This is a genomic window from Chitinivorax sp. PXF-14, assembly GCF_040812015.1.
Classification (GTDB): domain Bacteria; phylum Pseudomonadota; class Gammaproteobacteria; order Burkholderiales; family SCOH01; genus JBFNXJ01.
Genome location: NZ_JBFNXJ010000001.1, coordinates 228,455 through 338,552, shown reverse-complemented (window position 1 = coordinate 338,552; position 110,098 = coordinate 228,455). Strand labels below are relative to the sequence as shown.

Below are 110,098 nucleotides of genomic sequence, written 5' to 3'. Positions count from 1 at the left end.
CCATGCCGCCAGCCCCCACCGAATCCAGCCAGCCCGCCCCGGACGTGAAACGCTGGTTCATGCGTCCGCCGGTCTTCGCCGCCCTGATCGTGGCGGGCGCGGCCGTCGTCTCGGGCTTCATCCTGCTCACGCTGCAGTTCGGCCAGCAGCTGTTGCTCGGCCTGCTCGCCATCGTGCTGGTTGCCGTCACCGGCTCGACCGTGTGGGCGCTGCGCCGCCACATCGGCCAGCGCGTACAGGCCGAGACAGAGCGCGACCGCTTCTTCAACCTGTCGCTCGACATGCTCGGCATCGTCGGGCTCGATGGCTATTTCAAGCGCGTCAACCCAGCCTTCACGCGCATCCTCGGCTATAGCTCGGCCGAGCTGCTCAAATCGACCTATTTCACCTACGTCCATCCCAATGACGTGGTGGCGACGCGCGGCGAAACGCGCAAGCTGTCGACCGGCGAGCCGTCGATCTATTTCGAGAACCGCTTCCGCTGCAAGGATGGCAGCTACAAGTGGCTGGCCTGGGCCGTCAACCCGGAGCTCGACGAGGGCCTGATGTACGCGGTGGCGCACGATATCACCGGCCGCAAGCAGGCCGAACAGGCCTTGCGCGCCGAATCGAGCTTCCGCAAGGCGATGGAGGATTCACTCTCGACCGGCATGCGCGCAATCGACCTCAACCGCCGCATCACCTATGTCAACCCGGCCTTCTGCGAGTTGACGGGCTTCAGCGAGGACGAGTTGATCGGCTGCGTGCCGCCCTACCCCTACTGGCCCGAGAAAGGCACCGAGCCGCACCAGTACAACCTCGACCTGACCTTCCAGGGCAAGGTCGAGAAGAGCGGCTTCGAGCTGATGATCAAGCGTAGGGACGACAGCCTGATCTATGTGCTGTTCCACGTCTCGCCGCTGATCGACTCGGAAGGCCGGCAGACCGGCTGGATGGCCGCACTGACCGACATCACCGAGCGCCTGCGCTCGCGCGAAGCGCTCGAGGCCGCGTACGAACGTTTCGTGGCCGTGCTCGAAGGCCTCGATGCAGGCGTGCTGGTGTCCGACATGGAGAGCAACGAGCTCCTGTTCGTCAATCAACAGTTCAAGGCGCCAAGCGAAGCGAGCCTGCCCGACGCCAAGGTCTGCGCCATCGACCAATCCCATCAGCAGCGCCGCCGCAAGCACGGCGCCGCCTTCGATGTCGAGGAACAGGATCCGGTCAGCAGCCGCTGGTATCACATCCGCAGCCGCCCGATCAAATGGGTGGATGGGCGCACGGTGCGCATGGAAATCTCCACCGACGTCACCGAACGCATCGAGGCCGAAGAGCTCTACCGCCAACAGCTAGAACGCCTGCAATCAACGTCGCGCCTGATCACCATGGGCGAAATGGCATCGAGCCTCGCGCACGAGCTCAACCAGCCATTGGCGGCGATCACCAATTACTGCAACGGCTGCGTCACGCGCCTGCAAAGCAACAACGTGAACGTGCAGGACCTATTGCCCGTCATGCAGAAAGCCAGCTTCCAGGCCGAGCGCGCGGGCAAGATCATCCGCCGCATCCGCGAGTTCGTGCGCACCAGCGAGCCCGACCGCAGCAGCTGCGAGATCGGCGAAATCATCGAGGCCGCCGTCGGCTTTGCCGAGATCGATGCGCGCAAGCACAGCGTGGAAATCTCGCTACAGCTCGACGAGGCACTGCCGCATGTGGTCGCCGACCGCATCATGATCGAGCAGGTGCTGGTCAACCTTGTCCGTAACGCGATCGAGGCCATGCTGGAGACCCCGCTCAACGACCGCACGCTGGTCGTGCGCGTACGCCGCATCAGCCGGGAACAGCTTGAGGTGGCGGTGATCGACCGTGGCCACGGCATCGCGCCGGACAAGCGCGAACACCTGTTCGAGCCCTTCTTCACCACCAAGCCGCACGGCATGGGCATGGGGCTCAATATCTGCCGCTCGATCATCGAATTCCACCAGGGCCAGCTCTGGGTGGAAGACAACCCGGACGGCGGGACGATCTTCCGCTTCACCTTGCCGGTGCTTGCCTGAGCACCTGCGCAGTTTGTCGCCAAGCGGCAAGGAGCTTAGAATCTGGCCCATCCAACAAAGAATATGAGGGGAGAACAATATGGATCAGCAAGCCACCGTTTTTGTCGTCGATGACGACGAAGCCATGCGCGACTCGCTCGCCTGGCTGCTCGAATCACGCGGGCTCAAGATCGCCTGCTATGCCTCGGGCGAGGCTTTCCTGGCGGCCTACAACCCGGCCACGCCGGGCTGCCTGGTCGTGGATGTGCGCATGCCCGGCATCAGCGGCACCGAGCTGCACGAGAAGCTGAAGGCACTCAACTACGACATCCCCGTGATCTTCATCACCGGGCATGGCGACGTGCCGATGGCGGTGCGCGCAGTCAAACGCGGCGCCGTCGATTTCCTCGAAAAGCCGTTCAACGACCGCGACCTGCTCAACACCATCGAGCAAAGCCTGGAACAGGACCGCGCCAACCGCGAACGCAAATCCCTCAACGCCGGCGCCGCCAACCGCCTGGCCTCATTGACCGCACGCGAGCGCGAAGTGATGGAACTCGTCGTCGCCGGCAAGCTGAACAAGATCATCGCCGACGAACTGGGCATCAGCATCAAGACCGTCGAAGCGCACCGCGCCAAGGTGATGGAGAAAGTGGGCGTGCACTCGGTCGCAGAGCTGGTGCAGATTGTGATGGCGTCGAAGGGGTAGCAAAGGGATTGAAGTAACCTGACGCCGTAACGAAAAGAAGAAGCCCCGGCCTAGGCCGGGGCTTCTTCTTTTCGTTACTACGGGTCGAACGATATCGTTCAGACGACCCAGCAGTAATTATTGCTTGCAGTAACCGGCAGCCAAACAAGTACCGGTCTGGCCCCACTTGACGATCGGGCCATCGAGTGCCGGCGTCAGAATCGAAGTCTTGCCGCCTGCAGTGGCATCAGCAGTCACGGTGATAACCCCATCGGTAACAGTGACAGAAGCAACCGAGGTCGGCATCGTCGCCGGCACAGCCGGAATGCCAGCGAGGCCAGCGCTACAACCTGTCAGTACACCAGCCTGATCCTGCACGCAAATGCCAACAGGCGTCTTGAAACCCTCGACAATCGCTTGCGCATTGCCGAATTTCGCCTTCGAAACATAATCCTGATAGGCCGGGATCGCCACGGCAGCCAAAATACCGATGATCGCAACAACGATCATCAATTCAATCAGGGTAAAACCTTGTTGTACGCGCTTCATGTCAGATCTCCTTGACGTTGATTGTTGGATTGCACACAAACCCATCGTGCATCTCCGTACACACATAAAAGCAAACGACATGCCAGCTTCAAAAAAATCATAAAGCCCAGTAAATTAGGGATTTTTAATATGCAATCACACTAGGAAGACCCACCAGTTCCCGATGGAAGGTGGTTTCTCTCCATACACCCAGCCCGCCGCGTCAGAATGTGACGTAAATTGTCATATTCCAAACACCCTGCTGCACGACCTACTCTGGAGGTACTTGGAGTAGCCCCATAAAACAAACACAGCCGCCCCTCCTTACCCCAATGGACAGGCATACGGTTGAGTCGATGACTCACACGAAAAGCAAACCTAAGGGCAGACGGATGTCACTGGGGATGGACGCAAATCTACCGCTACAGACAATGCCAATTTACAAACGCAGCCTTATTTTGAGCTGTGCAAATAGGTAACAAAAAAATGCCCCAACATACGTTGGGGCATTTTCCTTGAGATGTATGGAGGCATGCACCATATGGCCGCCTCGCTACAACCAGATGATTATTGCTTGCAGTAACCGGCAGCCAAACAAGTACCGGTCTGGCCCCACTTGACGATCGGGCCATCGAGTGCCGGTGTCAGAATCGAAGTCTTGCCGCCTGCAGTGGCATCAGCAGTCACGGTGATAACCCCATTGGTAACAGTGACAGAAGCAACCGAGGTCGGCATCGTCGCCGGCACAGCCGGAATGCCAGCGAGGCCAGCGCTACAACCTGTCAGTACACCAGCCTGATCCTGCACGCAAATGGCAACAGGCGTCTTGAAGCCTTCGACAATCGCTTGCGCATTGCCGAATTTTGCCTTCGAAACATAATCCTGGTAGGCCGGGATCGCCACGGCAGCCAAAATACCGATGATCGCAACAACGATCATCAATTCAATCAGGGTAAAACCTTGTTGTACGCGCTTCATAATCAAATCCCCGTGTGTTGATTGTTGGATTGCACACCAGACAGGCGGTGTGCTTCCGCAAGCACATAAGAGCAAACACCATGCCAACAATCATAAAAGAGATGAAAAATCGTGAAAACTCTGCTCCGCGACGGATCATCAACGCCCCGCTTCAGCGAAGGTGGCTATTGATTCAACAGGTAGGCACTGCGCGAATGGCCGCCAGGATGCTGTGACTGTCACAATGTGACGCAAAATGTCACTCCCCCGCAAGCACTAGCGAATTGACACCGAAAACTGGTTACCGTGCAGCGCCAAGGTATCTCCGTCATGCAACAGATGACGTTCGTTTCCAATTGCTACACCGTTGACCAGGCATCGTAGTCCGCCCTCGGTTTGCTCGATGAAAAACTGCCCGAGCTCGCGATGGATGGAGACGACCAAGGCACCAGGCTTGCCGAGCGTCGTGACAGCCTTGGTCAGCGGAATGATCTGCCCGGCGTTGGCAGAGTTCAGCAAAGTCAGTGCTGCAGTCAGCTGGCATGTGGAGGGCGCGCCGGTCAGTTTGCTGTACTGGAACGAGAACTTGGCAATATCAATCTTGTCGCCGTCTTCCAGCACGTGCTTGCGAACCGCTTGCCCATTCACCAACGTCCCATTGGTGCTGTTCAGGTCTTCGAGAAACGAGTCGCTGCCGATGGTCCGGATCTTGGCGTGGTGGCCGCTGACGGCCAGGCTGTCGAGCCGGATGTCGTTGTCGGGGCGGCGGCCGATGGTCAGCTCGCCGCGTTCCAGGCGGATATCCTGCAAGAGCTCGGTGCCGGAATACAGCAATAGTTTTCCCATTTTCGGCAGTGGCTTCAGTTTGTCCGACCCGAGCCGAACCAGTTGAACAGGCGAGGCATCCATTTCTGCCCGCCCGGAAAGGCGCTACGGACGTCGATCAGGATTACCGAGACATTGTCGCGCCCGCCGAAATCGTTGGCGGCGTGAATCAGCTCCTGCGCGGCCTGCCGCAAGTCGGAACGGTAGCAGACGAGGATGTCGGCAATTTCCCCGTCACGCATCATGTCGTTGAGCCCATCCGAGCACATCAGGTAGAGGTCGCCGACCTCGACCGGGTATTCGTTGAGCTCGACTTCAACCAGCGGCTCAATGCCGAGCGCGCGCGTCACGAGGTTCTTGTAGTCGACGAAACGGGCCTCGGTCGGGTCGACCAGGCCGGCGTCGATCTGCTCCTGCAGCAGCGAGTGATCACGCGTCAGGGGCTCGAAACGATCGGCCCGCAGGCGGTACAAGCGCGAATCGCCAATATGGCCGACCAGCAGGCGGTTGTCGTAGAACAGCGCGGCGACCAGCGTGGTGCCCATGCCTGCGCATTGGACCTGGGTCTGGGCGGCCTCGTAGACGGCGGCGTTGGCCAGCTGAATCTGGCCGTCGAGCATGGCCAGCGCGTTCGGGTGGCCGCTTTCCGAGTCGACCCGGTGCGGCTCGCTATGGGTCAGCGCCTGCCGCAAGCCCTGCGACAGGATGTCCACGGTCATGCCGGAGGCCACCTCGCCGGCGTTATAGCCCCCCATGCCATCGGCCAGGATGGCGAAACCATGGTCGGGGTCGATCGTTACCGCGTCTTCATTGTGTTCGCGCACGAGCCCGGAGTCGGACTGGCACACCATATTGAGCGCATCGGAGAGCTTTATTGTCATTCTTTACTCGCGAGTTTCTCTCGGCATTGCTGTATTGCCAGCGCAAATTCTGCACCGGTTTGAAAGCGTTTGTCAGGCGCCTTGTCCAGGGCCCGATCGATCAGGCGGCACAACGGGCGAGGCAGTTCGGGACGCAGCTCGCTGATGTCCCGATGCCTTTCGTTGGCGATACTGTACATCAGCTTGGCCAGCGAGTTGCCCTGAAATGGCAGCTGGCCAGTGAGCAGCTGGTACAGGGTGACGCCAAGCGAATACAGATCGGAGCGACCATCGATCTTTTTCCCGGCCAGCTGTTCGGGCGACATATAGGATGGCGTGCCCAGCACCATGCCGGTACGCGTGCGATTGGCATCGGTGACACGCGCCACACCGAAATCCGTGACCTTGACCTGCCTGCCGGCGGGCAGATACATGATATTGGCTGGCTTGATGTCGCGGTGCACGATCCCGGCGCGGTTTGCATAGTCGATCGCGCTGGCCACGGCGGCAGCCACCTCGAGCGCGGTATCGATCGGCAACAACTGGTCCGGCTTGGTATAGCGATTGAGGTCGTGCCCGTCGAGCAGCTCCATCGCGATATAGGCCAGCGATTGATCTTCGCCGGCGCCATAGATCGTCACGATGTTCGGGTGTTGCAGCCCACCGGCCGTCTCGGCCTCGCGCAGGAAGCGCTCGCGCGCATCGGGCAGGTCGCCGGCCTCGAACTCTTCGGCCAGCGCCATGGTCTTGATGGCAGCCGGCTTGCCGTCGGCCACATGATGGCCACGATAGACCACGCCCATCGAGCCGCGTCCGAGCTGGCCATCGATGGCGTAGTCGCCGAGCCTCGCCGGCATCGCCCTTGGCTGTATCACCGGCTCGGCAACCTCTTTCCTGGTCAGGCGCTGGGCCACATCGCGGTAATTGGGGCGCAGTGTCAGCAGGTGCGCCAACACCGTCTGCGCCAGCCCCTTGTTGCCGTCGCGCTCCAATTGCGCGGCCAGGCGGTACAGCGCATCGAGCAGCCCCGGCGTCGTGGGGGCTCGCCGGAAGGCTTCGAGCGCGAGGTCGAGACGCCCCTGGCTTTGCAACGCCAGGCCTCGTTGATAGTGATCGGTCTGCGCTGTGCGTTTTGTAGGCTGCTTACTCCCCGCCAGCCGCCACGCAAGCAGCGCGGCCCACGGCATCATCACCGCGCTCGCAAGCGGCAGCCACGCCCCGGCGATCGCCACACCCAACACTTCGGCCACCAGCAAGCCGACGGACAGCACGGCCGCACCAATGGCGGCGGTCGACGTGCTCAGCCCCCGTGCCAGCGCGGCACCATACCCCAGGGCGAGCAATAGCGATGCGCCATAAGCGGCCATGCCAAAAGGCAAGGCCGCACCGGCCGCAAGGCGGGCTGCAAGCCAGCCATAGGCGATGCGCTCCCATGCCATCGACACGGGGCTGACGACCAGCAGCGCCAGCAGCAAGATCACGCCAGCCAGCGCCAGGCGCTGACGCGTCATCCAGAGGGGGTTTGACATGTCGGGTGTCTCGTAACGGTGTTTATCCACATCTCAGGCAACGAGACCAATAAGCATCTAACTTTGCCGCAGCGCGGCGGAACATACCAGCGCCGTGGAAATTCAGCTTACATCGTGCCGCAGCGGGCTCCAAGCATAGCAGGCGATAAAAAAGCCCGGAACATGTCCGGGCTTTCTGGCCAAGGCGCGAGCCCGGTCAGTTCTTGACGAGCTGCTTGTTGATGTCCGCCAGGTCCGTCTCGTTCAGCTTGCCGGCGGCAAACGCCAGGTTGAGCTTGGACAGCAGGTAGGCATAACGCGCCTTGAGCAGGTCAAAACGGGTGGAATAGTACTGCTGCTGCGCGTTGAGCACATCGACGTTGGTGCGCACCCCGACCTGCTGACCGGTCTTGGTGGCGTCGAGCTGGCTCTGTGCGGACACCAGCGCCTGTTCGAGCGCGATGACCTGGGCTGCGCCACTGGTCACCCCGAGGAAGGCGGCCTTGGTGTCCTGCTCGATCGAACGGCGCGTGGTTTCGGTATCCTGCTTGGCCTTCTCGTAGTTTGCCGCCGCTTCGCGCGTCTTCGAGCTCAGGGCATCGCCGGTATAGATCGGCACATTGAATTGCAGGCCGATCGTCGCCGTACGGGTGTCGTCCGTTCCGCCGTTGCGGGCTACGCCGCTGGTATCGCGCTTGTCGCCATAGCTGCCGACCAGATCCAGCGTCGGATAATGTCCTTCACGGTTGCGGCGCACCTCGTAGCGGCTGATTTCGAGCACCTGCTGCTGCGCCTGCAGGCCCAGGTTGCCCTTGATCGCCATATCCTGCCAGGCATCGAGGGCATTGGGCTCGGCCTGGGTGGGCTTCATCTTGGGATCGAGCGACGCGAGCCAGTCCGGGGCCGTGCCGGTGATCTGGCGCAAGGCGTTGAGTTTCACCTCGAGATCGTTGCGGGAGAAAATCTCCTGCGCGTTCGTCGCGTCGAAACGGGACTGCGCTTCATAGGTGTCGGTAATCGTCGCCACACCAACCTGGAAGCGCTTCTTGGCTTGTGCCAGCTGCTCCGAGAAGGCCTCCTTCTGGGCGGCTGCCAGCGTGACTGAATCGCGCGCCTGCAGCGCATCGAAATAGGCTTTGGCAACGCGCAGGATGAGTTGCTGCTCCGCCAGGCGATATTGCAGCTCGGACGCCTGGGTAGCGAGCTTGGCCTGCTCGTAGGCGGTGTAGTTCTGCGCGCGGTAGATCGGCTGCCTGGCGCTGATCGACGCGCCGTAGGTATTGCCGCTTGCATTCTTGCTCTCAAGCACGCCAGGCACGGGGTTGCCCGCCGTGAAATCCGCATTCACATGGTTATAGTTGGCATCGACGCCAACCTGCGGCAGCAATTGCGAACGCCCCTGCACCTGCTTTTCCTTGCCGGCTTCATAGGCGTAGCGCGCTGCGGCCAGCTGGGAATCGTACTTCTGTGCATCGTGATAGGACGACATCAGATCTGCCGCCAGCACCTTGGGCAGCGTGAGCGCCAGAGCGACGCCGACGGTGAGGTGGGCCAGGCGGGAGGGCAGCTTCGTCATGAAGGTTATCCTTTATTCTTGAACTCAAGCGGGTTTTTGAACTTTAAACCAGGCAGCATAAAGCGCGGGCAGGAACAGCAGCGTCAGCACCGTCGCGACGAGCAGACCGCCGGTGATCGCCACGGCCATCGGGCCCCAGAAGACATTGCTCCACAAGGGGATCATGCCCAGGATGGCCGCCAGCGCAGTCAGCATGATGGGGCGGAAGCGCCGCACGGCCGACTCGATGATGGCCTCCCACGGGTGGTGACCTGCCGCGATGTCCTGCTGGATCTGGTCCACCAGGATCACCGAGTTGCGCATGATCATGCCCGCCAGCGCAATCACGCCGAGCATCGCCACGAAACCGAATGGCCGACCGGACACCAGCAGCGCCACCGTCACGCCGACGATGCCCAGCGGCGCCGTCAGCAAGACCAGCATTGTGAGGGAGAAGCTATGCAGCTGCAACATGAGCAGGGTCAGGATCACCAGCCCCATCAGCGGCATCACCGCGTTGATCGAGGCCTGCGATTTGCCGCTCGACTCCAGCGCACCGCCGACCACGATATGGTAGCCGGACGGCAACTTTTCCCTGAGCGCATTGAGCTTGGGGTCGATCTGCTTGGTGACGTCGGGGGCTTCCATGCCTTCGGTGATGTCGGCGCGGACGGTGATGACCGGGCTGCGGTCACGCCGCCAGATACCGCCCTCCTCCGCCTCCGGCTTCAGGATGGCGATCTGCGACAAGGGCACGTAGCGGTTGTTGCCGGTAAAGACGTTGATGTCCTTGAGGCTGCCCAGCGTGCCGTCGCCGTCGAGCTTGGCGCGCAAGGTCACGTCGATCTGCTTGTCGCGTTCGCGCAGCTGGGTGACCGGCAGGCCATCGAGCATCGCGTACAGCGTCTGCGACAGCTGCTGCGAATTGACGCCGAGCGCGCGCGCCTTGTCCTGGTCGATCACCAGCCGCATGACCTTGGATGGCGGGTCCCAGTCCGTATTGACGTTGCGAGTGTGCGGATTGGTACGCATGATCTCGGCCACCTGCGACGCAATCTTGCGCAACTCATCAGGGCTGTCGCCCGTCACGCGGAACTGCACCGGGTAGCCCACCGGCGGGCCGTTCGGCAGCGGCGTGGCATGGCCGAGCACCTCGGGGAATTGCGTGTTGAACAGGTGGTCGATCTTGTGGATCAGCCTGTCGCGCGCCTTGCCATCCTTCGCGGTGACGATCACCTGCGCATATTTGGACGACGGCGGCTGCTCGTCGAGCACCAGCACGAAACGCGGTGTTGGTGCGCCGATATAGGTCGCGATATTGTCGATGTCCTTGTCGTCCTTCAGCATCGCCTCGAAGCGCGCCACCTCTGCCTCGGTGGCCAGGTGCGAGGCGCCCTGCTTGAGCCACATGTCGACGACGATCTCGGGCCGCGTGGAGTCAGGGAAGAACTGCTGCTGCACCAGGCCAAAGCCCATCACCGCGCCGACAAAGGTCAATGCCGTGGCGAAGATCACCGTTTTACGGCGCTCGACGCACCAGCTGACCACCGAGCGAAAACGTGCATAGAAGCCGTGGTTGTACACCTCGTGCTCGTCGTGGCCCGACACCGGCTTGATGCGCAGGATGTGGAAACCGATATAGGGGGTGAACAGCACCGCCACGATCCACGACGCGATCAGCGCAATCGCCACCACCGCGAACATGGTGTAGGTGTACTCGCCCGCCGCCGACTTGGCCATGCCGACCGGCAGAAAACCGGCCACGGTGATCAGCGTGCCCGTCAGCATCGGCATCGCGGTCGAGGTATAGGCGTAAGTCGCCGCCTGGAAGCGGTCCCAGCCCTGCTCCATCTTCAGCGCCATCATTTCCACGGCGATGATCGCATCGTCCACGAGCAGGCCCAAGGCGATGATCAGCGCGCCGAGCGAGATCTTCTGCAAGTCGATGCCGAGCACATCCATGACCAGGAAGACAAGCGCCAGCACCAGCGGGATGGCGATCGCCACCACCGTGCCGGTGCGCAGCCCGAGGCTCCAGAAGCTCACCGCGAGCACGATCACCACGGCTTCGATCAGCGTCTTCACAAAGTCGTTGACCGACTCCTTGACCACCTTCGGCTGGTCGGACACACGATGCACCTCGATGCCGACGGGCAGGATCTGCCGGATGTCATTCAGCGCGGCGTCGATGTTCTTGCCCAGTTCGATGATATTGCCGCCCTGACGCATCGAGATGGCCAGGCCAAGCGCCGGCTTGCTGTTGAAGCGCATGCGCGGGTTGGGCGGATCGGCGTAGCCGCGGCGCACCTCGGCGATGTCGCCGAGACGGAAAGTCTTGCCCAGCGCCGAGATACCGATATTGCGGATGCTCTCTTCGCTCGCGAAATCGCCGGTCACGCGCAGAAACACCTTGTCCGTCGACGTCTGCACGTCACCCGCCGGCGTCATGGCGTTTTGTGTCTGCAGGGTCTGGATGATCAGGCGCGGGTCAATGCCGAGTTGCGACAGCTTGGTCGGCGAGATCTCGACATACACCTTCTCATCCTGCACCCCGACCAGATTGATCTTGGAGACATCCTTCACCTTGAGCAGGATGTCGCGCGAGCGGTCGACATAGTCCTTCAGCTCGGCGTAGCTGAAACCCTCGGCGGTGAATGCATAGACGTTGCCGTAGGTGTCGCCGAATTCATCGTTGAAGAATGGACCGATCACACCTTCCGGCAGCTTGTAGTGGATGTCGCCGACCTTCTTGCGCACCTGGTACCAGATGTCGGGTACCCGCTTGACGTCGACGTCATCGCGCAGGTTGACGAACACCTGTGCCTGCCCCGGCTGCGAAAAGCTGCGCAGGAAATCGAGCCCGGGCGTTTCCTGCAGCTTGCGCTCGATCTGGTCGGTGACCTGCTGCTCCATCTCACGCGCATTGGCGCCAGGCCACACGACCTGCACCACCATGGTGCGGAAGGTAAAGGCGGGGTCTTCGGCCTGGCCGAGCTTGAAGTAGGACGACAGCCCGGCGATGGCCAGCGCGATGATGAAGAACTTGACCAGCGACTGGTGGCGCAGCGCCCATTCAGAGAGGTTGAACTTGCTCACGACTTGACCTCTTGCAGAACCTTGACCGGCTGGTTGTCATACAACATCGTCGCGCCGGCGGTGACCACGCGGGTGCCATCGCGCAGGCCTTCGAGCACGGTCACGTCGTTGCCGATGTACTTACCCAGCTTCACCGGCAGCGCCCTGACCCGTTGCGTCTTCTCGTCGATGGACCACACCAGCGCCTGCGCGCCGCGCTGGAATACCGCCGACAGTGGCAAACGCACGCCGGTCGCCAGCACCGCCTGATCGACCGCCACGCTGGCCGTCATCCCTAGGCGCACCGAGTCGTCTGCATTGAGCAACGACACGCGGGCAGCATAGGTACGGGTGGCGGGGTCGGAATCCGGCGCCAGCTCCCGCAGGCGGCCGTCGTAAATCTTGCCGGGGTCGGCCCACAACGAGATTTTCAGCGTCTTGGCGTCGCGCAGCTCGGCGACTCGCGATTCCGGCACATTGACCAGCACCTCCTTCTCGTCTAGGCGCGCCACGCGCACCACCGGCTGGCCCGCCGCCACGACCTGCCCGAGCTGGGCATCCACCGCCGTCACCACACCGTCGCGATCGGCCGTCAGCACGCTGTACGAGGCCTGGTTGGCGTTGAGGTTGTACTGCGCCGCCGCCTGCTCGTAGCGCGAGCGGGCCGCATCGTAGGACAGGCGCCGCTGGTCGAACTCGGCCGCGCTGATGAACTTGCGATCGAGCAGGTGGGCGTAGCGGTCGAGGTCCGACTTGGCCTTTTCGTAATCCGCCTTGGCCGCGTCGAGCTGTGCCCGCATGGCCTGGACACCGAGCTGTAGATCCTGCGGGTCAAGACGCGCCAGCGCCTGCCCGGCCTTGACCAGATCGCCCACCTGCACCAGGCGGGCCGAGATCTTGCCAGCCACACGGAACCCCAGCGGCGTCTCGTAGCGCGCGCGGATCTCACCCGAGTAGCTGGCGCCCTCGGAGATCGGCGCCACGCGCACAACGGTGCTCTTCACCGGGCGCACGGCTTCCTGCTTTTCCTGCGCCGGCTGGCAGCCGGCCAGCAGCAGGCCGGTAAACAGCAGCAGTGTCATGCTCATTCCAAAAGGGCGCATAGCCAGTCCTCTAGATGGGGGGGTGTTGTTCATTGCGAAGCAGCCCGTGCCGCAGCAGCTCCATATAGGTACGAAGGAAACGCTCCTCGTCGAACGCCTCGTTGACGCAGGCACCGACGGAATGCTGCCAGATCATCGCCATCAGCACCGGGCCGATGACGACCTTCATCGTGTATTCGACATCGAGCGCCCGGAATTCCCCGCGCCGGATGCCATAGTCGATCGCACCAGCCACCAGTGCTTCACCGCGCCGCACCACTTCTTCGCAATAAAAGCGCGCGATGTCGGGGAAGTTGCACGCCTCGGCGACGATCAGCTTGGTGATGCCGGCCAGCCGGGTCTTGCCGACAGCGGCCCACCAGAAATTCAAGGTCTGTTCGATCAGATCCATGGCGGAGCCGGTGAATTCGCGCAACATGCCCTCCCCCACCTCGATGCTCGGCAGCATGCCTTCGCTGATGACCGCCTTGAACAGCTCTTCCTTGTTGGCAAAATACAGGTAAGGGGTACCGCGCGTCACACCGGCACGCTTGGCAATCTCCTCCATCTTGGTGCCCGCATAGCCGCGCTCGACAAACAAGTCCAGCGCCGCCTCGAGAATCTCGTTGGGGCGGGCCTCCTTGCGCCTCGTCCAGCGGGTAGTCGACGGCAACTCTACCATATACGCTTCACCAAATTTAATAAATGAACATTCATTTATCAATTTAAGAGTACAAACTCTAGTTGTCAACCGTTTCGACGAAGCGTGCGGGGAAACGTGTAAAATCCGCAGCGACATGGGCGCTGGCGCGCCCGCCCTTCCTGCCGGAGACACCTAATGACGATCACCCAGAGCACGGCCCGCACCAAGGCCGACATCCTGACCACGGCCATGCCGTACATCCGCCAGTTCTACGACAAGACCATCGTAATCAAGTACGGCGGCAACGCGATGACGGACGACCACCTGAAAACCAGCTTTGCGCAGGACGTGGTGATGCTCAAGCTGGTCGGCATGAACCCGGTCGTGGTGCACGGCGGCGGCCCGCAGATCAACGACCTGCTGACCCGCGTCGGCAAGCAGGGCGAATTCATCCAAGGCATGCGCGTGACCGACCGCGAGACGATGGACATCGTGGAGATGGTGCTCGGCGGCCTCGTCAACAAGGAAATCGTCAACCTGATCAACCAGCACGGTGGCCGGGCTGTCGGCCTGACGGGCAAGGACGGCGGCTTCATCAAGGCGAAGAAGATGTTCCTGAAGGGCGATAGCGACGAGGAGCAGATCGACATCGGCCAAGTGGGCGAAGTCGTCAGCATCGACCCGGAGCTCGTGGCCCTGCTCGACACCCGCGACTTCATTCCCGTCATCGCGCCGATCGGCGTCGGCGAGAACGGCGAAGCCTACAACATCAACGCGGACCTGGTCGCCGGCAAGCTGGCCGAAACGCTCGGCGCCGAAAAACTGGTGCTGCTCACCAACACGCCAGGCGTGCTCGACAAGCAGGGCAACCTGCTGACCGGCCTGACCGAGAGCAAGATCCACGCGCTGGTGAAGGACGGCACGATCTCCGGCGGCATGCTGCCAAAGCTCGCCTCCTGCCTGGATGCCGTGCGCAATGGCGTCAACACCGTACAGATCATCGATGGCCGTGTCGAGCATGCCCTGCTGCTGGAAATCCTGACCGACGAAGGCGTCGGCACGCTGATCCGCGCCGAGTAAAAAGCGCACGCCCTGGCTGGTTTTCTGGCCTGCCTTGCCTATAGTGAAATCTGGAGAAAACCGGATCATGAGGAGGGAAAGGCAGATGGAAACAGCACGCCAGTTGCTGCAAGGCAAACACCGCCAGGGCATATTCTCGGTCACGCCGGATACCACCGTGTATCAGGCGCTGCAGCTGATGGCAGAAAAGGATATCGGCGCGCTTCTGGTCATGGATGGCGACAAGCTGGTCGGCATCTTTTCCGAGCGCGACTATGCCCGCAAGGTCGTACTGCAGGGCAAGACGTCGGCCTCGACGCCGATTCGCGACATCATGACCGCACGCGTAATCTGCGCGCGCCCCGAGCATACCGTGGACGAATGCATGGCGCTGATGTCGGAAAAACGCTTCCGCCACTTGCCGGTCGTGGAAGGCGAGCGAGTGATCGGGGTGCTCTCGATAACTGATCTGGTCCGTTCGCAGATCGCGGAGAAGGAATTCGTGATCCAGCAGCTCGCACACTACATCTATCAGTAACCGGCACCCCGACCCGATGCACGGCCCGCGTAAGCGGGCCTTTTACTTGAAAGCACGGATTGAACCCGACCTGGATTTTCGACCTCGACAACACCCTGCATGACGCCAATCCCCACGTGTTTCCGCACATCAACCGGACGATGACCGCCTACCTGGTAGAGACGCTGAAACTCGACGAGGCAGCAGCGAACCAGCTGCGCGAGGATTACTGGCGCCGCTACGGCGCAACCCTGTCCGGGCTGATGCGGCACCACGGCACCAATCCCGATCATTTTCTCTGGCACACCCACCAGTTCCCCAATCTGGCCGGCATGCTGGTTGCAGACCCGACACTTAAGCATCAGCTCGCCCGGCTTGCCGGCACCAAGATACTGTTCACCAATGGCCCGCGCCACTATGCCGAGGCCGTCCTCGCAGGGCTGGGCATTGCCCGGCTGTTTGACGGCATTGTCCACCTCGAGCGCGTGCGCTTTCGCCCCAAGCCCGATCCGCTCGGCTTTCGCCAGATCATCCACGACTTTCGCCTGAAACCGCGCGACTGCATCATGGTCGAGGATTCGCTCGACAACCTGCGCACGGCCAAGCGGCTCGGCATGCGGACAGTCTGGCTGGGGCCCGGCGTATCGCTCCCGGCGGGCGTGGACTGGCACATCCGCCGCCTGGCCGAGCTGCACCGCCTGCCAGGGCTGGCGCGCCCCGGCGATTAGTGATAAAACCCAAGGCCTTGTTTTAGCGATACTCTGCCATGCTGATCCGTAAACTGTTCAAGTTCGAGAACGCCCATATCGTCCGCAATTGCAGCTCGGATCGCTGCCGGCGCTCGATACACGGCCACAGCTACAAGGTTGAAGTGTTGCTCGAGGCAAACGCACTCGACCACGGGCAGATGGTCTACGACTTCGGCCTGATGAAGGGCACCATCCGTGACGTCGTCGATGCTTTCGACCACGCCATTGCCTTCTGGGATCGCGATGACGCGGTCTACATCGACTATTGCAAGCAATTCTCCGCGCGCTGGATCGCCATCCCCGTCTCGCCATCGGCCGAGCAGTTCTCGCGCCTGTTCTTCGTGCTGATCGACGCCATCCTCAAGAACACGGAGATGCGCAACGGCGAGCCGGACGACATCCTGCTCCACTCGGTCATCGTGCATGAAACCGAGACCGGCTATGCGCAATGCTTCCGGCACGACGCCTACAACCCGCGCATGGGCGAGATCAGCCTGACGGCTATCGAGTTTTCCGAGCAGGTGCGTACCGAATGGGGCAACCCCGAGATGTACGAGGAGCTCAAGGCCGGCAAGCGCTTCGTCAACCCGGATGTGGCCCTGCAGGTCAACGTCGCCGAGGACTGAGCCAGCGCCGTTGGCTAGAACCAGGTGCGGTGGGCTCGCTGCGTGTGTGTGGCGGCAAAGCCAACCAGGAAGATCAGCATCAGCCACGGCCAAAGATCAGCCATGGTGTGCGACATGCCGTTGAAATTGCTGAGCTGCACCGAGCGCCACTTGAACAGCACCAATGCCGCATTGGGGCTGGCCTGCAACGGCCACAACCAGTCCACCAGCACACTCACGGCGAGCGCTGCGGCACAGACGGTAGCCTGGGCAACAATGGTCAGCGACAGCAGCAGCGGCAGCAGCAGCAAGCCAACACTGATCCCCAGCAACGTGCGCCAGTTGAGCCACTGGAAGAAGACGATGGGCTTCAGCAGCATCCCCGCGGTGGTCAGCTTCACCAGGATCGCCAGCCCGACCACGAGCCCGATCAGCTGCCACAGATAGCGCCGCTGTTCGAGCAGCAGCGAGACCAGCAAGGTGACAACCAGAAGGTTGAACATGGCGTCCGCCGCCTCGAGAAAACGCAGGAACATCGACGGATCGTCGATCGGCGACTCGAAAGGCTGCGGCAGCCCCTGCGGCCTCGCCACCACGCCGAACAGCGGGATGGACGGGTCGAGCTGGGTGACGAACCAGATCACCAGCAGCGCCAGCCCGAAATCCGCCCACCCGCCATCGACAAACCAGTGATGGCGCAACAGCGACGCTTGCCGCATGAAGTAGCGTGACCCCAGCGTCCACGAGAACAAGCCGCCGATGGCCGTGCCCACGGTGTTGTGCAGGATGTCGAGATTGGAGGCCACGCGGCTGGGCAGAAAGACCTGCAGCGTCTCCATACCGAAGCTCAACGCGCCCCCCAGCAGCGTAGCCGCCAGCACCGCCAGAAAGCCCCCGAGACGCGTGCGCAGCGGCCCCCATAGCGCCGCGCCAAACGGGATATAGGCCAGCACATTGAGCACGTCGTCCACCTGCGCCTGGTAGTAAGGTGCGGGGAACCACAGATAGGCCAGGATGGGGATCGGTGGCCAGCTCCAACCACTGAACGGGTACAGGCTGACGGTGACGATCACCAGCAGGTAAAGCCACGCAAAGTGGCGCGACAGATAGGACCGTGGCAGATCACGGCCAAGTAGTGAAATAGGCGTTTGCCAGGGCATGTGAAATAGGCTGCGTCTCTGGGCCGACGGGCCAACGCTGCGGAAAACGATGTGCCACCGGGTCTCGGCGGCAAGCGCCTGAACGGCGCACTCAGCGGGCGCGGATCTCCGCCCACAACCTTGCCATCAGGCGCCCCGTTCGGGCATCCAGCGGCTTCAACCCTTCCAGCTTAGCGGATGTCGCGCTGTCCGGGAAGACAGCGGGATCCCGCGCCAGGCCTTTATTCACGAACGGCATGGCAGCCGCATTCGGGTTGCTGGCACCGGCCAGATTGGTCAACTCGGCCGAATTGCGGCCTTCGAGTATGAAGTTGATGAAGCGATGGGCCAGATCGGGGCGCGGCGCGTTGCTCATGATCACCATGCTATCGAGCGACTGGTTTGCGCCTTCCTTTGGCACCAGGGCGCGCACGACATGGCCATCACCGGCCTTCAGCCCGGCCTGCACGATATCGTTGGAATAGCCAAGCACCAGCCAGACCCGGCCGCTGGCCAGCCTGCTGATGTAGTTCGAGGCATCGAACCCGGCCCAATACGGCCTAGCCTTCAGGATCACCTGCTGGGCCTCGTGCCAATGCGCTTCACTGGTATCGTTGGCCGAGTAGCCAAGATAACGCAAAGCGGCGGCGAACACCTCGCGCGAATCGTCGAGCACCGACACCCGGCCCTTGAGCGGCGCCAACCGCCCAGGCTCGAACACCATGGCCCATGATGGTGCAACCTCGATGCCCGCCTCCTTCAGCTTGGCCTCGTTGTAGCCGATGACCGTCTGGGTGTAGGAATACGGCACCGTATAGCGATTACCCGCGTCATACTCCGGGTTGAGCCAGGAACTCTGCAGATTGCGCCATTGCGGCAATTGCTTCTTGTCGAGTGGCTGCAGATAGCCGGCACTGATCAGGTCGCCGATCACGTAGGCACTGGGCACAAGCACGTCGTAACGCTTGATCTTGGCGTCGAGCTTGGCCTGCATCTCGCCCATGCTCGCATAGTAGTCCTGGATGACCTTGCAGCCACACTCGGTCTCGAAGCGCTTGACCGTCTGCGGCGCCAGGTAATTGTTCCAGTTATAGAGGTGCAGGGTGTCGTTGGCGGAAGATTGTCCGGCAAAGCATGCCAGTACAGCAAACCAGCGAGCGATCATGAGGTGTCCTTGCCAAGCGCAGCGGGATTCGGTTGCGAGCGGCATTCTAGCAAACATTGGCAAACAGGCCCCGCCCCAAAAAACAAGGCGCCGCATCATACGGCGCCTTGCTTCGTTGCGGGCTCGCTCAGCGATTGCTGCGTGCGGCCTGAGCCTTGTCATACCACTGCTGGGCCTGGCTGGAATCGGCCTTTTCTCCGAACTCGCCATTTTCGTAGACGGCACCCAGACGCTCCATCGCCTGCTCGTTGCCGGACTCGGCAGCCTTGCGGTACCACTTGAGCGCGTTCAGCGAGCTCTTGGGAACGCCCCAGCCCTTTTCATAGAACTCGCCGAGGTTGTACATGGCGAGTGCCTGCCCCTTGTCAGCAGCAAGGGTGTACCAGCGCAAGGCTTCGGTGTAGTTCTGTGCAACCCCCTGTCCCTCCTGATACATGCCGCCAACATTGTTGATCGCCATCAGGTCGCCGGCTGCGGCCGCCTTCTTGAAGGCTTCCAGCGCCTGAACATAGTCCTGCTTCGTGCCCTGCCCGGTGTAGTACATGAACCCGACGTTGGTCTGGGCACTGGCATTGCCCTGATCGGCCGACTTCTTGAACCACTCGAAGGCCTTTTCCAGGTCTTGCGGCACGCCGTTGCCGACGCGATACAGCCAGCCCAGGTTCTGCTGTGCCTCGGCGTCGCCGAGCTCGGCCGACTGCCGGAACCACGCCGCAGCCTGCACCGCATCAGCCTTGACGCCGAACCCTTGCAGGTACATGAAACCAATATATTTCTGGGCTTGCGCGTTGCCATGCTTGGCCAACGTCTTGAATTCCTTCATGGCCACATCGTACTTCTGCGACTTGTAGGCCTTGAGCCCGGAATCCAGATCAGCCCAGGCCGGCTGCGCCAGCAATGCCGCCAACATGGCCGGCAGCAACATCTTTCCGATCGTTCTCATAGCTCCCGCTCCTCTATTTGCCGCGCTTTGCATATCGGCCGGGGTGCCGAACGCGCGCTCTAAAATACCAGCATCATATTAAAGTCAAAACACTAATTCAACCAAAAATCGAATACAAACGATTGAATCGTATGATTAAACTCTAATGTACAGGCACCGACCGTTGTTGTGCGGCATCTTTTTCTGCGGATATACAGAGAGATTCAGAGCCTAGTCAGCAACAAGGCAGCGAGGAGAATGACAATCAAGGCGAGCAGAAAGTTCTGCCGTTTTTGCTCGCGCATCAGCTGCACATAAGCCTGGGTCATCATCTCGGAGCGATCCGCCGACAGGGCCTCGTGCAGACGGCGCGGCAGCTCCGGGATCAGCGCGGCGAACTGCGGCACTTCGCGCTTGAAATTGCGCACCAGTGCCGCCATGCCGAACTGTTCGTGCATCCAGCGTTCGAGGAAAGGCTTGGCGGTTTCCCACAGATCGAGATCGGGGTCGAGCTGGCGGCCCAGGCCTTCGATGTTGAGTAGCGTCTTTTGCAGCAGCACCAGCTGCGGCTGGACTTCAACATTGAAACGGCGGGAGGTTTCGAACAGGCGCAACAGCACCTGCCCGAACGAGATTTCAGACAAGGGCCGGTCAAAAATCGGCTCACATACCGTGCGCACGGCCGCTTCGAGCTCCTCTGCTCGCGTCTCTGCCGGCACCCAACCCGACTCGATGTGCGCCGTGGCCACGCGCTTGTAGTCGCGGTTGAAGAAAGCGAGGAAGTTGACCGCCAGATAGTGCTTGTCGAAATCGGTGAGCGTGCCGACGATGCCGAAGTCGAGCGCGATGTAACGGCCGTCCGGCGCCACGAAGATATTGCCGGGGTGCATGTCGGCGTGGAAGAAGCCGTCGCGGAACACCTGGGTGAAGAAAATCTCCACACCGTAGCGGCCGAGCCGCTTGAGATCGATACCCTCGCTGCGCAAACGCTCGATCTGGCTGATCGGCGTGCCGCGCATCCACTCGAGCACCATCACTTCACGCGAGCAATAGTCCCAGTGCACCTCGGGCACGATCAGCATGGGCGAGTTGGTGAAGTTGCGCCGGAGCTGGCTCGCGTTGGCCGCCTCGCGCATCAGGTCGAGTTCGTCATGCAGGTATTTGTCGAACTCGGCCACCACTTCGCGCGGGCGCAAGCGCTTGCCGTCGCTCGATGCACGTTCCACCAGGCCGGCGAAGATGCGCATCAGCGCGAGATCCTGGTCGATGACGGACAAAATGCCGGGCCGCAGGATTTTGACTGCTACCTCATGCCCATTCGGCAACACCGCGTAATGCACCTGGGCCACCGATGCGCTGGCCACGGGTTGATCGTCGAAACGCTGGAAAATCTGTTCTGGCGTCGCCCCGAGATTGCGCCGCAGCACCTCTCGGGCAAGCCGGCTGTCGAAAGGCGGCACCTTGTCCTGCAGGCGTGCCAGTTCGTCCGCGATGTCATCCGGCAGGATGTCGCGGCGTGTCGACAACACCTGTCCGAACTTGACGAAGATCGGCCCCAGGCGCTCCAGCGCACGTCTCAGCCTGACCCCGCGCGGGGCGGACAGATCGCGCCAGAACAGCAAGGTGCGCAGTACGATGCGCACGGGCTTCAGGCGCCGATGCCCGAGCAGGAACTCGTCGAGCCCATAGGCGAACAGCACACGCAGGATTTTCAGCAGGCGAAGCAGGAACATGAGAGATGATCAGTGGCGGGACGGTAGCTCGTGGGAGCGGTTTTCGAGGTGGGCCAGACGTTTTTCCAGCCGCTCCACCGCATCGCGCAGGTGATCGACCTCTTGCAGGTATTGAGCGACGCCGTCGGGCTTGGCCAGCAATGGGCGCTCCTGCGTCCAATGTTCGGCGTACTGGCTGGCCAGACGTTGCAACAACTCGCCGCAGGCGCCAAATAGAGTGGCACCGGCACGCGTCAGGCGATGCGTGACGACGTCGCCAAACAAGCGCGACATGTCTTCTGCGGCATCCCAGCGCAGGTTTCTCAGCAGCTTGCCGATCTCCGCGCCCAGTAACGCATCGCCGTCCACCACGATTTCCCGGTAGGCAGCTTCATCGCGCAGGGCCAACCTCGGCAACAGCGACGGCGAGAAACGCAGCGTGGTCAGTGGCGCCTCGGCAGAAGACACCAGCAGGCCGTCCGGCTGGATCTGGAAACGCGCGGAGACCGGCAAGGCGACGATCTCGGCAACCTTGCCTTCGAATCTTGCCAATTCCCTGCGCAACTGGCCTTGCTGTGCCAATAGGTGGTTGATCAGCAGAATCAGCATCAGTTAACACCCGGCGACAGCCTGGCACGCAGCAGGTTGAGCCCCAGCGCGACAAACAGGATGCCGGTGGCGCGATTGAGCCACATCGAGAAACGCTGATTGCGCTGGAAACGCTGCGCGACACTGGCGGCACTCCAGGCCAGGAAAAGATTCCACATGGTGCCGGTGGTATTGAACAGCAGGCCGAGCATGAAGAAAGGCAGTACACCGGCCTGATGATCGACAAATTGCGGCAGGAAGGCCAGGAAGAACAGGGCCACCTTGGGATTGAACACATTGGTCAGCAGGCCCTGCGTGAACACGCGCAGGTAGGCCGTGCCGGCGTCAACCGGGGCGGCGCGCTTATGCTCACGACTGCGGGCCATGGTGATACCGAGGTAGAGCAGGTAGGCGGCCCCAATGTACTTGACCACATCGAAGGCAAACGCGGACTGAGCGAGCAACGCGGACAGGCCGAGCGCGGCGAACACGATGTGGACCAGGCACCCCACCGCAATACCGAGCGCGGACAACACGCCGGCCCCGCGCCCCTGTGCCAGGCTGCGGCCGACCACGTACATGCTGTCGGGCCCCGGCAGCAGGTTGACGGCGATGCCGGCCAACACAAACGCCCAAAGATCATGAATCCCCGTCATCTCGCCCCCTTTGCCCGCCGTTCTCAGCTCAGAACTTGAAACCCTTGTGCAGGGCAACCACGCCTGCCGTCATATTGTGGTAGTCGACACGATCGAAGCCGGCATCGAGCATCATCTGCTTGAGCTCTTCCTGCCCCGGGTGCATGCGGATCGACTCGGCCAGATAGCGGTAGCTGTCGGCATCCTGGGTGATGAGCTTGCCCATCAGCGGCAGCGCCTTGAACGAGTACAGGTCATATAGCGGCGACAACGGCTTCCACACCTTGGAGAATTCCAGTACCAAGAGGCGCCCGCCAGGCTTCACCACACGGTGCATCTCGCGCAGTGCGGCATCCTTGTGCGTCATGTTGCGCAGGCCGAAGGCCACCGTGACGCAATCGAAATAGTCGTTGGGGAACGGCAGCTTCTCGGCATCGCATTGGGCGACCGGCATGATCACCCCGCGGTCGAGCATGCGGTCGCGCCCAACGCCGAGCATGGAGCTGTTGATGTCGGTGAGCCAAACCTGGCCCGTCTTGCCGACCTTCTTGCTGAAGGCATAGGACAAATCGCCCGTACCGCCCGCGATGTCGAGCACCCGCGCGCCTTCGCGCACGCCGGACTGCTCAATGGCGAAGATCTTCCACAGGCGGTGCAGGCCGCCCGACATCAGATCGTTCATCACATCGTATTTCTGCGCCACCGAGTGGAACACGCCCGCGACCTTGCGCGCCTTTTCCGATTCGTTGACGGTTTCGTAACCAAAGTGGGTCTTGTTGTCCATCGCTTACTCCCTGCTCGCGCCGGCAGCCTCGAGCTGCGCCAGATATTGCTGCCAATTCTGCTCGTGCTTGATGCCGAGCTCGTATAGATAATCCCAGGAATACAGGCCCGAATCGTGCCCATCGTCAAACACCAGCTTCACCGCATAGTTGCCGACCGGCTCGATCGCGGCGATCTGCACATTGCGCTTGCCCGTCTGCAGCTTCGCCTGCGCCGGCGAATGCCCGCGTACCTCGGCGGATGGCGAGAACACGCGCAGGTACTCGCACGACAGCTCGAATCGCGCGCCGTCGCTGAAACTCAGCTCCAGCACGCGCGAACGCTGGTGCAACCGGATCTCGGTGGGGATGGGGGAATGCGCAGACAGGCCAGCCATCAGGCGGCTCCGGGGAAACAAACTCCAGCATGTTACCAAAACCCAGGTCAGCGCGCAGTAGAGGCGCCCGGGCAAGCCAATGGAGTTGTCATTTTTATGTAATATTGCTTACCTATCCTTGCAACACAAAAATTGTTAAGGGACACGATTCATGGCCGCAAATATTCTGCTTGTCGAAGACGAGCCGGCGATACAGGAACTGATTGCCTTCAATCTCGAGCAGGCCGGCCATCACGTGCTGCGGGCGGAATCAGCAGAACAGGGCCTCAACTACGTCAAGAGCGCACTGCCCGATCTCGTGCTGCTCGACTGGATGCTGCCAGGCCTGTCCGGCATCGATTTCGCCAAGCGCCTGCGCGCCGACGAGCGCACCAAACAGGTCCCGGTCATCATGCTGACCGCGCGCTCGGAAGAGCACGACAAGATCCAGGGCCTCGACAGCGGCGCTGACGACTACATCACCAAGCCGTTCAGCCCGCGCGAGCTGCAAGCCCGCATCAAGGCGGTGTTGCGCCGCCGCGCGCCGCAAATGACGGACGACGCGGTCGAGGTCAAGGGGCTGCGGCTCGACCCCGCCACCCATCGCGTCACGGCGGATGGCCAGTCGCTCGACTTGGGCCCGACCGAATTCCGGCTGCTGCATTTTTTCATGACACACTCGGAACGCGTGCACTCGCGCTCGCAATTACTCGACCATGTATGGGGCGACCATGTATTCGTCGAGGAACGCACCGTCGACGTCCACATCCGCCGTCTACGCGGCGCGCTGGAGCCCTCCAACCATGCGGATCTGATCCAGACCGTGCGCGGTGCGGGCTACCGTTTTTCGGCGCAGGCATGATTGCAACACGCTGCATGAGATAATTTCGGCATTCGACGACTGGAACGTTATATCTTGCTGGGTTTTTACAGTCGTACTCTGATAGCGCTCGCCGTAGCGTTGGCGCTATCACTCATGGCCTGGCCATGGCATGGCCCGCTGGGCACGGCCCTGGCCTTCATCGCATTGCTGCTGCTGATCCTGGCGTTTCATGTGCGTCAGCTTGGCAAGCTGCACGCCTGGTTGAAAAATCCGACCATGGAGCAGGTGCCGGAGAGCTTCGGCACCTGGGAGGCGGTCTACCATCGGCTCTACCAGATGGTCCGCACCCAGTTTCGCAGCCAGCAGAAGCTGTCATCCGCGCTCGACCGCTTCATCAGCGCCGGCGAAGCCATGCCGGATGGTGTGGTGGTGCTCAACGAGAAGGACCGCATCGAATGGTGCAACCCGGTAGCGATGCGTCACTTCGGCCTCGATCGGCGCCAGGACATCGGCCAGCAGATCAGCTACTTGGTGCGTAATCCCGATTTCGTCGAATACCTGCACGCACTCGATTACGCCCACCCGCTGAACTTCCGTCCCAGTCGCAGCCAGGAGCTGTTGCTGTCCGTCCAGCTGGTGCCGTTTGATTCGACGCGCAAGCTGCTGATCAGCCGCGACATCACGCAACTGGAGAAAGTCCAGACCGTCCTGCGCGATTTCGTCGCCAACGTCTCGCACGAGCTGCGCACGCCACTCACCGTCATTGGCGGCTTTCTCGAGACCCTGCTCGACCTGGAGCACCCCGATCCGGCCGCCACGACGCGCTACATGCGACTGATGCTCGACCAGGCCAAGCGCATGCAGCGCATCGTCGAGGACCTGCTGATCCTGTCGCGCCTGGAGAACGGGCAGAATCAATCACGCGATGAGCCGGTCAATATCCCGCAGATGCTGCAGAGCATCTTCGCCGATGCCCAGACCATCAGCGCCGATCGCCACCACATCACACTGGATCTGGCGACTGAGTTCCATGTACTGGGCAATCGCGACGAACTCTACAGCGCCTTCAGCAATCTGGTCAGCAATGCGATCCGCTACACACCAGAGGGTGGCGACATCCGGCTGGTGTGGAAAACGGAGAACCGCCGGGCCGTATTCTCCGTCACGGACACCGGTATCGGCATCGACCCGCAGCACATCCCTCGCCTGACCGAGCGCTTCTACCGCGTCGACAAGGGCCGCTCGCGAGATACCGGCGGCACGGGTCTGGGCCTGGCCATCGTCAAACACATCCTGCTACGCCATCACGCCACACTGGAGATTCAATCCCAGCCGGGCATGGGCAGCTGCTTCCAGGCATGTTTTCCGCCCGACCGACTGGCGGTGCAGGCAGCCAGCCCGGCCATGATTGCGAAACCATAGATATATCGGGAAACCGGCAATCGTCCCGTTTGCCATGCGGCGCCGGTCGCGCGGCTGCAAACAGCGAGCATGAGCATATGGGGCATGAAGATGCCACTTGCTGCGCAAGCATGAACATCCAGCCCAAAGAATGTGTCGAATATTTTTACACATACGGGGAAACGGTTGCAGCAAATCCGGCGGAAAGCCTTTTATATCACTGTCATGCGCACTCCGGCATGTAAATTGCTTACTCAGTAACTTAAATAGCGGCAAGAAAACGGAATGCCACTTTGAAGACCTGAACGCTCAGTCAACATCCAGCCAAGGTCATTGCATCGCTTGCCCCGCCAGTTCAAGGCTAGAAGCCGGGACGGCTTACAGAATTCGGAACATCTCTGGGATTATCGACGATGAAACCTCTCCACCTCGTTCAGATTACGGCGCTGGCATTTGGCTTGGCCGGAGCGCTGCCCGCCCTGTCGGCAAATTTGCCAGTCACATGGGACCTGACCACGACCAGCACAACGAAAACCCAAACCAGCAGCGGTGCGGGCAATAGCTGGAAGTTCACCAACGGCACGAGCTGGATCAAGGCCAGCTCCTACTACGCGGCGCAAAGCAGCGGCGCGCCGACCGGCAATCTGGCCAAGGCGCAAACCGACGTCTACAGCGGCGGTCTGGCCGTGTGCAGCAACGGCGAAACCTGCACCACCGCACCGCAGCACGCACTGGACAACAACACCCGTCAGGACTACCTGCTGCTCGAGTTCGACAGCGTTTACGCGATGAACTCGTTCAAGATCGGCTGGAATGCCTTCCAAGACTACGGCACCAATACCAACCGCACCTCTTACGACTCCGATGTCCAGATGTGGACCGGTGCTTCCAATCTGGCAGCAGGCCTCGACCTGACCACCGCCTGCAGCGGCACCTGCACGGCCTCGACGCTTGCCTCGCTTGGCTTCACGTCGACCAACACCAAGGTCTTCAACGACACCACGAATGGCACCAGCAACGCCATCACCGGTTTGAGCAATTCGCGCTATCTGCTGGTTTCCGGCGCCCTGGCCTCTGGTAACAATGACTACTTCAAGATGAGCAGCTTCACCGCCACCAAGGTCCCCGAGCCGACCTCAATCGCGCTCTTCGCACTGGGCCTGCTGACCCTGACCGCGGTCGGCGCCCGCAAGCGGACGAAGCACTAAGCCATTCACCGGCAACGGCAGTAACACTCAGAAAGGCCACCGATGGTGGCCTTTCGACATTTTGGCACTCGGCGCCAGACGGCCTGATGCCGAACGGGCATCCATCCTGGCAATACATCTCGTCGGCCAAATAGAATGTTTGCATATCTTGCGTGCTATGCTGCCTGATCAGGGCAATACCAGCCCGTCAATCGACCTAAGCCAGGGCGCAATATTTCCGTCGGCGACACTGCCCCTGGGGCGTGGACAGCCGACACACAACCGATACATACCGAGTCACGCAGCTTATATGCCTCTTCCCCGCCCCCCACTCCACCAGCACCGCAGCGGCTCCGCGTTCAGGCACAAACAAAGCCTGTTGGCAGTGGCGGCCAGCCTGCTGATTGCAGCCTGCAGCCAGCATGTCCCGACTTACGACGAATTGCTTGCCGAGGCAGCCCAGGCCACGGCGCAGGGCGCGCATGCAACAGCCCTGGTGGAGCTGAAGGCCGCGGTCGACATGCAGCCGCGAAATGCAGACACCCGCATCCTGCTGGCCCGCAGCCTGCTCGCCAACGGCCAGGCAAACGATGCGGAGAAGCAGCTCAGACGGGCCTTCCAGCTCGGTGCGGATCAGCAGCAGGTCCTCCCCTTGTTGTGCCAGACCCTATTCGAGCAGAAGTCCTTCCAGCAGCTCATCGAGGAAACCGAGCTGGCGGCGGGTAGCGGCACGCTGGATGCGGCATCGCAGGTCTATCGTGGCCGGGCATTGTTGATGCAGGGCGATGCCGACCAAGCGGAGCAACTGTTCAAACGCGCCCAGGCAACGCCGGCGAGCAAAGGCCCGGCCAGCATCGGCCTGGCTCAGGTCGAATTGTTGCGCGGTAACGTCGACAAGACGCTGAAGCTCATCAACGACGTACTGGCACAGCACCCGGACAACGCCGAAGCCTGGAGCGTGCGGGCCGATGTCTACACGATGCTGCAACAGAGCGACGAGGCCATCAACAGCTACCGCAACCTGCTCAAGTACAACCCCAAGGAGATCAGTGCCTATGTGCGGCTGGTCGATCTGCTTGCCGTTGCCAAGCGCTATAGCGAGGCGCGTGCCGAGGCCGACAAGGCGAAGCCGTATATCAAGGCAGACGGCATGAACGACTATCTGGCCGCCATCATCCTGTTCAGGGAAAACAAGCTGGCTGACGCCAGAAAGCAGATCGCCAAGGCGAACCAGCAACTGACGCAGTCCGTCCCGGCCATCACCCTGGCCGGGCAGATCGAGCTCGCCGACCAAGCGGCCACAACGGCCTCCGGCTACTTCCAGCAGGCGCTCAATATCGAGCCCGGCAACACCTACACCCGCATGCTGCTGGCGCAGGCGCAAATGATGATGCACGAGCCGCAGCAGGCCGTCGACACGCTGAAGCCCGCCCTGCTGGCCGCGCCCTATTCGGTGCCGCTATACACGCTGGCTGGCGAGGCGATGCTGAGTGCGGGTGATGACCAGCAGGCCATCTCCGTCCTGCAGTATGCGGCAAAGCTCGCCCCGGACAATGCCCGCGTCCAGCGTTCGCTCGCTTTCTCGCGCGTCGCGGCAGGCGACACCAGCGCGGCGCTTGCCACCTTCTCGAACGACAGCAAGGCAGCTCTCCAGACACGGGTACTGGTCAAGGTCATTCAAGCCATCCAGAACCGGCGAACGGCGGAGGCCGAACAACTGGCCCGCGGCCTCGTGTCGGACACGCCCGACCACCCGCTTCCGCACAATCTGCTGGGCGTGGCCCTGGCGCAGCAGCAAAAATGGGATGCCGCGCGCGCCGAATTTGGCAAGGCGCTGGACATCAAGCCGGACCATCTCCCCGCCCTGGTCAACCTGGCCAAGCTCGACCTGCAGTCAGGCAAGGCCGAGGCCGCCACCGGCCGCTTCGATACCCTGCTGAAGCGGCAACCCGACAATAGCGCCCTGTTGGTCGGGCGAGCCGAAGTCGGCCTGCAGGCCGGCGAGAACGCAAACCAGGTCGAGCCCTTGCTGCTGCGCGCGGTCAAGGCCAACCCCCATGCACTGCAGCCGGTGCTGATGCTGGCGCAAATGCATGCCCAGGCGGGAAATACCGCACAAGCGCTCGACTATGCCCGCAAAGCCAGAAACATTGCACCGAATGACCGCGATATATTGCGCACCCTTGGTCTTGCCGAATTGACCGGCGGCGATCGGGCCGCCGCCGTGACCGCGCTGACCCAATGGAGCGCGGCAGCGCCGAACGACATCAATGCCCTGATCTACCTGGCACGGGCGCAAGCCAACGACAACCGTGCCGCCAGTGCCGAGCAGAGCCTCACCAAGGCGTTGCAGCTCGACCCGAAACAGATTCAGGCACACATCGAACTCGCCCTGCTATACGCCAGAACCAAGCGGCCCGCAGATGCCAGCCGCAAGCTCGCCGACCTGAAAGCGCTCAAGCTGTCGGGCGATCGTCTGCGTGAGCTGCAGGGCGACGTCGAAATGGCGGCAGGCAAGCCGGCCGCAGCCGTTGAACAATACCAGGCCTTGTTCAATGCCTCTGCGTCGGCCGGCGTGCTGGCAAAGCTGCACGACGCGCTGGTACAGACAGGAAAAGTGGATGCCGCCATCGCGCTCGGCCAGCAGTGGGTGAGCCAGCATGCGACCGACACGGGTGCCAAGTACTTTCTTGCCGATGCAGCCAGCCGGGCAGGCCGCGCCGGTATTGCGGCGCAATACTATGAGTCCATTCTCGAGGCCCGGCCGAATGACCTGACCGCGCTCAATAACGCAGCACAGGCTTATTCGACCACCGATCCAAAACGCTCGCTCGAGCTGGCCCAACGTGCCGTCAAGCTGAGCCCGGACAACCCCTACGTACTCGACACCTACGGCTGGGCCCTGCTGCAGAACGGCAAGCTGGCTGCCGCCATCTCGAATATCGAACAGGCCTTTCGCAAGGCCGGCAACCAGCCTGAAATCACCTACCACTATGCCGTGGCGCTGCTGAAATCGGGCGACCGGACAAGCGCGAGGCAAAGGCTCGATGACCTGCTGCAGAGCAATCCGAATTTCCCCGGCATCGGCGATGCACGCTACCTGCAGCAGCAGTTGAGCAAGGAAGCGACGGAATGAGCGTCAAGGTTGTGGTTGTCGCCCCGGCATGATTGAATGGCCGGCAAACGGTTTTCCATTTCGCAGGTACAACATGAGCAGACTGATTCAAATCCGCAATTTCGGGCAGCGCGTCTGGCTGGACAACCTCTCCCGCCAGCTCGTCGCCGAACAGCTGTCGAACCTGGTGGCGGAGGACGGCATTGCCGGCGTCACCTCCAACCCTGCCATCTTCTACAATGCCATCGCCAAGGACGGCCGTTACCAGGGCGACCTGGCCCGCCTGAAGACGGAAAACCTCAGCGCCGAGCAGCGTTACGAAGCACTGGTCATTCCCGACATCCAGGCCGCCTGCGACCTGATGCGCACCCAGTACGACGCCACGGCCAAGGCAGATGGCTATGTGAGCTTTGAAGTCTCGCCATTCCTGGCCAACGACGAGGCCGGCACACTCGTGGCGGCGCGCCGTCTGTGGCAGGCTGTCGACCGCCCCAACCTGATGATCAAGGTGCCGGCCACCGCCGCCGGCACGGCGGCATTCGAGCAATTGATCGCCGAGGGGCTCAACGTCAACATCACGCTGATGTTCTCGCCCCGCCATGTCGAGACCATTTTCGACGCCTATCTGCGTGGCCTGCAACGGCGCGTGCAGCAAGGCTTGCCGGTAGATCACATCAAGGCCGTGGCCAGCGTGTTCATGAGCCGTGTCGACACCCTGATCGACAAGAAGCTCGATGCGATCGGCAGCGCCGACGCACTGGCCCTGCGCGGTAAGGCTGCCGTCGCCTTCGCCAGGACGGCCTACCACGACTACCAGACCCTGTTCCACGGCGCGCGTTTTGCTGAGCTCAAGGCGGCCGGCGCACGTCCGCAGTGCCTGCTGTGGGCCAGCACCGGCACCAAAAATGCCGCTTACAGCGATGTGCTGTACATCGAGGAGCTGATCGGCGACGAAACCGTCAATACGGCTCCGGATGCCACGCTGGACGCTTTCCGCGACCATGGCCAGGCAGCCGCCACGCTCGGCCAGGGCCTGCCTCAGGCGGAGCAGACCGTGGCAGCGCTCGCGGCCCTGGGCATCGATCTCAACGAGGTTGGCGAGCAATTGCAGCAGGAAGGATTGAAGCTGTTCGATGACGCGTTTGAGAAGCTGCTGGCGCTCACGGCCTGAAGTGCCTCATCTGCCGTGACAAACGCCCCGCTTCCCGGGGCGTTTGTCATGGTGCGTGCCACTGCCGGCGAAAGCGCGGCCAGTCGAAACAAGGGCCGGGGTCGGTCTTGCGGTCTGGCGCGATATCGGAGTGCCCCTGGCAATCGCACAGTGGGTAGCGCGCCTGCAAGGCCTCCACAACACGTGCCAGCGCCTCGTATTGGGCATCGGTGAACGGCTCGGTATCGCAGCCTTCGAGCTCGACGCCGAGCGAGAAATCGTTGCAGCGCTCGCGCCCACGCCAGCTGGATACCCCGGCATGCCACGCGCGGTCGTTGCAGGAGACGAACTGCACCACCTCGCCGTCGCGGCGGATCAGGAAATGTGCGGACACACGCAGCTGGGCGATGCCCGCATAGTAAGGGTGCTCGTTTGGGTCCAGTGCATTGGCGAACAGTTGCTCGATGCCTGGCCCACCGTACTGATTGGGCGGCAAGCTGATGTTGTGGATCACCAGCAATTCGACCGGCGTGCCCTCAGGGCGAGCATCGTGATTCGGCGACAACACCTGTCGCGCACCGACAAGCCAGCCATCGGCATTGACTTCAGCTGCGTTCGGCATCGTCGATCACGGCTTTCACCAGCTGGAACAGCTCCGGGCTATCCTTACGCCAGCTCACCAGTGCATTGGCGACACGCACGGCGTCGCTACGCGTTGCACCGAGCGACGGGCGCCTGAGGCGGTCAATCTCATCGCGTAGTGACTGGAACTCAGTCAGCGCCCGCTGCTGTCCGTCACTGAGCCCGGTGTCGTCAAGCTTGGCGACCAGCACCTCGAGCACGTCCATCACCCGCCCCAGCTGTCGCCCGTAACTCGCGACCTCGCGCACGATCCTGGCTTCCAGCGCTGGATCCCCCGACTGCATCTGATTGATCGTGACCGGGGCAAGCTGATACCACCACGACCAGGGCTGCGACACATTGCCGGACCATGGCGCCGCAAACGAGAACGGGTTGGCTGGATCATTGGGCATGGCAAACCTCCTGCAAGACAATCAGTCAGACAGCGGAGCGGCCGGCCTTGCGGTGTTTGAAAGCCTCAATCACCACCGGCAGCAAGGAAATCACGATGATGGCAAGCATGATCAATTTCAGGTTTTCCTTCACCACCGTCAAGCCCCCGAAGAAATAGCCGGCATAGACGAACAGCGTCACCCAGGCCACGGCGCCAATGACATTGAAGCTCAGGAACTTGCGGTAGCTCATCTCGCCGATACCGGCGACGAACGGTGCGAAGGTACGCACGATGGGCACGAACCGCGCGACGATGATGGTCTTGCCGCCGTGTTTTTCGAAGAAGGCGTGGGTACGCGCCATATGCTCGGGCTTCACCCAGCGCGAGTCGGGGCCGGCGATCAGGTGACCAAAGCGCTTACCGATCGCATAGTTCAACGAATCGCCAAGTACCGCGGCCACAATCAGCGACAGCGCCAACACATGCGCTTCCAGCGCCCCCTGTGCCGCCAGTGCACCCGCCACGAACAGCATCGAGTCACCGGGCAGAAGCGGCATCACCACCAGGCCCGTCTCGATGAATACGATCATGAACAGGATGCCGTACACCCAGGTGCCATAGCTCTGCACCAGCTCGACCATGTGCTTGTCGATGTGCAGGATAAAGTCGATCAGATACTTGATGGCTTCCAACTCAATTCACCAGACTGGATACGAATACATGAAAAAGGCGGGTTGCCCCGCCTTGTTGTCAGACTACCGCTTCTTCTTTCTTCTTCACCTGCACGATGAAGTGCTCACGCTTCACGCCGAGCCACATCGCCAGCGGGCAGGACACCAGTACCGAGGAGTAGATACCGAACAGAATGCCGATGGTCAGCGCCAGTGCGAAGTTGTGCAGCGTCGGGCCGCCAAATACCAGCATCGAGGTCACCATCATCTGTGTCGACAAGTGGGTGATGATGGTACGGCTCATGGTGCTGGTGATCGCATTGTTGATGATGTCGGGGATTGCGCCCTTGCGCATCTTGCGGAAGTTCTCGCGTACCCGGTCGAACACCACCACCGACTCGTTCACCGAATAGCCGAGCACTGCCAGCACACCGGCCAGCACTGGCAGGTCGAATTCCCACTGGAAGAAGGCAAAGAAGCCCAGGATGATCACCACGTCATGCAGGTTGGCGATGATGGCCGCCACCGCGAAGCGCCACTCGAAGCGCATGCTCAGATAGATGACGATACCCGCGATCACCATGCCGAGCGCCGCCAGGCCACTCGTGAACAGCTCCTCGCCCACGGCCGGGCCAACGAATTCGACGCGGCGCAACTCAGCCCCGGGGTTGTCGCTCTTCAGCTTACCCATGATGGTGTCGGACAGCTGGGACGAGGTGATGCCCTTTTTCAGCGGCAGGCGGATCATCACATCCTTCGAGGTACCGAAGTTCTGCACCACGGCCTCGGAGAAGCCGATCTGGGTCAGGTCGCTACGTACCTTGCCAAGATCAGCGGCCTGCTGGTAGGCCACTTCCAGCACCGTGCCGCCGGTGAAGTCCACACCGAAGTGCAGACCCTTGGTCGCCAGAAAGAAAACCGCCGCCAAAAACGTGATGAACGAAATGACGTTGAACTTCAGCGCATGGCGCATGAAGGGGATATCTTTTTTTACATGGAACAGCTCTAGCATGGTCTGCTCCCTCCTTTATACCGAAATACCGGACAGGCGACGGCGGTAGCCATAGATCAGGTTGGTCAGGCCGCGCGCCACGAATACCGAGCTGAACATCGAAGTCATGATGCCGAGGCAATGCACCACGGCAAAGCCCTTGATCGGGCCGGAGCCGACCAGGAACAGCGCGATACCGGCGATCAGCGTGGTGACGTTCGAATCCAGAATGGTGGCCCAGGCGTGCTCGTAGCCGGCCTTGATGGCCGCCTGCGGCGTCACGCCGGCGCGTACTTCCTCACGGATGCGTTCGTTGATCAGCACGTTCGAGTCGATCGCCATACCGAGCGTCAGCGCAATCGCCGCGATGCCCGGCAGGGTCAGGGTTGCCTGCAGCATCGACAGGATGGCGATCAGCAGGAACAGGTTGACGCCAAGCGCGAACACCGCCACGCCGCCCATCACGCGGTAGTAGATGAGCATGAACACGGTGATCGCGAGGAAACCGTACATCGTCGAGTGGAAGCCCTTGGCGATGTTGTCCTTGCCAAGGCTCGGGCCGACCGTGCGTTCCTCGATGATGGTCATCGGGGCCGCCAGTGCGCCGGAGCGCAGCAGCAGCGCGATGTCGTTGGCTTCCGCCGTGTTCATCGAGCCCGAGATCTGCACGCGTCCGCCGCCGATCTCGCCACGGATCACCGGGGCGGTCACCACCTCGGCCTTGCCCTTCTCGACCAGGATCATCGCCATGCGATGGCCGACGTTGTCGTGGGTCACCTGCTTGAAGATCGCCGAGCCGGTGCTGTCGAGGTTGATGTGGACAGCAGCCTCGCCATTCTCGCCGAAGCCCGGCTGGGCATCATTGATGTTGTCGCCGGTCAGTTCGACGTCCTTCTTGACCAGGATCTTGCTCGGGCGGCCATCGCGGCCTGCTTCGTCGAGCAGCTCGTAGCCCATCGGCACGTTGCCGGAGAGAGCATCCTGCAGCTTGCTCGGATCGTCCTCGACCATACGCACTTCCAGCGAGGCCGTGCGGCCCAGGATGTCCTTGGCCTTGGCCGTATCCTGCACGCCCGGCAGCTGCACCACGATGCGGTCGGCACCTTGCTGCTGGATGATCGGTTCGGCCACGCCGAGTTCGTTCACACGGTTGTGCAGCGTGGTGATGTTCTGCTTGACCGAATCGCCCTGCACGCGGGTCAGCTCTTCCGGCTTGACGGTCAGCGTGAGCTTGATATCACCGTCAGGCTGGGCCTTGACCAGCAGCGCCGGCATGTCCTTCTCGATCAGTGCACGCGCGGCCGTCATGGTTTCCTGGTCGCGGAACTTGACCTCGATCGAGGTGCCGATGCGGCGCACCTGGCCAAAGCGAATCTTCTTGTCGCGCAAATCGCGGCGGATGTCGCCGGCGTAGCGTTCCATGGTCTTGTCGAGCGCAGCCTTCATGTCGATCTGCAGCAGGAAGTGCACGCCACCGCGCAGATCGAGCCCCAGGAACATCGGCCGTGCCTTCAGCCGCGTCAGCCACTCCGGCGAGCTCGACAGCAGGTTCAGCGCCACGATGTAGCTGCCGCCGAGCTGCTGCTGAATGACGTCACGCGCCTTGAGCTGGGTGTCGGTATCCTTGAAGCGAGCCTTGATGCTGTTGCCATCGAGGAAGACACCGTCCACCTGCAGCTTGGCGTCGATCAGTGATTGTTCGACCTGCTTCATGGTTTCCAGATCGAGCTTGATCGAAGCACGCTCGGGCGAAATCTGCACGGCAGGCGATTCGCCAAAGAAGTTCGGCACCGTGTAGAGGCTGCCGACGATCAGCGCCACCGCGATGATCAGGTATTTCCAGAGGGGGTAACGGTTCATGATGGCTTGCGCAAGAACGCGAGGCCGCGACGGCGGCCCCGGGGGTTGGGTTACAGGCTTTTCAGCGTGCCCTTGGGCAGAACGGCCGAAACGGCACCGCGCTGGAAGGTTATTTCGACGTTATTGGCCACTTCGAGCGTGATGAACTGCTCGTTGAGCTTGGTGATCTTGCCGACAACTCCGCCGTTGGTGGCGACTTCGTCCCCCTTCTGCAGGTTGGACAGCATGCTCTGCTGGTCCTTCATCTTCTTCTGCTGCGGACGAATCAGCATGAAGTAGAACAGTACGAAGATGACGACCATCGGGGCGAACGACAGCAGGTCGAAACCGCCTGGAGCGGCGGGAGTATTGGCGTAGGCGGTACCGATAAACATGGAGTAAAGCTCCGAAAATCCGATTGCAAAAAGTCGGCCGCCGGGGGCGGCATGGCATTGTTATGTCGACGGTATCCGCCGACCAAAGACCGGCATTGTAGCCGGAAGCGGTGACAAATTCGAGTTGATGCTTTAGATCGCGCCGCCAAGGCGAGCGAGACCAGACCGCAGATCGAATCCACGCACGGTGGGCCGCCGCTTCCGGCAAACTTGCACAGCCACGCATACGAGCCCTGGCGTGGCGTGTAAGTTCCGAATAGGTGAATTACAGGAAGTAATAATCCAGCCCGATTTCGCGCCGCACTTCCGACAGAGTCCTAGCGGCAACATCACGCGCGACGAGCGAATGCTTGCGCAACATCTCGAGGATCGCCCCCTTGTCCCGGCTCAGCTCGGTGCGGCGCTCACGAATTGGCTGGAGCAATGCCTGCAGTCGATCTTCGAGCTGGCGCTTGACCACGCTGTCGCCCAGGCCACCAGCACGGTAACGTGCTTTGAGGTCCGCCACCAGCGCGGCATCGGGCTCGAATGCGTCGAGATAGGTGAACACCACATTGCCTTCGACCTGCCCCGGGTCGTCGACGCGCAGATGATTCGGGTCGGTGAACATCTGCTTGACTGCCTGGCTCACCTGATCCGCCGGGGCAGACAAGGCAATCGCATTGCCGAGCGACTTGCTCATCTTGGCCTGGCCGTCGATACCGGGCAGGCGCCCGACCCGCGACAGCACCGCCTGCGCCTCGACCAGTACATCCTTGCCCACGCTGCGGTTGAACCGGCGCACGATCTCGTTGGTCTGCTCGATCATCGGCAACTGATCCTCGCCGACCGGTACGTGGCGCGCCTTGAACGCGGTGATGTCAGCCGCCTGCGCCACCGGGTAGGAGAGGAAACCGGCCGGGATATCACGCTCGAAGCCGCGTTGGCGGATTTCTTCCTTCACGGTGGGATTGCGCTCGAGCCGTGCGACCGACACCAGGTTGAGGAACAGCACGGTCAGCTCGGCCAGCTCCGGCACCTTGGACTGGATCAGTAACGTGCTCTTGTCGGGATCGATGCCTACCGCCAGGTAGTCGAGCGCAACTTCGACCACGTTGTCGCGCACCTTGGCATAGTTGCCCATATTGTCGGTGAGCGCCTGCATGTCGGCGATCATCACGAACTGCCGGTATTCGTCCTGGAATTTGACGCGGTTGGCCAGCGAGCCGACATAGTGGCCCAGATGCAGCGGGCCGGTCGGCCGGTCGCCGGTCAGGATGACGGGCTTTTGCGGTTGGATATAGGTGTCGTCGAGCATCATAGCGGTCTCCATTCAGTCTTAACCTCGAGAAACCGCCGGGCCTGGTACCGTTCTGGCGACCACTGGCGACGCCCACAAAGAAAATGCCGCCAGTCTCCCGGCGGCATGTTTCAAATGTTCTATCGATACAAAAGAACCACGGTGCCGCCTTATGCAGGGCGCCACCAATAAAAGCCATAGAAAGCGAAGCGGTTCTGGTTCATGCGGCGATCATCACCCAGCAGCACACAGGGCGTCAAGCCCCGTACCGCACGGCGGAATCCGTCTAGCCGGCCGACTTTGCCAGCACCTGCCGCTCCTCGCGGAACTGGCGACGGAAGTCGTCGAAGCGGCCGAGGTCGATCGCGGCACGGATGTCGCGCATCAGTTGCTGGTAGTAGTAGAGGTTGTGGATGGTATTGAGCCGCGCGCCGAGGATCTCGTTCATGCGCTGCAGGTGGTGCAGATAGGCACGCGAGAAATGCTGGCAGGTATAGCAGCCACAGGTCTCGTCGAGCGGATTGGTATCGGTCTTGTATTTCGCGTTGCGAATCTTGATGTCGCCAAAGCGCGTGAACAGCCAGCCGTTGCGCGCATTGCGCGTCGGCATCACGCAGTCGAACATGTCGATGCCCTGCGACACGCCATAGACCAAGTCTTCAGGCGTGCCAACCCCCATCAGGTAACGCGGCTTATCCACCGGCAGCTTGGGCGCGGTATGGGCGAGGATGCGCACCATGTCCTCCTTGGGCTCGCCTACCGACAGGCCGCCAATGGCAAAGCCATGGAAACCGATATCCATCAGCCCCGCCAGCGATTCATCGCGCAAATCCTCGTACATGCTGCCCTGCACGATGCCGAACAGCGCATTGGGGTTTTCCAGGCGATCGAATTCGTCGCGCGAGCGGCGTGCCCAGCGCATCGACAGCCGCATCGACTTGGCAGCCTCGTCGCGCGTGGCCGGGTAAGGCGTGCACTCGTCGAAGATCATCACGACATCGGAATTGAGCACGCGCTGGATGCGCATCGACTCCTCCGGCGTCAGGAACAGCTTGTCGCCATTGACCGGGCTCTGGAACTTGACCCCTTCCTCGGTGATCTTGCGCAGCGCCCCCAGGCTGAATACCTGGAAACCGCCCGAGTCGGTGAGAATGGGCCTGTCCCATGCCATCATCCCGTGCAGGCCGCCGTGGGCCGCCACAACATCGAGCCCGGGGCGCAACCAGAGGTGAAAGGTATTACCGAGAATGATCTGCGCGCCGATGTCGTGCAGTTCGTGCGGGCTCATGCCCTTGACCGTGCCGTAGGTGCCGACCGGCATGAACACCGGGGTTTCGATCTTGCCGTGGATCAGTTCCAGGGTGCCGCGGCGTGCGAGGCCGTCGGTCTTGTGCAATGAGTACTTCATGATGTCCTTTCGACCGGCAGCACAAGCCGGCGAGTGCCTGCAACAACGCCAGCGGGATTGCCCGCCGCGCAAAAGCCGACATTCTACCCCGCACGCCGCCTTTGCGTGCACCAACGACGGCAAGGTCACGCACCCCACAAATGCCAGCCAAAAGTTCCTTGCCAATGGGGATATCCCTGTTAGGTATTTCGGCAATAGCCGCTGATATTGCAGTGCGGCAGAATTCGCAGCGTGAAATCCAGCTAGGCGTAAGCCTGCTCCTCTCTCCTTCTGAAACGGGATACCAAACGGTGTCCCGTCTTTTTTCCTCCCACCTCCCTGCAGTACTCGCGCCGCACTCGAGACATGCGCCCAGCCTCATGTCAGTTCGGACCCAACCGCCCGCATTTCTACCGGCTGCCGGTCCGCAAGCACACGCTCGAAACCGAATTCAATGTCGACGATCTGAGCACGCTCCCGCAGGTCGATATCGTCTATGGCTACGCCAGCAACAATCGCATCGCGCTCGATGCGCTGGTCAAGGCTGGGGCCAAGGATATCGTGCACGCCGGCGTGGGTGACGGCAGCCTGTCCAACACCACGAAACCTGGCCTGGTCGATGCCCGCAAGCAAGGAGTGATGATCGTGCGCAGCTCCCGCGTCGGCCAGGGGATTGTCGCCCGGAACGGCGAAGCCAACGATGATGAGCTCGATTTCGTGGTGAGCGACACGCTCAATCCGCAGAAGGCACGCATCCTGCTGATGCTGGCGCTGACGCGCACCAATAACAGCAAGGATATACAGCGCATGCTCTACACCTACTGAGCCTCGCCGGCGAGAAAGATTGGGGCCTGACGGCCCCTTTTTCATGCAGCCGAATCGGGTGAGAAGCAGGCCGAATGCAAGGTTTCGCTGCCATCCGGCCGCCGCTCCAGCAGGCTCAGGTGCATGGGAACACCGGTATCCTCGGACTCGATCCAGACGTTGCCGGCATAGCCGGCCCCCGTGTCGAGAAAGCGATGGGACAGCACGGTCACGGGATGCGGCACCGGGTTGTGCCCGCAATAGGTCAGCGACAGCCCGGGGTAGAAACTCGGTTCGTCATCGCACATGGCGGCAAACCCGGCGTCCGGCGCCAGGGCCCGTGCCCAGATCAGCATGTCGGCCTGGTTGGGTGCGTCCCCCAGCAGGCCATCATCGATGTCGGCATCACGCCATAGCCGCAGCGGCTCGGTCGAGGCAAGCAGGTGGGCATGCACCAGATGAAAGCGGGACGGCCCATCCCGCCCCACCACCAGGATGTGGGGCAAGGCCGCAGCCATGTCGGCAAGCTGCAGCAGTTCTGTGTCCCGCTCATCGATCAATTGCTGTGCCCAGGCACCGCCATTCAGATGATGAAACATGCGGCGCTGGCCGTCAGGGTTGGCAATGGCATCGAGCAGCATCTGCTCATGATTGCCGATGACGGCGTGAAACCACGACTCGCAAATCAGCCGCAGGCAGCCAAGCGAAGACGGCCCCCGATCAACCAGGTCCCCCGTCGACAGCACTCGATCCAGCGCTGGATCGAACTGCAGACGATCGAGCAAGCGCAGCAGATCGTCGAGACAACCATGCAGGTCGCCCACGATGAGATCACGCCCCTGAGCGTTGTGCGGCAGGGAGGCAATGCGCGGGTTCACATGTCCTCGTTGCGATCAATCAGCATGGCATCACCATAGCTGAAGAAGCGATAACGTTCGGCAACGGCATGTGCATAGGCGCCACGCATATGGTCGTAGCCTGCAAAGGCGGACACCAACATCAACAGGGTCGACTTGGGTAGGTGGAAATTGGTCAGCAGCCGGTCGACCGTGTTGAAGCGATAGCCGGGGGTAATGAAGATGTCAGTCTCACCCTGCCCCACCTGCAAGGTGCCGGATTGCGAGGCGGCCTCGAGCGCACGCAGGCTGGTAGTGCCGATTGCAGTCACCCGCCCACCGCTCCTTCTGGCTTCGGCCACCGCATCGACGGTTTCCGGCGGGATCGAATACAGCTCGCTGTGCATGCGATGCTCGGCGATGTGGTCAACGCGCACGGGCTGGAACGTGCCAGCGCCGACATGCAGCGTGACATAGGCGAGTTTGACGCCCATCTCGCGCAGGCGCTGCAGCATTGCATCGTCGAAATGCAGACCGGCTGTCGGCGCCGCCACCGCGCCAGGATGCTCGGCATAGACCGTCTGGTAACGTGTTTCGTCGGTATTGTCGGGGCTGTGCTCGATATACGGCGGCAGGGGCAACTGGCCCGACTGCTCGAGTATCGACAGGACGTCATCCTCAGCCTGGAAGCGCAGGCGAAACAGATCCCCCTGCCGCTCGACCATCTCCACCTGCCAACGTTGCGCAAGCAGCAGCTGGCTACCTGGCTTGGGAGACTTGCTGGAACGCACGTGCGCCAACACCTCATGGGTATTGAGCACCCGCTCCACCAGCACCTCGACCTGGCCGCCACTGGCCTTCTGGCCGAACAGGCGCGCCTTGATCACCTTGGTGTTGTTGAAGACCAGCAGATCGCCCGCGCGCACGAGCGTCGGCAAGTCGGCAAACATCCGGTCGGCAAAATGGCCACTACGGCCATCCAGCGTCAGCAGCCGGCTGCCGCCACGTTCGGAACACGGGGATTGAGCAATCAGCTCATCAGGCAAGGTGTAGTCGAAATCGTCGGTACGCATGGAGAGGGGAAGGCGGAGCGACAGGGCCGCCCATTGAAATCACAACAGTCGAGTATAGCCGAGCCCCCATGGCTGGGCAAAAGGGCTTGCCTGCATGTCACCTTTCATGGATAATCCGCCTCCTACTTTTGGCTGACCAAATCTGAATCAGGCAGCCAGACCATCTGCGGCCCAGGTGGCGAAATCGGTAGACGCAGGGGACTCAAAATCCCCCGCCGCAAGGCGTGACGGTTCGAGTCCGTCCCTGGGCACCAAGTTTGGTTCACGCATACCCAAAACCCGCATAGCGTTGCGCCATGCGGGTTTTTTGTTTTGCCTGCACCGATCATCACCATCGGTGGCACAAACAACAAGGGCCGCGATTGCGGCCCTTGTCAGAACGACGGGTCAGCCACTCAAGACTTCGGGCCCATCTTGCTGACCACGATCTGCTGCACCTTCAGCACATTGAGTGCCTGCTGCAACTGGTAGTCCTGCTTCGAGCCGAATTCGATCGGGCCATCGACCTTGCCTGCATCATCCTTCCCCGCTCCACCCTTGGCCGGTTGTGCCTTAGGGGCGGCAGCCGGTTTGGCTGGCTGCTTGCCTGCCTCGGGGTCCTGCGGGTTGTCCAGATGCCCAGCCAGGTCCGCTTCACGGAAGCGCAAGCCCGCGTCGAGCGAGCTGAGCTTGGCCTCTTCGACCTCGACATCGGGCTCGATCCCCTTGGCCTGGATCGACCGTCCGTTCGGCGTGTAGTAACGTGCCGTCGTCAGCTTGATGCCAGTGGTGGCCGAGAGCGGCAGCACGGACTGAACCGAGCCCTTACCGAAGGTCTGCGTACCGACGACGATGGCGCGCTTGTGATCCTGCAGGGCGCCCGCCACGATTTCGGATGCCGATGCCGAGCCGCCGTTGACGAGCACGACCATCGGCACACTCTTGATCTCCTTGGGCAGGTTTTTCAGCGGGTCGTCGCTGCGGCGCGCGTAGTCTTCCTTGTTGGTGAATTTCTTCATCTTGGAGTCCGACACACGGCCATCGGTGTACACCACCATGGTATTGGCGGGCAGGAAGGCTGCGGAAACGCCTACCGCTGCGTCAAGCAGGCCACCCGGGTCGTTGCGCAGATCGAGCACGAAACCCTTCAGCCCACCCTTGCCCTGCTTGTACTGGCTGTCGATCGCCTTGGCCAGGTCCTCTACCGTGTGCTCCTGGAACTGGGTGATGCGTACATAGCCGTAGCTATCGTCCAGCAGCTTGCCCTTGACGCTCTGCACCTTGATCACCGCACGCGTCAGCGTGAAGGTCAGCGGCTTGCTCTCACCCTTGCGGATCACGGTCAGCGTGATGTTGGTATTGGGCTTGCCGCGCATCTTCTTGACTGCGTCGTTGAGCGACATGCCGCGCACGGTCGCATCGTCGAGCTTGATGATCAGGTCCCCGGACTTGATGCCGGCCTTGAATGCCGGGGTATCTTCGATCGGCGTGATCACCTTGACGAAGCCGTCCTCAACGCCGACTTCGAGGCCGAGCCCACCGAATTCACCCTGGGTACTTTCGCGCAACTCCTTGAATGCAGCCTCGTCGAGGTAGACCGAATGGGGATCGAGGCCGGACAACATGCCGTTGATGGCCTCGCGGATCAGCTTCTTGTCTTCCACCGGCTCGACATAGTCGGCCTTGATTCGGCCAAACACCTCTGTAAAGGCGCGCAGATCCTCAACCGGCAGCGGCTGGGTCTCCTGATTTTTTTCGGCAATGGCGCCAAAGTTGAGGCTGATCAGTACGCCGACGATAACGCCAGCGGAGACCAGACCGAATTTCTGCATATTGTTGCGCATGGATGCGTCCTAATGTTGACTCAGCTCGTCCACTGGGCGGGGTCGAGCGGCTTACCTAAATGGCGTAATTCAAAGTATAACCCGGTTTCCTCAGCCCCGCCGGTGTTGCCCGCGCGGGTGACCACGTCACCGGCCTTGACCCGGTCGCCGACTCGTTTGAGCAGCGATTCGTTATAACCGTACAAGCTTAGATAGCCGCCGCCGTGGTCGATGATCAGCAGGTTGCCGAAGCCACGCAGCCAATCGGCGAATACCACCTGCCCCGCGGCGATGGCGTGCACGGCCTCGCCCGGCGACGTCCGGATGAACACTCCGCGCCAGTTGCTACCCCCCTCGGCCCGTGGCGAGCCGAAGCGATGCAGCACATCGCCGCGGGCCGGCAGGCGCAAGCGCCCCTTGAGCGCGACGAAGCTGTCCCCGGCAACCGGCTCCGGCACGACATCATTACGGGCGATGACAGTGCTTTCCGCCGGCTTAGAGTCGGCCAGCTCGGATTTAGTTGCATTCTTCGCCACCTCCGACTTGCTGGCCTTGGCGGCGCGTTCCGCCCGCGCCTTGGCTTTCGCCTGTTCTGCCGCGAGCTTGGCCGCACGGATGCGGGCCGCCCGCTCGCGCTCTTCCGCCAGGCGGGTCAGGCGCGTGATGAGCTGGGTCAGACGTTGCTCATCCTGCTTGAGCTTATCGACGGCCTGCCGCCGCGACTTGATCTCGCCCGATACTTTGGCCAGCACCGCGGCACGCTCGACCTTCTGCTGCTCCAGCGTGGTTTTCTGCGCGCGCTTGTCGGTCTCGATGCGCTGTAGTTCACGCTCCTTGGCGGCGGCTTGCTCCAGCAAGGCGTTGAGCTCGCTCATCTGCAGCCTGAGCGCGGCAATGAGCTTGGTTTCCGCCTGGGCAATATAGCGGTAGTAGGTTAGCTCACGCTCGGCCAGGGCGGGGTCCTGCCCCGACAGGGCAAGCTTGACCGCATCGGGCTGCCCCGCCCGGTAATGCGCGGCAACGAGCTTGCCCAGTTGCTGCTGGCGATCCAGGGTCTCGCGGCGGCGCGCGGCCAGGTCGTTCTTCAGGCGTTGCAACTCCTGGCGGGCCTGCACGTGCTCGGTCGACAGGCTGTCGATCAGACGATTGGCCTCGGAAATGGCTCGCTCGGATGACTTCAGCGCGTCGACCGCCTCTACCCGGTTCGCCTCACCCTTTTCGATTTCTTTCTGCAGGCTTTGGATCTGGCTGCGCAGCTCTTTGAGCTCGGCTTTTGGCACCTCCGGTTCGGCCGGCGCGGAAGACGCAAAAGGCGCTGCCAGAAGCAGCGCCATTGCGGCATGAAGCGAGAGTGATTTCACGCGAATCGGATCAATGAATGGCCCGTCATTTCCACCGGCTGCTCGACCCCCATCATGGCCAACAGCGTGGGCGCTACGTCCTGCAACGCCCCCGTGTCGGCCAGTGTTGCCGGACGCCCGACATAAAGGAAGGGCACAAGGTTGGTCGTATGCTGGGTGTGCACCTGGCCACTGTCGTCATCGTGCATCATTTCGGCATTGCCGTGATCGGCGGTGATCAACACTTCCGCGCCGACTTCCTGGGCCGCTGCCACGACACGGCCCACACACTGGTCCAGCGCCTCGATGGCCTGCCTGGCCGCATCGAAATTGCCGGTGTGGCCCACCATGTCGCCATTTGCGTAGTTGCACATGATGCATGCGTACTGCTTGCTTCTGATGGCCTCGACCAGCCTGGCGGTCACCTCGGGTGCGCTCATTTCGGGCTGCAGGTCATAGGTTGCGACCTTGGGCGACGGCACCAGGATGCGGTCCTCCCCCGGGAAGGGCTGCTCTTCGCCACCGCTGAAGAAGTAAGTCACATGTGGATACTTTTCGGTTTCGGCGATACGCAACTGCTTGAGACCGAGCTTGCCGAGGTATTCGCCCAGCGTGTTGCTGAAGCGCTGCGGCGGGAAGGCGACCGGATTGGCATACGCCTCGCCATAGCTCGACATCGACGCGAAATAGGCAAGCTTGGGTTGAACCTTGCGCGCGAAGCCGTCGAAATGAGGCCACGCCAGCGCCTGGGTCAATTGACGCGCGCGGTCCGCACGGAAATTGACGAACACGGCCGTATCGCCATCCTTGATCGGTGCCGGGGCACCAATCACCGTCGTCTTGACGAATTCATCGCTCTCGCCGCGCGCATAGGCCGCAGCCAAGCCCGCCTGGGCATCCGGCGCACTGAATTCTGCCACGCCCTGCGTCAGCATGTCATACACCGGCTCGACGCGTTCCCAGCGCTTGTCGCGGTCCATGGCGAAATAGCGCCCGACCAGCGTGGCGATGCGTGCGCCCGGAGTGGCGTCGCATTGCGCCTGCAAGCGGGCCAGGTAGGTTTCGGCGCTCTTTGGTGGTGTATCGCGGCCATCCAGAAAAGCATGGACGGCGATGCTGCCCACCCCCTGCTCGTGCGCCAATTTCAACAACGCGAAGATGTGCGCCTCGTGGCTATGCACGCCGCCGTCCGACACCAGGCCAAGAATGTGCAGCGTGCCCTGCCGGGCTTTCTGCGCTGCGTCGAGCAGCGTAGGGTTGCGGAAGAATGCACCGGTCTCGATATCGTAGTCGATGCGCGAAATGTCCTGGCGAATCACGCGCCCCGCCCCGATGTTCAGATGCCCCACCTCGGAATTGCCGAACTGATGAGCGGGCAGGCCGACAAACTGTTCGGAGGCATTGATGGTGGTGTATGGGTATGTCTTTGTCAGACGATCCCAGTTGGGCTTGTTGGCATGCAAAATGGCATTATCATCACCTTCGAGGCGATGGCCAAAGCCATCAAGAATAAGCAGGATAGCGGGTTTTACGGCAGGCATGGCGGCGGCTGTCTTTTACGAAATGAAAATCGTGTGCTATTTTAGCAGCGTTTGAGTTGATCCCCATTCGTAAATGCACCAAGCGGTGCGTCGTGCGAGTGGTTGACGGATAACCGGGCTCGTATCCGTTACCTGGCGTTTTATATTTTCGTATGCCAAGTGGATTTAGCTTGAACGCCATTTTTTTTCCTGCTACCATTAGAATATTCTAATACCAGTTCCGCTTCTCAGTGAGATTTATTCAGTGGGGAAACTCGAGTCGATCATGAAACAAGATGCTGCTGATTTGATGGTGATGGACGAGCAAATCGAGCAGGCATCGCGTGCGATGAAAGCCATGTCGCATCCGATTCGCCTGAAGATTCTTTATGTGCTCGGCGACAAGGAAGTCAGTGTGCAGGATATTGTCGATCAGGTCGGCACATCTCAGAGCAATATCTCACAACACCTGGCCATCATGCGGGACAAGGGCGTGCTGCGCACGCGCAAGGATGCCAACCGCGTGTTCTACCGGGTCGGCGATGCCCGCACGTTGGAAGTGATCGGCATGATCCACGACGTGTTCTGCGGCTTCACCAAATAACCCCGGGTTGTGCAGGGCTGGCGCCGAGCCCCCTTGTACCTTCGGCGGATTGAAGACAGGCCTGCATTGCAGGCCTGTTTGCATTGCCCGCCGTATTCCGTCGAAAATGGGCTCGGCGGCTTTCAGTCCAGCCGGCCTCCGCCTATATTCAAGCTATCGCAACGATGCAGATGGTGAACCCCTAGTGTATGACCACCTGGACCGGGCGCAGCTGATTGCACGCCTGACCCAAGCCGAGGCAGAGCTGGCCTCATTGCGAACGACAGCACGTGGCTATGGCGCCGCGCTCGATACCTTGGAGCAAGGGGTATTCATACACGCGCCGGACGGCACGCTCGTCGACTGCAACGAGCACGCTTGCACACAGCTTAATCTGCCGCGCAACAGCGTGATCGGCATGAATGGCGCGGCGATCATACGGGCCCTCAGTGCCTCGCAGGCGCCGGACGAGGGCGAGAACCCCATCGACCTGGCGATACGCACCCACCAGCCAATCCACCACCCGCTGCAGGCAGTCTTGCCGTGTGCCGGCCACCCCGCCCCATCGTCGCTGTGCGCCATTCCGCTGCTGCACGAGGATGGCACGGTCGAGGCCATTGCCTTGACCCTTGCTCCGGCCACCGAGCCACGCTTTGATGCCCTGCTGACGAATCTGGACTGTATCGCCGTCCAGGGCTATGACGAAGACCGCCGCGTCATCTACTGGAATCGTGCCAGCGAGCAGCGGTATGGCTATCAAAGGGACGAGGCCTGCGGCCGCCGGATTGACGAGCTGCTGCTCAGACCCGATGACCACGCCGATTTTGTCGAGGACTTTGCCGAGCAGCTGGCCAGGCCGGGCCAGCCCAGCGACGCCACTACCCTGCTTAGACACAAGGATGGCAAGCTGCTCGAGGTTTTCTCGTCGCAGGTGAGCGTTGCCCTGCCCGACGGGCGCCGCGAGCTGTTCCGCTTCGATCTCGATCAATCCGAGATACAGGATCTCAGGCAGGAGTTGGCGCATTATTACGCCCGGCTGCGCGCCATCACCGAGGCCTCGGCACTCGGCATCATCGGCACGGACAACGACGGCATCGTCAACTACGCAAATGTGACCTTCCAGCGGCTGACCGGCCGCTCCGCCGGCGAGCTGCTTGGCCGCCCCTGGCATGCCGATCTGTACCTGAACGACCTGCCCGTCGCACTCGAGGCCTGGACAATCGCACTCGGGCAAAACAGTCACGCCGGCATCGAGGTGCGCTACCTCAAGCCGGACAATACCTCATGCTGGCTGCGCTTCAACACCGGCCAGCTCAACGAGGACGGCAGGCTCGCCGGCCTCATCGCGACGGTTGAAGACATCACCTCACGCAAGCTCATCGAGCAGGCGCTGCAAGAAAGCGTCGAGAAATTCGAGACCGCATTCCGGCTGATGCCGGACCTGATCATCCTCACGGACATCGCCACCGGCACGGTGCTCGACGTCAACCAGCAGATACTCCCGATGGCAGGATATCGGCGCGACGAAGTCGTCGGGCAGACGACCATGGCGCTCGGCTTGTGGGGCAACGCCGACGACCGGCTGCAGTTGTTGCAGGACTTGCAGCATCAGCGCGAGGTCCGCGCGCGCGAACTGCCGCTATGCCGCAAGGACGGCCAGATTTCCTGGATTGAGTTTTCCGCCTCGATCAGCCAGATGGGCGGCCGCCAGACCTTGATTTCCGTCTTGCGCGACATCAGCGACAGACGGCAGATGGAGGCCGAGCTGAGAGATAGCCAGGAGCGCTTCGCCAAGGTGTTCGAGCTGATCCCGGAGCTGATCACGTTCACCGACCTGCAGACCGGCACCTTCATCGACACCAATCTGCAGCTGGAGCCGCTGCTCGGCTACACCGCCGACCAGATCAAGGGCAAAACGGCGCTGGGCCTTGGCATCTGGGTCAATGTCGAGCAGCGCCAGGAGCTGATCGAGCTGATGCGCAGCCGCCGCGAGGCCAGGCTGATGGAGGTGCAGTTGCGCCGCAAGGATGGCCGCATCATCTGGTGCGAGCTATCTGCCGTACCCTGCGAACAAGGTGGCCGGCGGCTGATGATGGCCGTCATGCGGGACATCACCGAACGCCGCGAGATCCAGCACGAGCTGCGCGAGCTGACCATCCGACTGGAGCAACGCGTGACGGAACGCACGCGCGAGCTGCAAAGCGCGATGGAGTCCTTGCAGAAGGCGCAGGATGACCTGATCCATTCGGAGAAGCTGGCGTCGCTCGGCTCACTGGTGGCGGGGGTGGCGCACGAATTGAACACGCCGATCGGCAACTCGGTGACCGTGGCGACGACGCTGCACGAGAAAACGCGCCTGCTGAGCACCGAGCTGGCCGGCGGCACGCTGAAGCGCTCCAGCCTGCAAGGCTATGTCGACACGGCCAATACCGCCGTCGACCTGCTCATGCGCAACCTGGAGTCGGCGCGGGAACTGATCGCCAGCTTCAAGCAGGTGGCGGTCGACCAAACCAGCGAGAAGCGCCGTCGCTTCGACCTGCGGGAGGTGATCGAAGAGGTCATGGTCACCATCGCACCTCGCTTCAAGAACAGCCCGCACCGCATGGCGCTCGATTTGCAGCCGCACATCGAGATGGACAGTTTTCCCGGCCCGCTGGGTCAGGTGCTGACCAATCTGGTCAACAATGCGCTGGTGCACGCCTTCGAACATCGAGAACATGGACAAGTACTGATACACGCGCAACAATCAGGGACACAGGCCATTGTCGTGATTCGCGACGATGGGGCCGGCATTCCGGCCGATCACCTGAACAAAATCTGGGACCCATTCTTCACGACCAAGCTCGGCCGCGGTGGTAGCGGGCTGGGGCTGAACATCGTGCACGGAATCGTCACCCGGATATTGGGCGGCAAAATAGCCGTCGCCACCAAAATTGGAGAGGGAACGACATTCACGCTGAGCCTGCCGCTGTGCGCGCCAGACTCGACGGAAGTCGCCACATCAGCCGAATGAGCGATACGCCCCAACACGACCACCTCGAATTCGCGGAGGAGCTGGAGCCCCCCCAGGCGGACAACCGTCCGCATTGGCTGGTCTTGATCGTCGACGACGACAAGGAAGTGCATCAGGTCACCACCTTCGCGCTGCGCGACGCCATCATCCTGCAGCGGCGCCTGACCTTCCTCCACGCCTACTCGGCAGCCGAGGCGCAGCGCCTGCTGGCCAGCCACCAGGATATTGCCGTGGTACTGCTCGATGTCGTCATGGAGAAGGAAGACGCCGGCCTCAACCTGGTGCGGGTAATCCGCGAAGAGCTCAAGCTCAGCGAGGTGCGCATCGTGCTGCGCACCGGCCAGCCGGGCTACGCCCCCGAGCTGTCGGCTATCCGCGACTATGACATCAACGATTACAAGACCAAGTCGGAACTGACGCTGACGCGGCTGATGACGACGATGACCACGGCGATCCGCTCCTACGACCAGCTACGCACGATCGCAGCGGGACGGCGCGGGCTCGACCTGATCGTGCATGCCGCACCGGACATGTTCGCCCGCCACCGCCTGGATGGCTTTGCCGACGCCGTGCTGCAGCACCTGATCAAGCTGCTCGGGAGCAGTGGCAACGGGCTGGCCTGCATCCAGATGGGGTCGGAGCCGTGCTATGTCGCCGCGGCAGTCGGCACCTTTGCCTCGATCACCGGCTACCCGCTCTGCGCGCTGCAGGACGCAGCGGCCCACAGCCGTATCGAGCATAGCCTGCACACCGGCACGCACCAGGACAGCCCAGGCGCGCTGACGCTGTACTTCCGTACCCGTGCGGCGGTATCCCTAGTGCTGGACGTGCCGACCGCCACGCATCTGGGTGGGGTCGATAGGCAATTGCTCGAGGTATTTGGCACCAATATCTCGGTCGGCCTGGAGAGCGTCGGCCTGTTGCAGCAGCTCAACCAGTTTGCCTTCTCCGATACATTGTGCCATTTGCCCAACCGCGCCCGCCTGGTCCAGCTGATCGATGAGCTGCGCGCATCGGGTGAGCGCGGCTATACCCTGGCACTGGTCGATATCGACCATTTCTCCGAGTTCAACGATGCACTCGGCCATGAAAACGGCGACCTGCTGCTGCGTGCCGTATCCGAGCGCTTGCGCCAGGGCTTGCCGCCACAGGCCACGCTGGCACGCGTCACCGGCGACACTTTCGGCATCCTCGCGCCGGACGCGGAGATCGCCCCCGAGCGCATGCTTGGCCTGTTCGACCGTCCATTCACCGTCAACCAGTACTCGCTGCGCGTGCGCGGCACCATCGGCCTGGTGCGCCTGGGCATCATCGACGGCAGCGGCCTGACCGCCCACAAATGCGCGAGTATTGCGCTCAACCGCGCCAAGAACGACCAACGCGGCCGCTTCTGCTACTACACCGAACAGATGGAGCAGGACACGCAGCGGCGGCTGATCATGCTGCACGACCTGCGCGAAGCGATCGAGGCACAGCGGCTGCAACTGCATTACCAGCCGCAGGTCAACCTGGCGACCGGCGAGCCGCTCGGCGCCGAGGCGCTGCTGCGTTGGCCCACAGCCAATGGCTTCATCCCGCCCGACCAGTTCATTCCGCTGGCGGAATACTCCGGCCTCATCATCGAGCTTGGCACCTGGGTACTGCGCACGGCGTGCCACGAGGTGCTGCGCTGGCAGGCCCAGGGCCATGCCGACCTGCGCATCGCCGTCAACGTATCGATGGTGCAGTTCCAGAATCCGGATTTCGTAGCGACAGTCGACACGGTGCTGCGCGAGACCGGCATCCCGCCCGGCAATCTCGAGCTGGAGATCACCGAATCGGTTGCGATGCTGGGCGCCGTAGCCATGGAGAACACCTTGCGCATGCTTAAGGCGCTGGGGGTGACGGTCGCCATCGACGACTTCGGCACCGGCTTCTCTTCGCTCTCTTATCTGCAGCGGCTGCCGATCGACCGGCTCAAGATCGACCGCGCCTTTGTGCGCGAGCTCGGCAAGGGAACCCGCACCAGCATCGCCGACATGATCGTGCAGCTCGGCCAGGAGCTTGGCCTGACCGTCATTGCGGAAGGCGTGGAGACCACGGAGCAGCAGGCCGAGTTGAACAAGCTCGGCTGTCAGGAAGGGCAAGGCTACCTGTTCGGCAAGCCGCAGCCCGGCGCCGACTTCCTTGCGTGGCTGGCGCGGGCGAAAGCTTGATGCGCCCTATTTGCGCTGCATCACAAAGATGAACTTGCCGCCCTCCGCCTCCGACGACAGCAGGGCATTGCCGGTCTGGCGCGAGAACGCCTCGAAATCCTTGGGCGTGGCCGGGTCGGTCGCAGTGATTTTCAGAACCTGCCCACTCTGCAGCTCGGCGAGCGCCTTCTTGGTGCGCAACACCGGCAGCGGGCAGTTAAGGCCAGAAAGGTCGATTTCCTTGTCGATTTGCATTGCCATGCTCCCACACATCAAAGCGCCCCAATCTAAGCCAGGCCTGCATGCGACGCAAGCCCACAGGCCACGTCGGGGGCACGCACCATGTGCCTGATCGCCTTCTGCTACCGTACCGAGCCCAGTTTCCGGCTCACCCTGCTGGCCAACCGCGACGAATTCTATGCGCGCGAGACCTTGCCCGCGGCATGGTGGGATGAGCAGCCCAAGCTACTGGCAGGCCGCGATCTACGTGGCGGCGGCAGCTGGCTCGGCGTCACCCGCGACGGACGTTTCGCAGCACTGACCAATTATCGCGATCCGCGCCAGCAGCGCCCCGATGCGCCATCGCGTGGCGCGCTGGTGGCCGCTTTCCTGGCCGGCACGATGGCGCCGGCAGCCTACCTCCAGGCACTCGGGGAGCGCAGTCGCGACTACAACGGCTTCAACCTGATCGTGGGTGATCGGCAGTCGCTGTACTATCTGTCGAACGTCAGCGGCGCGATCGAGCGTATCCCCGCTGGCGTGCATGCCCTGTCCAACCATGTGCTCAATACGCCGTGGCCCAAGGTGGAGCGCCTCAAAGCCGCACTGGCCGGGGCAGGGCCGCAGCACGACAGCGATGCCCTGCTCGATCTGCTGCTTGACGACAGCCTGCCACCGGACAAGCAGCTGCCCGACACCGGCGTCGGCATCGAGTGGGAACGCAGGCTGGGCAGCATCTTCATCGCCTCCCCCAGCTATGGCACGCGCGCCTCTACCCTGCTCTGCCTCGACGACGTGCAATGCGAATTCGTCGAACGCAGCTTCGGCGCCGAGGGCGCAAGCCTCGGTACGCGCAGCTATCGCTTTACCGTGGACGACGGCGAGTCCAGGGCCTGAGGCTATTTCCTGCAGTCACCGAGGCGCTGCGCCGAGAACTCCTGCGTCATCACCGTCGTTTTACCCTTGCGGTCGACCATTTCCATCCGGCTCTTGCCGTCGTAGCGCGTGCTCTCATAGTGGATATCGCCGGTCATGGTTGCCCGGTGGTCCCCCGTGCACACCATTTTGTAATGCAGCTTGGCGCTGTTCATGCTGCGTTCGGCAAACTCGCAATGCTGCTGGCCTTTGTCGCGCGGCGCTTGCGGCAGGGTCTTGTCGCCCCTGGCGATGTCGTCCTTGTTCAGGCACATGGACAGGGTATGCGGCGGCATGTTCGCGGGCATGCCCTCCATCTGCATCCGGGTGGTGATCTGCCACTGGCCCTCCTGCAGATTGGGCGGTGCCGCCAGCAGGGTGGCCGGGGCCAACAGGCAGGCAATTGCGGTCAGGTGGCGCATATGAACTCCTCGGGGATCGGCATCATGATCGAATTAAAGCAGCTCACGCCAAAAAGCCAATGAAAAACGGGCCGCAGAAGCGGCCCGTCCTGGCTCATACCCGATACCTTATTTGCAGGCACCAACACGCTTGCCGGTGAAGGTCTGGGTCAGGTGCTTCTGGTAGGTGTTGGAATCCAGCAGGGACTTGGTGCTGCCGCTCAGGGATGCACCAGCCAGCTGCACCTCGCCCTCCCCCTTGACCTGGGGATAGCCGCTGCAGGCAAGCGAGAACGAAGTGTGGCTGCCGTTCACCTTCTGGTTCGACAGCTCGCAGCTATCGGGCGTCGCGCCCGGGACCAGCGGCACGACCTTGAGCAGGTTGGCGGCGTCGGCCTTATCGATGCATTTCGACAGCTTGAGAGAATGCTGCGGCGGCGGCAGGCCCTCCATCTCGTTCTTCACGGAGAACTCCCATTGCCCGGCATCGATGCCGGCGGAAAAAGCGACGGGAGAAACAGCCAGGGTCAGCCACAGCAAGGTACGGGACAGCATCATATAGCCTTTCATCAAATCACCACCAGATTGTCGCGATGGATCAGTTCGGGCTCGTCGACATAGCCGAGCACGCCCTCAATTTGCTTGCTGGACAGACGCATGATCTTGCGCGCCTCGTTCGCAGTGTAGTTGACGAGCCCGCGTGCGACCTCTTCCCCTTCGAAGGTGACGCAGCTGACGACCTCGCCACGCAGGAAATCGCCGATGACGTCCACCACCCCCACCGGCAGCAGACTCGAGCCTTGTTCACGCAGCACCCGCGCCGCGCCGTCGTCGACGACGAGACGGCCGCGCACCTGCAGGTGGTCGGCCAGCCACTGCTTGCGCGCGGCCAAGGGTGTGGTTGCCGCGATCAATTGCGTGCCGATGCCCTCGCCCGCCGCCAGGCGGGACAGCACGTCGGCCTCCCTGCCCGAGGCAATCACCGTATGCGCACCGCTGCGGGCGGCCCGCTTGGCCGCGATGATCTTGGTCAGCATGCCGCCAGTGCCCACGGCTGAGCCGGCACCACCGGCCATTGCCTCCAGCTCCGGTGTGCCGGCGTGGGCCTCGTGCACGAATTGCGCATCCGGGTGCTTGCGCGGGTCAGCGGTATACAGGCCACGCTGATCGGTAAGGATGATCAGCGCATCGGCCTCGATCAGGTTGGTGACCAACGCCCCCAGGGTATCGTTGTCGCCAAACTTGATTTCGGCGGTCACCACTGTATCGTTCTCGTTGATGATAGGGATCACGCCGAGGCTGAGCAGTGTCAGCAGCGTCGAGCGAGCATTGAGATAGCGCGTCCGGTCGGCCAGGTCTTCATGGGTCAGCAGGATCTGCGCCGTGCGCAGGCCATGTTCCCTGAAACAGGATTCGTAAGCCTGCACCAACCCCATCTGCCCGACGGCAGCGGCGGCCTGCAGCTCGTGCAAGGCCTTGGGGCGGTTCTTCCAGCCCAAGCGCTGCAAGCCCTCTGCGATCGCGCCGCTGGATACCAGCACCACCGATTTGCCGGCGCGGTTGAGTGCAGCGATCTCGGCCGCCCACCGTTTCAGCGCCTCGTGGTCCAGGCCCCGCCCCTCGTTGGTCACAAGGCTGCTGCCTACTTTGACGACGAGCCGCGAGCTGTCGGCGATAACGGAACGGTGCATGGAAGATGCTTCGGCTGACATGACGAAAGCCTTGGATTATAGGCCCAGTCGCCATGCCGGAAAAGGGAAGCGGCCCGCAAGGGGCCGCCTGTTCTGGGATAGCGTGCAGAATTCAACGGTGAACCGCCAGCGCCATCGATCGTGGCGCTGTCAGGCAACACCGCTACGCGTATACGTCATGGTGACAGGCCGGGTACTCTAGCCCCGTGCGAGCACCATGCATCGCCACCATGCGCAACGGCTACACGCTTGTCGTGCAGGCGATACGTTTGCCGGCCGCGCCGGCAAACGCCCCACCCCGCATCAGCGTACCAGACGTACGCCGGCGTCGAATACCGGTGCAGTTGCCAGACGTGGCTGCAGCGGCGTTGCGCCGGGAGCAGCGGCACCCGGGCGAGCTTCGCGTACCGGACGGTCGGGCATCGACAGCAGGCGATTGCGGTCGCGCACCAGCAGCTGGGTCGATTCGCCGGCCTGTGCCATCAGCTGCACGATCTTGAATGCCCATGCCGGAAGCTGCGGGTTGATGCGGTAGTACATCCACACACCATCGCGACGCACCGACAGCAACTTGGACTGGCGCATCTTGGCCAGATGGCGCGACACCTTGGGCTGCGCGCAATCGACGGCATGACACAACTCGCATACGGACAACTCGTCTTCGGTCATCAGCAGGGACAACATGCGGCGGCGGGTTTCGTCCGACAGCACATTGAAGAAATCGGTATCAGTAATCATATCGGGGCTCACTTCCTTACCAAGTGGTTATAAACAATCTTCACTTCATATCGAAACGACCAAACCACCGTCGTCATCAAAGTAAGGCAACCTGGGGGGCTGACTTACATCAATTCTGCGCATCAGCCGCCCGGTGGAGTCGTGCTGGACAAGCTGATGCTTCTCAAAACAATATTCGGCATTCGTCGGGTCATCCCACACCGACTCCACCTGCTTCGACGGCCCGCCGAAAAAGGCCGGGCACCACACCCCTTCTGCTGGGACCGCCGATGTCTCGTCAAGTTGCCTGAGCTTGCTTGACGGCAAGTCATCGTAAACACGCAAACGCAAGGCGAAGCCGGCGTCTTGAGCCCACCGCTTGAGCGCCGCCAAGGTCAGCAGCAATTGCAGGTGCAACTGCTCTGCCGCGGCCCGCGGGTGCCGGGAAATCCGGTACAGATGGCTCTTCAACTGCTCGCAGTACGGGTTCATCAACAATACGCGCAGTTCTCGGGCACCAGCCTGATCCAGCCTCAGCTCATCGAGTTCCGGCCCACTGCCGCCAACCACATAGAGTATTTCACCAGTCTCGGATATCAGGGTGTCGCGACGCTCGCGATACCGGTATCCGCTCTGTCCTGGCACCGGAAAAAAGTCGGTGCGTTTAGTCCAATTACTTTCTGCCACTTGTCACCCATCCACGTTCTTGACCGGCTCACCCATTCCAAACAGCCAGTCGAAATTCAGAAGATGTAGGTTGTTATTTTTTTGTCCAACTATCGTCCGCGCCAACTACAGCAAACCCACCGCCAGGCATGGCGGAAGGATCAATCGGTATCGTCTTGTCCTTGCGTGCCGGCTTGCTCACACTCGGCACCACAGGCGCCGGCGCCTTGTCGGCCGGCTCGACGACAACATCCGCCAACTCGGCTGGCGGTACGACATCATTAGACGCAGCCAACTTCACGGCATCATGGTCTGACTCTTGATCGGCAAACGCCACCTGTGCCGGCTTGTATTCCACCGTTTCGTAAGCCGACAGCACATTGAGGCCGATCATGGCCACACCCGCCGTCAGACTGAAGGTATACAGCAGCGTATCAAAGCGTTTCATGATAAGAACCTGACCGCTCGGCCAAACACCAGCAGGCCGGGCTCATGACTAGAGACAGGAGATATTCAGCAATAGTCGTGCCATGCAAGCAATATTCTTTTTATTCAAGATATTGCAGCAACATATTAAGGTTAATTCAAAAGAAACTGTCGCCAGTTGGCGACAGAAATAAGGAGGGAATATTAAATCACTTAAATATCAATAAGTTACACTGTCGTCGATTGACGACAATCTTATCGAAACAAGCTAAGCAACTGTTTATTTAGTTAATTCTGTGGTTTGAACTGGGTCGGATCGAGGTGATGGCGCTCCAGCAGCTTGTAAAATTCAGTGCGATTGCGCTTGGCCAGGCGTGCAGCCTGCGTGACATTGCCTTCGGCGATCTTCAGTATCTGCACCAGATAATCCCGTTCAAAGCCACGGCGGGCTTCTTCGAACGAGGCAATGCCATCGCCCTGCTGGCTCAGCACCATCTGTACCAGCCCAGCCGGCACCAGCGGCGTCGTCGACAGCGCCACGATCTGCTCGACGATATTCTGCAGCTGCCGCACATTGCCGGGCCAGGCCGACGCCAGCAGCAACTCGGTGGCATCAGGAGAGAAACCGCTCAGGGTCTTGCGATATTTGCCCGCCAGCTGGCGCAGGAAGTGCCCCGCGAGCAAGGGGATATCCTCACGCCGCTTATCCAGCGGCGGCAGGCTCAGCGACACGACGTTGAGCCGGTAGTAGAGATCTTCCCGAAACCGCCCCTCGCTGATGGCTACCGCCAGATCGCGATGGGTGGCCGAGATCACGCGCACATCGATATCGACCAGCTTTGTCGCACCGACCGGCCGCACCTGCCTGTCCTGCAGCACGCGCAGCAGCTTGACCTGCAGGGCAAGCGGCATGTCGCCGATTTCGTCGAGGAAGAGCGACCCGCCGTTTGCCGCCTTGAACAGCCCGTCATGATCCCGTTGTGCACCGGTAAACGAGCCCTTGATGTGGCCAAACAGCTCGGACTCCAGCAGGTGCTCCGGGATCGCACCGCAATTGATCGCCACGAAGGGTTTATCGCGACGACCACTGGCCTGGTGAATCGCCCGCGCCAGCAGCTCCTTGCCGGTGCCGCTGTCACCCTGCACCAGCACGCTGGCATCGCCCTGCGCCACCATATTGGCCTTGGTCAGGGTTTCCCGCATTTGCGGGTTGCGGGTCAGGATGCCGTCGGTGGCATGGGTATCGGCATCCACCACATCGGTCGCGGCGGCAACCCGCAGTGCAGCCGCCACCTCTTCGAGCAGCGTCTTACCTTCAACCGGCTTGGCCAGATAGCCGAACACGCCCCGCCGTGTCGCTGCAACCGCGTCGGGGATCGAGCCATGCGCGGTCAGGATGATGACCGGCAGGCCCTGATGGCTGCGATGCACGATGTCGAACAGGGCCATGCCGTCCATGCCCTCCATGCGCAAATCGGTCACGATCAGATGCGGGCGACTCACGGCCAGGCGCGATAGGGCAGCCTCTGCGCTGGCCACCGCATCAACCTCATAGCCTGCACTCGTCAGCCGCAGCGCGAGCAAACGCAGCAGGTCGGCATCGTCGTCAACGATCAGGATTCGCTTACTTGTTGGCATCCAGCGGCCTCGCCTTGATTCGTCTCACCCGCAGCTCCATTGCCTTGAGCGCTTCAAGCTTGGCCTGCAGATCGATCAGCTTCTGCTGCAAGTCATCGCCACGCTTCTGCTCGTCACGCAGTTTCTGCCCGTCCTGCTCGATCAGATCCTCGTCGCGCTTGATCTCGACAGCCAGGCCCAGCAACAGGCCGGCGAAAGCACGGCGAGCCGGGTCATCGCTGCGCGCTTCCTTCTGCGCCGACTCGAGCAGGCCGATCGCCTTATCCAGATCACGCCCCTTGCCCGTCGCCGCGAGATACAGGAAGGCAAGACGCATGCGATTGCTTTCGCTGCGCTCCTTCTGATAGGCAAGCCGCGCGCTCTCCAGTTCCCGCGAGACTTCAGCGGCGGACATCTTGCGTGTCTTCTCCTGGAACAGGAGCCAGTCTTCCACCTCGCTGCGCACCGCCGCCGTGCTGGCGGGTGGGCAGGGTACCGGTGGCTCAGGCCTGACCGGCATTTGTTCACATCCGGCGAGCAACATCAGGACGCTCGCCGCCAACCATAACGATCTCATGTTTCATCAGTCCAATAACGGCATGGCAGCCTCACGCAAAAGTGGGCGCCACGTGCGCTCTCCAGCACGGCAACCGTGCCATCGAGCGCGTGTACGAATTCCGCGACAATCGCCAAACCCAGGCCGGTGCTTGCCACCGGCCCTTGCTCCGGCGCGCCGCGGTGAAAGAAGCGTTCGAAAATACGCATCCTGTCGGCGGGAGGGACACCCGGCCCGTCGTCTATCACATCGATCGTCAGCGTATCCTCTCGCCTCGCCAGCGCCAGGTGTATCTTGCCCTTGTGCGGCGAATACTTGATGGCGTTGGACAGGAGGTTGTCGAGAATCACTCGCAACTTGTCGGCATCCGTCTCGACGATGAGCCTGGGGCACTCCAGCTCGATATCCAATGCCTTGTTGAGCGCCTGCATCTGCTGCGCTGCCACCGTCTTGCGGGCGATTGGCTTGAGCGGCACCAGCTCGTATTTGACCTGCCGCGCCTGCGCCTGCAGGGCGCTGTACTGAAGCAGCTCGTCAATCAGGCGGTGCAGCTTGATTGCATTCTGTTGCAGGATCAGTGCCACCTCCTGCTGCGTGGCTGACAGTTGCCCAAGCGAGCCATCGGCCAGCAGATCGGCCCCCTCCCGCAAGGCCGACAGGGGTGTCTTGAGGTCGTGCGACACCTGCTGCAGGAAGCGCATCTTCTGCTCTTCGACCTCGCGCAACTGCCTCCGCAGCCAATCCAGCCGCTCGCCGAGCATGCGCATGTCCTCGGGACCATCGACCTCGATTTCCGTACGCCAATCACCGGAGCCAAGCTGCCGGATCACCGCCTCGATCTGCCGGATGGGGCGTGCCAGCATCATGGCAAAGCCGACGATGACAGCAAGCGCCATGGGAAACAACATCCACAGCCGTTTGAGCACGATGTCGCGGGAATGTGCAGCCATGTCCCGCATCGATTCGACTTCGTGCTCGATCAGCGCATCGCTCTCACCCAATACCACCGACACCGCATCATCGAGCTCGACGAAACGATCCAATATTTCCGTAAGCCGATCTGCCGATTCAAGATTCTCGGTGATCTGCACGTTCAGCGCCTTCTCGCGCGCGCCCAGGTCACGCAGGCGCGCGGCCAGGTCCGGGTAAGGCTTCTGCTTGACCAGCTGCTGCAGCGTCTGGCCAAACTCGGCATGCGCCGCACGGTATGCGTCCAGAAACTCGGCATCGCCAAGAATCACGTACTGGCGGACGCCGCGCTCCATGCTGGCCAGGCTCTCCGCCAGCAGGCGCGTGCCACGCGCATATTGCGCGGCATGATGGACGGCGCGCTCGCTGTACTTCGCCAGGCGATCGATCGACAGCGCACTGGTAAACAGCGCCAACGCAAGCGGCAGCCCGACCAGCGTAAAGCCGATGAGCACAAGCTTGATGAAGGACTTCGGATACCGGAGTTGCATGCCATTCAGGTAATGGAGTTTAGCCCGCCATCATATGGCATCTGCCATACCATCGCCAGCCGACGACTATGGACCTGCCAGCAATTATCCGCGCACCCGCGAAAAAACCCACTCACCAGACGAGAATAATTTTATTTATCAAGCAGTTAATTGGGCGTATAATTTTGGCCCTTCCGAGCCAATTCGCCCAAATTTCCATGTTGAAAGCCCCTGAACTCCTCCTCCCTGCCGGCACGCTCGACAAGATGCGCGCCGCCTTCGACTACGGCGCCGACGCGGTGTATGCCGGGCAGCCACGTTACAGCCTGCGTGCGCGCAACAACGAGTTCAAGCTGGAGCAGATCAAGCAGGGGATCGACGAGGCGCATGCCCGCGGCAAACTGTTCTTCGTAGCCAGCAACATCCTGCCGCACAATGCCAAGGTCAAGACCTACCTCGACGACATGGCGCCGGTCATCGAGATGAAGCCGGACGCGCTGATCATGGCCGACCCGGGCCTGATCGCCATGGTGCGCGAAAAGTGGCCCGAGGTGCCGGTACACCTGTCGGTGCAGGCCAGCACCACAAACTACGCCGCAGTGAAGTTCTGGAAATCGCTGGGGCTGACGCGCATCATCCTGTCGCGCGAGCTAAGCCTCGACGAAGTCGAGGAAATCCGCCAGGAATGCCCGGACATGGAGCTCGAGGTCTTCGTCCACGGTGCGCTGTGCATCGCCTATTCGGGCCGCTGCCTGCTGTCGGGCTATTTCAACCACCGCGACCCAAACCAGGGCACCTGCACCAACTCCTGCCGTTGGGACTACAAGGTACAGAACGCGGAGGAAACAGACGGCGGCGACTATGAAGTCGTCAAGTTCGACTTCAACCAGGCCATGGATGACGCCAATCGCAGCTTCGCCGCCATGGGCGAACAGCAGCGCCACCCACTGGCCGACCGTGTCTACCTGATCGAGCAGGTCAATCGCCCCGGCGAATTACTGCCCGTCATGGAAGACGAGCACGGCACCTATATCATGAACTCGAAAGACCTGCGGGCAGTCGAGCATGTCGAGCGCCTCGTCAGGATCGGCGTCGATTCGCTCAAGATCGAAGGGCGCACCAAGTCGCTGTACTACGTTGCGCGCACCGCCCAGGTCTATCGCCAGGCGATCGACGATGCCGTCGCCGGCCGTCCATTCAACCCCGCCCTGCTCTCGGACCTGGAAAGCCTGGCCAATCGCGGCTACACCGATGGTTTCTACGAACGCCATCACACGCAGGATTATCAGAACTACATCAAGGGCCATTCGGAAGCCCATCGCAGTCAGTATGTGGGCGAGGTGATCGGCATCGACCCGGTAAGCGGCTGGGCCGAGATCGACGTCAAGAACCGTTTCCAGATCGGTGACAAGCTCGAGATCATCCACCCGGCGGGTAATCGCACGGTCGAACTGACGCAGATGAAAACCCGCGAGGGGCTTGATCTGAACGTCGCGAGCGGCAATGGCTATATCGTCCGAGTGCCACTGGGCGAGAACGTGGAAAAGGCTCTGCTGGCCCGATTCCTCTAAGCAGCCGGTTCACGGCCTGCCACGAGCCAGGCACCGCAGCGGATCAGCCCCAGCCCTAGGTAGCAAGGCTGGCGCCGCCCAAGCAAAAGCCCCATGTGATACAGGCACATGGGGCTTTTTTTAACTCAGCTCAAGCCAACAAAAAAGCCCGTCTTGCGACGGGCTTTTCTTGAACTATTCGAACTGAATTAAGCAGCCTGAATGTTCGATGCTTGCTTGCCCTTCGGGCCTTGAGTGATCTCGAAGGAAACCTTCTGACCTTCCTTCAAGGACTTGAAGCCCTGCATGTTGATAGCAGAGAAGTGAGCAAACAGGTCTTCACCACCACCATCAGGAGTAATGAAGCCGAAGCCCTTAGCATCGTTGAACCACTTTACAGTACCAGTCGCCATTGCGAATCTCCAAAAAGTACAAAGTTTCGTAAAACACTACGGTTTTAGCTTCAAGACCGCATTGGCGTAACCGGCACTGCAGAACGCTTGAATCCAAATACCAGCCGTATTTGTACGCTGATGGGGTAGCCCCGTCAAGCTATTTATGACGTGATTTTCCGCCAGTCAGCGCGGGCCTTGGAGCAGCAGGCGAATATCGTGCTCCATCACCTTGGCTCCAGCCCCATAACTGACGAACAGGCGCAGCCTGCCTTGCCGGTCGAACAGGTAAGTCCCCGCGCTGTGATCGACCGTATATCCCCCGCCTTCGCCGCCCACTTTCTGCGCGACGATCTTGAATGCCTTCTGCGCTTCGGCCAATTGCGCCGCGGTGCCCGACAGACCGAGAAAGGTCGGATTGAATGCCGGCACATACTTGGACAGGACATCGGGCGTGTCGCGCCCGGGGTCGACCGTCACGAACAGCACCTGTACGTCCCGCGCCTGTGGGCCGAGCTTGCCGAGTGCGATCTTGAGCTCGGTCATCGTAGTCGGACAGGCGTCGGGGCAATGGGTATAGCCAAAGAACAGCGCCACGACCTTGCCTTTGAAATCCGCCATCGAGCGCGGCTTGCCGGTGTGGTCGGTGAGATGGAAATCCGTACCGAAATCAGCACCGGTGATATCGGTTGCCTGGAACGGCTCGGCGGGCGGCGCGGGCGAGCGGTCGCAGCCAGCCACAGACAATGCCGCCGCGATCAACGCGGCGGAAAGAAAGGAAACAGGAATACGCATGCTGCAAGCTTACCAGCTTAGCCGCCAGTAATGGTCGACCATCAGCGCCGAGAACAGCAGGCTCAGGTACAGAATCGAATAGCGAAACGCGCTGCGGGCCAGCTGATCGCTGTACTGGGTGTAGATACGCCACGCGTAGGCCAGGAAGACCGCATCGAGCACGAGCGCTGACAGCAGGTAGATGCCGCCGCACATGCCGGTCGCCACCGGCAGCAGCGTCACCCCCGTCAGGATGATGGTGTAGAGCAATACGTGCAGTCTGGTGAAGTCGTCGCCATGGGTCACCGGCAGCATGGGCAGGCCGGCCTTGGCATATTCCTGTTTGCGGTACAGGGCCAGCGCCCAGAAATGCGGCGGCGTCCAGGCGAAGATGATCAGGAACAGCAGCAGTGCATCGTGCGACACCTGGCCGGACATCGCCACCCAGCCGAGCACGGGCGGCATGGCGCCCGATGCGCCGCCAATCACGATGTTCTGCGGCGTCGCGGGCTTGAGCAGGACGGTATAGATGATCGCGTAACCGACAAAGGTGGCGAGCGTCAGCCACATCGTCAGCGGGTTGACCAGGGCATACAGCAACCACAGGCCGACACCACCGATGGTGCCGGCAAACGTCAGCGTCTGGGTGTTGCTCAGCTGGCCACGCGGCAGCGGGCGCGCGCGCGTCCTGGCCATCACGGCATCGATGCGTTGCTCGACCAGGCAGTTGATGGCGGCCGCGGCACCGGCCACCAGTGCGATACCAGCCGTGGCTGCCAGCATCGGCACCAGTGGCGGCATCCCCGCCTGGGCCAGGAACATGCCGATCATTGCGCAGAAAACGATCAGCGATACCACGCGTGGTTTGGTCAATGCCAGGAACTCGCGAACGTGCGTTCGCGGCAAGCTCAGCGTAGCGGCCATGTGTCTCCCCTTGCTCCCAATCGATAGTTGACGACCACGAGGCTGACGAGGAGCAGCGCCGCCCCGGCGTTGTGCGCCACGGCCACCGGCAAGGGCAGCTGCAGCATGATGTTGGCGATACCGAGCGTCAGCTGTACGGCCAGCGCGGCAAGTACCAGCACGCCAAACGGCCTGAGCCCGTCGTGTCGCCACAGCAACAGGCCGAGCCCGCCGACCACCAGCGTAGTCACCGCGGCGCCGACACGATGCACCCAGTGGATCGCGGTCAGGTTTTCCAGGCTCAGCAAGGCGCCATCCGGCGTCATGCCGAGCTCCCGCACGATATGAAAGGCGTCGTGAAACTGCATGTCCGGGACCCAGGCGCGGTGGCATTGCGGAAAATCGGCGCAGGCCAGCGCCGCATAGTTGGTGCTGACCCAGCCGCCGAGCGCGATCTGCGCAAACAGCACCAGCAGCGTCAGCAACGCCCAGGGCCGCAGCCTCGGCGCCAGCGGGCGTGGCGAGGGGAACAGCTGGCGCAGCGCCAGCCATGTCAGCAAGGCAAGGATGCTCATCCCGCCCAACAGGTGGGCGGTGACGATGGCCGGCTTGAGCAGTAACGTGACCGTCCACATGCCGAGCAGCCCTTGCAGCACCACAATGCCGACCAGCATGGACGGCAGCAGCGGTGACTGCCGCACGGCATTACGCCGGGCCAGTGCCAGGGCGGCGATGCTGACGATCAGCAGCCCCAGCGTGCTGGCGAAATAGCGGTGGATCATCTCCTTCCACGCCTTGGGCGCCGACACCGGCCCGTGTGGATTGTCGGCCAGCGCGGCGGCGATCTCCTGATGGGCGTGGGCGGGCGACAGCTTGCCATAGCAGCCGGGCCAGTCCGGACAGCCCAGGCCCGCATCGGACAAGCGCACGTAGGCCCCCAGCACGACGACGCCGAATGTCAGCAGTGCCGCCAGGAAAATCAGTCTGCGATACCAGTTGCTGATCATGGCCTAACCCAGTGCCTCATTGTTCTTCAACAGCTTGGTCAGCTCGCGGATGATCTGCGTCGGATTGTGCATCGGGCTGTAACGCAGCACCTGATTGCCCAGGGGGTCGATCACGTAGATGTAGTCCTCGACCCGCTCGCCTGCAGGAACAGGCAGTTCGCGCAACAAGGCGCTGTCCGCAGCGCGCCAGCGTCGCACGCCTTCGGCCATGTCAGGCTCGCTGGCAGGGGCGGAATCGGCCACCAGCCACACGCGCTCGATGCGGTCGAGCTCCTTGCCCTGCGCGAGGCGCAGCTGGCGCATCATGTAAAGCTTGTCCTGGCAGCGGCGCGCACAGGCGCCGCCATCCGCCATCAGCAGCACCCATCTGCCCTTTACCGCGGCCAAGCCGCCCGGCCGGCCGGCGACGTCGGGCAGCACGTGGGCCGGCAACGGCCTGGTTTGCAGCAGGTCGCCATGGGTCTTGGCCTGGCTGGGTTTCCAGACATAGTAGGCGAGATACGATGCGGCGAAAGGCGCGATGCACACCAGCAGCAGGATCAGCAGGATGCGCCGGTTTGGCCTCGGGTCAGCCACGACGTTTGGTATTGAGTACGACATACAGCACCACCACGACGGCCGCGATGCACAACCACTGCACGGCATAGGCCACATGTTTTTGTACCCCGGCGTCAGGCCGGGACCATTCGCGTATCAGCCCGTCGGCAGCATGGCTGTCCTGCTCGACGACTACCGGCAGGACGGACACGCTGTATCGGCGCGTGTAACGCTCCAGTCGCAGGTTTTGCCAGACGTTGCCGGCAATCGTGTCCTGCGACAATTCGAAATACTTGGCGGGCGGCACCACGGCCAAGCCGCGCACCTCGACCAGCCCCGCCCGCGCGGCGGCGGCTTTCGCCAGATTGGCCGAACGCGGCACCCAGCCACGGTTGACGAGCAGGAACTGCTCACTGCCGGCGAGCCGCACCGGCATCAGAAGCTGGTAGCCCGCCAGCCCCTTGTAGGTCTTGTTGTCGAGCCAGATCGCCTTGTCCGGCGCCCACTCGCCGCGAGCCACGATGTGACGGTACTGCAGAGCATCGACCGGCTCCCCACCCTTCAGCGGCAGTGCCGGCAGGGCCTGGGCCTCGTCGAATTTCGCCTGCAAGGCCCGTTTCTGCTCGGCGCGGCCAAACTGCCAATTGGCGGCAGCCAGGGCAAGCGCCACGACCAGCAGCGCGGCCAGGCTGGGCCACAGCCGCGGGCGGAAGCGTAATTGGCCGATTTTGGCGGCTGGAGACATGGTGATCATTGCACTACACTTGTCCGATCGTTCGGAGACACACCATGAAAATCATCGTCATCCTGATCATCGCCGCGATCCTGCTCAGCCTGTTCACCGCGCTGCGCGGACTATTGAAGCCAGGCGCCGCATCCGAGAAAACCGTCAGGGCGCTGACGCTGCGTGTCGGGCTGTCGATCTCGCTGTTCCTGTTGCTGATGGCCGGCTACTACTTCGGCCTCATCCCGCGATCTGGCCTGTAAGCACTCCGGCCATTACAGCCAGTACACGAAGACGAACAGGATCAACCACACCACATCGACGAAGTGCCAGTACCAGGCCGCCGCCTCGAACGCGAAATGGTGATCCGGCTTGAAATGCCCGGCCATCGAGCGGAACAGCATGACCGCCAGCATGATGGTGCCCAGGGTCACGTGGGCGCCGTGAAAGCCGGTCAACATATAGAAGGTCGTGCCGTAGATGCCGGACGACAGCGTCAGGTTCATCTCATGCATCGCGTGCCGGTATTCATAAGCCTGCAGGCCGAGAAACAACATCCCCAGCACAACGGTCAGGAACAAGCCGGCAACCAGCTGGGTACGGTTGTTCTTGATCAACCCCCAGTGCGCCCAGGTGACCGTCGCGCCGGAGGTCAGCAGGATCAGCGTATTGATCGCCGGCAGGCCCCAGGCCTCCATCGGGCGGTAGCCCTCGACCCCCGCCGGCGCCACCTGGGTCGGCCAGACAGCGTTGAAGTCCGGCCACAACAGTTTGTACGACAGGGAGCCCAGCTCGGGCACCGAAATCACGCGGGCGTAGTAGAGGGCGCCGAAGAAGGCGGCAAAAAACATCACCTCGGAGAAGATGAACCAGCCCATGCTCCAGCGGAACGACAGATCGACCTGGTGGCCATACTTGCCCGACTCGCTCTCCCTGATCACTTGGCCGAACCAGCCAAACAGCATGTAGAGCAGGATGGCGAAGCCGATCGCCAGGCTGATCTTGCCGAAGCCCACGCCATTGACGGTGAAGGCAGCCCCCAAGCCCAGAAAGAACAGGGCAAAGGCGCCGACTAGCGGCCATTTGGAAGGCTGCGGGACGAAATAGTGCTGTTCTGCCTGTGCGCTCATAGGTCTCCCCTTATCCTTTGTTATCCGTGTCAGCCAGCGATGAGCCTCACCAGCGTGACGAGGCTCAGTACGAAGATCAGGCCGCCGATCAGGCCGGCGATGATGATCTGCCTGGGCGTCAGCTTCGACATGTCGGCGGCGTGGTCCTGCCGCTTGCGGATGCCGAAGAAGGCCCAGAATATCGCCTTGATCGCCTGAAGATTACCGCCGTCGTCCTTCGGTTCAGACATGCTTTCCCGTCGTATCAGGAGCGCCCGGCGCCCTCGACCTCAAAAAATGTGTACGACAAGGTCACCGTGTTCACATCGGGCGGCAACGCACGATCGATCAGGAACACCACCGGCAGTACGCGCTTCTCGTTGGCCGCGATGGTCTGCTGCCGGAAGCAGAAGCATTCGAGCTTCTTGAAGTGCTGCTGCGCGTTGATCGGCCCGTAGCTCGGCACCGCCTGCCCCACGATGCTGCGCCTGGACAGGTTTTCCAATTCATACTCGACCTGCACCACCTGCCCTGGATGCACCTTCATGCTGACCTGCCTGGGCTTGAAGCGCCATGGCAGGTCGTTGCGCAGGTTCGCATCGAACTCGATCGTGATGTCGCGGCTCGTGTCCACCTGCGTGTTGACCGGCGCCACATCGGCGGCCAGCACATTGTTGATGCCGGTCACCTCGCAAATCTTCTTGTAGAACGGCACCAGCAGATAGCCGAAGCCGAACATCATGACCGCGATGACCGCCAGCTTGAGCATCAGCTGACGATTCTCGGTAAGCAGGTTCATAGCCCGAACAGCCATGCCTTGGCGATGAAACCTGCAAAAAAGGCCAGCGCGCACGAGGCGACGATCAAGGCGGTACGCGTGTTCTTGTTCATTTCCACAACCTGACTCCTGTGCCGGCCAGGGCCGGCGGGGTTGCCTCACCGCAGGACTGCGGCAGGGCCTGGCTCAATGCAGCTTCTGTTCACGCGCCAGGCGATCGATCAACTCGCGCGGCGGCGGTGTTTCCCAGGTATGGAACGGCGCCGGCGACGGCACCTCCCACTCGAGCGTGTTGACGGCCTCCCATGGCTTTTGTGGCGCCTTGCCGGCGCCGCCGCGGATGTTGTCGAGCACGACGAAGATCAGGAAGTAAACCTGCGCCAGGCCGAAGGCGAATGCACCGATCGAGGCGATCTCGTTGAAACCGGCGAACTGCGTCGCATAGTCCGGGATACGGCGCGGCATGCCCGCGAGGCCGAGGAAATGCATCGGGAAGAAGGTCAGGTTGAAGGCGATCATCGACCACCAGAAGTGGATCTGCCCGCGGCGCTCCCTGTACATGTAGCCGGTCCACTTCGGCGCCCAGTAGTAATAGGCCGAGAACAGGCTGAACAGCGCACCGGCCACCAGCACATAGTGGAAGTGCGCGACCACGAAGTAGGTATCCTGATACTGGATGTCGGCCGCCGCGATCGCCAGCATCAGCCCCGAAAGGCCGCCCATGGTGAACAGGCAGACGAAGCCGATGGCGAACAGCATCGGCGTTTCGAAGCTCATCGAGCCTTTCCACATCGTCGCGATCCAGTTGAACACCTTCACCCCGGTCGGCACAGCGATCAGCATCGTCGCGTACATGAAGAACAGCTGCCCGACCGCCGGCATGCCGGTGGCGAACATGTGGTGCGCCCACACCATGAAGGACAGGATCGCGATCGATGACGTCGCGTAGACCATCGAGTGGTAGCCGAACAGGGGCTTGCGCGCGAAGGTCGGGATCACCTGGCTGACCACGCCGAACGCCGGCAGGGCCATGATGTAGACCTCGGGGTGGCCGAAGAACCAGAAGATGTGCTGATACATCACCGGGTCGCCGCCGCCAGCGGCATTGAAGAACGAGGTGCCAAAGTGGCGATCGGTCAGCAGCATGGTCACCGCGCCGGCCAGCACCGGCACCACGGCGATCAGCAGGTAGGCGGTGATCAGCGTGGTCCAGGCGAACATCGGCATCTTCATCATGGTCATGCCCGGCGCACGCATGTTGAGGATGGTGACGATGATGTTGATCGAACCCATGATCGAGCTCATCCCCATGATGTGGATGGCGAAGATGGTCAGGTCCATGCCCATGCCCATCTGCGTCGACAGCGGTGCATAGAGCGTCCAGCCTGCCGCGGCCGCACCGCCCGGCACGGCGAAGCTGATGATCAGCAGCAGGGCGGCCGGCGGCAGCAGCCAGAACGACCAGTTGTTCATGCGCGCAAACGCCATGTCGGGCGCGCCGAGCATCAGCGGCAGCATCCAGTTGGCGAGGCCGGTGAAGGCCGGCATGATGGCGCCGAACACCATGATCAGGCCGTGCAGCGTGGTGAACTGGTTGAACAGCTCGGGGCGGAAATACTGCAGGCCGGGGCTGAACAGCTCGAGCCGGATGCACAGCGCCATCACCCCGCCGGTGAGGAACATGGTGAAGCTGAACCACAGGTAGAGCGTGCCGATGTCCTTGTGGTTGGTGGCGGTCAGCCAGCGCGCGAGGCCGCTCGGATGATGATCGTCATGGCCATGAGCATGCGCCTCGTCCGCGGCCACCGTTTTTGCCATCGAATTCATGAAATCTCCTTACTTGCGCGCCGCTTTGACTTCGGAAGGCTGGACCATGTCGCCCTTCTTGTTACCCCAGGCATTGCGCTCGTAGGTAATGACAGCGGCGATCTCGGTATCGGAGAGCTGCTTCCAGCTTGGCATGGCGCCCTTGCCGGCCAGCACGAGCCCGACATGGCCTTGCTTCGGCCCGGTGGCGATCTTCGAGCCGTCGAGCGCCGGGAAGGCGCCGGGGATACCCTTGCCGTTGGCCTGGTGACAGGCCACGCAGTTGCCGCCATACACCTTCTCGCCACGCGCGACGAGCTCATCGAGCTTCCACACCTTGTTCGGGTCATCCTGCTGGGAGGCGATTTCTTTTTTCTTCTTGTCGATCCAGGCGGCGTATTCCTCCGGCGTCTTGGCCTCGACCACGATGGGCATGAAGCCATGCTCCTTACCGCACAGCTCGGCGCACTGGCCGCGGTAGATGCCGGGCTTGTCGACCTTGAACCAGCTATCGCGGATCAAGCCGGGGATGGCATCCTGCTTGACGGCAAAGGCCGGCACCCACCACGAGTGGATCACGTCGTTGGCGGTCAGCAGCAGGCGAATCTTCTTACCGGTCGGCACCACCAGCGGGTTGTCGACTTCGAGCAGATAGTGCTCGCCCTTGCCCGCGCCCTTGCCCTGAAACTCTTCGATCTGGTCACGCGGCGTGGACAGGTTGGCATAGAACTGCACGCCCTCCTGCAGGTAGTCGTAGCCCCATTTCCACTGGTAGCCGGTAACCTTGATCGTCATGTCCTCACTCTTGGTGTCCTTCTGAGCGAGCACCACCTTGGTCGCCGGCAGCGCCATGGCGATCAGGATGAAGAACGGGATGATGGTCCAGATCACTTCCACCGTGGTGTTCTCGTGGAAGTTGGCGGCCTTGTGGCCCACCGCTTTGCGGTGCTTGAACATCGAGTAGAACATCACGCCGAACACCACGACGAAAATCGCGATGCAGATGTACAGCATGAGCTCGTGGATGCCGATCACCCGGCTCGCCAGCTCGGTGGCCGGTGGCTGCATGTCGGTCTGGTAGGCTGCCTGGCTGGCCTGCGAGAACAGGGCGGCAAGCCCTCCCTGCGCTGCTGCTGTTATTGTTATCAGCTTGCGTCTCATGGTCTCCCCATCACTTTTTTTGAAGTCTTTGGGTGCAGACCGCAGGGCGATTCTTATGGTTGTTACAACGGGCCCTACGGCACTTGCGTAACATGCCCTGCCAATTTGCGACTTGAGTTAGATCAAGCTCTGGCGCGACAAATTGATGATGATACTAACAAACGGATTTTTAGAACACAAGCTCCAAACAGCTTGTGCAGCGCAACATCAAACCCATTTTAAACATAAGGTTACGCCATTCAAAAGCCACCCAACCATGCCATCGACATGGCGATGGCTTTGGCACAATTTCAATACTAGACCGCGATTCGCGAGATTCAAGGCACCCCGGGATGAATGTGGCGAGGACAGGCAAGTCCATCAGTAATGATGACAAGCAACGAAAATCATTTGCAATGCAACAAACACGCAAACCGCTGTTTTGCCTGCACATGCCCAAGCCCCTCCGCTCGCCCGATTGCACGGTGCCGCACCTCTGTTACAGTGGCACAAAAACCGCCAAGGACGCCTCATGTGGATACTCGCCGGCCTGATCATCGGCGCCCTGCTCGACAACACGATTGGCGCCGTCGCGGGGCTGGCGCTTGGCGTCGCACTCGAACTGACCGTGGGTAAGCGCGGGAAACAGGCCTCACCGCCCGATCTCCTGGCCCGGCTGGAATCGATCGAAGCCCGGCTGGCAGCCGTTGAGTACCGCCTCTCGCAGAACGAGCCAACCACCGGCCCCGTGCCGTTGCCGGCCGTAGAAGCGCCAGCAGAGGCCTCACCGGCCATGGCGGGCACAGCGCCTGCCGCGCAGGTCGCAGCACTGGCCGGGGTCCGCATGCCGGCTCCAGCCCTCGCCGATGTCGACATCACAGCACCGGCCAGCCTGGCAGAAGCCGCACGGACCGGGCAAGTCTCGCCGCAGCCAGCCGACACCACGCAGGCCGACTTGCCGCCCGATCAGCTGACGCCCAAGGCGCGCTGGTGGGAGCGGCTGTTTGCCGGCAATCTGGTTGCCAAGGTCGGCATCATCGTCCTGTTCTTCGGCGTCGGCTTCCTGCTCAAATATGCCTACGACCATGCCCTGCTGCCGCCCGAATCGCGCCTGCTCGGTGTCGCGGCCATCGCAGCCAGCCTGCTCTGGCTCGGCCACCGCTGGCTGGGCGAACGGCGTACCTATGCGCTGATCCTGCAGGGCGGCGGGGTCGGCCTGGCCTATCTCGATGTCTATTTCGCGCTCAAGCAGTTCGAGCTGATTTCGCCCACGCTGGCCTTCGCCGGCTTTGCCCTGCTTGGTGGCATCGCCATCGCACTGGCGCTGCGGCAGGATGCGCAGGCGCTTGCCCAGCTGGGCCTCAGCGGTGCCTTTCTCGCGCCGCTGCTCGCGGCCAGCGGCGGCGAACACCATGTATTGCTGTTCAGCTACTACGCGCTGATCAACAGCCTCATCGTGCTGCTGTGCTGGTTCAAGCCCTGGCGCGCGCTGTGCCTGACCGGCTTCTGGTTCACCTTTGCCGTGTCAGTCGCCTGGGGGGTGTTCTCGTACCAGCCCGAGCAGTTCGCCAGCACCGAGCCTTTCCTGGTCTATTACTTCCTGCTCTACACCGCCCTGCCGCTGCTGCTCGCGAGCCGCCAGCCGCCGAGCTTGCGCGGCCTGGTGGACGGCACGCTGGTATTCGGCACGCCGCTTGCGTGCACGCTGCTGCAGTGGAGCCTGGCGCAGCCGGCAGCCGATCGCGTCATGACGTGGAGCGCCCTGCTCGTCGCGCTGCTCTACGCCACCCTGGGGCTGCGCTGCCGCCGCAACTGGCCCGTGCTGGCCGAGGCCTATGGCGTACTCGCGGTGCTGTTCGCCACGCTGGCGCCCTTCTTCGCGTTTGAGGTGTACCCGACCTTCGCCATCTGGACACTCGAAGGGGCCGCCCTGGTTTGGCTCGGGCATCGCCAGCAGCGGCCACTGGCGCGCTTCTTCGGCATGGCGCTGGCGCTTGGCGCGAGCCTGTATTTCCTGCTGGGCGATACGCCCCGTGGCGGCCCGCCGCTCGATGCGGTCAATCTCGGCTATGGCTTGATCGCCGTGTCGGCGTTGCTGATAGCCCGCCTCGAACGCTGGCGCGGCACCGACCCTGGTGCAACGCTCTGGCTTGGGTGGGGCGTGCTGTGGTGGCTCACGGCAGGGTACGACCTGGTGTCCCGCGTGGCGCACGAGCCATGGCAGCAGGCCCCGTGGCTGCTGCTGTTCGTTACGGCCAGCGCCGTGCTGGCAGACTGGCGCGGTGCGCGCCTCACGTGGCCGGCATTGCGGCTGACCGCCTTGCTGCTGGTGCCTGCGATACTGCTGCACCTGCTCTGGCTCGCCGACAGCGACGCACATCCGCTGCAGGGCTGGGGCTGGCTGAGCTGGCCGGCGGCCTTTGCCACCGCCGGGCACATCGTGCGCCGGCAACTGCACAAGCAGGACAGCGTCATCGTTGCGGCACTGCTGCCGGCCTTGCTGTGGCTAGCCATCGGCGCGGCCAGCTGGGAGCTCGACTGGCGTACCGCCGACAACGGCTGGGTGCACCTCTGGCACGATGTCGCCACCTCCTTGCCCGCGCTGCTGGCCGCGATCTGGCTGGCTGGCCGCCAGCGGAAACCGGGCAGCGCCTGGCTCGTCCAGCCGATCTATCTGCAGGCCACGTTCGCCATGGTGTGGGCATGGCTTGGCCTGCGCGCGCTATGGCAACTCGGCCTTGCGAGCACCGAGCTGGCGCCGCTGCCGCTCTACCTGCCGTTGCTCAACCCGGTGGACCTGATCCAGGCGGCCATGCTCGGTGCAGCCTGGGCCGCGCTCGACAGCACGCCCAAGGTGCGTCCCGTCGCAAGCCCCGTGTTGGCCGTGCTTGCCTTCCTGAGCCTCAACGCGCTGGCGCTGCGTTGCATCCACCACTGGCTCGGCGTGCCTTATGACATCGCGTCGCTGCTCGATTCGGTGGAGGCACAGACCCTGCTCTCGCTGCTGTGGACGAGCACCGCGCTGGGGTTGATGCGCAGCGCCACACGGCTCGGCCAGCGGCCACCGTGGTACGCCGGCGCCGGCCTGCTCGCGCTGGTGGTGGGCAAGCTGTTCGTCAACGATCTCGCATCGAGCGGCACGATCGCTCGCATCGTGTCCTTCCTTGGCGTGGGCATCCTGCTGCTGGTGATTGGCTATCTGGCGCCGATGCCGCCTGGTGACAGCCACCCGGAAAACGAATAGCGGCGGATCAGCCGCGCGCCAGCAGGGCCGTGAGCGAAGCGCGGAGCAGCCGGGGCGGCTCGCCCGGCACCGCATGCGGGACGACGCCGAGCAGCGGCGCGGGCAGCCTGGCTTCGAGCGTGGCCAGATTGGCCTCGAATTCGCGCATCTCGGGTGCGATGCGGTTGGCCACCCAGCCGACCAGCGAGCAACCGCTGGCCTCGATGGCGCGTGCCGAGAGGATGGCGTGGTTGAGGCAGCCGAGCCGCATGCCGACCACTAGGATCACCGGCAGCCCCAGGGCATACGCCAGATCGGCCATGTCGGCCTGCGCCGAGATCGGCGCATGCCAACCGCCCGCCCCTTCGACCAGCACGCAATCCGCCTGCCGCGCCAGCTCACCGAAGTTCAGCCTGATACGTTCGACATCGATCTCGACCCCGGCACGGGTGGCGGCGAGATGCGGCGAGATCGGCGGCTCGAAGGCATAGGGGTTGAGCAGCGCACGCGGCACCGCATGGTGGCCAGCCGCCAGCAGCGCCTCGACATCCTCGTTGGTGAGCCCCTCGGGGCCGGAGTAACAGCCCGAAGCGATCGGTTTCATGCCCAGCGCGCTCATCCCGCGCTGATTGAGTTCACGCAGCAAGAGGCTGGTAACGAAGGTCTTGCCGACCTCGGTATCGGTGCCGGTGACGAAGAATGCGCTCATGGCCGCTCAGGCGTCGGGCTTGGGGCGCGGGCGAAACTCGATGATCTGGCGGCCATCGGCGAGCTGCGTCGGCGGTTTCGGCTGCGGGCGCCAGGCGTGGCCGTAAACGACCTCGTAAGTCGCCGGCAGGCGGCCGTCTCGGCGCAGTTTCTCGTAGTTGTCGAGTACCTGCTGCCAGCGCTGCTTGCCCATGAGGCCCTGGCCGCGACCCTGCGTGACGTTGTGCGCGCCGATGGCCTTGAGATCGGCCATCACGGCCCTGACCGAATCGTAGGTCAGGGTGATGTTTTCCATGTCCATCACCGGCTCGCTGAAGCCCGCCCGCACCAGCGCATCGCCGATGTCGTGCATGTCGATGAACTTGTTCACATGGGTATGCCCGTCGAGCCCGCTGAACGCCTGGCGTAGCTCCTTCAGTGTGTCGGGGCCCAGCGTGGCGAACATCAGCAGGCCTTCCGGCTTCAGCACGCGATGGAATTCGGCAAACGCCAGGTCCGGCGTATTGCACCACTGGATCGCGAGGTTGGACCACACCATGTCCACCGAGGCATCCCCAAGCGGCAGGCGCTCGATGTCACCGCAGACCTGTGGCGGACGGCTGTGCTTGATGAAGGGCAGGTGCTTCTTCCACCACGCGGCCTGCCCCGCCGACACCTGCAGCATGCCCAGCGCCAAGTCGAGCTCGATGACGCGCGCGTCGGGGTACTGCTCGCGCAGCTTGCGCGTGCCGTAGCCGGTGCCGGAGCCCGCATCGAGCAGCCATGCGGGCAGATGCTTGATGTAGTCGAGGCGAGCCTGCATGCGGTCGCTTACTTCGCGCTGCAGCACGGCGGCGGCATCGTAGCTATCGGCCGCGCGCTCGAACGAGCGCCTGACCTGCTGCTTGTCGGTGTAGAACGGCTCGCTCATGGCTGCTCCAGCATGAAGGCCGCGGTGCGCCGGTCTTCTGGGTACGGGCTGGCGGCCAGCGCCTCGATCACGCCGGGGCGATCCGCCGGCCGGTTCTGGCTCATCTTGAACTTGCCTTCGATCGTCTCGATGGCGATCTCGAATGTCAAGATGTGCTCCAGCATGTGCGCCAGATTCGGCGCCTGATCGAGCGTCCAGGCGCCGTCTGGCTCAAACGCCGCGACCAGCTCGCGCATCTGCGCCAGCTTGGCGTCAGCATCGGCGATGTGGCGCAACTGTCCGTGCACGTGCACGGTGGCATAGTTCCAGGTCGGCACGCCGGGGTTGACGTACCAGCTCGGCGACACATAGGCATGGGGGCCATGAAACACGGCGACGACGGCACCTTCCGCGCCAGACTGCGGGTTGGCGGCCGCGAAATGGCCGCACAGCACGCGCCGATCTGCGTCGAACAATAACGGCAGGTGGGCGATCTGAGGCCCGGCCTGGCCGGGCGACACCAGCGTGGCAAACGGGTTGTCGCGCATCAGCGCAAACAGCCTGGACTCATCCGTCGCGGCAAAGGAATGTGGAATGTACATGCGATCACTTCAGAAACTGGCAAACCCGTTCGACAAAGCGTTCGGGGTGGGAAATGAACGGCGCGTGCGCGCTGTCCTTGAGCATTTCCAGCTCGGCATCGGGCAGCCTGGATGCGAGCCAGCGCCCCACTGGGGCCGGCGTCAGCCCGTCACGCTCGCCATAGATCAGCAAGGTCGGCGGGTCGAGATGCTGGAGCTCGGGGCGCAGATCGACATCGCGCAGGATGTCGAGGCCCTGCCTCATCACCACCGGGTCGGGCCGGCCGCGTTCGAACAGCCTCGCCTGCAAGGCCTTCAGCACCTCGCGTGAGGCCTGGCCGCCCAGCGCCTGTAGGGCGATGAAGCGTTTCAAGGTGCCCTCGTAGTCGGCCTGCAGCTCCTGGGCAAACCGCCCGAGCACCTCGTGCTGCATGGCCGTTGGCCAATCCTCGCGCTGGGCGAAACACGGCGAGCTGGCCACCAGCACCAGCTTGTCGACCGCAGACGGATGGCTGAGCGCCCAGCGCAACGCCACCGCACCGCCGAGCGACCAGCCCAGCACATGGACCGGCAGCGGGAATTCGCCTGCGACGCGCTCTGCAATCGCATCGAGGCTGTAGGGCTCGACCGCCGGGCTCAGGCCATGCCCCGGCAGATCGACCAGGTGTACGCAGAAGTGCTCGGCCAGCGCCTCTGCCACGCCATGCCAGATGCCGCCATGCATCGCCCAGCCGTGCAGCATGACCAGATTCGGCCCACGGCCCAGAGTCTCGATGTGTAGCGACATGTATTCCTTCGATATTACTTGAGCGCGGCGATGCTCTCTTCGATCTGCGCCTTGACCACGTCGTCGCCCATCGCTTTGGCCTGCTCCAGCGCGTCCTTCAGCAGCGGCAGCGCCGCCTGCGGGCTCAACCTGGGCTTGGCGGGCTCGCCGCCGATCTTCCACTGGCCGCCCTGCTGCGCCAGTTCCAGCGTCAGCTGGTCCTTGCGCGGGGCCAGCGCCATGCGCACGCCGTCGAATTCACCGATGACATCATAGGTGACGGTGACCTGTGTCTTGCCGCCTGCCTCGCTCGGTGCGCCGATATCGTGCGTCTTCACCACCAGGCAGCCATCCCAGCTGTAGGAGGCGGGCCAGGTGGTAAATTTCTGTACGTTCGCCCAGGTTTTGCCCTGCATGGCATCACCCGTCGCATCCGCCGACACATATGCCTCGACGACCGATTTCGGGCTCGTGGGATAGGTATCGCCGGCCACGGCCTGGGCCGCCCAGATGGCGACAGGCGCGATGAACAGCAGGGAAGTCTTTTTACCGATTGTGATCATAGGGTTAGCACCAATGCCTTGCGAAAGGCGCGATTATTGCGCACAACGTAATATAGCGCCGCACAAATTTTCGACATCCTGCTCTAGATGCGCAGCCGACAGCGAGATGCGCAGCCGTGCCGTCCCTGGTGCGACAGTTGGTGGCCGGATCGCGGGCACCCAGAAACCGGCATCGCGCAATTGCTCCGACACGCGCAGCGCCTCGGCGTTGTCGCCGATGAGCAGCGGCTGGATCGGCGTCTCCGACGGCATCAGGGTCCACGGTGAGGCGGACAGTCCCTTGCGCAGCACAGCGATCAGCTTGCGCAGGTGTTCGCGCCGCCACGACTCGCGCTCGATCAGCTCCACACTCTTGAGCAGGGTTTCGGCCAGCATCGGAGGCTGGGCCGTGGTGTAAATATAGGTGCGGGCACGCTGGGTTAGCCAGTCGATCATGTCCTGCGTGCCGGCAACGAACGCGCCAGCCACGCCAGCAGCCTTGCCCAGCGTGGCCATGTAGATCACGCGCGGCGAGCTGACCTGGTGCGCGACCAGCGAGCCGCGCCCGTCCGGCCCGAGCACGCCGAAACCGTGCGCATCGTCGAGCAGCAGCCAGGCATCGTACCGGTCGGCGAGCCGCACCAGCTCGCTGACCGGTGCCTGGTCGCCATCCATGCTGTAGACCGCGTCGACAACGATCAGCTTGGTATCGTGGTTCGACTCGGCCAGCAGGCGCTCAAGCATGGCCATGTCGTTGTGGGCGAAGCGCTTGAAATGGGCGCGCGACAACAGGCAGGCATCATTGAGCGAGGCATGGTTGAGCTTGTCGGCGAAAATCGCCGCCTCGCGCCCCGCCAGCGCCGTCACCACGCCGAGATTGGCCATGTAGCCGGTGGAAAACAGCAAGGCCGCATCGCGCCCGACGAACCGCGCCAGGACAGTCTCGAGCGCCTCGTGCGCGCTGAAATGCCCCGCCACCAGATGCGATGCGCCACCGCCGACGCCCCAATTGAGCACGGCCTGGCGCGTCGCCTCGATCAGCTCCGGATGGCCGGCGAGACCGAGATAGTCGTTGCTGGCAAAGGCGATATAGGGCTTGCCATCGATCAGTACATGCGCGCCCTGGGGCGATTCCAGTACGCGGCGCTGGCGAAGCAGGCCCTGTTCGTCGAGTTGTTTCAAGGCGGCGTGCAAGTCGGGAAGTGGCATGGATATCTCAAACGCACGCGGAAAGGCCGTGGCGCCCGGCCACGCCTGCCGCCGCGACAGGCGCGGACGGACAGGGCAGCCCCTTCACTATATACGGGCGCCGTGATTGGTCAAAGCGACTGGATGTCGAGCTTGGCCAGCAACTGGCGGTCGCGCTCGATTTCCGGGTTGCCGGTGGTGAGCAGCTTGTCGCCGTAGAAGATCGAATTCGCACCGGCCATGAAGCATAGCGCCTGCATCGCCTCGGGCATTTCCTGGCGCCCGGCGGACAGCCGCACGAAGGAACGCGGCATGGTGATGCGGGCAACCGCAATGGTGCGCACGAACTCGGTCCAGTCCAGTGTCTCGGTGCCATTGAGCGGCGTACCGGGCACCTGCACCAGATTGTTGATCGGCACCGAATCCGGCTGCGGATCGAGATTGGCGAGCTGGGCAATCAGGCCGGCACGCTCGCTGCGCGTCTCGCCCATGCCAACGATACCGCCACAGCACACGTGAATGCCGGCATCGCGCACCTTGCGCAGAGTATCGAGGCGGTCGTCGTAGTCGCGCGTGTGGATGATGTCGCCGTACTTCTCGGGCGCGGTATCGAGATTGTGGTTGTAGTAGTCGAGGCCGGCGTCGCGCAGCTGCTCGGCCTGGCCTTCCTTGAGCATGCCCAGCGTGGCACAGGTTTCGAGGCCCAGCGCCTTGACGCTGCTGACCATCTCCTTGATGTGCTCGAGATCCTTCTGCTTCGGCCCGCGCCAGGCCGCACCCATGCAGAAGCGGCTGGCACCGGCGGCCTTGGCCGCACGCGCGGCGTCGAGCACGGTGTCGAGTTCGAGCATCTCCTGGTTTTCCACGCCGGTGCTGTGGCGGACCGACTGCGGGCAATAGCCGCAATCCTCGGGACAACCGCCGGTCTTGACGCTCAGCAGCGTCGACAGCTGCACGCGGTTGGCATCGAAATGCTCGCGGTGTGTCAGTTGCGCACGGAACAGCAGGTCGTTGAATGGCAGCTGGAACAGCGCCTCGATCTCAGCCTCGCTCCAGTTGACGCTGGTGGCGTGCGGCTGTTTGGTTTCCTTGGTGTGGAAATGCAGAGTGGCGTCGTTCATGATGAGGAATGCCCTGAATTCGTTGCGTTGCCGGCATCTTCGATGAGAGCGAAGCCAGTTGTCAAACCATGCAAACAAATTTCTAAACCATTGCACAAATATTATGCAATGGTTATTACCAGCCAGCTGCGTGCTGTGCGGCACTGCTAGCGGCACGGCGGCACTCTGCCCGCCTTGCCGGGCGGACCTGCCCTGGCTGCCGGCGGCGCGCTGCCCGGTCTGTGCACTGCCGACGCTGGATGGCGCCACCTGCGGCGCCTGCCTGCGCAAGCCGCCAGCCTTCGATGCCACGCACTGCAGCCTGGCGTATGCCTTTCCCCTCGACACGCTGCTGCACGCCGCAAAATATGGCCGCCGCATCAGCCTGCTGCCGCTACTCGCGACGCTGCTGGCCGAGCACGAGCTGAGCGCGATCGACCTCGTGCTGCCGATGCCGCTGTCACCCGCCCGGTTAGCCGAACGCGGTTTCAACCAGTCGCTGGAGCTGGCGCGGCCACTGGCCCGCCACGGCCTGACGATTCAGGCCGACAGCCTGGCCAAGCCGCGCGAGACGCCCCACCAGGCCGACCTGCCGTGGAAGGCGCGCGTCCGCAACATCAAGAGCGCATTCGTCAGCCATGCTCGGCTCGACGGCCTGCGCGTGCTGCTGGTCGACGACGTGATGACCACCGGCGCCAGCCTCAACGAGCTCGCCCGCGTCGCCAGACAGGCAGGTGCCGCGCGGGTCGAGACACTGGTGCTGGCACGCACGCTGCCGCACCAGGCCAAATGAAGGAGCCGGCATTGCGCCGGCTCACTCGATCACCGGGCGGAAGCCCGAATCACCCACCAGGGCTCACTCCTCAGCGACGGGCGGCTCTGGCAGCGCCAGCGCTGAGGGTGCAAATTCAGCCTGGGGCGCCTGCAGCATATGCATGCGCTGCAATGCCGCGCGCTTCTGGTAGTCCTTGTAAGCGGGGAGGGCCACCGCCGCCAGGACGCCGATCATGGCAATGGTAACGATCGCACCACCGCCTCCGCCGCCGACCCCCAGGCGCGGAATGAACAGCGCCAGCACATAGGAAAACACGTTACGCCCCGGCTGGGCAGGCTCCCGGCCATCGCCAAGCTGGCGCATGGCGTTGATGCGCTTGGTGAGCCAGGGATAATCCGACACCAGCTCATGGAAGGACATCCAGAAGCCGCTGCTTTCCTTCACCTGCTTCATATAGGAAATCTGGTTCATGCTCTTCCAGCGACGCCCGCCGGCGGCTAGTGCCGCGAGCCCCAGGCGCGCATCGGCCGGGTCATCGCAGCACGCCAGCCCGTGGCGGTCGCAGGTGTATTCGCACGCCCGCGCATAGGCCGCCCCCAGCAATGGGATCATGCTGGCCGGCCACAGCAGCGGGCCCCAGGTCAGGTGCCTGCGCTTGATGTGGCCCAGCTCGTGGCCGAGATAGAAATTGAGCGCATTGGGCCTGTCGTCGAGCGCATCGACCACGTCGGAGAACAGCACCACGTAGTGACGCGACAGGAACTTGGTAGCGAATGCGTTGAACGCCCCATTGGCGTGCAACAGATACGCCTCGGGGACATCGTCGAGCCCCAGCCTCGCGGCGCAATGCTCAAGCCGTTGATGCAGGTCGGGGAACTGCTCGGGCGAGATGCGCACGGCCGTACCCTTCAGGTAGGCAATCAGGCCCGATTGGGCAAACAGGTAGCCGATGAAGAAAAACAGCAGGTACATCAGCATGATGCCCACCGTGCCGACCAGCAGCGCGATCCAGACGATGGCGGAAATGACGGCTTTGACGACGAACAAGGTCCGCTCGTTGCGATAGACGAGTGTATCCAAGATGAGATCCCATGATTGATATCGTTATTCGGGGCAATCCCCGCTCCCTCGCGGCCTGCGAGCTGGCCGCCACGGGATTATGGGCGGGGCCGGAGAGCGCAATCAATCACTCAAATGGAATATATTTTCGTCAGCAAAAAACGTGCAGCTCAGCCGCCAAAGCGTAGCGCCGGGCTCACCCGCACGCCGGTCAGCGCGGTGTAGCGGTCGAGAAAGGCCTGCTTGGCGGCCATCGGGCTCATCGGGCGGATGATCTCGGGCAGCGGTGCGATGCCGTCGAGGTAGTCCCAGTCCTCGGTCGAATACGGCATCAGGTCGCGCTTTTCGGTGGCGAGCGCAATCAGGTCGCCACGCTTGATCTGCGCGTAATTGGAGAAATCGACGCGGAACGCCTTTGCGATCAGCTGGGTGACGCCATCCTCGATCGTCGAGAACGCCGGCACCAGCGCCTTCAGCGGCTTCACCAGGTCGCCGAGATAGGCCTCGGCGGCATCGTGCAGCAAGGCGGCGAGTTTGAGCTCGTCGGGCACGAGGTCGACGACAATCAGACTGTGTTGCGCAACCGAGTAGAAATCGCAGGTCTGGCCGTTGAAACGGCACTGGAAGGCCAGGCCGTGCGCGATATCCTCGATCTCGACCTTGTCGATGCGTGGTTCGAGCGGATAAAAGCGGTTGCCGAGGTAGGTGGAGATATAGGTCGTCGGTGTCATGCACGATATTTTATCAGCTCGCGACCGGCTGCTGCGGCTGCTGCGCCGCCGCTGCCTGGCTTATGCTTGCCACCTCACCGCACGAATACCTTCAGGATGCGCCTGGCACGGCTGTTGCCGATCATTGCCCCATCAGCCCTGGCGGCCGAACCGGTCGTCGTGCTCGACCACGCCATTCGCAAGCTCACAACCATCAAGTAGGACGATTCGCGTATCATGCGCAGCGAGCAATACGTCAGTCCCCTATCATGTTCAGCATTATTCTGTTCCAGCCCGAAATTCCCCCGAATACCGGCAACATCATCAGGCTCAGCGCCAATACCGGTTGTGACCTGCACCTGGTGAAGCCGCTGGGCTTTCCGCTCGACGACGCAAAAATGCGTCGCGCCGGCCTCGATTACCACGAATACGCCTCGATGCAGGTGCACGAGGATTGGGCAGCCTGCCTCGCCCACTTCGCCGGCCGCCGCATCTTCGCCGCCACCACGCGCGGCTCGGCGCGCTACGACCGTGTCGATTACCAGCCGGGCGATGTCTTCCTGTTCGGCCGCGAGACCGCCGGGCTGCCGGCCGAGGTGCGCGACAGCTTTCCCGAATTGCAGCGCATCCGCCTGCCAATGATGCCGAACAACCGCAGCATCAACCTCTCCAACGCGGTTGCGGTGATCGTCTACGAGGCCTGGCGCCAGAACGGCTTCGGAGGTGCGGCATGATCCGCCATCTGCTGCTCGTTACCGCCCTGCTCGCAGGCGCCGCCCACGCCAGCGACGATGAAGAACCGCTCGACGCCCCCTGGGAGGGCGACGTCGAGCTCGGCTTCTACCTGAGTACCGGCAGCAGCCACAGCCAGCTGTGGCTCGGCGAGCTGGACATGCAGAAGCAATACGAGGACAGGCGCTACGAGGTGGCGATCGACGGCCGCTACGAGCGCCAGAAGCACGAGGAGGACAGCCGCTACAGCGTGTCGTCGGCGCGCTACAACGCGATGTTCAAGGCGGAGACCTACCTGGTCCCCGATGCCGACTACGCCTTCGGCATGGCCAAGCAACGGCATAACCGCTTCGGCCCGAACCGGCGCACCGACGTGCTGATCGCCGGGCTCGGCCATACCTTCGATTTCGGCAACGACAACTACCTGTCGCTCGATGCCGGCCCAGGCATGCGCTGGCGCCTGCAGCGCGAGGGCCGGACGCAGCGCGAAGGCGTGGTCTACCTGGCGCAGGAGATGGCGTGGCAGCTCAATCCCTACACCTCGCTGCACCAGAAGGCCAGCGTTGAGGCCAATGGCGACGTCGGCGTCGAGCAGTTCGAGATCAGCATCAAGAACAAGCTCAGCGGCGCGCTCGCGCTCAAGGTCGGGGTGCTCACCTCGCGCACCAACCGTTCACCGGCCGAGGCCAAGGAATCCGACACCGAAACACGGCTGACGCTGGTCTACCACTTCTGACCCGGCCAGCCGCTGGGCAAAAAAATGGCGCGAACCCAGGCTGGGCTCGCGCCATTTTGTTGTCCAGGCCCGCGCTACTGGCGGAATTCAGCCTTGGGCTGGCGTTCGAGTAGCGAGTCGAGCACATCGGTGACCGGCACGTTGTCGAACAGCGCACGGCACACCGCGTCGGTCAGCGGCATCTCGACCTGATTCTCGCGCGCCAGGCGCTGCACCTCGCGCGCCGAGGCAACCCCTTCGGCCACGTGGCCCAGGTCGGCGAGAATCTGCGGTAGCTGCTTGCCCTCGGCCAGCAGCATGCCGACGCGACGGTTACGCGACAGGTCGCCGGTGCAGGTCAGGATCAGGTCACCCATGCCGGCCAGCCCCATGAAGGTCTCCTGCCGCCCGCCGAGCTTGAGCCCGAGCCGCGTCATCTCGGCCAGGCCGCGCGTGATCAGCGCCGCGCGGGCGTTGTGGCCGAGCTTCATGCCGTCGGCGATGCCGGCGGCAATCGCCATCACGTTCTTGACCGCGCCACCGACCTCGACACCGATGATGTCGTCGCTCGAATAGATGCGCAGGCGGCTATGGTGCAGCTTGGCAGCGATATCGTGGGCAAAGGCGCCATCGCTGCTCGCGAGCGAGACCGCGGCCGGCAGGCCCTGCGCCACTTCGCGCGCGAAGCTCGGGCCGGACAGCACGCCAGCCGGCGTCCCCGCCGGCAGCACGGCCTCGACCACCTTGTGCGGCAGCAGCGCGGTCTGCGCCTCGAAGCCCTTGCAGGCCCAGATCACCGGGACCGGCTGCGGCGTGACGGCGATGATCTGCTGCAGGGTCGGGCGCAGGCCCGCGCTGGCGGTGACCACGAGAATCAGCTCCGCGCCCTGCAGCGTGGCGGCCAGATCGTCGCTGAGCTTGAGATTGTCGGGAAACGGGCAATTATCGAGATAGTGCCGATTCATGCGATCGGCAGCGAGTTGTGCCATCTGCTCCGCATTGCGCCCCCACAGGGTGACGTCGTGTTTGCGGGCAAAGCTGATGGCGAGCGCGGTGCCCCAGGCACCGGCGCCGAGAACGGCGATTTTCATCGGATTCAGAGACCCCAGATGTCTTTGAGGGGAAGATAGCCTACCACACCATCACGGTGCCTGACCTTGGCCCAGCCGTTGGCGGGTGCTTCGACCAGCTCCAGCAGCAGATCGCGGCCGGCGTCGGCCAGCACCGGTGCGGTATCGTCCGGCCTGGCGCGGATGCTTGCGCGGCTCACGTTGACGACCACGGTGCGTTTGGCGGACAGCGCACGCTTCTCGACCCAGCCCAGCGAGCCATCCCGATCGCGCACGCGGGCCCAGTCGCCCGACACGGACATGACTTCGAACGGCGTGGCACGGCCGACGACGTAGAGCTTCTTCGCTTCAAGGGAGGGCGCGGCGTAGAGGATGGCCGCATTGGGCGCGACCGACTGGAAGTCGAGCGCGAAACCTGCCGTCGGCACGAGCGCCGACAGCAGGATGGCAAGGCGCTTAGTGCTGAGGCGCAGCGGCTTGCTCGGCATTGGCTGCCTGTTGTTGCGCGTACAGGACTTCGAAGTTGATCGGCGCGAGGATTACGGGCGGGAAGCCAGCGCGGTTCACCACGTCGGATACGGTTTCGCGGACGTACGGGAACAGGATATTCGGGCAACCGATGCCGAGTACGGCCCCCATGTCGGATTCAGGCACGTTGCGGATCTGGAAGATGCCGGCCTGGGTCACTTCGGCCAGGAACATGGTCTTGTCGCCGACCTTGGCAGTCACGGTCACGGTGAGCGCGTTTTCGAAGTAGCCTTCGTCGATCTTGCTGCTCTCGGTGTGGATCTGCATGTCGATCTCGGGCTGGTTGCGCTCGAGGAAAATCGCCGGTGCATGCGGGATCTCGAGGGACAGATCCTTGACGTAGATTTTTTCGATCTGGAAGACCGGTTGTTGCTGTTCGCTCATGATGTTTCCTGATTTTTTATGAAATTCGGGTAACGCTTTTTGCAGGCCGGAATCATCTCATGATTCGAATAGAGCGCCAAGTTAAGAACCAGCGACGCGCTTGATGCAGATCAGCCGATCTGATCCAGCCATTGCAGCAGCTGCGGCCCCGGCAATGCACCGGCGATGCGCTGCAGTTCCTGCCCCTGGCGGAACACGGCCAGCGTCGGGATGCTGCGGATATTGAAGCGTGCGGCGAGCTGCTGTTCCGCCTCGGTATCGAGCTTGGCGAAACGGAAGCGCGTCGCCAGCTGGGCTGCAGCCTGCTCGTAGACCGGCGCGAAGCTACGGCACGGGCCGCACCATGGCGCCCAGAAATCGACCACGACGGGCAGCTCGTTACGCGTCAGGAACGCGTCGAAATTGCCGCCATTCAAGGCGACCGGGTGGCCGTCGAGCACCGGCTGCTTGCACTTGCCGCATTTGGGCTGGTCGCCCAGGCGCTCGGCCGGCACGTTATTGGTCGCGAAACAATGCGGGCAGACGAGATGCATGCGGGGCTCCAGAGTGAGTATGGCCGGCCCTTTGCACGGGCCGGCTCCGGTGTGTCAGAGGGCAAGCAGGGGATCGAGGCCGCCGGCATGGTCGAGCGCCGACAGGTCGTCGAAGCCGCCGATATGGCGCTCGCCGATATAGATCTGCGGCACCGTGCGCCGGCCGGTTTTTGTCATCATTTCCTCACGCAAGGCGGGCTCGAGGTCGACGCGGATCTTCTTGATGTCCTTCACGCCCTTGCTCAGCAGCAAGCGCTCGGCCGCGACGCAATATGGGCACACCGCAGTGGAATACATGGTGACTTCTGGCATTCGAGACTCCTATTTCTGGAAGGGCAGGCCGGCTTGCTGCCAAGCGCTGAAGCCGCCTGAAAGGTTGTATATGTGATCAAAGCCATGGCTTTTCAAGATGCGGCAGGCCGACATCGAGCGGCCGCCGAGCTGGCAGTTGACGATCAACGGCTTGTCCTGATGCGGTTTGAGCTCGGGCCAGCGTGCTTCGAGCTGGCCCAGCGGGATATGCAGCGCCTGCGGCAGCCGTCCCGCCGCCAGCTCGGCCGCCTCGCGCACGTCGAGAAACAACGCGCCCTCGCGGTTGATCAGCTCGACGGCCTGCTGAACGCTGATCTGCTGCAAGCCGGCACGCCGGTAAAACTGCCACACACCGTAGATGCCCACCGCCAACACGGCGAACACCAGCCCAGGCGGGGCCTGTATCCAGTCCGTCATCGGATTCTCCCGTGAACGCGGCGCCAGCCGGTGCCAGTGGCCACCGGCCGGTATCGCCGTCAGCTGTCAGTGATCGATTTTCGTCTTGCAGGTGCTGATGCCGAAAATCGCGTAAGGCGGGCACCAACCGCTGAGCCCGGTGGCAATCGGCACCAGGCCAAGAAGCCCCCAGATCGACTGCGGGCCGACGAACACGAGGCTGAGTATGCCGAGCCCCGCCACCACGCGGATCACGCGCTCGGTATTGCCGATATTCTGTTTCATCATGCGCTCCTTGCCTTGGGCGAAATGGATTGAACGGGATGGATCAGTTACAGCTGGCGCCGCACTCGGGGTCTTTCACGCCAAGCTTGCGCAGGATCGTGGCCAGCGGGCAGAGCTGGGTGAAGCCGCTCTGGAACAGGTTGGCGCCGACGAACGCGGTGAGCCACAGGAAGTTCTGGCTCACGAACAAGGGGCTGGCCTGCACGCCCAGCGCCAGCGAGAGCAGCACCATGAAGCCCGCAAAAATACGGATAAAGCGGTTGACGGTCATATTGACTCCTTTCAGTCGAATCAGGCCTGGCCGGAGATGTCCGGCCGGCGGGAATAAGCGGCGTAATACAGCAGCGGGATCAGCACCAGCGTCAGTACGGTGGATACCAGGATGCCGAAGATCAGCGAGATCGCGAGCCCGTTGAAGATCGGGTCGTCCAGGATGAAGAACGCCCCCATCATCGCGGCCACGCCGGTCAGCACGATGGGCTTGGCCCGCGTTGCCGCGGCCTCGATCACCGCCTGCTTGAAGGCCATGCCGGCGGCCAGCTGCAGCTTGATGAAATCCACCAGCAGGATGGAGTTGCGCACGATGATGCCGGCCAACGCGATCATCCCGATCATCGAGGTCGCGGTGAACTGCGCACCGAGCAGGGCGTGGCCCGGCATCACGCCGATCACGGTGAGCGGGATCGGCGCCATGATGATGGCCGGCGTCAGGTAGCTCTTGAACTGCGCCACCACCAGCAGGTAGATCAGGATCAGCCCGACACCATAGGCGATACCCATGTCGCGGAAGGTTTCGTAGGTGACCTGCCACTCGCCGTCCCACTTGATCGCATAGCCGCGATAGGGGTCGGACGGCTGGCGGATGAAGTAATCGGTCAGCCTGCCGCCCTCGGGCAGCGCCTCGCCGACGGCCGCGCCGCGGATCGCGAACATGCCGTAGAGCGGGCTGTCGAGCCGGCCGGCCATGTCGCCCATGACGTAAACCAGCGGCAGCAGATCCTTGTGGAACAGCGCGCGCTCGTGGCTCGCCGGCTGCACGCGGACCAGCTCGGACAAGGGCACCAGCGTACCGTCCTGCGCCTTCACCGCGAGCTTGAGCAGCTCGTCGAGGTTGGACTGGCGCTCGGGCGGCAGCGTCAGCGTTACCGGCACCTCGTACTTGGCCTGGCCGTCATGCAGCGGCGTGACCGGACTGCCATTGAGGCCGACACGCATGGTCGCCACGATGTCGCGCTGCGCCACGCCGAGCTGGGCCGCCTTGGCCTGGTCGACCTTGAGCCGCAGCTTGGGCGCCGCATCCTCGACCGAATCGTCGATCGCGACGATGTCGGCGGTCTGCCGAAAATGCTCGCGCAGACGTTTGGTAACCGCGATGCGCCCCGCTTCGTCGGGGCCATAGACCTCGGCCACGATCGGGCTCATCACCGGCGGCCCGGGCGGCACCTCCACCACCTTGAGCTTGGCGCCGTGGCGCGCGGCGATCTTTTCGAGCGCCGGCCGCACCTGCTGCGCAATCTCGTGGCTCTTCCGGCTGCGATGGTGCTTGTCCAGCAGGTTCACCTGCAGGTCGCCGAGCTCGGCCGCCTGGCGCAGGTAGTACTGGCGCACCAGGCCGTTGAAATTGATCGGCGCGGCGGTGCCCGCATAGGCCTGGTAATCCGTCACCTCGGGCACGCGCGCCACTTCGGCGCCGAGCTCGTGCAGCACGGCCGCCGTCTGTTCGAGCGGCGTGCCGGCCGGCATGTCGACCACCACCTGGAATTCGGACTTGTTGTCGAACGGCAGCATCTTCATCACCACCAGCTTGAAACCGGCCAGCGACACCGACAGCACGATCGCCACCACGATGCCGAGATACAGCTTGTGGCGCTGGCGGCGGCCATGGCTGTCGTCGAGGAATGGCGACATGATGCGCGTGAACAGGCGCATCAGCCTGCCGTGCTGGGCGGCCTCTTCCTGCGCGCCGTGGACCGCTGCGTGCTTGCCGGTCAGCCTGAGCGCGAGCCAGGGCGTGACGATGAAGGCGATCGCCAGCGAGATCACCATACCCAGGCTGGAGTTGATCGGGATCGGGCTCATGTACGGCCCCATCAGCCCCGACACGAAGGCCATCGGCAGCAGCGCGGCGATCACCGTGAAGGTGGCGAGGATGGTCGGCCCGCCGACCTCGTCCACCGCCGCCGGGATGATCTCGGCCAGCGGCTTGCCGGGCTCGAGCTGGCGATGGCGGTGGATGTTCTCGACCACCACGATCGCATCGTCGACGAGGATGCCGATCGAGAAGATCAGCGCGAACAGCGATACCCGGTTCAGCGTGAAGCCCCAGGCCCACGAGGCGAACAGCGTCGCCGCCAGCGTCAGGATCACCGCGCCGCCGACGATCACCGCCTCGCGCCGGCCGAGCGCCATGAACACCAGCGCCACCACCGACAGCGTGGCGAAGGCGAGCTTCTGGATCAGCTTCATCGCCTTATCGTTGGCCGTCTCTCCATAGTTACGCGTGACCGTGACCTCGACGCCATCGGGAATCACCGCGCCACGCAGCTCGGCCACGCGCGCCAGCACCGCGTGGGCGACGTCGACCGCGTTCTCGCCGGGCTTCTTGGTGATCGCCAGCGTCACGGCCGGCTGCTCGCCGCCCGCGCCCTTGGCGGCCGCGCCGGCACCGCTCCAGACATAGCGTACAGGCTGGTCCGGGCCATCGACGATGCGTGCGACGTCGGACAGGTAGACCGGGTTGCCCTGCGCCATGCCGACCACGAGGCTGGCCACATCCCTGGCGTTTTCGAGGTAGTTGCCGGTCTCGACCTCGACCTGCTGGTTGTCGCGCACGAGCGAGCCCGCCGGCAACGCGATGTTCGACAGTTGCAGCGCCTGCTGGATCTCCAGCGCAGACACGCCGAACGCGGCCAGCTTGTCGGCGTCGAGCAGCACGCGCAGCTTGCGCCCAGGGCCGCCGATCGTGCTCACCTCGCGCGTGCCGGGCACGCGCTTGAGTTCGACTTCCAGCGCATGGGCGACGCGTTCGAGATCGAAGGCGCCGCGCTCGGCATCGGCGGTGGACAGCGTCAGCGCGACGATGGGCACGTCGTCGATGCCCTTGGCCTTGATGATGGGCTCGCCCACGCCCAGCTGGGCCGACACCCAGTCGCGATTGGCGTGGATCGCATCCCACAGCCGCACCAGCGCCGTCTCGCGGCTCACGCCGACCTTGTACTGGACGGTGAGCACGGCAAGGCCGGGGCGCGACACCGAATACACATGGTCGAGCCCTTGTATCTGCGCCAGCACCTGCTCGGCCGGCGTGGCCACGAGCGCCTCGACATCCTTGGCCGAGGCGCCGGGGAACGGGATGAACACATTGGCCATGGTGACGTTGATCTGCGGCTCCTCCTCCTTGGGCGTCACCCACACGGCGAACAGCCCCAGCAGCAGCGCCACCAGCGCGATCAGCGGGGTCAACTGGGATTGCAGGAACAGCTTGGCGATACGGCCCGAGATGCCCATGGCGCGGTCCTCAGCGGGCCAGGCCGGCTTTCACCGGCTCGAGCGCGACACGTTCGCCAGCCTTGAGCCCGGCCAGCACCTCAATGCCGGCCTCCCCGGCCGCGTCCCCCAGGCGCACCTGGCGCAGCGCCGTGCGCTCGCCGGGGCCGATCACGTAGACGGCGGTCAGCTCGGAGCGGCGCAGCACGGCGGCCGCCGGCACCAGCAGCTTGCGCGCCTCGCCGGTGACGAAATGGGCGCGCGCGAACATGCCCGGCACCACGTTGCGGGTATCGGCCGGCAGGTCCAGCCTGACCTGGGCGGTATGGCGACGCGCGTCGGCAACGGGCAGCACCGTCACGTGTGTCGGCACCAGCCAGCGGTTCAGCGCCGGGATCTCGACCTTGGCGCCGGCACCGCCGCGCACCGCGTCCCACTTGGCTTGCGGCAAGGTCGCAACGACGCGCAGGTCGGCCGGGTCGAAGCCGCTCATCAAGGGCTTGCCGGGAAAGGTGGTGTCGCCGACCTCGACCTGCACCGCCGACACCACGCCCGCGTAAGGTGCGATCACGGTCGCGAAGCTGTGCGTGGTGGCGGCCGCGCCGCTGCCGGCCAGCGCCGCGGCATAGGCAGCCTGCGCGGCCTTGTAGGCAGCCTGCGCCGAGTCGAGCGCGGCCTGCGAGATGAATTTCTGCGCGAACAGCTGCTGCTGTCGCTCGTACTGGAGCTTGGCCTCGTCGAGCGCGGCCTTCACCTGCGCCACCTGCGACTGGCTGGCAGCCAGCGCCTGGCCGGTCTCGCGCGGATCGATGCGCACCAGCACCTGGCCGGCCTTCACATAGTCACCGACCTTGAAGTTGACCTCCATCACGCGGCCGCCGATCTGCGCCGCCACCGTCGACTGCTTGATCGCCTCGACCGTGCCTTCGCTGGCATAGGTCAGCGGCACCTGGCGGTAATCGACCGTCGCGGCCATGAGCGGCGCCGCCCCGGCAGACAGGGGCTGCACGCCCAAAACCAGGGCAAGGCACAGCGCGGGCTTCTTGAGTATGGGGGTCATTCGGTCCGTCCTTCATGCGGCTGGCGAGGGTCGCCAATTACTTTCAGTAATCACATTATATTATTTTGTATTTTGTTTTCAAGTGGCAGGCAATTCAGCGTAGTCATTTCTCCCGATTGTTGCGGCGCAGCCCGGCTTGCTACACTGCCCGCATGAATGATGACCAGCTCTTGCGCTACAGCCGCCACATCCTGCTCGACGAGATTGGCGTCGAGGGGCAGCAGGCCCTGCTCGATGCCCACGCGCTGATCATCGGTGCCGGCGGGCTGGGCTCGCCGGCCGGCCTGTATCTCGGCTCGGCCGGCGTGGGGCGGATCACCATCTGCGACCACGACGAGGTCGACAAGACCAATCTGCAGCGCCAGATCGCACACTCGATGGCCAGCATCGGCGAGAACAAGGCCGAGTCGATCAAGCGCCGCATCCATGAAATCAACCCCGACTGCGCGGTCGAGGCCGTCACCGAGCGCGTGTCCGGTGCGCGGCTCGATGCACTGATCGCGAGCGCCGATGTCGTGCTCGACTGCTGCGACAACTTCGACACCCGCCATGCGGTGAACGCCGCCTGCGTCAGGCACCGCAAGCCGCTGGTATCGGGTGCCGCGGTGCGCTTCGACGGCCAGATCAGCGTGTTCGACCTACGCCGCGACGACAGCCCCTGCTACCACTGCCTGTTTCCCGATACCGGCGAGGCCAACGATGGCCCGTGCGCGCTGTTCGGCGTGTTTGCCCCGCTCGTCGGCATTGTCGGCAGCATGCAGGCGGCCGAGGCGCTGAAGCTGCTGATCCCGGCCGGCAGCACGCTGACGGGGCGGCTGCTGCTACTCGACGGGCTGGAGATGAAATGGCGCGAAATGCGACTCAAACGCGATCCGCAATGCGCCGCCTGCGGCCATCCGGGCCACGCCTGACACGGTTGCCCGTACCCCGGCCGGGTCTGGCCAAGCCAAGCCAGAGGCCACATCGCGGTATGAATGCGGAATCAGATAACGTTCACTAATCGGCAACGGCGCGCTAAGATGTGCACCTGTCATACAACCATCCGCGAGCCGGAGCCGAGCAATGCGGTTTTCGTTGTCCTCACCGGACGTGTCGATCGTCATCCCGGTCTACAACACCGGCCCGCTGTTACTGGAAGCCATCGAGTCCATCGTGACGCAGGCGCCGACCGAGCTGCCGCTACCGGTGGTCGAGGTCATCGTCGTTGACGACGCGAGCGGCGATGCCAACACCCAGTCCATCCTCGCCTCGCTGGAAGCGCGCTACCCCGGCGTGTTGCGCGTGCTGCGCAATCAACGCAGCAAGGGGGTCGCCGGTGCGCGCAACACGGCAATCGAGGCGGCGCGCGGACAATGGATAGGCTTTCTCGATTCGGATGACCTGTGGCTGCCCAACGCCATGGCCAGCCTGTGGCAGGTCGTGCGCGAGCATCCCCAGGCGCGCTGGGTGGCCGCCCATTTCCTGCTCACCATGCTCGGCTCCGACGCGCCGCCGGAGAACAAGCCGCTGGCCGAGCGCTCGCCCTACCTGTATTCGCTGCTCGGCTCCGACTACGAGGCGGGCCGCGCCACCTGCCTGAAGCAGCCGGTCAGCCACTTTCTCAAGTCCTGCCTGATCGGCATCATGACCTGCCTGATCCGCAAGGAACTGCTTATCGACGCAGGTCTGTTCGACGAAAACCAGAAGCGCGCGTCGGACTACATGATGTGGCTGCGCTGCGCCCTGCTCTCCGACCTGTACTACGCGCCGGCCGACACCGGCATCTACCGCATGCGCAAGGGCAGCCTGACGCGCACCAGCGCACCGCCCCTGGCCTGCGAGGACAGCATGTTGCGCAAGCTGCTCGCCGACCCTCGCTACACGCCGTGGAACCGGCAACTGCGCGAGCGGCTGGTATTGGTGCTCGATGATCATTGTTACTACTATCGCAACGCAAAACACCGTTCCGAGGCCAGACACTGGGCACTGAAACTGCTGCGAGAAGCGCCACTGCGGGCGCGCACCTGGAAACAGGCCTTGGGCGCCTGGATGATCTGACCCCGCGCGGATAAACGTCGGGGTTTGTGTCATCTTGGTGGCATGGCATCGCGTTATATAGACGCGACATGCCCGCCGCAAGTGCGCGGCTTCCCCAACCCCTATGGTGCCAGGTCCCCAATGATCTCCATCATCATCCCCGTCTACAACACGGGGCAACTGCTGCAAGAGGCCGTGCAATCGATCCTGGCGCAGGAATGCACCGACTCGGCGCTGCCGCCGATCGAGATCATCGTGGTCGACGACCACAGCAACGACACCGCCACCCAACACATACTGGCCGAGCTGGCGACGCGCGATCCGGCGCATCTGCGGGTCATCACCAACAGCCGCGGCAAGGGCGTGGCCAGTGCGCGCAATACGGGCATCGAAGCCGCACGCGGCCAGTGGATCGGGTTTCTGGATTCGGATGACCTGTGGCTGCCCAATGCACTGGCTACGGGCTGGAATGCCGTCCGCCAGCACCCGGAAGCCCGCTGGATCGCCTCGCACTTCCACATGACGCCGCTCGACAACGTGCATCCGGTTCAGCGCCGGCCGCTGGCCGAGCGCTCGCCCTACCTGTACGCGCTGATCGGCAAGGACTACGAGGCCGGCAGGGTCAGCTGCCTGAAACGGCCGGTCACGCACTTTCTGAAGTCATGCCTGATCGGCATCATGACCTGCCTGATCCGCAAAGACCTGCTGATCGAAGCCGGTATGTTCGACGAAAGCCAGCAGCGCGCCGAAGATTACCTGCTGTGGCTGCGTTGCGCGCTGCGCGCAGACCTCTACTTCGCACCGGCCGACACCGGCATCTACCGCATCCGCTCGGGCAGCCTGACGCACACCACAGCCCCCCCTTTCGCTGGCGAGGACACCATGCTGCACCGGCTGCGCGCCGACCCGCAGTACGCCCCCTATCGGCGGGAAATCAAGGAGCGCATGGTGCTGGTGCTCGATGACCATTGCTACTACTACCGCAGCCAGCGGCAGCGTCCCGAGGCCCGGCGGTGGGCCATGCGACTGCTACGCGAGGCGCCGCTGCGGGCACGCAGCTGGAAGCAGGCGATCGGTGCGTGGTTCGGCTGACGCCGGGCGCCAAACGGCCTGCACCCGGTGTCGTGAGCGTCCGCACGGTGGCTGATGCGATTACTCCGGCGCCTTGGAGTCGAGCCAGATCGTCACCGGGCCATCGTTGACGAGGCTGACCTTCATGTCGGCACCGAACACCCCACGCGCGACCGGCTTGCCGATCAGGCCGGCCACCGCCTCGCAAAAGGCCTCGTACATCGGTTGCGACAGCTCGCCCCTGGCGGCCCGGCTGTAGCTCGGCCGGTTGCCCTTGCGGCAGCTCGCGTGCAGCGTGAACTGGCTCACCGCCAGTACCTCGCCGCCGACATCGAGCACCGAGCGGTTCATGACCCCCGCCTCGTCAGCGAAGATGCGCAGGTTGGCGAGCTTTCTGGCGAGCCAGTCAATGTCGCCAGCCGTATCCGCCTCCTCGACACCGACCAGCACCAGCAGGCCGGCGGCAATCTCGCCGACGACGACGCCATCGATCCTGACCGCCGCCTCGGCAACACGCTGGATCAAGGCCCGCATCAGCCGACCGCCTTGCCGTCGTTGAGCGCGAGCCAGCCCTTGATGATGCGATAGAGCACCCAGATGCCGGCCACGCCCCAGATGATGAAGCCGAGACCGAACCAGAAGGTGAGGCCACCCAGCACGGCGAGGCCCAGGCCGATCCAGAAGGTGCCGATCTGCCACTCGACATGGCTCTCGAAGAGCGTGCCGCGCACGTCGTCGCGCTTGACGTAGGCGACGATCACCGCGGCCAGCGCGGCGAGCCCACCGGTAAAGTAGGCCAGCGCCTGCAGGGCGTAGACCAGGGTGACGATGTTCTTCAGCGACTGATCGCGATCGCGCACGGTTTGCAGCTCTTCCATGAGGACTCCTCGGTACAGGTGATGCCCCATGTTAGCAAACGTCGCCGCCGCCCGTGCGCTACGCAGCGACAGACAACGGATTGCGCCTACCCGTTGGCAGCCGATGACGATGGCTGGTGTAGGGCCAGCATACGCTCCATGCCGCGCAGGGCCCGGCCGGGGGCGCCGGCATCGCCGAGCAGGCGCAGGTCGTGGTGGGTGGCGAGAATGAGCCCGAACAGCTCGAAGGCCAGTTGCGCCGCATCGGTGTCGGCGCGCAGCTCGCCCGTCTCGACCGCACGTGTCACCGCGCCGCTGAGGATGTCGCGCAGGGCGCGCTGCCCGCGCGCCAGCTGATCGCGCACCGGGCCGGGCTGGTCGTCGAATTCGGCGGCGGCACCGAGCAGCGGGCAGCCGCCCGGCCGGCCCTCGACATCGAGGCGGCCGAGCCACAGCCCAAACAGCGCGCGCAACCGGGCCAGGCCGCGCGGCGCCGCCAGCGCCGGTTTCACGGCCAGCGCGGTGAACTCGTCCTGGGCGGCCTGCACCACGGCGAGCTGCAGCTCCTCGCGCGAGCCGAAGCGGGCGAACAGGCCGCTCTTCGACAGCTTCAGGCGCTCGGCGAGCACGCCGATGGTCAGGCCCTCGATGCCGACCTGGCTCGCCAGCCCCAGCGCCTCCAGCAGGATCAGCGCCCTGGTTTGTTCACCCTTGCCCATGTTTGACGCCCCGCTTGCAAAGCATGATCATACGGACAACAATAGCACGACCGTTCGTTTTAAAAAAGGAAGCCAGCATGGCCAAGTTCAGCAAGATCATCGAAGTACGCTGGTCCGACGTCGACATGAACCATCATGTGCGCCACAGCGCCTATGCGGATTTCTGCACCCATGCCCGCATCGAGTGGCTGGCCGAGAATGGCTTCACGCCCGAGAAATTCGCCGAACTGGTGTTCGGCCCGGTAATCTTCAAGGAAGAGACTGAATACTTCAAGGAAGCGAAGCTCGGCGAGCGCCTGACCATCGAGGTCGAGATTGCCGGCGCCTCCGCCGACAACTCGCGCTTCCGTTTCCGCCAGCACATCTACAAGCAGGATGGCCGCCTCGCGGCCCGCCACGAGGTCGCCGGCGCCTGGCTCGACATGCGCGAGCGCAAGCTGATCCCGCCGCCGGCGCCGCTCGCGGCGACGCTCGCAGCCCTCGACAAGAGCGCGGATTTCGCGGACATCCCGCTGAGCCGCAAGGCCGCTTGAGCGGCGATCGCCAGGCCACGCGCTAGCGTGGCGCCAGGCTCCAGCCGCTGTCGAAGCGGTTGATCGTACCCTTGCCGCGCTCGGTCACCAGCAGGCTGCCGGCACCGAAGGCCGGCGCGGTCAGCAGCGTGGCCGAGGTCGGCTGGCTGAAGGCGGCCGTGTGCAGCACCGCGCCCGCCTCGCTGACATGGCTGATGCGGCCGCCGAGGAATTCGGCGATCACCGCGCCGCCCCGCACCAGCGCAAAATCGTCGAGGAAGGCCCAGGAAGTGTAAACCGACGCCTTGTTGGCCAGGCCCGTAGCGCCGATGTCGTAGCGCAGCAACTGCGACAGGCCGATATAGCTGAACGGGTTGACCGACACATACAGCCGGTCCGCGTCGTGCTTGAGCCCGTTGGGCTTGCACGCGGCGAAGCGGTGGAACACGCTCTGCGTGGCGATCGTGTAGGCGCCGGCCAGCGTGATCTTGTGGATCACCCCCGGCAGCAGCGGCAGCCCGCTGTCGGCCAGATACAGGTTGCCGCTACGGTCGGCGGCCAGCCCGTTGGGCAGGGCGACACCGCCCAGCTCGCCGGCCTCGGTCAGCCTGGGCACGGCCTGGTACGGGTCGAGCCCGAACAGGTGCTTTCTCGCCAGCGGATCAAAATTGCTCTCGGTGCACACGGTGTACAGCGTCCCGGCCGACTCGGTGATGCCGAGGTAGTAGCAGGGCCGATTGCCGCCATCCTTGAACGCCGCAACGACCGGCATCTTGTGCCAGCCCAGGCCGTCGCGCGTGATCTCGTAGAAGGCGCCGTCCGACGAGGCGAACAGCCGCTGGTTGCTGGTCTGGAAGGTGTTCTCGGCCGCGCTCATGCCGCTCGCGATCACCTCGGCGCGCACGCCGCTGCAGGCGAGCACGGCCAGACCAGCCGCGATCAGGGCTTGCTTCATGTTGTCTTTCCTCCCTATTTTCCGGTCCGCTATTGATTGCGGTTTTAGAGCGATAACTCTATAGAAAATATAAAATCTGACAACAAGGTTCGCGCGTGCGCATAAGCAGATCGCCCGGCCATGCCGGGGCCATGGCAGGTCGGCGCGGCTAGCCCAGCAGGGTGGCTACCCAGCCGTAGCCGAAACAGGCCGCCGCGGCGCAGTAAGCCGCACGGCAAGGCCAGGGTGTGCGCGACCAGCTGATGACGTCGCGCGAGCCGTACAGCGTGGCCGGGTGCAGCACCACGCCGAGCATCAGCATGGGCGCGGCCAGCGTGCGCACGCGCGCACCGAAGGCGAGCCCTGGATAGAGCGCGATCAGCGCACCGAAGCCCGTCACGGCCAGCAGCAGCACGATCCCGACGAGGCGCTGCGACGTGCGCAGCCGTGGCCAGTCAAGCATGGCTGGCCGCCGGGTCGCGGCGGAACACCCAGGTATCGCCTTCCGACACCTCGGGGGCGAAGCCGTAGCCGTCGTAGTCGAAGCCCTGCAGCGCCTCGGGCTCGGTCAGGCCATGGCTGGCCGCGTAGCGCACCATCAGTCCGCGCGCGCGCTTGGCGTAGAAGCTGATGATCTTGTACTGGCCATTCTTGAGGTCCTGGAATACCGGCGTGATCAGCCGTGCGGCGAGCCGCTTCGGCCTGACCGAGCGGAAATACTCGTCCGACGCAAGATTGACGAGCACCGGCTGCGTTGCATCCGCCAGCAGCTCGTTCAGCGCGTCGGTGATGGCGTCGCCCCAGAACGCGTACAGATCCTTGCCGCGCGGGTTGCCGAGCCGCGTACCCATCTCCAGCCGGTAGGGTTGCATCAGGTCGAGCGGCCGCAGCAGGCCGTAGAGGCCGGAGAGGATGCGCAGCCGCGACTGCAGGTAGTCGAGCGCGCCAGCATCGAGGCTGGCGGCGTGCAGCCCCTCGTAAACATCACCCATGAAGGCGAGCACGGCCTGCTTGGCGTTGTCCGGCGTGAACGGCCGCTGCCAGCTCTGGTAACGGCCCGCGTTGAGCACGGCGAGCTCGTCGCTGATCGTCATCAGCCGGCCCAGCTCGGCGGGGGAATACTCGCGCAGGCTTTTGATCAGTTCGGCCGAACGGTCGAGAAACGCGGGCTCGGTGTGGCGCCCGGTGGCGGGCGGAGTGGTGTAGTCCAGCGTTTTCGCCGGAGAAATCACCATCAGCATGTGGCACTCCTCATATCGTTGCGGCGCCCATTTTAGCCGAATCGCACGCCGCCGCGACCAGCCGGGCCGGACTGTAATAGACTGCGCCTCAATCAGGATGGGGGCCCCATGAAACTGCTGCTAGTCGAAGACGACCGGATGATAGGCGAGAGCATCGTCAGCGCACTCGAAGACGAAGGCTTCGCGCTGACCTGGCACACCCGCGGCGACGCGGCCGACGCCGAGCTGCAGGCGCGCGGCTTCGATCTGGTGCTGCTCGATCTGGGCCTGCCCGGCAGCGATGGCATCGAGGTGCTGCGCGCCCTGCGCGGCCGGCGCGACAGCACGCCGTTACTGGTGATCACCGCGCGCGACACGGTGCAGCAACGGGTGCAGGGGCTCGACGCCGGAGCCGACGATTACCTTGTCAAACCCTTCGATCTCGACGAACTCGGCGCACGCATCCGAGCGCTCTTGCGGCGTGCCGGCGGCCAGCGCGCAATGAGCTACCGCCGCGGCCCGCTCTACCTCAACACGCTGCGGCGCGAGGCCCTGCTCGACAGCGAGCTGGTGGTGCTGTCGGCGCGCGAATGGGCGCTCGTCGAAGCGCTGATCGCCTGGCCCGGCGCCATCCTCTCCAAGGCCCAGCTCGAACAGCACCTGTACGGCGGCCTGCCCGACGTCGAGAGCAATGCGGTCGAGGTCTACATCCACGGCATCCGCAAGAAGCTGGGGCAGGATTTCATCGTCAACGTGCGCGGCGTCGGCTACATGGCGGCCAAGCCATGACGCGCATGATGGCCTCGCTGCGCATCCGCCTGCTGGTGTTGCTGGGCGTGCTGATCCTGGCGTCGGCCTCGGCGCAGTTCATCACCGCGTTCCAGTCCTCGCTGAGCGCCGCCGACAAACTGTTCGACTACCACATGCAGCAGATGGCGCTGGCGCTGCAGGACAGCGCCTTCGACACGCTACAGCTCAACGCCGAGGAAGGCGGCAACAACTTCGATTTCGTGATCCAGATCTGGAGTGACGACGGCGTCAAGGTCTACCAGTCGCGCCCGCACCGCACGCTGCCCGAGCAATCGGTGATCGGTTATTCGAACGTCATGCTGTTCAACGGCGAATGGCGCGTCTACGCCGTGCACACGCATCATCGCGTCATCCAGGTGGCGCAGCAGCTGCAGGCCCGGCGTGACCGCGCGATCGGCATCGCGCTGCGCTCGCTGTGGCCGATCTGGCTCGGCTCGGCGCTGCTGCTGATGGCCGCCTGGTGGGTGGTGACCGCCGCGCTGAAGCCGCTCGCGCGGGTGCAGGCCGAGCTCAGCGAGCGCAGCCCCGACTCGCTCGAACCGGTCAGCACAGCCGCGCTGCCGCGCGAGATCAAGCCGCTGGTGGCCGAGATCAACCAGCTGCTGGCACGCGTGGGCGATTCGCTGGCGCGGCAGCAGCGCTTTCTGGCCGATGCCGCGCACGAGCTGCGCTCACCGCTGACAGCGCTGAAACTACAGGTGCAGCTGTTGGCGCGCGCCAAGGACGATGCCGCCCGCACCCAGGCGCAGGAACGCCTGGTCAGCGGCACCGAGCGCGCCGTACGGCTGACCGAGCAACTGCTGCAACTCGCGCGCCAGGATGCCGCCACGGCCCTGCCGCAGGCCGCCGGTACTGCGCTCATCGAGGGCGCTGCACTGGCGCTGGCCGACACCGCCACGCTGGCCGCCAGCAAGCAGGTGGCGGTGTCGAGCGAGCTCGACCCGGCCGCGCGCGTCACCGGCAATGCCGACGCGCTGGCGGTGCTGGTGCGCAATCTGCTCGACAACGCCATCCGCTATACCCCGGCGGGTGGCAGCGTAGCGCTGCGCGTCGCGCTCGGTGCCGGCCATGCCGTGCTGACACTCGACGACAGCGGCCCTGGCATCGCCCGCGACGAGCACGCGCGTATCTTCGACCGCTTCTACCGCCCGGCCGGCACGGTCGAGCCCGGCAGCGGGCTCGGGCTCGCCATCGTCAAGGCCATCGCGGATCGCCACGGCGCCGCGTTGACACTGGGCCAGTCGCCGCTGGGTGGCCTGCGGGTGGCAGTCAGCTTTCCGCCTGCGCCCAATTCACCGCGCTGAGCCACGCCGGCTTTCTTACCTGGAATCTTTAATTTTCGTCTAAGTTTCACCGCGCATCATCGGGCTATCGCAGGAGTTAGGAGCCAACGCTTCATGCCGAACCGTCGCTGGGCGATCGCCTTGGGCGCCGCCCTCACGGCGGCAGTCGGGCCCGTGGTCTGTATCCAGCTGCTCGGTATCGACTGGCGTGCGCTGATCGAACACCCACCGGCAGAAAAACCAGCCATGCACGACGAGCACCTGACCGCACTCACGCAATGGGGCCTGGTGCTGCGCGAAACGGCCGGCCCCGACGGGGTGCGCCTGCTCGTGCACAGCGTATCGGGCCCGGCGCGCCTGGCCGGGGTTCAGCCGGGCGACGTGTTGAGGCGCGTCAACGGCCGCACCGTGGCCTCGGCTGCCGATGTGATGGAGCGGCTTGGCGGGCCTCCCGCCATCGCGGCCATCCTGGTGCAGCGGCGGGACGACGAGGTGTTCATTCCACTCCGCGCAGACTAGCGCCGACAGGTGCTGATTCCATGACCACGAGAGGTTAACAATGAAAAAACTTGCTACCAGCGTCGTTCTGACCGCCCTGCTCGGCGCCTGCGCCAGCACGCCCGCACCGCAACCGGCCCCGGTCCAGACCAAGCCCGCGGCATCGACGCAGGCCACCCAGCCGGCAGCACAAGCCAGCGCGGCCGACAGCGCCAAGCTCAACGCCAATGCCCTGCCGCCCTATCTCGACCCGGCCAACCCGCTGTCGCAGAAGCGCAGCGTGTATTTCGAATTCGACCACTACAACGTGGCAGACCAATACCGCGCCATCGTCGACAACCATGCCAAGTACCTGAACGACAACCGCAACATCAAGGTCAAGGTGGAAGGCAATGCGGATGAGCGCGGCAGCCGCGAGTACAACCTGGCGCTGGGCCAGAAACGCGCAGAAGCGGTGAAGAAGCTGATGACGGTCAATGGGGTAGGGGAAAGCCAGATCGAGACCATCAGCTGGGGCAAGGAAAAGCCGCGCGCGGAAGGCCACGACGAAGCCGCCTGGGCGGAAAACCGCCGGGCCGACATCGCCTATCCAGGCGACAAGAAGTAATTTACCGGGTGGTCAAACTCCAGGTGGGTGACCCCCGCCTGGGGCGCTCGCCCGCCGGCCCCCGTCCGGCGGGCTTTTTTACGTGCGTCAGGTAGCGCAGCGGCACGCCGGGTTTGCCTGTCGCAGCCCGGCCTGTCGCGGCCCGGCCTGTCGTGGCTCGGCCTGCCGTGGCCCGGCCTGCCACCACTGAATAGAGGGAGCCTCAACGTGTCGATCCAGTCACTCGCCCCACTCGGCTTCGCCGTCCTGCTTGCCGCCTGCAGCGTGGCCCCCACCGGCCCTGCCGTCAATACCGCTGCCGCACCGGCCACACCCGCCAGCAGCGCGGCTCCTGCCGAGCAGGCAGCCACCGCGTCAGCCAGCGCGGCAACACCCGCCAACCCGCTGGCCAACGAAACCCTGGTCGGAACCACGCTGGTACGCGGCGATGCCCTGCCCAGCCTGGTGGCCTATGGCTGGCGCGTGGGCCTGCCGATCACGCCCACCCAGGCCGGCGGCATGGACTTCTGGCGAGTCGACAAGGAAGGGCAAGGCCGGCTGATCGTGGCCAAGCCGATCAAATCGCTAGGCGGCGGGCGCTATCGCTACCAGGTGCACAGCGAGCTCGACATCCCCTTGCCGCCGCAGAATGTCGCCCACGCCCGCTGCGCTTCGCCGCTGTACGGCGCTTACAACGAATATGCGCTGATCGACCTCGACGGCCGCAAGCGCATCACCTGGCTGGCCCACATGGACAAGCACGGCACGCTGATCGAACTCAAGTCCGGCGCGCCGCGCCGCCACAAGTGCAGCTTCGACGACCACGGCAAGCGCGTGTCGCGCGTGCTGGCCTGGTAAGGGCTAGCGGGGCGCATCGCAGAGCCGCGCCGGGCGGGGCTCCCAGGCCACCAGCACGAGGCCCGCGAGCAGCACGGCGCCGCCGGCCCACAGCATCGGGTCGAGCGCCTCGCCGAACAACCAGTGCCCACCGAGCGCGCCGAAGATCAGCATGCTGAAGCTGCCCGGCTCGACGGCGCTGGCCTCCCCTGCCCGATAGCCGAGCACGAACAGCCAGCCGGTCAGCAACGAAAAGCCGCCCATCGCCAGCACCAGCAGCCAGGCCTCGGGCGACAGCGGCGGCAACGCGGCACCGCCCAAGCCGCCAAACAGCAGCGCCTGCCCGCAATACGACCAGAAGATCATCGCCAGCGCGGTCTCGCTCTCGGCGCCCTTCTTCAGCGCCACGCCGAGCAGCGCCTCGATGAAGGCGCCAAGCAGCGCCACCGCCATGGCCGGGCTGAAGTCGCCGCCCTGCGGCTGAGCGATCAGCCACACGCCACCGAAGCCGGTGAGCACGCCGAGCCAGCGCAACGGCCGCACGCTCTCGCGCAGGAACACAAGGCCAAGCGGGATCAGCATCAAGGGGATGGTCAGCGAGAACACCGTCGACTGCGCGAGCGGCAGCCGGTTCACCGCATAGGTGCTGGCGAGCCCCGCGCCGGCGGTCAGCACCACGCGCGCCAGATGCAGGCCGGGCTTGCGCGAATAGAGGCCGGCACCGCGCCCACGCACGGCCAGCGGCGCAAGCAGCGCCAGCACGGCCACTGCGCGCAGGAACAGCGACTGCAACTCGCTGAGCTCCGTCCCGAGCCGCTTGAGGCACATATTCATCGCGGTATAGGCGATCATCGCCAGCGCCACCCAGATCAGGCCGCGCGTGTTGCCGGGCAGCGCATCCCAGCGCCGGCGCAGGCGTTGGGGCAAAGTAAGCCCGTTCATGGCGCGCCCCCGCCCGGTGCCGCCGGGCGGCCGGCGCGATAACGCTTGCCGACGTAGGGTGAGGTCATCGCCATCAACAGGGCGCCATAATCGACAGTGAAGCCGATCTCCGCGCCGAGCCCATAGGTGTCGGTGCTGTCGCCGGCGTCGAGCACCAGGTGGTCGCTGCTGGCGCCGACGATGCTGAGCCGCGCGTCCAGCGGTGACAGGCCCGGCGGCAGGACATCCTCGCGGCCGATGGCGAGGATCAGCCGGCGCGATGGCCGGTCCGGCAGGTGGCCGAAATCCGGCCGTACGCCAAAGGCGTTCTCGCCGGCCACGCCGTAGGGCCGGCCCGGCTTGATCTTGGCCTCGATCACCGGCGCGCGCACGACGAAGGCATCCTTGCGCAGGCGCGCCGCCAGGCCCGGCGGCGTCGGCGACTCGGCCATCATGATGCTGGCGCCGAGCCGCAGGTGGTTGATGCCGGCCGGCATCAGCCCCTGTTCGAGCAAGGGCAGCGAAAAGGTGTTGCCGCCCGACACCAGCGGCAGTGCGATGCCGAAGCGGCGCCGCGCCTCGGCGGCCAGATGCGCCAGGCTGCCGAGGTTGTCCACCGTCGGCTGGATGCCGCTGACGCAGGCCAGGTTGGCGCCGAGCCCCAACAGATGCAAGCCCGGCAGCGCCAGCACCTGTTCGACATGGGCCATGACGTCGGCTGGCATGATGCCTTCGCGCAGGTCACCCAATTCGATCATCAGGATCACGTCGTGCTCGATGCCCGCCGCCACCGCCCGCTGCGACAACAGGCGCAGCGTCGACAGCTCGGATTGCAGGCTGATGTCGGCGTGGCGCAGCACCGCCTCGACTTCGAGCGGTGACGGCGCGCGCAGCAGCAGCAAGGGCGCGGTCACGCCAGCACGGCGCAGCCGGGCCAGGTTGTCGAGCCGCGAATCGGCGATCTGCGCGACGCCGCCGCGCACCATGGCCTGCGCCACGCGGGGCGAGCCGCAGGTGGATTTGGTCACGCCAGCCACCGCGATGCCCGCCGCCTGGCAGGCCTCGACCAGCACGCGGGCATTGTGCTCGATGCGGTCGAGATGGATGTCGATATGGGCGCCGATCATGATGAGCTCGCACGGGTGCGGCGGGGCCAGCCCGCCGCTGCCCCGCTTATTTGCCGTAGATGTCGAAGTTGAAGTACTTGGCCTGCACGGTCTTGTAGACGCCGTTGGCGCGGATGGCCTTGAGCGCGGCGTTGAACTGGTCGCGCAGGTCGGCATCGGCCTTGCGCAGCGCGATGCCGGCACCGTGGCCGAAGTATTTCGGGTCGTCGAGCACCGGGCCGACGAACTCGTAGCCCCTGCCTGCCGCCGTGTCGAGGAAATCGGTGCGGCCCACCACGCTGTTCACCAGTGTGGCGTCGAGCCGCGCGCTGGTCAGGTCGAGGAAAGCCTCGTTCTGCGAGTTGTAGGGCACCACCGTGGCGCCGGCCTTGGTGTAGACGTCCTGCGCGTACTCTTCCTCGGTCGAGGCACGCAGCACGCCGATCTTCTTGCCCTTCAGGCTGTCGGCCGTGCCGGCGAGATGGGTGGCTGACTTGGCAACGAGGCGCGACGGCGCTTCATAGTATTTGTCGGTGAATTCGACCGATTTGCGGCGCTCGTCGGTAATCGTCATCGACGAGATGATCACATCGTACTTGCGCGCGTTGAGCGCCGGCACGATGCCGTCCCAATCCTGCTCGACAAAGCTGCAGCGGGCCTTCATCTGCGCGCACAGGGCATTGGCAATATCGATGTCGAAACCGGCCAGCTTGCCGTCCGGCGTCTTGTAGGTGAACGGCTTGTAGGCGGCCTCCAGCCCGATACGGATGGTCTTCCATTCCTTGGCCTGAGCCGTCGCTGCGCCAAACGCCGACAGAACCAGCGCAGCCACCAGTGCAACTTGCTTCATCAATCTCTCCTTCGATGCTGCGCACGCCGTCAGCGCCGCTTGCCAGCCCTTAAAATATGTCATGCCTTGACAGGCCCCGGCAGAACGCCGAATCCATCGACAAATCCTAGCCATGGCCGGCTACCCGCACCATCGATTTATCGGCATACTAGCCATGAGAAAAACTATTGGCTAATGCAAGATGTCACGTCTCCCGCCCCTCAATGCGCTGCAGGTATTCGAAGTTGCCGCGCGCCACCTCAACCTGACCCGCGCCGCCGACGAGCTGCACGTGACGCAAGGCGCGGTGAGCCGCCAGATCAGGATGCTCGAGGCGCACTACGGCGTACCGCTGTTCCTGCGCCGTGCCCGCGGCCTGGCACTGACAGCCGAGGGCAGCGCACTGCTGCCCGGCGTGCGCGAAGGCTTCGCCCGCCTGGCTGAGGCCTCGGCCCAGCTGGCCGCGCAATGCAACGACATCAAGTTCCGGCTCCCGCCGAGCTTCGCTATCCGCTGGTTCCTGCCCCGGCTGGAACGCTTCCAGGCGGCCTGGCCGCAATACCAGATCCGCATGACTGCGGCGTGGAAGAACGAAGTCGATTTCGATCGCGAGGATTTCGACGCCTGCATCCTCTACGGCAGCGGCGACTGGCGTGGCATGCACCTCACCCGCCTGTTCGCCGAGCGCATGACGCCGCTGTGCTCGCCGGCCGTCGCCGCGCGCCTGCGCCAGCCCACAGAGCTCGCCGGCGAGACGCTGCTGCACCCAAGCGAAGATCATGTCGACTGGCGCAACTGGCTGACGCTGGCCGGCGCCGACTCGATCGACGTGGCGCGCGGGCAATCGTTCGACACGCTGGACCAGGCCATGAATGCAGCAGCGCAGGGCTATGGCGTGGCCATAGGGGATCTCGCGCTATGTGCCGACGATCTCGCCGCCGGGCGGCTGGTGGCGCCGTTCCCGCTGGTGCTGGACAAGGGGCTGGGCTATTACCTCGCCTGCCGCCCGGCACAGGCGGAGCACCCCAAGCTCGCGGCCTTGCGCCAGTGGCTCGGCGACGAGGGCCGCCGCGAAGGCCCGGCCACGCCTTAAATCCGGTGTCGGCCCGCTTTACACAACGAATATATTTTCTGTGGAATAAAGAAGTAGAAACAGCGACTTGGCCATCGCTGGCGTGGAACTTGCGGAGAGATCAAGGCAAGCCTGGCAGCCACGCCGCCGCTCTCGCGGCGGCCGGCACAGACTGTTTGCGAGGTTGGGGCACCTCGTACGGCAACGGCTCGGTCCGTTGCCGTTTTTTTTGTGGCCCCGGCAATGGTGGCCACCCTAGGCCGGCACAAAATTGCCGGGGGCCAGCAAAATTTGCCGGTGTCAGCCGGCGGCCGGGCGCCGCTCGTCGATGATGCGGCAGCGCAGGGCCGGGTCGCCCTGAGCCTGCAGCGTCAGCTCGCCATGATCCCAGTGGTAGCTGACCTCGCGCCGCGAATGCGCAATCACATAGCTGCAATGGCCGTCGTGGGTGTCGAGCAGCGTGATGTAGGCATGCTTGAAGCGATTCGTCTCGTCATGCACCACATAGCAATCGCCATCGACGAGCACGTTGAGGCACATGTCGCCATCGGCCAGATGCAGGCGGTAGACGCGGTGCACATGCGGCAGCCAGTCGAGCAGGCCATGCAGCAGGTGGCCCGGCGACGACAGCCGATAGGTCAGCGCGGCAGCCAGCGCCGCATGCTCGAACGAAGTCGACGACCCCGTCTTCATGGTCCATGCCCTTTCAAGAGAATCGTTTTGGCATAATCATCAAAGCATAAACCATTCCCACCTTCTTCGCACATCAACCAGCCCGCTGCCTGGTGTCGGCGGTATAGCGCTCGCCGGCCTGATCGGGCAGCGTCAGCAGCCTGCCCTCCGCCTTGATCCGGCTGCTTGCCGGGGGCGGGCCCGGGGCCGTTCGCTCGCCATCCCGTACCGAGCAGTCAGGCGAGGCCCGAGGCAGTTGTAAGCGCAAGCGACACGCAGCACGGTAATATATTCGACCGGCTCGATCCTTTTCGTCGGTGCCCGCCGTTCAAGATATATCACCCCACGCAGAAACATCATGGCAGGCCAGCCCTACCCGCTGCCCGGCCTGACGCTGGCGGGCGCCAAGGCGGTGCTCAAGCGCTACCGCGAAGAACACCCCGAGGCAGCGCTGCCGGACGACCTGCGCGACAAGCTGGCCGATACCCCGCCACCGTAACCACGATGCACACGACACAGGAGCACAGCGCATGAACACACGTTATCGCCACTACAAGGGCGGGCTGTATGAACTGGTCTGTGAGGCAACGCTCGAATCCGACCTGACCCCGCTGATCATCTACCGCGCGGCGGATGGCTCGATCTGGGCCCGCCCCAAGGCCGTGTTCTTCGAGCAGATCACGGTCGACGGCAAGACGCTGCAGCGCTTCACCGCACTCGACGACTGAGCCATCGCACACCAGGGCACGGCGCCGGTTCAGCGGGTGCCGCCGGCCTTGCTGTCGGGTTGCCGCAATGCCTCGGGGCTCGCTACTTGCCGGGTGGCCGGCGTCGGCGGGCAAGGCATGTGCCAGCCCTCGCGCCGCGCGGCACGTACCAGATCCGTCCCGAGGATACGCCGCATCCGGGCGTCTTGTTCGTGAGCCATGTTGCCTCCCTTCCGTACATCGGGTGACGCCTCGCAGGGCTGATCCGCAATGTACGGCTTACTGCTGCGCTTGGATGATTCGGTTCACCTCAAGTAATGCCCGTGCCCAATTCATCCAGCCAACGAGCCCGCCCTTGTGTCAGGTTGTCGAGCTCCGCCCTGGCCGCGGCGCACTGCGCCTGCGGCAAGTCCAGATCGAGGCGGCGCAGCTGGTCGTAACTCTCCGCGCCCACCACTACTACACCGGCCTGCGCGCACCAGTGGCGCACGCGGTGTTCGAGCGCCGGCTCGATCAGCAGCGACAGCCTGGCCATCGCAACCACCGGCACCAGACGGGCCTGCTGCAGTGCCAGCGATACGGCCTGGCCATAGGCCCGCGTCAGCCCGCCGGCGCCGAGCTTGACGCCGCCGAAATAGCGTACCACCACGGCACACACATCCTGCAGTGCCTTGTG

Annotated in this window: 117 protein-coding genes, 1 tRNA gene and 1 pseudogene (1 of these 119 only partly in view); 35 read left to right on the top strand and 84 right to left on the bottom strand. The window is 63.4% G+C overall.

Annotation, left to right across the window (positions count from 1 at the left end):
• Positions 1–2 precede the first annotated feature (2 nt).
• Together ABWL39_RS01580 and ABWL39_RS01575 are read left to right on the top strand one after the other, a co-directional pair.
• Positions 3–2,036, top strand: a complete 2,034-nt coding sequence (locus ABWL39_RS01580) for a PAS domain S-box protein (RefSeq protein WP_367786531.1) — start codon at positions 3–5, stop codon at positions 2,034–2,036.
• Positions 2,037–2,115: 79 nt separating this feature from the next.
• Positions 2,116–2,724, top strand: coding sequence for a response regulator transcription factor (locus tag ABWL39_RS01575; protein WP_367786529.1), 609 nt, complete (start codon positions 2,116–2,118; stop codon positions 2,722–2,724).
• A 117-nt stretch (positions 2,725–2,841) separates the two neighbouring features.
• Here the strand turns inward: ABWL39_RS01575 and ABWL39_RS01570 are convergent, their stop codons facing one another.
• From ABWL39_RS01570 to ABWL39_RS01530, 9 genes are all read right to left on the bottom strand, one after another.
• Positions 2,842–3,252 carry a prepilin-type N-terminal cleavage/methylation domain-containing protein gene (locus tag ABWL39_RS01570; protein ID WP_367786528.1) on the bottom strand — a complete coding sequence of 137 codons (411 nt, stop codon included), beginning with the start codon at positions 3,250–3,252 and terminating at the stop codon, positions 2,842–2,844.
• Positions 3,253–3,798: 546 nt separating this feature from the next.
• The gene (locus tag ABWL39_RS01565) at positions 3,799–4,209 is read right to left on the bottom strand and encodes a prepilin-type N-terminal cleavage/methylation domain-containing protein (protein WP_367786526.1); all 411 of its coding nucleotides are present in this window, start codon (positions 4,207–4,209) and stop codon (positions 3,799–3,801) included.
• A 255-nt stretch (positions 4,210–4,464) separates the two neighbouring features.
• Entirely contained in the window at positions 4,465–5,097 is a 633-nt protein-coding gene (locus tag ABWL39_RS01560) for an FHA domain-containing protein (protein ID WP_367786524.1), read from the bottom strand.
• A complete protein-coding gene (locus tag ABWL39_RS01555; protein ID WP_367786523.1) occupies positions 5,049–5,894 on the bottom strand; it encodes a Stp1/IreP family PP2C-type Ser/Thr phosphatase in 846 nt (281 codons plus the stop codon). Before ABWL39_RS01555 ends, ABWL39_RS01560 begins: the two co-directional genes overlap by 49 nt.
• A complete protein-coding gene (locus ABWL39_RS01550) occupies positions 5,891–7,402 on the bottom strand; it encodes a protein kinase (RefSeq protein ID WP_367786521.1) in 1,512 nt (503 codons plus the stop codon). The genes ABWL39_RS01555 and ABWL39_RS01550 overlap by 4 nt, the downstream gene beginning before the upstream one ends.
• A 196-nt stretch (positions 7,403–7,598) precedes the next feature.
• Positions 7,599–8,957 carry a TolC family outer membrane protein gene (locus tag ABWL39_RS01545; protein ID WP_367786519.1) on the bottom strand — a complete coding sequence of 453 codons (1,359 nt, stop codon included), beginning with the start codon at positions 8,955–8,957 and terminating at the stop codon, positions 7,599–7,601.
• Positions 8,958–8,981: 24 nt separating this feature from the next.
• A complete protein-coding gene (locus ABWL39_RS01540) occupies positions 8,982–12,032 on the bottom strand; it encodes an efflux RND transporter permease subunit (RefSeq protein WP_367786518.1) in 3,051 nt (1,016 codons plus the stop codon).
• The gene (locus ABWL39_RS01535; protein ID WP_367786516.1) at positions 12,029–13,093 is read right to left on the bottom strand and encodes an efflux RND transporter periplasmic adaptor subunit; all 1,065 of its coding nucleotides are present in this window, start codon (positions 13,091–13,093) and stop codon (positions 12,029–12,031) included. The genes ABWL39_RS01540 and ABWL39_RS01535 overlap by 4 nt, the downstream gene beginning before the upstream one ends.
• Before the next feature lie 31 nt (positions 13,094–13,124).
• On the bottom strand, positions 13,125–13,775 hold the full coding sequence (locus ABWL39_RS01530; protein WP_367786514.1) for a TetR/AcrR family transcriptional regulator: 651 nt from the start codon (positions 13,773–13,775) through the stop codon (positions 13,125–13,127).
• Between the two features lie 156 nt (positions 13,776–13,931).
• On the opposite strand from ABWL39_RS01530, the gene argB reads away from it, so the two are divergent.
• The 4 genes from argB to ABWL39_RS01510 all read left to right on the top strand — a co-directional run bounded on the left by argB (position 13,932) and on the right by ABWL39_RS01510 (position 16,687).
• Positions 13,932–14,816, top strand: coding sequence for an acetylglutamate kinase (gene argB, locus ABWL39_RS01525; protein ID WP_367786512.1), 885 nt, complete (start codon positions 13,932–13,934; stop codon positions 14,814–14,816).
• Positions 14,817–14,901: 85 nt separating this feature from the next.
• Positions 14,902–15,333, top strand: a complete 432-nt coding sequence (locus ABWL39_RS01520; RefSeq protein ID WP_367786510.1) for a CBS domain-containing protein — start codon at positions 14,902–14,904, stop codon at positions 15,331–15,333.
• A gap of 59 nt (positions 15,334–15,392) precedes the next feature.
• Positions 15,393–16,040: a pyrimidine 5'-nucleotidase gene (locus tag ABWL39_RS01515; RefSeq protein WP_367786509.1), complete on the top strand. Its 648-nt coding sequence runs from the start codon at positions 15,393–15,395 to the stop codon at positions 16,038–16,040.
• 38 nt (positions 16,041–16,078) lie between these two features.
• The gene (locus ABWL39_RS01510; protein ID WP_367786508.1) at positions 16,079–16,687 is read left to right on the top strand and encodes a 6-pyruvoyl tetrahydropterin synthase family protein; all 609 of its coding nucleotides are present in this window, start codon (positions 16,079–16,081) and stop codon (positions 16,685–16,687) included.
• A gap of 14 nt (positions 16,688–16,701) precedes the next feature.
• Here ABWL39_RS01510 and ABWL39_RS01505 read toward each other — a convergent pair whose 3' ends face one another.
• The 8 genes from ABWL39_RS01505 to ABWL39_RS01470 all read right to left on the bottom strand — a co-directional run bounded on the left by ABWL39_RS01505 (position 16,702) and on the right by ABWL39_RS01470 (position 23,986).
• The gene (locus tag ABWL39_RS01505) at positions 16,702–17,826 is read right to left on the bottom strand and encodes a VanZ family protein (RefSeq protein WP_367786507.1); all 1,125 of its coding nucleotides are present in this window, start codon (positions 17,824–17,826) and stop codon (positions 16,702–16,704) included.
• A gap of 91 nt (positions 17,827–17,917) precedes the next feature.
• Positions 17,918–18,970 carry a spermidine/putrescine ABC transporter substrate-binding protein gene (locus tag ABWL39_RS01500; protein WP_367786506.1) on the bottom strand — a complete coding sequence of 351 codons (1,053 nt, stop codon included), beginning with the start codon at positions 18,968–18,970 and terminating at the stop codon, positions 17,918–17,920.
• 127 nt (positions 18,971–19,097) lie between these two features.
• Positions 19,098–19,913 carry a tetratricopeptide repeat protein gene (locus ABWL39_RS01495; RefSeq protein ID WP_367786504.1) on the bottom strand — a complete coding sequence of 272 codons (816 nt, stop codon included), beginning with the start codon at positions 19,911–19,913 and terminating at the stop codon, positions 19,098–19,100.
• Between the two features lie 203 nt (positions 19,914–20,116).
• A complete protein-coding gene (ubiB, locus tag ABWL39_RS01490) occupies positions 20,117–21,625 on the bottom strand; it encodes a ubiquinone biosynthesis regulatory protein kinase UbiB (RefSeq protein ID WP_367786503.1) in 1,509 nt (502 codons plus the stop codon).
• A gap of 9 nt (positions 21,626–21,634) precedes the next feature.
• Positions 21,635–22,213 carry an SCP2 domain-containing protein gene (locus ABWL39_RS01485; protein ID WP_367786502.1) on the bottom strand — a complete coding sequence of 193 codons (579 nt, stop codon included), beginning with the start codon at positions 22,211–22,213 and terminating at the stop codon, positions 21,635–21,637.
• Entirely contained in the window at positions 22,213–22,848 is a 636-nt protein-coding gene (locus ABWL39_RS01480) for a LysE family translocator (RefSeq protein WP_367786501.1), read from the bottom strand. Before ABWL39_RS01480 ends, ABWL39_RS01485 begins: the two co-directional genes overlap by 1 nt.
• A gap of 28 nt (positions 22,849–22,876) precedes the next feature.
• Positions 22,877–23,611: a bifunctional demethylmenaquinone methyltransferase/2-methoxy-6-polyprenyl-1,4-benzoquinol methylase UbiE gene (gene ubiE, locus ABWL39_RS01475; RefSeq protein ID WP_367786500.1), complete on the bottom strand. Its 735-nt coding sequence runs from the start codon at positions 23,609–23,611 to the stop codon at positions 22,877–22,879.
• A gap of 3 nt (positions 23,612–23,614) precedes the next feature.
• The gene (locus ABWL39_RS01470; RefSeq protein WP_367786499.1) at positions 23,615–23,986 is read right to left on the bottom strand and encodes a gamma-butyrobetaine hydroxylase-like domain-containing protein; all 372 of its coding nucleotides are present in this window, start codon (positions 23,984–23,986) and stop codon (positions 23,615–23,617) included.
• A 151-nt stretch (positions 23,987–24,137) separates the two neighbouring features.
• Between ABWL39_RS01470 and phoB the strand changes: the two genes are divergently transcribed.
• The 5 genes from phoB to tal all read left to right on the top strand — a co-directional run bounded on the left by phoB (position 24,138) and on the right by tal (position 31,662).
• Entirely contained in the window at positions 24,138–24,827 is a 690-nt protein-coding gene (phoB, locus tag ABWL39_RS01465) for a phosphate regulon transcriptional regulator PhoB (RefSeq protein ID WP_367786497.1), read from the top strand.
• Positions 24,828–24,881: 54 nt separating this feature from the next.
• On the top strand, positions 24,882–26,210 hold the full coding sequence (gene phoR / locus ABWL39_RS01460) for a phosphate regulon sensor histidine kinase PhoR (RefSeq protein WP_367786496.1): 1,329 nt from the start codon (positions 24,882–24,884) through the stop codon (positions 26,208–26,210).
• A gap of 392 nt (positions 26,211–26,602) precedes the next feature.
• The gene (locus ABWL39_RS01455; protein WP_367786494.1) at positions 26,603–27,397 is read left to right on the top strand and encodes a PEP-CTERM sorting domain-containing protein; all 795 of its coding nucleotides are present in this window, start codon (positions 26,603–26,605) and stop codon (positions 27,395–27,397) included.
• Positions 27,398–27,686: 289 nt separating this feature from the next.
• On the top strand, positions 27,687–30,512 hold the full coding sequence (gene prsT / locus ABWL39_RS01450; RefSeq protein ID WP_367786492.1) for an XrtA/PEP-CTERM system TPR-repeat protein PrsT: 2,826 nt from the start codon (positions 27,687–27,689) through the stop codon (positions 30,510–30,512).
• Positions 30,513–30,585: 73 nt separating this feature from the next.
• Positions 30,586–31,662, top strand: a complete 1,077-nt coding sequence (tal, locus tag ABWL39_RS01445; RefSeq protein ID WP_367786490.1) for a transaldolase — start codon at positions 30,586–30,588, stop codon at positions 31,660–31,662.
• A 46-nt stretch (positions 31,663–31,708) separates the two neighbouring features.
• Here tal and ampD read toward each other — a convergent pair whose 3' ends face one another.
• The 8 genes from ampD to tgt form a co-directional block, all read right to left on the bottom strand.
• The gene (gene ampD, locus ABWL39_RS01440; RefSeq protein ID WP_367786488.1) at positions 31,709–32,263 is read right to left on the bottom strand and encodes a 1,6-anhydro-N-acetylmuramyl-L-alanine amidase AmpD; all 555 of its coding nucleotides are present in this window, start codon (positions 32,261–32,263) and stop codon (positions 31,709–31,711) included.
• Positions 32,247–32,675 (bottom strand): hypothetical protein, encoded by a 429-nt coding sequence (locus ABWL39_RS01435; RefSeq protein WP_367786486.1) that lies wholly within the window; start codon positions 32,673–32,675, stop codon positions 32,247–32,249. The genes ampD and ABWL39_RS01435 overlap by 17 nt, the downstream gene beginning before the upstream one ends.
• A gap of 25 nt (positions 32,676–32,700) precedes the next feature.
• Positions 32,701–33,348 carry a DedA family protein gene (locus tag ABWL39_RS01430; RefSeq protein WP_367786484.1) on the bottom strand — a complete coding sequence of 216 codons (648 nt, stop codon included), beginning with the start codon at positions 33,346–33,348 and terminating at the stop codon, positions 32,701–32,703.
• Between the two features lie 58 nt (positions 33,349–33,406).
• A complete protein-coding gene (gene secF, locus ABWL39_RS01425; RefSeq protein ID WP_367786482.1) occupies positions 33,407–34,339 on the bottom strand; it encodes a protein translocase subunit SecF in 933 nt (310 codons plus the stop codon).
• A 15-nt stretch (positions 34,340–34,354) separates the two neighbouring features.
• Positions 34,355–36,178, bottom strand: coding sequence for a protein translocase subunit SecD (gene secD / locus ABWL39_RS01420; protein ID WP_367786480.1), 1,824 nt, complete (start codon positions 36,176–36,178; stop codon positions 34,355–34,357).
• A 50-nt stretch (positions 36,179–36,228) separates the two neighbouring features.
• The gene (yajC, locus tag ABWL39_RS01415; protein WP_367786478.1) at positions 36,229–36,552 is read right to left on the bottom strand and encodes a preprotein translocase subunit YajC; all 324 of its coding nucleotides are present in this window, start codon (positions 36,550–36,552) and stop codon (positions 36,229–36,231) included.
• Positions 36,553–36,817: 265 nt separating this feature from the next.
• Positions 36,818–37,852, bottom strand: a complete 1,035-nt coding sequence (trpS, locus tag ABWL39_RS01410) for a tryptophan--tRNA ligase (RefSeq protein ID WP_367786476.1) — start codon at positions 37,850–37,852, stop codon at positions 36,818–36,820.
• 265 nt (positions 37,853–38,117) lie between these two features.
• The gene (gene tgt / locus ABWL39_RS01405; protein WP_367786474.1) at positions 38,118–39,239 is read right to left on the bottom strand and encodes a tRNA guanosine(34) transglycosylase Tgt; all 1,122 of its coding nucleotides are present in this window, start codon (positions 39,237–39,239) and stop codon (positions 38,118–38,120) included.
• 375 nt (positions 39,240–39,614) lie between these two features.
• On the opposite strand from tgt, the pseudogene ABWL39_RS01400 reads away from it, so the two are divergent.
• Positions 39,615–40,043 (top strand): annotated as a pseudogene (locus ABWL39_RS01400) (L-asparaginase); the annotation flags it as partial.
• Between the two features lie 41 nt (positions 40,044–40,084).
• Here ABWL39_RS01400 and ABWL39_RS01395 read toward each other — a convergent pair.
• Positions 40,085–40,900: a metallophosphoesterase gene (locus ABWL39_RS01395; protein ID WP_367786472.1), complete on the bottom strand. Its 816-nt coding sequence runs from the start codon at positions 40,898–40,900 to the stop codon at positions 40,085–40,087.
• The gene (gene queA / locus ABWL39_RS01390; protein ID WP_367786470.1) at positions 40,897–41,931 is read right to left on the bottom strand and encodes a tRNA preQ1(34) S-adenosylmethionine ribosyltransferase-isomerase QueA; all 1,035 of its coding nucleotides are present in this window, start codon (positions 41,929–41,931) and stop codon (positions 40,897–40,899) included. Before queA ends, ABWL39_RS01395 begins: the two co-directional genes overlap by 4 nt.
• 169 nt (positions 41,932–42,100) lie before the next feature.
• Here queA and ABWL39_RS01385 point away from each other — a divergent pair.
• Positions 42,101–42,185 (top strand) — tRNA-Leu (locus ABWL39_RS01385).
• Between the two features lie 141 nt (positions 42,186–42,326).
• On the opposite strand, the gene ABWL39_RS01380 is transcribed toward ABWL39_RS01385, so the two are convergent.
• From ABWL39_RS01380 to ABWL39_RS01365, 4 genes are all read right to left on the bottom strand, one after another.
• Positions 42,327–43,754: a S41 family peptidase gene (locus tag ABWL39_RS01380; RefSeq protein ID WP_367786468.1), complete on the bottom strand. Its 1,428-nt coding sequence runs from the start codon at positions 43,752–43,754 to the stop codon at positions 42,327–42,329.
• A 20-nt stretch (positions 43,755–43,774) separates the two neighbouring features.
• On the bottom strand, positions 43,775–45,013 hold the full coding sequence (locus ABWL39_RS01375; RefSeq protein ID WP_367786467.1) for a murein hydrolase activator EnvC: 1,239 nt from the start codon (positions 45,011–45,013) through the stop codon (positions 43,775–43,777).
• A 77-nt stretch (positions 45,014–45,090) separates the two neighbouring features.
• Positions 45,091–46,614, bottom strand: coding sequence for a 2,3-bisphosphoglycerate-independent phosphoglycerate mutase (gene gpmI / locus ABWL39_RS01370; protein ID WP_367786465.1), 1,524 nt, complete (start codon positions 46,612–46,614; stop codon positions 45,091–45,093).
• Entirely contained in the window at positions 46,577–46,795 is a 219-nt protein-coding gene (locus ABWL39_RS01365; protein WP_367786464.1) for a hypothetical protein, read from the bottom strand. Before ABWL39_RS01365 ends, gpmI begins: the two co-directional genes overlap by 38 nt.
• Positions 46,796–46,879: 84 nt before the next feature.
• Here ABWL39_RS01365 and ABWL39_RS01360 point away from each other — a divergent pair, with 84 nt between their 5' ends.
• From ABWL39_RS01360 to ABWL39_RS01350, 3 genes are all read left to right on the top strand, one after another.
• Positions 46,880–47,197, top strand: coding sequence for an ArsR/SmtB family transcription factor (locus ABWL39_RS01360; protein WP_367786462.1), 318 nt, complete (start codon positions 46,880–46,882; stop codon positions 47,195–47,197).
• A 184-nt stretch (positions 47,198–47,381) separates the two neighbouring features.
• Positions 47,382–50,189: a PAS domain S-box protein gene (locus ABWL39_RS01355; protein ID WP_367786460.1), complete on the top strand. Its 2,808-nt coding sequence runs from the start codon at positions 47,382–47,384 to the stop codon at positions 50,187–50,189.
• Positions 50,186–52,384: an EAL domain-containing protein gene (locus tag ABWL39_RS01350; RefSeq protein ID WP_367786458.1), complete on the top strand. Its 2,199-nt coding sequence runs from the start codon at positions 50,186–50,188 to the stop codon at positions 52,382–52,384. The genes ABWL39_RS01355 and ABWL39_RS01350 overlap by 4 nt, the downstream gene beginning before the upstream one ends.
• 6 nt (positions 52,385–52,390) lie before the next feature.
• Here ABWL39_RS01350 and ABWL39_RS01345 read toward each other — a convergent pair whose 3' ends face one another.
• Positions 52,391–52,618, bottom strand: coding sequence for a sulfurtransferase TusA family protein (locus tag ABWL39_RS01345; RefSeq protein ID WP_367786457.1), 228 nt, complete (start codon positions 52,616–52,618; stop codon positions 52,391–52,393).
• 87 nt (positions 52,619–52,705) lie between these two features.
• Between ABWL39_RS01345 and ABWL39_RS01340 the strand changes: the two genes are divergently transcribed.
• Positions 52,706–53,479 (top strand): NRDE family protein, encoded by a 774-nt coding sequence (locus tag ABWL39_RS01340; protein WP_367786456.1) that lies wholly within the window; start codon positions 52,706–52,708, stop codon positions 53,477–53,479.
• Positions 53,480–53,481: 2 nt separating this feature from the next.
• On the opposite strand, the gene ABWL39_RS01335 is transcribed toward ABWL39_RS01340, so the two are convergent.
• The 9 genes from ABWL39_RS01335 to ABWL39_RS01295 form a co-directional block, all read right to left on the bottom strand.
• Positions 53,482–53,919, bottom strand: coding sequence for a DUF3617 domain-containing protein (locus tag ABWL39_RS01335; protein ID WP_367786454.1), 438 nt, complete (start codon positions 53,917–53,919; stop codon positions 53,482–53,484).
• A gap of 108 nt (positions 53,920–54,027) precedes the next feature.
• On the bottom strand, positions 54,028–54,456 hold the full coding sequence (locus ABWL39_RS01330) for a DUF3617 domain-containing protein (RefSeq protein WP_367786452.1): 429 nt from the start codon (positions 54,454–54,456) through the stop codon (positions 54,028–54,030).
• An 11-nt stretch (positions 54,457–54,467) separates the two neighbouring features.
• Positions 54,468–55,589 (bottom strand): glutamate 5-kinase, encoded by a 1,122-nt coding sequence (proB, locus tag ABWL39_RS01325; protein ID WP_367786450.1) that lies wholly within the window; start codon positions 55,587–55,589, stop codon positions 54,468–54,470.
• Between the two features lie 303 nt (positions 55,590–55,892).
• On the bottom strand, positions 55,893–56,327 hold the full coding sequence (locus ABWL39_RS01320) for a metalloregulator ArsR/SmtB family transcription factor (protein WP_367786448.1): 435 nt from the start codon (positions 56,325–56,327) through the stop codon (positions 55,893–55,895).
• A 45-nt stretch (positions 56,328–56,372) separates the two neighbouring features.
• Complete coding sequence (locus ABWL39_RS01315; protein WP_367786446.1) at positions 56,373–56,993, bottom strand: hypothetical protein; 621 nt, start codon at positions 56,991–56,993, stop codon at positions 56,373–56,375.
• Between the two features lie 73 nt (positions 56,994–57,066).
• Positions 57,067–57,420, bottom strand: coding sequence for a hypothetical protein (locus tag ABWL39_RS01310; RefSeq protein WP_367786444.1), 354 nt, complete (start codon positions 57,418–57,420; stop codon positions 57,067–57,069).
• A 266-nt stretch (positions 57,421–57,686) separates the two neighbouring features.
• A complete protein-coding gene (locus ABWL39_RS01305) occupies positions 57,687–59,036 on the bottom strand; it encodes a sigma 54-interacting transcriptional regulator (protein WP_367786442.1) in 1,350 nt (449 codons plus the stop codon).
• Positions 59,023–59,535 (bottom strand): hypothetical protein, encoded by a 513-nt coding sequence (locus ABWL39_RS01300; RefSeq protein WP_367786440.1) that lies wholly within the window; start codon positions 59,533–59,535, stop codon positions 59,023–59,025. Before ABWL39_RS01300 ends, ABWL39_RS01305 begins: the two co-directional genes overlap by 14 nt.
• Positions 59,536–59,588: 53 nt before the next feature.
• The gene (locus tag ABWL39_RS01295; protein ID WP_367786438.1) at positions 59,589–61,031 is read right to left on the bottom strand and encodes an ATP-binding protein; all 1,443 of its coding nucleotides are present in this window, start codon (positions 61,029–61,031) and stop codon (positions 59,589–59,591) included.
• 197 nt (positions 61,032–61,228) lie between these two features.
• Here ABWL39_RS01295 and yegQ point away from each other — a divergent pair, with 197 nt between their 5' ends.
• On the top strand, positions 61,229–62,581 hold the full coding sequence (gene yegQ, locus ABWL39_RS01290; protein WP_367786436.1) for a tRNA 5-hydroxyuridine modification protein YegQ: 1,353 nt from the start codon (positions 61,229–61,231) through the stop codon (positions 62,579–62,581).
• Between the two features lie 188 nt (positions 62,582–62,769).
• Here the strand turns inward: yegQ and ABWL39_RS01285 are convergent, their stop codons facing one another.
• The 6 genes from ABWL39_RS01285 to ABWL39_RS01260 form a co-directional block, all read right to left on the bottom strand.
• Positions 62,770–62,973 carry a cold-shock protein gene (locus tag ABWL39_RS01285; protein WP_367786434.1) on the bottom strand — a complete coding sequence of 68 codons (204 nt, stop codon included), beginning with the start codon at positions 62,971–62,973 and terminating at the stop codon, positions 62,770–62,772.
• Positions 62,974–63,138: 165 nt separating this feature from the next.
• The gene (locus tag ABWL39_RS01280) at positions 63,139–63,747 is read right to left on the bottom strand and encodes an SCO family protein (protein WP_367786432.1); all 609 of its coding nucleotides are present in this window, start codon (positions 63,745–63,747) and stop codon (positions 63,139–63,141) included.
• Between the two features lie 9 nt (positions 63,748–63,756).
• Complete coding sequence (gene cyoE / locus ABWL39_RS01275) at positions 63,757–64,650, bottom strand: heme o synthase (RefSeq protein WP_367786430.1); 894 nt, start codon at positions 64,648–64,650, stop codon at positions 63,757–63,759.
• Entirely contained in the window at positions 64,635–65,636 is a 1,002-nt protein-coding gene (locus ABWL39_RS01270) for a heme A synthase (RefSeq protein ID WP_367786428.1), read from the bottom strand. Before ABWL39_RS01270 ends, cyoE begins: the two co-directional genes overlap by 16 nt.
• A 3-nt stretch (positions 65,637–65,639) precedes the next feature.
• Positions 65,640–66,212, bottom strand: coding sequence for a cytochrome C oxidase subunit I (locus tag ABWL39_RS01265; protein ID WP_367786427.1), 573 nt, complete (start codon positions 66,210–66,212; stop codon positions 65,640–65,642).
• Complete coding sequence (locus ABWL39_RS01260) at positions 66,205–66,918, bottom strand: SURF1 family protein (RefSeq protein WP_367786425.1); 714 nt, start codon at positions 66,916–66,918, stop codon at positions 66,205–66,207. Before ABWL39_RS01260 ends, ABWL39_RS01265 begins: the two co-directional genes overlap by 8 nt.
• A gap of 44 nt (positions 66,919–66,962) precedes the next feature.
• Here ABWL39_RS01260 and ABWL39_RS01255 point away from each other — a divergent pair, with 44 nt between their 5' ends.
• Positions 66,963–67,160: a twin transmembrane helix small protein gene (locus ABWL39_RS01255; protein ID WP_367786423.1), complete on the top strand. Its 198-nt coding sequence runs from the start codon at positions 66,963–66,965 to the stop codon at positions 67,158–67,160.
• A gap of 12 nt (positions 67,161–67,172) precedes the next feature.
• Here the strand turns inward: ABWL39_RS01255 and ABWL39_RS01250 are convergent, their stop codons facing one another.
• From ABWL39_RS01250 to coxB, 6 genes are all read right to left on the bottom strand, one after another.
• Positions 67,173–68,027 (bottom strand): cytochrome c oxidase subunit 3, encoded by an 855-nt coding sequence (locus ABWL39_RS01250; RefSeq protein ID WP_367786421.1) that lies wholly within the window; start codon positions 68,025–68,027, stop codon positions 67,173–67,175.
• A 29-nt stretch (positions 68,028–68,056) separates the two neighbouring features.
• Positions 68,057–68,257 carry a DUF2970 domain-containing protein gene (locus ABWL39_RS01245; RefSeq protein ID WP_367786419.1) on the bottom strand — a complete coding sequence of 67 codons (201 nt, stop codon included), beginning with the start codon at positions 68,255–68,257 and terminating at the stop codon, positions 68,057–68,059.
• Positions 68,258–68,271: 14 nt separating this feature from the next.
• Entirely contained in the window at positions 68,272–68,805 is a 534-nt protein-coding gene (locus ABWL39_RS01240; RefSeq protein WP_367786418.1) for a cytochrome c oxidase assembly protein, read from the bottom strand.
• A complete protein-coding gene (locus ABWL39_RS01235; protein WP_367786416.1) occupies positions 68,802–68,897 on the bottom strand; it encodes a cytochrome oxidase small assembly protein in 96 nt (31 codons plus the stop codon). The genes ABWL39_RS01240 and ABWL39_RS01235 overlap by 4 nt, the downstream gene beginning before the upstream one ends.
• 73 nt (positions 68,898–68,970) lie before the next feature.
• Positions 68,971–70,602 (bottom strand): cytochrome c oxidase subunit I, encoded by a 1,632-nt coding sequence (ctaD, locus tag ABWL39_RS01230; RefSeq protein ID WP_367786909.1) that lies wholly within the window; start codon positions 70,600–70,602, stop codon positions 68,971–68,973.
• A gap of 18 nt (positions 70,603–70,620) precedes the next feature.
• Positions 70,621–71,751: a cytochrome c oxidase subunit II gene (gene coxB, locus ABWL39_RS01225; RefSeq protein WP_367786414.1), complete on the bottom strand. Its 1,131-nt coding sequence runs from the start codon at positions 71,749–71,751 to the stop codon at positions 70,621–70,623.
• A gap of 511 nt (positions 71,752–72,262) precedes the next feature.
• On the opposite strand from coxB, the gene ABWL39_RS01220 reads away from it, so the two are divergent.
• Entirely contained in the window at positions 72,263–74,974 is a 2,712-nt protein-coding gene (locus ABWL39_RS01220) for a DUF2339 domain-containing protein (protein WP_367786412.1), read from the top strand.
• Positions 74,975–74,981: 7 nt separating this feature from the next.
• Here ABWL39_RS01220 and bioD read toward each other — a convergent pair whose 3' ends face one another.
• The 7 genes from bioD to bioB all read right to left on the bottom strand — a co-directional run bounded on the left by bioD (position 74,982) and on the right by bioB (position 80,748).
• Entirely contained in the window at positions 74,982–75,662 is a 681-nt protein-coding gene (gene bioD / locus ABWL39_RS01215; protein ID WP_367786410.1) for a dethiobiotin synthase, read from the bottom strand.
• Positions 75,663–75,668: 6 nt separating this feature from the next.
• Positions 75,669–76,571, bottom strand: coding sequence for a malonyl-ACP O-methyltransferase BioC (gene bioC, locus ABWL39_RS01210; RefSeq protein WP_367786408.1), 903 nt, complete (start codon positions 76,569–76,571; stop codon positions 75,669–75,671).
• Entirely contained in the window at positions 76,568–77,152 is a 585-nt protein-coding gene (locus ABWL39_RS01205; RefSeq protein ID WP_367786406.1) for an FMN-binding negative transcriptional regulator, read from the bottom strand. Before ABWL39_RS01205 ends, bioC begins: the two co-directional genes overlap by 4 nt.
• Before the next feature lie 4 nt (positions 77,153–77,156).
• On the bottom strand, positions 77,157–77,918 hold the full coding sequence (gene bioH, locus ABWL39_RS01200) for a pimeloyl-ACP methyl ester esterase BioH (protein WP_367786405.1): 762 nt from the start codon (positions 77,916–77,918) through the stop codon (positions 77,157–77,159).
• Positions 77,919–77,932: 14 nt separating this feature from the next.
• On the bottom strand, positions 77,933–78,460 hold the full coding sequence (locus tag ABWL39_RS01195; RefSeq protein WP_367786403.1) for a hypothetical protein: 528 nt from the start codon (positions 78,458–78,460) through the stop codon (positions 77,933–77,935).
• A gap of 33 nt (positions 78,461–78,493) precedes the next feature.
• Complete coding sequence (bioF, locus tag ABWL39_RS01190) at positions 78,494–79,648, bottom strand: 8-amino-7-oxononanoate synthase (RefSeq protein ID WP_367786401.1); 1,155 nt, start codon at positions 79,646–79,648, stop codon at positions 78,494–78,496.
• Between the two features lie 110 nt (positions 79,649–79,758).
• A complete protein-coding gene (gene bioB / locus ABWL39_RS01185) occupies positions 79,759–80,748 on the bottom strand; it encodes a biotin synthase BioB (protein WP_367786399.1) in 990 nt (329 codons plus the stop codon).
• Positions 80,749–80,851: 103 nt separating this feature from the next.
• Here bioB and ABWL39_RS01180 point away from each other — a divergent pair, with 103 nt between their 5' ends.
• Positions 80,852–81,520 (top strand): ComF family protein, encoded by a 669-nt coding sequence (locus ABWL39_RS01180; protein WP_367786398.1) that lies wholly within the window; start codon positions 80,852–80,854, stop codon positions 81,518–81,520.
• Positions 81,521–81,583: 63 nt separating this feature from the next.
• On the opposite strand, the gene ABWL39_RS01175 is transcribed toward ABWL39_RS01180, so the two are convergent.
• Entirely contained in the window at positions 81,584–82,582 is a 999-nt protein-coding gene (locus ABWL39_RS01175) for a M48 family metalloprotease (protein WP_367786397.1), read from the bottom strand.
• A 149-nt stretch (positions 82,583–82,731) separates the two neighbouring features.
• The gene (locus tag ABWL39_RS01170; protein WP_367786396.1) at positions 82,732–83,292 is read right to left on the bottom strand and encodes a phosphohydrolase; all 561 of its coding nucleotides are present in this window, start codon (positions 83,290–83,292) and stop codon (positions 82,732–82,734) included.
• A gap of 248 nt (positions 83,293–83,540) precedes the next feature.
• On the opposite strand from ABWL39_RS01170, the gene ABWL39_RS01165 reads away from it, so the two are divergent.
• Entirely contained in the window at positions 83,541–84,005 is a 465-nt protein-coding gene (locus ABWL39_RS01165) for a tRNA (cytidine(34)-2'-O)-methyltransferase (RefSeq protein WP_367786394.1), read from the top strand.
• Positions 84,002–84,739 carry a YdiY family protein gene (locus ABWL39_RS01160; RefSeq protein ID WP_367786392.1) on the top strand — a complete coding sequence of 246 codons (738 nt, stop codon included), beginning with the start codon at positions 84,002–84,004 and terminating at the stop codon, positions 84,737–84,739. The genes ABWL39_RS01165 and ABWL39_RS01160 overlap by 4 nt, the downstream gene beginning before the upstream one ends.
• Before the next feature lie 74 nt (positions 84,740–84,813).
• Here the strand turns inward: ABWL39_RS01160 and ABWL39_RS01155 are convergent, their stop codons facing one another.
• The 10 genes from ABWL39_RS01155 to ABWL39_RS01110 form a co-directional block, all read right to left on the bottom strand.
• Complete coding sequence (locus ABWL39_RS01155; RefSeq protein ID WP_367786390.1) at positions 84,814–85,809, bottom strand: NAD(P)H-dependent glycerol-3-phosphate dehydrogenase; 996 nt, start codon at positions 85,807–85,809, stop codon at positions 84,814–84,816.
• A 5-nt stretch (positions 85,810–85,814) separates the two neighbouring features.
• Positions 85,815–86,276 (bottom strand): SH3 domain-containing protein, encoded by a 462-nt coding sequence (locus ABWL39_RS01150; RefSeq protein WP_367786389.1) that lies wholly within the window; start codon positions 86,274–86,276, stop codon positions 85,815–85,817.
• Positions 86,245–86,700 carry a protein-export chaperone SecB gene (gene secB / locus ABWL39_RS01145; RefSeq protein WP_367786388.1) on the bottom strand — a complete coding sequence of 152 codons (456 nt, stop codon included), beginning with the start codon at positions 86,698–86,700 and terminating at the stop codon, positions 86,245–86,247. Before secB ends, ABWL39_RS01150 begins: the two co-directional genes overlap by 32 nt.
• Positions 86,701–86,810: 110 nt before the next feature.
• Positions 86,811–87,233 (bottom strand): thioredoxin TrxC, encoded by a 423-nt coding sequence (trxC, locus tag ABWL39_RS01140; RefSeq protein WP_367786387.1) that lies wholly within the window; start codon positions 87,231–87,233, stop codon positions 86,811–86,813.
• Between the two features lie 54 nt (positions 87,234–87,287).
• On the bottom strand, positions 87,288–87,545 hold the full coding sequence (gene grxC / locus ABWL39_RS01135) for a glutaredoxin 3 (RefSeq protein WP_367786386.1): 258 nt from the start codon (positions 87,543–87,545) through the stop codon (positions 87,288–87,290).
• A gap of 9 nt (positions 87,546–87,554) precedes the next feature.
• Positions 87,555–87,962 carry a rhodanese-like domain-containing protein gene (locus ABWL39_RS01130; RefSeq protein WP_367786384.1) on the bottom strand — a complete coding sequence of 136 codons (408 nt, stop codon included), beginning with the start codon at positions 87,960–87,962 and terminating at the stop codon, positions 87,555–87,557.
• 66 nt (positions 87,963–88,028) lie between these two features.
• Entirely contained in the window at positions 88,029–88,226 is a 198-nt protein-coding gene (locus tag ABWL39_RS01125) for a DUF2892 domain-containing protein (RefSeq protein ID WP_367786907.1), read from the bottom strand.
• Positions 88,227–88,269: 43 nt separating this feature from the next.
• Entirely contained in the window at positions 88,270–88,497 is a 228-nt protein-coding gene (locus tag ABWL39_RS01120) for a DUF2892 domain-containing protein (protein ID WP_367786383.1), read from the bottom strand.
• A 20-nt stretch (positions 88,498–88,517) separates the two neighbouring features.
• Positions 88,518–91,733, bottom strand: a complete 3,216-nt coding sequence (locus ABWL39_RS01115) for an efflux RND transporter permease subunit (protein WP_367786381.1) — start codon at positions 91,731–91,733, stop codon at positions 88,518–88,520.
• A gap of 10 nt (positions 91,734–91,743) precedes the next feature.
• Positions 91,744–92,772, bottom strand: a complete 1,029-nt coding sequence (locus ABWL39_RS01110) for an efflux RND transporter periplasmic adaptor subunit (RefSeq protein ID WP_367786380.1) — start codon at positions 92,770–92,772, stop codon at positions 91,744–91,746.
• A 152-nt stretch (positions 92,773–92,924) separates the two neighbouring features.
• On the opposite strand from ABWL39_RS01110, the gene ABWL39_RS01105 reads away from it, so the two are divergent.
• From ABWL39_RS01105 to ABWL39_RS01095, 3 genes are all read left to right on the top strand, one after another.
• Positions 92,925–93,683 (top strand): ThiF family adenylyltransferase, encoded by a 759-nt coding sequence (locus tag ABWL39_RS01105; protein ID WP_367786378.1) that lies wholly within the window; start codon positions 92,925–92,927, stop codon positions 93,681–93,683.
• Between the two features lie 151 nt (positions 93,684–93,834).
• Positions 93,835–94,809, top strand: coding sequence for a glycosyltransferase family 2 protein (locus ABWL39_RS01100; RefSeq protein ID WP_367786376.1), 975 nt, complete (start codon positions 93,835–93,837; stop codon positions 94,807–94,809).
• Positions 94,810–94,929: 120 nt separating this feature from the next.
• The gene (locus ABWL39_RS01095; protein WP_367786374.1) at positions 94,930–95,880 is read left to right on the top strand and encodes a glycosyltransferase family 2 protein; all 951 of its coding nucleotides are present in this window, start codon (positions 94,930–94,932) and stop codon (positions 95,878–95,880) included.
• 60 nt (positions 95,881–95,940) lie between these two features.
• Here the strand turns inward: ABWL39_RS01095 and dtd are convergent, their stop codons facing one another.
• From dtd to ABWL39_RS01080, 3 genes are all read right to left on the bottom strand, one after another.
• The gene (gene dtd / locus ABWL39_RS01090; RefSeq protein WP_367786372.1) at positions 95,941–96,393 is read right to left on the bottom strand and encodes a D-aminoacyl-tRNA deacylase; all 453 of its coding nucleotides are present in this window, start codon (positions 96,391–96,393) and stop codon (positions 95,941–95,943) included.
• Positions 96,393–96,737: a DUF4870 family protein gene (locus ABWL39_RS01085; protein WP_367786370.1), complete on the bottom strand. Its 345-nt coding sequence runs from the start codon at positions 96,735–96,737 to the stop codon at positions 96,393–96,395. The genes dtd and ABWL39_RS01085 overlap by 1 nt, the downstream gene beginning before the upstream one ends.
• Before the next feature lie 86 nt (positions 96,738–96,823).
• Positions 96,824–97,435, bottom strand: a complete 612-nt coding sequence (locus ABWL39_RS01080; protein ID WP_367786368.1) for a TetR/AcrR family transcriptional regulator — start codon at positions 97,433–97,435, stop codon at positions 96,824–96,826.
• Positions 97,436–97,512: 77 nt separating this feature from the next.
• On the opposite strand from ABWL39_RS01080, the gene ABWL39_RS01075 reads away from it, so the two are divergent.
• Positions 97,513–97,968: an acyl-CoA thioesterase gene (locus ABWL39_RS01075; protein ID WP_367786366.1), complete on the top strand. Its 456-nt coding sequence runs from the start codon at positions 97,513–97,515 to the stop codon at positions 97,966–97,968.
• 22 nt (positions 97,969–97,990) lie between these two features.
• On the opposite strand, the gene ABWL39_RS01070 is transcribed toward ABWL39_RS01075, so the two are convergent.
• From ABWL39_RS01070 to yaaA, 3 genes are all read right to left on the bottom strand, one after another.
• Complete coding sequence (locus ABWL39_RS01070; RefSeq protein ID WP_367786364.1) at positions 97,991–98,902, bottom strand: hypothetical protein; 912 nt, start codon at positions 98,900–98,902, stop codon at positions 97,991–97,993.
• 148 nt (positions 98,903–99,050) lie between these two features.
• A complete protein-coding gene (locus tag ABWL39_RS01065) occupies positions 99,051–99,344 on the bottom strand; it encodes a hypothetical protein (RefSeq protein ID WP_367786363.1) in 294 nt (97 codons plus the stop codon).
• Entirely contained in the window at positions 99,337–100,122 is a 786-nt protein-coding gene (yaaA, locus tag ABWL39_RS01060) for a peroxide stress protein YaaA (protein WP_367786362.1), read from the bottom strand. Before yaaA ends, ABWL39_RS01065 begins: the two co-directional genes overlap by 8 nt.
• 108 nt (positions 100,123–100,230) lie before the next feature.
• Between yaaA and ABWL39_RS01055 the strand changes: the two genes are divergently transcribed.
• From ABWL39_RS01055 to ABWL39_RS01035, 5 genes are all read left to right on the top strand, one after another.
• Positions 100,231–100,890: a response regulator transcription factor gene (locus ABWL39_RS01055; protein ID WP_367786361.1), complete on the top strand. Its 660-nt coding sequence runs from the start codon at positions 100,231–100,233 to the stop codon at positions 100,888–100,890.
• Positions 100,887–102,215 (top strand): ATP-binding protein, encoded by a 1,329-nt coding sequence (locus ABWL39_RS01050; RefSeq protein ID WP_367786359.1) that lies wholly within the window; start codon positions 100,887–100,889, stop codon positions 102,213–102,215. Before ABWL39_RS01055 ends, ABWL39_RS01050 begins: the two co-directional genes overlap by 4 nt.
• A gap of 93 nt (positions 102,216–102,308) precedes the next feature.
• Positions 102,309–102,713, top strand: a complete 405-nt coding sequence (locus tag ABWL39_RS01045; protein ID WP_367786357.1) for a PDZ domain-containing protein — start codon at positions 102,309–102,311, stop codon at positions 102,711–102,713.
• Between the two features lie 40 nt (positions 102,714–102,753).
• Positions 102,754–103,299 (top strand): peptidoglycan-associated lipoprotein Pal, encoded by a 546-nt coding sequence (gene pal, locus ABWL39_RS01040; RefSeq protein ID WP_367786355.1) that lies wholly within the window; start codon positions 102,754–102,756, stop codon positions 103,297–103,299.
• A gap of 207 nt (positions 103,300–103,506) precedes the next feature.
• On the top strand, positions 103,507–104,136 hold the full coding sequence (locus ABWL39_RS01035; protein WP_367786353.1) for a hypothetical protein: 630 nt from the start codon (positions 103,507–103,509) through the stop codon (positions 104,134–104,136).
• A gap of 3 nt (positions 104,137–104,139) precedes the next feature.
• Here ABWL39_RS01035 and ABWL39_RS01030 read toward each other — a convergent pair whose 3' ends face one another.
• Genes ABWL39_RS01030 through ABWL39_RS01020 form a run of 3 tightly spaced genes read right to left on the bottom strand, consistent with a single transcriptional unit; the run spans position 104,140 to position 106,992 of the window.
• On the bottom strand, positions 104,140–105,057 hold the full coding sequence (locus ABWL39_RS01030) for a DMT family transporter (RefSeq protein ID WP_367786352.1): 918 nt from the start codon (positions 105,055–105,057) through the stop codon (positions 104,140–104,142).
• The gene (locus ABWL39_RS01025; RefSeq protein ID WP_367786350.1) at positions 105,054–106,163 is read right to left on the bottom strand and encodes an alanine/ornithine racemase family PLP-dependent enzyme; all 1,110 of its coding nucleotides are present in this window, start codon (positions 106,161–106,163) and stop codon (positions 105,054–105,056) included. The genes ABWL39_RS01030 and ABWL39_RS01025 overlap by 4 nt, the downstream gene beginning before the upstream one ends.
• 46 nt (positions 106,164–106,209) lie before the next feature.
• A complete protein-coding gene (locus ABWL39_RS01020; protein WP_367786348.1) occupies positions 106,210–106,992 on the bottom strand; it encodes an ABC transporter substrate-binding protein in 783 nt (260 codons plus the stop codon).
• Positions 106,993–107,173: 181 nt separating this feature from the next.
• On the opposite strand from ABWL39_RS01020, the gene gcvA reads away from it, so the two are divergent.
• Positions 107,174–108,064, top strand: coding sequence for a transcriptional regulator GcvA (gene gcvA / locus ABWL39_RS01015; RefSeq protein ID WP_367786346.1), 891 nt, complete (start codon positions 107,174–107,176; stop codon positions 108,062–108,064).
• Between the two features lie 279 nt (positions 108,065–108,343).
• Here the strand turns inward: gcvA and ABWL39_RS01010 are convergent, their stop codons facing one another.
• A complete protein-coding gene (locus tag ABWL39_RS01010; RefSeq protein WP_367786344.1) occupies positions 108,344–108,736 on the bottom strand; it encodes a hypothetical protein in 393 nt (130 codons plus the stop codon).
• Between the two features lie 337 nt (positions 108,737–109,073).
• Here ABWL39_RS01010 and ABWL39_RS01005 point away from each other — a divergent pair, with 337 nt between their 5' ends.
• Positions 109,074–109,214: a hypothetical protein gene (locus tag ABWL39_RS01005; protein ID WP_367786342.1), complete on the top strand. Its 141-nt coding sequence runs from the start codon at positions 109,074–109,076 to the stop codon at positions 109,212–109,214.
• Positions 109,215–109,245: 31 nt separating this feature from the next.
• Positions 109,246–109,443: a DUF1653 domain-containing protein gene (locus ABWL39_RS01000; protein WP_367786340.1), complete on the top strand. Its 198-nt coding sequence runs from the start codon at positions 109,246–109,248 to the stop codon at positions 109,441–109,443.
• Positions 109,444–109,472: 29 nt separating this feature from the next.
• Here the strand turns inward: ABWL39_RS01000 and ABWL39_RS00995 are convergent, their stop codons facing one another.
• Both ABWL39_RS00995 and ABWL39_RS00990 read right to left on the bottom strand, forming a co-directional pair.
• On the bottom strand, positions 109,473–109,643 hold the full coding sequence (locus ABWL39_RS00995; RefSeq protein ID WP_367786339.1) for a hypothetical protein: 171 nt from the start codon (positions 109,641–109,643) through the stop codon (positions 109,473–109,475).
• An 89-nt stretch (positions 109,644–109,732) separates the two neighbouring features.
• Positions 109,733–110,098: the 3' portion of a YigZ family protein gene (locus ABWL39_RS00990; protein WP_367786338.1), read on the bottom strand. 243 nt of this gene lie beyond the right edge of the window; only the last 366 of its 609 coding nucleotides appear in the window; the start codon falls outside the window, past its right edge — the gene reads right to left on this strand; its stop codon occupies positions 109,733–109,735.

What these genes read in the sequence shown, in the direction of transcription:
- ABWL39_RS01170 (WP_367786396.1), bottom strand. Translation starts at nt 83,292, where the DNA reads ATGACACCGACGACCTATATCTCCACCTACCTCGGCAACCGCTTTTAT.
- ABWL39_RS01550 (WP_367786521.1), bottom strand. Translation starts at nt 7,402, where the DNA reads ATGTCAAACCCCCTCTGGATGACGCGTCAGCGCCTGGCGCTGGCTGGC.
- ABWL39_RS01020 (WP_367786348.1), bottom strand. Translation starts at nt 106,992, where the DNA reads ATGAAGCAAGTTGCACTGGTGGCTGCGCTGGTTCTGTCGGCGTTTGGC.
- ABWL39_RS01115 (WP_367786381.1), bottom strand. Translation starts at nt 91,733, where the DNA reads ATGGGCATCTCGGGCCGTATCGCCAAGCTGTTCCTGCAATCCCAGTTG.
- ABWL39_RS01110 (WP_367786380.1), bottom strand. Translation starts at nt 92,772, where the DNA reads ATGACCCCCATACTCAAGAAGCCCGCGCTGTGCCTTGCCCTGGTTTTG.
- argB (WP_367786512.1), top strand. Translation starts at nt 13,932, where the DNA reads ATGACGATCACCCAGAGCACGGCCCGCACCAAGGCCGACATCCTGACC.
- ubiE (WP_367786500.1), bottom strand. Translation starts at nt 23,611, where the DNA reads ATGGACAACAAGACCCACTTTGGTTACGAAACCGTCAACGAATCGGAA.
- ABWL39_RS01555 (WP_367786523.1), bottom strand. Translation starts at nt 5,894, where the DNA reads ATGACAATAAAGCTCTCCGATGCGCTCAATATGGTGTGCCAGTCCGAC.
- ABWL39_RS01165 (WP_367786394.1), top strand. Translation starts at nt 83,541, where the DNA reads ATGTTCAGCATTATTCTGTTCCAGCCCGAAATTCCCCCGAATACCGGC.
- ABWL39_RS01000 (WP_367786340.1), top strand. Translation starts at nt 109,246, where the DNA reads ATGAACACACGTTATCGCCACTACAAGGGCGGGCTGTATGAACTGGTC.
- ABWL39_RS01360 (WP_367786462.1), top strand. Translation starts at nt 46,880, where the DNA reads ATGAAACAAGATGCTGCTGATTTGATGGTGATGGACGAGCAAATCGAG.
- bioB (WP_367786399.1), bottom strand. Translation starts at nt 80,748, where the DNA reads ATGAACGACGCCACTCTGCATTTCCACACCAAGGAAACCAAACAGCCG.
- secD (WP_367786480.1), bottom strand. Translation starts at nt 36,178, where the DNA reads ATGAACCGTTACCCCCTCTGGAAATACCTGATCATCGCGGTGGCGCTG.
- bioC (WP_367786408.1), bottom strand. Translation starts at nt 76,571, where the DNA reads ATGAGCGAGCCGTTCTACACCGACAAGCAGCAGGTCAGGCGCTCGTTC.
- ABWL39_RS01130 (WP_367786384.1), bottom strand. Translation starts at nt 87,962, where the DNA reads ATGACGGACTGGATACAGGCCCCGCCTGGGCTGGTGTTCGCCGTGTTG.
- cyoE (WP_367786430.1), bottom strand. Translation starts at nt 64,650, where the DNA reads ATGGCCGCTACGCTGAGCTTGCCGCGAACGCACGTTCGCGAGTTCCTG.
- trpS (WP_367786476.1), bottom strand. Translation starts at nt 37,852, where the DNA reads ATGATGCTCGACGACACCTATATCCAACCGCAAAAGCCCGTCATCCTG.
- ABWL39_RS01080 (WP_367786368.1), bottom strand. Translation starts at nt 97,435, where the DNA reads ATGGGCAAGGGTGAACAAACCAGGGCGCTGATCCTGCTGGAGGCGCTG.
- ampD (WP_367786488.1), bottom strand. Translation starts at nt 32,263, where the DNA reads ATGCCGAACGCAGCTGAAGTCAATGCCGATGGCTGGCTTGTCGGTGCG.
- queA (WP_367786470.1), bottom strand. Translation starts at nt 41,931, where the DNA reads ATGCGTACCGACGATTTCGACTACACCTTGCCTGATGAGCTGATTGCT.
- ABWL39_RS01480 (WP_367786501.1), bottom strand. Translation starts at nt 22,848, where the DNA reads ATGACGGGGATTCATGATCTTTGGGCGTTTGTGTTGGCCGGCATCGCC.
- ABWL39_RS01050 (WP_367786359.1), top strand. Translation starts at nt 100,887, where the DNA reads ATGACGCGCATGATGGCCTCGCTGCGCATCCGCCTGCTGGTGTTGCTG.
- ABWL39_RS01030 (WP_367786352.1), bottom strand. Translation starts at nt 105,057, where the DNA reads ATGAACGGGCTTACTTTGCCCCAACGCCTGCGCCGGCGCTGGGATGCG.
- ABWL39_RS01340 (WP_367786456.1), top strand. Translation starts at nt 52,706, where the DNA reads ATGTGCCTGATCGCCTTCTGCTACCGTACCGAGCCCAGTTTCCGGCTC.
- ABWL39_RS01100 (WP_367786376.1), top strand. Translation starts at nt 93,835, where the DNA reads ATGCGGTTTTCGTTGTCCTCACCGGACGTGTCGATCGTCATCCCGGTC.
- ABWL39_RS01245 (WP_367786419.1), bottom strand. Translation starts at nt 68,257, where the DNA reads ATGTCTGAACCGAAGGACGACGGCGGTAATCTTCAGGCGATCAAGGCG.
- ABWL39_RS01570 (WP_367786528.1), bottom strand. Translation starts at nt 3,252, where the DNA reads ATGAAGCGCGTACAACAAGGTTTTACCCTGATTGAATTGATGATCGTT.
- yegQ (WP_367786436.1), top strand. Translation starts at nt 61,229, where the DNA reads ATGTTGAAAGCCCCTGAACTCCTCCTCCCTGCCGGCACGCTCGACAAG.
- ABWL39_RS01545 (WP_367786519.1), bottom strand. Translation starts at nt 8,957, where the DNA reads ATGACGAAGCTGCCCTCCCGCCTGGCCCACCTCACCGTCGGCGTCGCT.
- ABWL39_RS01125 (WP_367786907.1), bottom strand. Translation starts at nt 88,226, where the DNA reads ATGAAACAGAATATCGGCAATACCGAGCGCGTGATCCGCGTGGTGGCG.
- coxB (WP_367786414.1), bottom strand. Translation starts at nt 71,751, where the DNA reads ATGAGACGCAAGCTGATAACAATAACAGCAGCAGCGCAGGGAGGGCTT.
- ABWL39_RS01320 (WP_367786448.1), bottom strand. Translation starts at nt 56,327, where the DNA reads ATGATTACTGATACCGATTTCTTCAATGTGCTGTCGGACGAAACCCGC.
- ABWL39_RS01305 (WP_367786442.1), bottom strand. Translation starts at nt 59,036, where the DNA reads ATGCCAACAAGTAAGCGAATCCTGATCGTTGACGACGATGCCGACCTG.
- bioH (WP_367786405.1), bottom strand. Translation starts at nt 77,918, where the DNA reads ATGTCGCTACACATCGAGACTCTGGGCCGTGGGCCGAATCTGGTCATG.
- ABWL39_RS01470 (WP_367786499.1), bottom strand. Translation starts at nt 23,986, where the DNA reads ATGGCTGGCCTGTCTGCGCATTCCCCCATCCCCACCGAGATCCGGTTG.
- ABWL39_RS01495 (WP_367786504.1), bottom strand. Translation starts at nt 19,913, where the DNA reads ATGAGAACGATCGGAAAGATGTTGCTGCCGGCCATGTTGGCGGCATTG.
- ABWL39_RS01285 (WP_367786434.1), bottom strand. Translation starts at nt 62,973, where the DNA reads ATGGCGACTGGTACTGTAAAGTGGTTCAACGATGCTAAGGGCTTCGGC.
- bioD (WP_367786410.1), bottom strand. Translation starts at nt 75,662, where the DNA reads ATGAGCGCATTCTTCGTCACCGGCACCGATACCGAGGTCGGCAAGACC.
- ABWL39_RS01075 (WP_367786366.1), top strand. Translation starts at nt 97,513, where the DNA reads ATGGCCAAGTTCAGCAAGATCATCGAAGTACGCTGGTCCGACGTCGAC.
- ABWL39_RS01260 (WP_367786425.1), bottom strand. Translation starts at nt 66,918, where the DNA reads ATGTCTCCAGCCGCCAAAATCGGCCAATTACGCTTCCGCCCGCGGCTG.
- grxC (WP_367786386.1), bottom strand. Translation starts at nt 87,545, where the DNA reads ATGCCAGAAGTCACCATGTATTCCACTGCGGTGTGCCCATATTGCGTC.
- ABWL39_RS01155 (WP_367786390.1), bottom strand. Translation starts at nt 85,809, where the DNA reads ATGAAAATCGCCGTTCTCGGCGCCGGTGCCTGGGGCACCGCGCTCGCC.
- phoB (WP_367786497.1), top strand. Translation starts at nt 24,138, where the DNA reads ATGGCCGCAAATATTCTGCTTGTCGAAGACGAGCCGGCGATACAGGAA.
- ABWL39_RS01280 (WP_367786432.1), bottom strand. Translation starts at nt 63,747, where the DNA reads ATGCGTATTCCTGTTTCCTTTCTTTCCGCCGCGTTGATCGCGGCGGCA.
- ABWL39_RS01220 (WP_367786412.1), top strand. Translation starts at nt 72,263, where the DNA reads ATGTGGATACTCGCCGGCCTGATCATCGGCGCCCTGCTCGACAACACG.
- ABWL39_RS01500 (WP_367786506.1), bottom strand. Translation starts at nt 18,970, where the DNA reads ATGATCGCTCGCTGGTTTGCTGTACTGGCATGCTTTGCCGGACAATCT.
- ABWL39_RS01350 (WP_367786458.1), top strand. Translation starts at nt 50,186, where the DNA reads ATGAGCGATACGCCCCAACACGACCACCTCGAATTCGCGGAGGAGCTG.
- ABWL39_RS01535 (WP_367786516.1), bottom strand. Translation starts at nt 13,093, where the DNA reads ATGACACTGCTGCTGTTTACCGGCCTGCTGCTGGCCGGCTGCCAGCCG.
- ABWL39_RS01065 (WP_367786363.1), bottom strand. Translation starts at nt 99,344, where the DNA reads ATGCTTGACTGGCCACGGCTGCGCACGTCGCAGCGCCTCGTCGGGATC.
- ABWL39_RS01180 (WP_367786398.1), top strand. Translation starts at nt 80,852, where the DNA reads ATGCAATGGTTATTACCAGCCAGCTGCGTGCTGTGCGGCACTGCTAGC.
- ABWL39_RS01380 (WP_367786468.1), bottom strand. Translation starts at nt 43,754, where the DNA reads ATGCGCAACAATATGCAGAAATTCGGTCTGGTCTCCGCTGGCGTTATC.
- gpmI (WP_367786465.1), bottom strand. Translation starts at nt 46,614, where the DNA reads ATGCCTGCCGTAAAACCCGCTATCCTGCTTATTCTTGATGGCTTTGGC.
- ABWL39_RS01105 (WP_367786378.1), top strand. Translation starts at nt 92,925, where the DNA reads ATGAATGATGACCAGCTCTTGCGCTACAGCCGCCACATCCTGCTCGAC.
- ABWL39_RS01095 (WP_367786374.1), top strand. Translation starts at nt 94,930, where the DNA reads ATGATCTCCATCATCATCCCCGTCTACAACACGGGGCAACTGCTGCAA.
- ABWL39_RS01455 (WP_367786494.1), top strand. Translation starts at nt 26,603, where the DNA reads ATGAAACCTCTCCACCTCGTTCAGATTACGGCGCTGGCATTTGGCTTG.
- ABWL39_RS01150 (WP_367786389.1), bottom strand. Translation starts at nt 86,276, where the DNA reads ATGCCGAGCAAGCCGCTGCGCCTCAGCACTAAGCGCCTTGCCATCCTG.
- tgt (WP_367786474.1), bottom strand. Translation starts at nt 39,239, where the DNA reads ATGAAGTACTCATTGCACAAGACCGACGGCCTCGCACGCCGCGGCACC.
- ABWL39_RS01120 (WP_367786383.1), bottom strand. Translation starts at nt 88,497, where the DNA reads ATGACCGTCAACCGCTTTATCCGTATTTTTGCGGGCTTCATGGTGCTG.
- ABWL39_RS01575 (WP_367786529.1), top strand. Translation starts at nt 2,116, where the DNA reads ATGGATCAGCAAGCCACCGTTTTTGTCGTCGATGACGACGAAGCCATG.
- secF (WP_367786482.1), bottom strand. Translation starts at nt 34,339, where the DNA reads ATGCTAGAGCTGTTCCATGTAAAAAAAGATATCCCCTTCATGCGCCAT.
- bioF (WP_367786401.1), bottom strand. Translation starts at nt 79,648, where the DNA reads ATGCCACTTCCCGACTTGCACGCCGCCTTGAAACAACTCGACGAACAG.
- ABWL39_RS01435 (WP_367786486.1), bottom strand. Translation starts at nt 32,675, where the DNA reads ATGCCCAATGATCCAGCCAACCCGTTCTCGTTTGCGGCGCCATGGTCC.
- secB (WP_367786388.1), bottom strand. Translation starts at nt 86,700, where the DNA reads ATGAGCGAACAGCAACAACCGGTCTTCCAGATCGAAAAAATCTACGTC.
- ABWL39_RS01055 (WP_367786361.1), top strand. Translation starts at nt 100,231, where the DNA reads ATGAAACTGCTGCTAGTCGAAGACGACCGGATGATAGGCGAGAGCATC.
- prsT (WP_367786492.1), top strand. Translation starts at nt 27,687, where the DNA reads ATGCCTCTTCCCCGCCCCCCACTCCACCAGCACCGCAGCGGCTCCGCG.
- ABWL39_RS01240 (WP_367786418.1), bottom strand. Translation starts at nt 68,805, where the DNA reads ATGAACCTGCTTACCGAGAATCGTCAGCTGATGCTCAAGCTGGCGGTC.
- dtd (WP_367786372.1), bottom strand. Translation starts at nt 96,393, where the DNA reads ATGCGGGCCTTGATCCAGCGTGTTGCCGAGGCGGCGGTCAGGATCGAT.
- ABWL39_RS01085 (WP_367786370.1), bottom strand. Translation starts at nt 96,737, where the DNA reads ATGGAAGAGCTGCAAACCGTGCGCGATCGCGATCAGTCGCTGAAGAAC.
- ctaD (WP_367786909.1), bottom strand. Translation starts at nt 70,602, where the DNA reads ATGGCAAAAACGGTGGCCGCGGACGAGGCGCATGCTCATGGCCATGAC.
- yaaA (WP_367786362.1), bottom strand. Translation starts at nt 100,122, where the DNA reads ATGCTGATGGTGATTTCTCCGGCGAAAACGCTGGACTACACCACTCCG.
- ABWL39_RS01235 (WP_367786416.1), bottom strand. Translation starts at nt 68,897, where the DNA reads ATGAACAAGAACACGCGTACCGCCTTGATCGTCGCCTCGTGCGCGCTG.
- ABWL39_RS01025 (WP_367786350.1), bottom strand. Translation starts at nt 106,163, where the DNA reads ATGATCGGCGCCCATATCGACATCCATCTCGACCGCATCGAGCACAAT.
- ABWL39_RS01310 (WP_367786444.1), bottom strand. Translation starts at nt 57,420, where the DNA reads ATGAAACGCTTTGATACGCTGCTGTATACCTTCAGTCTGACGGCGGGT.
- ABWL39_RS01300 (WP_367786440.1), bottom strand. Translation starts at nt 59,535, where the DNA reads ATGCCGGTCAGGCCTGAGCCACCGGTACCCTGCCCACCCGCCAGCACG.
- gcvA (WP_367786346.1), top strand. Translation starts at nt 107,174, where the DNA reads ATGTCACGTCTCCCGCCCCTCAATGCGCTGCAGGTATTCGAAGTTGCC.
- ABWL39_RS01070 (WP_367786364.1), bottom strand. Translation starts at nt 98,902, where the DNA reads ATGAAGCAAGCCCTGATCGCGGCTGGTCTGGCCGTGCTCGCCTGCAGC.
- yajC (WP_367786478.1), bottom strand. Translation starts at nt 36,552, where the DNA reads ATGTTTATCGGTACCGCCTACGCCAATACTCCCGCCGCTCCAGGCGGT.
- pal (WP_367786355.1), top strand. Translation starts at nt 102,754, where the DNA reads ATGAAAAAACTTGCTACCAGCGTCGTTCTGACCGCCCTGCTCGGCGCC.
- ABWL39_RS01510 (WP_367786508.1), top strand. Translation starts at nt 16,079, where the DNA reads ATGCTGATCCGTAAACTGTTCAAGTTCGAGAACGCCCATATCGTCCGC.
- ABWL39_RS01485 (WP_367786502.1), bottom strand. Translation starts at nt 22,213, where the DNA reads ATGCTGATTCTGCTGATCAACCACCTATTGGCACAGCAAGGCCAGTTG.
- ABWL39_RS00995 (WP_367786339.1), bottom strand. Translation starts at nt 109,643, where the DNA reads ATGGCTCACGAACAAGACGCCCGGATGCGGCGTATCCTCGGGACGGAT.
- ABWL39_RS01010 (WP_367786344.1), bottom strand. Translation starts at nt 108,736, where the DNA reads ATGAAGACGGGGTCGTCGACTTCGTTCGAGCATGCGGCGCTGGCTGCC.
- ABWL39_RS01160 (WP_367786392.1), top strand. Translation starts at nt 84,002, where the DNA reads ATGATCCGCCATCTGCTGCTCGTTACCGCCCTGCTCGCAGGCGCCGCC.
- ABWL39_RS01005 (WP_367786342.1), top strand. Translation starts at nt 109,074, where the DNA reads ATGGCAGGCCAGCCCTACCCGCTGCCCGGCCTGACGCTGGCGGGCGCC.
- ABWL39_RS01365 (WP_367786464.1), bottom strand. Translation starts at nt 46,795, where the DNA reads ATGGCGTTCAAGCTAAATCCACTTGGCATACGAAAATATAAAACGCCA.
- ABWL39_RS01345 (WP_367786457.1), bottom strand. Translation starts at nt 52,618, where the DNA reads ATGCAAATCGACAAGGAAATCGACCTTTCTGGCCTTAACTGCCCGCTG.
- proB (WP_367786450.1), bottom strand. Translation starts at nt 55,589, where the DNA reads ATGCACCGTTCCGTTATCGCCGACAGCTCGCGGCTCGTCGTCAAAGTA.
- ABWL39_RS01580 (WP_367786531.1), top strand. Translation starts at nt 3, where the DNA reads ATGCCGCCAGCCCCCACCGAATCCAGCCAGCCCGCCCCGGACGTGAAA.
- ABWL39_RS01295 (WP_367786438.1), bottom strand. Translation starts at nt 61,031, where the DNA reads ATGCAACTCCGGTATCCGAAGTCCTTCATCAAGCTTGTGCTCATCGGC.
- ABWL39_RS01520 (WP_367786510.1), top strand. Translation starts at nt 14,902, where the DNA reads ATGGAAACAGCACGCCAGTTGCTGCAAGGCAAACACCGCCAGGGCATA.
- ABWL39_RS01195 (WP_367786403.1), bottom strand. Translation starts at nt 78,460, where the DNA reads ATGATCACAATCGGTAAAAAGACTTCCCTGCTGTTCATCGCGCCTGTC.
- ABWL39_RS01530 (WP_367786514.1), bottom strand. Translation starts at nt 13,775, where the DNA reads ATGGTAGAGTTGCCGTCGACTACCCGCTGGACGAGGCGCAAGGAGGCC.
- ABWL39_RS01330 (WP_367786452.1), bottom strand. Translation starts at nt 54,456, where the DNA reads ATGATGCTGTCCCGTACCTTGCTGTGGCTGACCCTGGCTGTTTCTCCC.
- ABWL39_RS01565 (WP_367786526.1), bottom strand. Translation starts at nt 4,209, where the DNA reads ATGAAGCGCGTACAACAAGGTTTTACCCTGATTGAATTGATGATCGTT.
- ABWL39_RS01270 (WP_367786428.1), bottom strand. Translation starts at nt 65,636, where the DNA reads ATGATCAGCAACTGGTATCGCAGACTGATTTTCCTGGCGGCACTGCTG.
- trxC (WP_367786387.1), bottom strand. Translation starts at nt 87,233, where the DNA reads ATGCATCTCGTCTGCCCGCATTGTTTCGCGACCAATAACGTGCCGGCC.
- ABWL39_RS01045 (WP_367786357.1), top strand. Translation starts at nt 102,309, where the DNA reads ATGCCGAACCGTCGCTGGGCGATCGCCTTGGGCGCCGCCCTCACGGCG.
- ABWL39_RS01335 (WP_367786454.1), bottom strand. Translation starts at nt 53,919, where the DNA reads ATGCGCCACCTGACCGCAATTGCCTGCCTGTTGGCCCCGGCCACCCTG.
- tal (WP_367786490.1), top strand. Translation starts at nt 30,586, where the DNA reads ATGAGCAGACTGATTCAAATCCGCAATTTCGGGCAGCGCGTCTGGCTG.
- ubiB (WP_367786503.1), bottom strand. Translation starts at nt 21,625, where the DNA reads ATGTTCCTGCTTCGCCTGCTGAAAATCCTGCGTGTGCTGTTCGCCTAT.
- ABWL39_RS01560 (WP_367786524.1), bottom strand. Translation starts at nt 5,097, where the DNA reads ATGGATGCCTCGCCTGTTCAACTGGTTCGGCTCGGGTCGGACAAACTG.
- ABWL39_RS01250 (WP_367786421.1), bottom strand. Translation starts at nt 68,027, where the DNA reads ATGAGCGCACAGGCAGAACAGCACTATTTCGTCCCGCAGCCTTCCAAA.
- ABWL39_RS01255 (WP_367786423.1), top strand. Translation starts at nt 66,963, where the DNA reads ATGAAAATCATCGTCATCCTGATCATCGCCGCGATCCTGCTCAGCCTG.
- ABWL39_RS01505 (WP_367786507.1), bottom strand. Translation starts at nt 17,826, where the DNA reads ATGCCCTGGCAAACGCCTATTTCACTACTTGGCCGTGATCTGCCACGG.
- ABWL39_RS01205 (WP_367786406.1), bottom strand. Translation starts at nt 77,152, where the DNA reads ATGTACATTCCACATTCCTTTGCCGCGACGGATGAGTCCAGGCTGTTT.